Origin of the sequence: Vibrio agarivorans, from assembly GCF_030409635.1 — a bacterium.
GTDB classification, from domain to species: domain Bacteria; phylum Pseudomonadota; class Gammaproteobacteria; order Enterobacterales; family Vibrionaceae; genus Vibrio; species Vibrio agarivorans.
The window spans coordinates 115,344-230,686 of record NZ_JAUFQF010000004.1 but is presented as its reverse complement, the minus strand read 5'-3'; the positions used below and the strand labels follow the sequence as shown (position 1 = coordinate 230,686).

Below are 115,343 nucleotides of genomic sequence, written 5' to 3'. Positions count from 1 at the left end.
GCCATGGGAAACGGACTTTGGTAAGCCAGGTCGCATTGTAAATGCTCTAGATATCATGCTAGAAGGTCCACTAGGTGGCGCGGCGTTCAACAACGAATTTGGTCGTCCTAACCTACTAGGCTACTTCCGTACTTACGAAGAAAAAGTGACGTCTCACGCGGGTGAAGAGATCCGTGGTTACCACAAGCCAATCATGATTGCTGGTGGTATGGGTAATATCCGTGATGAGCACGTTCAGAAGAAAGAGATCCCTGTAGGCGCGAAGCTAATCGTGCTAGGTGGTCCTGCAATGAACATCGGTCTTGGTGGCGGCGCTGCTTCATCAATGGCTTCTGGTCAATCTGCTGAAGACCTTGATTTTGCTTCTGTACAGCGTGAAAACCCAGAAATGGAGCGTCGTTGTCAAGAAGTGATCGACCGTTGTTGGCAGCTTGGTGAGAGCAACCCAATTGCGTTTATCCACGATGTGGGCGCGGGCGGTATCTCGAATGCACTTCCAGAGCTTTGTGACGATGGTGAGCGTGGCGGTTTATTCCAGCTACGTGATGTACCAAACGACGAACTCAGCATGAGCCCACTTGAGATCTGGTGTAACGAATCTCAAGAGCGTTACGTAATGGCAGTTGCGCCAGAGAATATGGAAGTATTCGATGCAATCTGTAAGCGTGAACGTGCGCCTTATGCGGTTGTGGGTGTTGCAACTGAAGAGCGTCACCTAACGTTAGAAGATTCTCACTTCGACAACACACCAATCGATATGCCAATGGATATCTTGCTTGGTAAAACGCCGAAGATGCACCGTGATGCGAAAACGCTAAAGGTTGATAGCCCAGCGATTACTCGTGATGGTATCGAAATCAACGAAGCGGTTGACCGTGTTCTACGTCTACCAACAGTGGCAGAGAAAACATTCCTAATCACTATCGGTGACCGCACGGTAACGGGTCTTGTTGCACGTGACCAAATGGTTGGTCCTTGGCAGGTGCCGGTTGCAAACTGCGCAGTAACCGCAGCGAGCTACGACTCTTACCACGGCGAAGCGATGTCTATGGGAGAGCGTACGCCAGTCGCACTTCTAGACTTTGGTGCTTCAGCACGTCTAGCGGTAGGTGAGTCTCTAACGAACATTGCAGCGACAGATATCGGCGACATCAAGCATATCAAACTGTCTGCTAACTGGATGTCTCCAGCGGGTCACCCAGGTGAAGACGCAGGTCTTTACGAAGCGGTGAAAGCGGTCGGTGAAGAGCTATGTCCAGCGCTTGGCCTTACTATCCCAGTAGGTAAAGACTCAATGTCGATGAAGACTAAGTGGGAAGATAACGGTGAAAGCAAAGAGGTGACATCACCACTTTCATTGGTTATCACTGCATTTGGTCGTGTAGAAGATGTTCGTAAGACGGTAACTCCTCAGCTTCGCACTGATAAAGGTGATAGCTCACTGGTTCTTGTTGACCTAGGTAACGGTAAGAACCGTCTAGGCGCAACAGCATTGGCACAGGTTTACAAGCAGCTTGGTGATAAACCGGCTGACGTTGATAACGCAGAGCAGCTAAAAGGCTTCTTTGATGCAATGCAAACACTGGTTCGTGATGACAAGCTGGTGGCTTACCACGATAAAGGTGATGGCGGTCTATTCGTAACGCTAGCTGAGATGGCATTTGCTGGTCACTGTGGTGTGAAAGCAGATATCGCGAACTTAGATGATGATGTTCTAGCAACGTTATTTAACGAAGAGCTAGGTGCGGTTGTTCAGGTTAAGAACGATGACCTAGATGCGGTAAAAGCAGTGCTAGCCGCAAATGGCCTAGAAGCGTGTTCACACGTGATTGGTTCAGTGGAAGCAACAGACAACTTTGTTATCACGTCTGGTGATGCGGTTATCGTTGAGCGCTCGCGTACAGAGCTTCGTACTATCTGGGCTGAAACAACGCATAAGATGCAAGGCCTACGTGACAACCCAGCTTGTGCTGACCAAGAATTTGAAGCGAAGAAAGACAACTCTGACCCAGGTCTGAACGTAAACCTAAGCTTTGACATCAACGAAGATGTTGCAGCGCCATACATCGCAAAAGGTGCTAAACCTAAGATGGCGATTCTACGCGAGCAAGGTGTGAACTCTCACGTTGAAATGGCAGCGGCATTTGACCGTGCAGGCTTTGAAGCTACTGACATTCACATGAGCGATATCCTAACGGGTCAAGCGGTTCTAGATGAATACCAAGGCCTTGTTGCTTGTGGTGGCTTCTCATACGGTGACGTTCTAGGTGCTGGTGAAGGTTGGGCTAAGTCTATCCTGTTCAACTCGGCCGCTCGTGACCAGTTCCAAGGTTTCTTCAACCGAGACAACACTTTCTCGCTAGGTGTATGTAACGGCTGTCAGATGCTATCGAACTTGAAAGAGCTGATTCCAGGTGCAGACCTATGGCCTCGTTTCGTTCGTAACGAATCTGAGCGCTTTGAAGCTCGCTTTAGCTTGGTTGAAGTTCAGAAGTCTGATTCAGTATTCTTCGATGGTATGGCGGGATCTCGTATGCCTATCGCTGTGTCTCACGGTGAAGGTCGCGTAGAAGTTCGTGATGCTGACCACCTAGCAGCGATTGAAGCGTCAGGTACGGTAGCTGTGCGTTACGTTGACAACAACGGCAACCCAACACAGCAATACCCGAACAACCCGAACGGTTCACCAAACGCAATCACAGGCCTTACGACTCAAGATGGTCGCGTGACTATCATGATGCCTCACCCAGAGCGTGTTTTCCGTACGGTAGCAAACTCTTGGGCTCCAGATTCATGGGGTGAGAACGGCGCTTGGATGCGTATGTTCCAGAACGCACGTAAGAACATCGGCTAATTTCCGATAATTCTTACAACCCAAATAGAACGCCAGTCACTTGACTGGCGTTTTTGTTATCTGGAGCACGCAAATCTGACAATTTCCTAACAGAGATTTTTAGTGGCTTAAGTACTATGCGCGCCAATTTCTACATAGCAGTGAGTAATACAAAAAAATGAATAATAAAATCATCAAACTGAGCGCGGTTGCGGGCGTCGTATTAGCCCTTTCAGGTTGTGTTGGTAGCAATGCAGTGACAGGCAAGTTGATGGAGTTCAACGTAAAAGCCGTTGATAACCGTTATGCGCGTGGTGGCCTAAACATGTTGTTGGCGCCTGTTTACGGTATTACGGTTGCAGCAGACTACATTGTGTTTAACTCACTAGAGTTCTGGACAGGTAAAAACCCAATCAATGGTAATCCACACATCTTTGATACAAAGACAGGGACATACATTGAGATCAATCATCAGCTTGATCCATCACTGACCGAAGCACCAGTGCCGCCAATCAGTGAAGTGCGTGCGATTGAAAAGGGCCAGATGCAGCAAATTGATGAAAACACACTGCAAATGGACATCACTTACAATACGGGTGAGCAGGCAACGTTAATTGGAGTGAAGCAAGAAGACAATGTGACTTTCTACCTAGACGGTGAAGTGATTGCTCAAACAACGATTCAAGAGCTTGAAGCGTACAACAACACGCGAGCTTAATTGCGCTCAAACGCGATAAATGATTACCAGAAGGCAGGTATCTATGCTCTAATAGCGCCCTTACCAAGGGATGGTGTGTTACCAATGTTGGTATAGGCTCTTAATATTAAGCTGATTACCCAAAAAGTTCGCTTTTTAGATATGGATAACTCTAACCGAAGTAAGCGATGCCCAATCCTTTAGGAATATGAAAATGTCGACTAGTAAAAAATTTGCCGTTCGCGTTGTTGAAAAACGTGAAGGCTGGTGCGCAGAGATCACTCGTCAAGTGACTTCACGTAAAACAACTGTTTCAAAGCGCGAAATGGGCTTTAAAACAGAAGCGGAAGCTCAAGCTTGGGGCGAGAAAGAGCTCGCTGGTTTCATCAAGAACCAAACAGAGCGTAACCAGCGCAAATCTGCTCAGCGTAAAGCACGTGCAGAGAGTGAATCTTAATCGATAAGCTCAATTATGAATGAATAGAAAAACCTGCTTCGGCAGGTTTTTTTGTACTTATAGACATGGTTGCAGGCATGTGTCATGGTGCGATGGTGAGTTCTGGAAGAACCGAAATATGAATCGTATCTTGATAGTCTCCTGCTGGTTTTTCCTCAGTATTTCCTATCCGCATGGAAAGCGAAATTAACTCGCCTAGCTGGTTGGTCATTTGCGCTGCTTGCCACTTTTGTTTGCCATTCGATAGCTCTAAAGTGTCTTTATTTGCCATCAATTGATAGTCAATGAACCATTGAGGGTTACCCGTAGCGTGTGTGAGCTTGCCTAATCCATCAGAAGAAAAACTGACAATATAGGGGCTAGTACTGATGACACGCAGAGTCGGTAGGTGTGAAATGACTTTGTTACTCGAAAGCGCCCCTAAGTCAACGAAGGTATGGTGCTCATTCAAGCCAGAGAAATAGACCGCTGCGCTGGCGGTCACTTGGGTGGTGAGCTCAAACTCTTGCTCACTGATAACTTGTTGTGTTGCTTTATTGATGAGTTGGGCTTTTAAGGTATTTGAAAGCGTGCCTGCTGCGGCATATTGGCCTGATAGATAGCGAAGTGAAAAGCTGTGGGAGGTATCGCCTTGCAATGGTGCAAAGGCAATTTGATGGTTTTTTGAATCCCCACTCGCCGAGTAAAAACCGAACTGAAGCTGTTGACCGAAGCCAGTGACGGTGTTTGACTGATCGAGTGTTGATATGACCAGTTGTGTTTCACATGAGGTTGACGTTTCCAGCGTAAAGTGCTGCTGTAGCGCGTAAGTTCCTGTGTTAAACACATCATAGTGATTGTTGGTGTTGTTCTGTGCTATTGGGGTGATTTGGCCATCACAAGCCAAAGCATTGAACGTGGCAAGTAAAGTGCTTATAAGCACAGAGTAGCGCCAAAAGCTGAGATGTTTAGCCGTCAGTGTATTCAATATAACGTTATTCAACATAAAGAGTCCCTTTTTGGTCTAGCATGGTTTCGTTCTCAACCATGTTGATAACAGTGCGCTTGATGGGGTTGGTTTGAAGCTCGATCACCCACTCTCCCGCCGACATTCCCATCACTGCAAAGCGACCTTTTCGATTAGTAAAAAACTCAATGCTCTGTTCAGGGGTATCTGGTTTGTAAGCTTTACCAGCGACCAAGGGTATGGGGACAAGCGTTTGTTTGTCTGCAAGAGTTCCTATCAATGTCAGAACCGCATCTGAGCCAATCTGAAGGTGATAGGCTTGCCCCAGTGTAGGGTTAACAGAGAATAGGCCTGCGCCTAAGTCGTAACCGGGAGGTAGGTCTTCAACATCGTAGGTAATAAGTTGCGGCGCATAGGCGATCAAATCTGGCAGTAGAACGTTAGTTCCATGGTTGATCTCTGCGCGCGCGCTACCTTGACTGCTCGGTGAAAGTAGAACTTTGTTAGAGCTCAAGTTGTTATGAGTGCTGACAACGGCATAGCTCTCACCAACTGGGCGGCCAATGGCGACATTGCTACCAGAGAATGCTATCGCCGTGCCTAACTCTAGCCTAGTGGTGTCGACACGATTTAGGTCGCTATCGAGTTCGCTAAAGCGTGAGTCGTGGTCAAAGCTGATATTGAAGCGGTTCGCGGTGTAATCTATTCCACCATCAAACTCCAAATCGTCACTATCATCATGACTGACAGTTGCATTAACAGAAGTACCACCAACACTGCCTGTGTTGTTGCGATAACTGTAGTCGAGCTGATAGAGGTTGTTATTAGTTTGATAGCGTCCCACGAAGCGGTGTTTTCGACCAAGTGGATAGCTCAGTGTTGCAGAGACATCAAACTCGTCTTTACTAGATGGGCTAGCAGTGTAGTTGAGATTAAGGCCAAAGGTGGCGCGAGTATTGACTATTGGGCCCGAGAAGCTTGAGCCGATAGACCAATAGCCTTCATCTTGTTCATATCGCTCGCGGTAGTTAACATTTAACCCTGCACGATAGTAATGGAAAAGCGGCATAGAGAGGGATACTTGCCCATAGTGTTGGTTGAGACTGGACGTATCGACTTCATCTATCATGACTTGGGTAAAGGTTGGCGAGTAGTACTCATAACGAACATCTAACCGGATACCAAACTCCTCATAAAGTTCGCTGGGTGAGGAATAGCCCAGCCGTAAGGCTTCACCACTGCCAGAAATACCGTGTTGGCTGTGGCTCGCAACGACTTCTGTTGTACCAAAACGCCATGCATTAAGAAGCTTGGTGCCTATTTGATAATTGCTGTCATAGTATTGCCCGTTGAGCCCGAGCGTCCAAGATGGGGTTACGCCAATTTCTACCAGTCCGTTAACGAGCAACTGCTCGCCATCATAGTCACGTTTGCCATTGGAGTAACTGGCAGGAGCACCGACGCTCATCACATATTCAAATTCTCCCTGTTTGATCAGGTCGCTATCGACAGCGATTGAGAAAGAGATGGTTTCTTCATTACCGGCTTGATCTTTAATGACAAGGTTGATGTCATTACTGCCTTGAGCAAGGGGGATGTCACTGAGGTTATAGCGCCCAGCCGGCAGTGTTAGCCTTTGCACCACAACCCCATCAATCACCACATCGACATCAGAAGTGCGCGCCAAGGTAAACTGTTGTGTCGCGGTTGGGCGAACGTTGCGGGTGGGAATCTCGTTAAAGTCTCGGCTTATTGATATCCCGAGCATATCAGCACCATCTTGAAAAGAGGCGGTTTCAGGGTTGGTATCACCAAGGGTTAGGCGGGTGCCTTGGCTTGGAAAGTCATAAGTCAGTTTTGTCGACGCGCGGTTGTATTGCGCTTCACTGGTGTCTGAATCGAGATATTCAGCCTCATAAGTGAGGTTGGCAGCATGGTAGTTAAGACCAGATTGAAGACGATGGCTTTGTGAGTAAGTGTCATCGCCACTAGAGCCTTCGCTGATCACATCGTTTCGAGAGCCGCTGAGGAACAAGTTAGCATAGCCGCTGAAAGGGCTAGCTTCGGTATATTCTCTTTTTCCCTCTGAGGTTGCCATTGAGAGGGGGTAAATCCTATTTGCTTGCAGAGGAATGGCGATGAGCAGTTCGAATGTTGCTGGGTCTAGTTGGATTGGGAAGCCTAGCTGTTCAAGCGTTTGTCCGGTCAATTGGTTATCGATAGATTGGATCTGGAAAGAATCAATCACACTGTCCGGCAGCACTTTTGCTAGCAAGATAGAAGTACTATCCGTTGGTAAGGTTAGACTCCCGTCTGCACCGATTTCGACTTCAACTTGCCCAAGGATTCGTTGTTCAGTGCGCAGCACACTGGTAATGGTGATGGCGCGCCCAAAAGGGTTGATGGAGGCGAAAACTGAGCAGCCCCAAAATAATACAAGCAAGTAGAAGCCATTTCTGCGCCACATAGACTCATCCTTGCATTAATCTTTGATGGGGGAGGTGCGTTTCAAGGTTAAAGGAGCAGAGAAGTTAAAGCTCGAATCAAGTTCTACCAGCGGTATCCGCAGATGGCTCGTGCTCATGGGCGGGAAGAACACATTTCCCACTGAATCGGCTAATTGAGCAATGACAGGCTTGCTACTGGTATCAGTCAGCGTGTAATTGACCAGTGAGTCGTAACCACTCCCTTGGTTCTCTACCTTAACGACTAAAGATTGCGACTCGACATATTGATCGGCTATTGCAATGATGGGTCGGTGCTGCTTGTCCGCAATATGAATCAATGCGTTATAGTCTATTTGCACGTCAACGCGACTCGTGCTGGGCTCGGTGACAACATTGATCTTTGGTGTGGTGAAACGGATATAGAAACTACGTGAACGATCCATCGTCCCAGCGACTTGCCATATCAAGCGGATACTCTGTTTCGCACCTGGTTGAAGTAAAACTGCTGGTGGATAAACCAAAAGAGCATCATCTGCCTCAAGCAGTGCCACCGCCTGAGCAAAGTCGATTTCTAATACTTGTGTATCGACGGCTAATGGTTGGGCAGTTGGATTAGAGATGATGATTTGTCCCTGCTGCTGGCGGTTCATCTCTAATACCAAAGGCTCTATAACTAATGCCTTGCATGTTATAGGAATGATCAGCATTAACCATAGAAAGCCACGAGTCATTACTTGCTTTCCTTGATCTGAACGGCCATGGCTTGAGGTTCAATACCGTCAAAAGGGATGAACTCAAATGAGCGTGTTTGCTGAGGAAGCAGTAAGTTGCCGCTGATGTGTGATCGAATATCATTCGCTGTAATGGCGAGTAAACTGCCTGGCGAACCAACCTTCCATTCCATTCTTGATAGGCGAGCGTAGCTGGTACCATTATTTGTTAGTTCCAAAAACCATTTCCCGTTTTCTGTGTAGGTGCGTTCATGTTTAATGTCTGGGCTTGAGTTTGCGGGCTTTACATTGAGAAGTGTTAAAAATTGATACTTCATCTTAATGCTTGATTCCCCTTTATTTGAGTTGTTTTGTACCTCTGCTTGGTCGAACACGACACGATAGCTTTTTGATGTAAGGATTGATGGATCGCCAATGTAGCGCACTAAGATGGATTGAAACTGTCCTGGCTGCACAGTGACTGTGGGGGGAATGACGAGAATATCATCGTAAGCTTCGACTAACTCTTCTGTCTGGTTTTCATTAAATTGCAGGTGGTAGGGGTCGATTTGTAACTCTAACGGTTCTGTGCTGGTGTTCTCAACCTTCATCATTAATTGAGAATTTGACCCACTTGGTGATATTTCGCTTACCATGGGTTGTACGCTGTAAGCAAAAGAGAGCGTTGAACATGTGAAAAGAGAGAGTATGAGTAACAGTCTTGTCATAACCAACTTCCGATTTATTGAAGGTATGAGGCCTGAACCTCATACCTTTATCTATAACGATGGCTTAGTTGGCCGCGATCTGAATAGTTAGAGTATCTAAGTACTCACCCGCATAGGTTGCACTCTCTTTTAGCGTCACCAAGACATTACCTGACTGGCCAGCGCCGGCCAGTGTTGCTGATGCAGGCACTTCTAAAGTAGCAGACTCATTTTCGCCTTCAGTGGTTACAAGGGTGCTTGAAGCTGTTCCGACAGTCAGTTTTGCCTCGTATTTGACTTTTTCAGATAGCAAGTCAATGTTTGTTAGGCCGCCCTGAGCAGAGGTCATTGTGAGGGTGGCACCATCAGGGTCATTACACTTAAACGTAATATCGCCGTCTAGAGAGTCATCGACAGAAGGTGTACCGAAGTTCATTGTGTCATTGAGTAATGTGCTGCTGAAAAATGATACGTAACATGTACTCTCTACTTCTGCTTCCAATTCAAAGTCAATTGGTTCACCAGAGAAGTCTGGATCCGCATAAACCTGACCTGCCATTAGTACGCTGACTGCTGCTGTTAGTGCTAATTTTTTCATGAGTAAAACTCCGTCTTTACGATAGTTAGTTTTGGGTTCCATGCTCATGGCATAGAGTTTTTTGCCTTATGGCAAAACCTTTAAGGACTCAGAATTAACCTTGGTGCCAAACTGACGGTTACCGTATCTCGGTAAATACCGGCAACAATGAGAGGTTCTTGCAGCTCGAAGGTCAGTTGACCAATCGCTGAATAAGGGATTGTTTGGCCTGAGTCGAAATAGTGTATCTGTTGCAAATCAGGGCTTTTTATCTCGCTGTTGATCAGGGCTTTAGGGACGCTGACCTTGACAGAGTAGGGACTGAGTAAATTGGAGCTATCATGCTTTATGCCCCCGTTGCGAGATTGAATGCCTAGTGACATGGGTTGATTACAATAGAGATCTAAGTCAACACGAGAGAGAGTGTTATTGCGCAATGTGACAGCAGCTTCCTGCTCTAGCGTTAGATAGCACATAGACTCGATATGCCCCGAAACGGTCATAGAAAGATCATCAGAGGCACACACTTGAACTGAGAGGGCACTGGCGCACAAAAACGCTGCACATAGCCTGCGTGGTACTTTGGTATATCGAATGTCCATTTCAGTTTCTCCGATCGAGTAGAGAGCCTCTTACTCGAAAAATAACCCGTCCTGTTGGTGAAAAAATATAATCTGAGATAGAAAATCGGTCAGTACGATAGAGGTTGTATCACTGAAAAAAGTAGTATTTTTTTCTCATACTTTTTATGAGGTTAATTCTGGTTTTGTATTTACATCAATGATTTGTGTCGATAAAAGTATTTTTTGCACTGATGTATAGTGGCGCAAAAATTAACATTTTGGATTGAATGTCACATTAAAGTGGCTAGGATAGGATTGTACTTAGAGTAAAGGACCAACAGGCATGAATAAGAATAATATGTCGGTACTGCTACTAGGGAACGCAAATATAACAACTAAGTTGGTAGAACAGCAGCTAAACCATTTAGCGCAGTTCGAAGTGATTTCTTGTTCAATCGATAGGCTTAATCAGAACTCGAAATTTGTAAACGTTTGTTTGATATTAATGGACTTTCAGGATGCTAGAAAACTGTCGATATCAGAGCTGTTATGGACAGAGATCATCAGTCATGATCTAATCATCTATAACGTCCCCCAGCGTTTTCCTCAAGAGGAGATCATACAGTGGCATGGCTTAAAGGGTATGTTGTTAAGTGATGCACCTGCCGATCACCTCACACGAGCAGTTGAAGAGATAATGAGCGGTGGTACATGGTTGCCGCGCAACGTTATGGGTAAAATGCTTGAGCGATACAGGCAAGCAAATGTCGGGTATGAGACAAGTCTTACCCACTTAACTCGGCGCGAAAAGCAGATACTTGAACGGCTTGTTCAAGGGCAGTCGAATATAGAGATTGCGGATGATCTATTTGTTGCAGAGAGTACGGTGAAAACCCATATCTATAAGCTGTATAAAAAGCTGGGAGTGCGGCGGCGCAGCGAAGCGGTCTCTTTTGTGTCTCAACTTCATCATATACCGCAACCAGTCGATATGATGGGCTAAGAGTACTCTTGTGCCAATAGCGGGAAGTATTGGCACAAGAGTTCTAGTTCTAGAGTTGTTCTAATTTACCTAAACTGACCTGCGTCAGGCAGATAATCAAACCCAGCAGCAGCGAGCTTTGCTTCTAGCGCTGCTCGATCTATCTCGAAAAACACCGCGAGTTTGTCGAGATCCCCTGAAAAGTCATCACGCAACTTCATGTTAACGATACTCATCAACATGACTGGATCCATGTTTTCAAAGTTTGAAAGGTTCATTACTTATCCTCAAAATCAGAGATCAGTAAGTTTGCCGCAGCAAAGGCTGCTTTTTCACGCGCCTCTTTTGGTAATGACTCATCCGCAGCGATCTCATTGAGTGCCTTGACTGCACAACTGATCGCTTGTGGGATATACGCTTGATCGCCACTGCCAATTTGAGCGTATAGCTCGCGAACTAATTCACAACAACCGTAAACTTGCATGAGGTTTCCTTATTCTTTGGTCTTTGACCCTATTCTAACTGCCAGACAATATACACACTGCAAAACGCAAATACAAAAAAGGGCTGAGACTAGTGCTCAACCCTTTGATTTAAAGCAATTGCGCTGGTGAGTGATTAGCTCAGCTGTGCTTTCACGTGCTCGACGATATCTGCCATAGCGATGGCTGTTTTATCACCTGTACGGCGGTTCTTGTACTCGAAGTTGCCTTCTTTCATGCTGCGATCACCAATCACGATAGTGTGTGGGATACCAACAAGTTCCATATCTGAGAACATGACGCCAGGGCGCTCTTTACGATCATCGAACAGCACTTCAATACCCATTGCAGTCAGTTCAGCGTAGAGCTTTTCAGCCGCTTCTTTCACTTCTTCTGACTTGTGCATGTTCATCGGTACGATAGCGACTTGGAAAGGAGCTAATGCGTCAGGCCAGATGATGCCGTATTTGTCGTGATTCTGCTCAATTGCAGAAGCAACGACACGAGAAACACCGATACCGTAACAACCCATCTCTAGGATAGTGTTCTTACCGTCAGGACCAAGTACACCTGCGTTCATTTTCTCAGAGTAGTTAGTACCTAGTTGGAAGATGTGACCTACTTCGATACCACGCTTAAGCTGGATAACACCTTGGCCACATGGGCTTGGGTCACCTTCGACAACGTTACGCAGATCTTCTACTTGGCCAAGCTCAACATCACGACCCCAGTTGATACCGAAGTAGTGCTTGTCATCCACGTTTGCGCCAGCACCAAAGTCACTCATAACAGCAACTGAACGGTCAACGATGAATGGCAGCTCAAGGCCGACAGGACCTAGAGAGCCAGGGCCTGCACCGATGAGTGCACGAATCTCTTCTTCTGTCGCCATCTCAAGAGGAGAAGCCACTTCAGCAAGGTTTTCTGCTTTGATTTCGTTTAGCTCGTGATCGCCACGGATGATCAGCGCGATGATGTCTGCGTCAATTTCATCAGAGGCTTTAACGAAGAGTGTCTTAACGGTTTTCTCGATAGGGAGATCAAATTGCTCAACAAGCTCAGCGATGGTTTTCGCATTTGGCGTATCAACCAGCGTCATCTCTTGAGTTGGCGCGGCCAATTCTGTTGCTGGAGCTAATGCTTCCGCTTTTTCGATGTTGGCAGCGTAGTCAGACTCAGAAGAGAAGGCGATAAGGTCTTCGCCGCTTTCTGCGAGTACGTGGAATTCGTGTGAGCCATTACCACCGATAGCACCGGTGTCAGCCAACACTGGGCGGTAATCAAGACCCATGCGGTCAAACGCTTTACAGTATGCGCTATGCATCGCTTCGTATGACTTCTCTAGACCTTCTTTGTCTAAGTCGAAGCTGTATGCGTCCATCATTGAGAATTCACGTGCACGCATCACGCCGAAACGTGGGCGGCGCTCGTCACGGAATTTAGTTTGAATTTGGTATAGGTTTAACGGCAACTGTTTGTAAGAGTTCACTTCATTGCGCACTAGACTAGTGACCACTTCTTCAGCCGTTGGGCTAAGAACAAACGGACGCTCATGACGGTCGGTAAAGCGCAGAAGCTCTGCACCCATCTTTTCGCTACGACCAGTCTCTTCCCAAAGCTCAAACGGCTGCACTACGGGCATTAAAGTCTCAACTGCACCTGCATTATCGATCTCTTGGCGAACGATGTTTTCGACTTTACGCAGTACACGCAGACCGGTAGGTAGCCAAGTATATAGACCTGAAGCTAGCTTACGGATCATACCTGCACGTAGCATCAGCTGGTGGCTGATAACTTCTGCGTCGTTTGGAGTCTCTTTCAGAGTAGAAAGAAGATAGTTACTGGTACGCATTCTATGGTATCCGTTTCATCATATTTAAAGGACCCTGAACCAAGTTGTTATTGGCAGAGGGAATCAAATCAAGCCGTGTATAATATCAGCCAATTGGCTTTGTCAAAAGCCTTCTATTGCAGTAACTGTTACTAACTTGTCGCTTACTTGGAATTTTACGTTCATATCGTACAAATTCACCGCATATTCTTTAGTGTCAGGCTTGTTTTTCTTATAGGCCGGGCGAGGGTCTTGAGCCAACACTTGGTGGATCACCTGTTTTTCACTCTCACCTTCCAAGCGTTGGTCTAAGTATAGGTTGGCTTGCTCACTAAAAGTAACCGGTAGGGTATTGGGTTGCTCCTCTGCGTAACTCCCTTGCGCCTCGGGTATAGAGTCGGAGTAGGGGATATAGGGTTTAATATCCACGAGCGGGGTGCCGTCAACCAAATCGACACTGCCAAGTTCGATATAAACTTGGTCTCCCTCAATATGAATGCCGTTAATTTCCACCGCAGACATGCCAATACCATTTGGACGAAAAGTAGAACGCGATGCAAATACGCCGATACGTTCATTGCCACCTAGGCGAGGAGGGCGAACGGTTGGTTTCCAACCCGCCTCAAGGTTTTGGTCGAATAGGAATAACAGCCAAACATGAGAGAAATTATCCAAGCCACGTACCGCTTCCGGGCAGTTGGCTGTCCCGATGAGTTTTATGCGTGCAGTTGCGTTCTTGGTAAGGCGTGGCTGACGAGGAACGGCAAACTTTTCTTTGAAGGGGCTCTCAATAACCCCAATTGGTGTAATGTTAAACATTGATCAACTTCACAAAAATGGATGCAATAGGCTTATTATATCGAATAACATCGAGTCGCAGTAAATTAGAACTCTCGAAAACCGACTTATTGAGAGAATTATAAGTGACAACGGGGCGTTATAGATGAATCGGGTTGGTTTTTATGGTGTTGTTAAAATGTTGTGTTTTTATTCTTTTTTAGGTTTTTTATGTAATTTATACAGAAAGTATGGGTTTTTATGATGCGTTGATGACTTTTTGCCCTTCAAATTTTTGTCATGTTGCAGTAACCTGCGCGAGCTTTGTGTTTCGTTCGCACAAGGCTACAAAACAAAATAAGGAGGGAACAGGTGAGTTCATCTGCTTCAATTAAAGATACAAACACACAGAAGAAATCGCTGTTTACGCGTTTTCTTGATGCAGTAGAATATTTAGGGAATCTACTGCCACACCCAATCACACTATTTGCTATCTTCTGTTTAGCGATTCTCGTGAGTTCTGGCATTGCAGGCTATTTTGATGTCTCTGTTATGGACCCACGCCCAGAAGGCGCACCGGGTCGTGCTGCTGACGGTATGATTCATGTAGTGAGTCTGCTTAATGCTGAAGGTCTTCAGCGTATTGTTACTAATCTGGTCTCAAACTTTGTTGGTTTTGCTCCTTTAGGTACTGTATTAGTTGCAATGCTGGGTGTTGCGATTGCTGAGCATTCAGGTCTTCTTTCTGCGGCAATGCGTGGCCTAGTGATGGGCGCATCTCAGCGCATGGTAACCGTAACGGTTGTCTTCGCGGGTATTATCTCAAACACAGCCTCTGAGCTTGGTTATGTGGTTCTTATTCCACTAGCAGCAATGCTATTTCACTCTATGGGTCGTCACCCACTTGCAGGCCTAGCAGCCGCTTTTGCTGGTGTATCGGGTGGTTACTCTGCAAACCTTCTTATCGGTACGGTTGATCCACTGTTGTCTGGTATTACAGAAACAGCGGCGGTTATGATTGACCCAACTTACCGAGTAGGCCCAGAGGTGAACTGGTACTTCATGTTCGTTTCAACCTTCTTCATCTCATTTGCTGGTGCATTTGTAACGGAGAAGCTGGTTGAGCCTAAGCTCGGCAAATACAACGAAGAAGAAGCGGCAGAAGATCTTTCTGGCGATACCATGGGTAAGCTGACAGACATCGAGAAGAAAGGCCTGAAAATGGCGGGTATCGCTGTTTTGGTTGTCAGTGCTCTAATTGCTTGGACTGTCGTTCCTGCTGACGGTGTACTACGTACTGCTGACGGTCAGATCTCTGGCTCGCCTTTCTTAAGAAGTATCGTAGCATTTATCTTTGTTTTCTTTGCGATTCCTGGCTTTGTCTACGGTAAAGTAACTGGCGTGATGAACACTGACCGTGATGTGATTGACGCGATGTCTAAGTCAATGTCATCAATGGGTATGTACATTGTTCTGGTATTCTTCGCTGCTCAGTTCGTTGCTTTCTTTAGCTGGACAAATTTTGGCCAAGTTATCGCGGTAACCGGTGCAGAGTTCCTACAGAACATCGGTCTAACTGGCCCTGCACTGTTCTTTGCATTCATCCTAATGTGTGGCTTTATCAACCTAATGATTGGTTCAGCTTCTGCACAGTGGGCGGTAACAGCACCTATCTTTGTTCCGATGCTGATGCTAGTTGGCTACGCACCTGAAACTATTCAGGCGGCTTACCGTATCGGTGACTCAACGACAAACATCATTACGCCAATGATGAGCTACTTCGGCCTTATCCTTGCGGTAGCAACTCGTTACATGAAGAATCTAGGTATCGGTACGCTGATTGCGACGATGCTTCCTTACTCACTTGTCTTCATCGTGGGTTGGTCACTACTGTTCTACATCTGGGTATTTGTCCTAGGCTTGCCAGTAGGTCCTGGTGCGGCAACGTACTACACGCCTTAAGGCGAATTGATAGAAACAAAAAAACCTGCTTCGGCAGGTTTTTTTGTTTCTATAGATAAGTAACCGTTAGGCTTAACGCTTTTGTTTGGCCAGCCAGCGGTCGAGTTGATTGGCAAACTCACGACGTTCGGTTTGACTGAGCGCAGCAGGGCCACCCGTTTGAATACCACTTGAGCGCATCGTATCCATAAAATCACGGATATTGAGGCGTGCTTTGATGGTCTCTTTGGTGTAAAGCTCGCCACGGGAACTCAGTGCCAGCGCACCTTTTGCGATCACTTCATCCGCAAGTGGAATATCAGAAGTAATGATCAAATCGCCATTTTGGCAGCGTTGTACTATCTCGTTGTCGGCAATGTCAAAGCCCGCTGAGACTTGCAATGAACGAATATTGTTGCGCTTTGGCAATGGAATGGCGTGGTTTGCAACAAACACACACTCAACACCAGTGCGTTCTGCAGCGCGAACCAGTGTTTCTCTGATAACCTTCGGACAGGCATCGGCATCAACCCAAATCGTCATGCTTTCTCACCGACTTTCTCACTAATTAGCGCTTCTAGTTGCTCTATCCTAGCCGTCAGTGTTGCTACTTTGTTCTCTAGTTCTGTCAGGCGATCGCTTGGCTCTTGCTGGGCAGCAACCTCTACTTTGGGTATACGCTTTGCATTTTTCCAGCTTCTGATCGCGGTGATCAAGGCTGGCATAGGTACACCGGTGGAAATGCGGCTTTTTACTAAAGCTACGGTTGGCTCTTTGCCAAGAGCGTGAATCTGCTCAATCGCCGCCTCAATTTCTTGAGTGACATCTTTGGTTAGCATAAGCGCTCCTATCAAAATTCGGCTAATTGCTTGGTAGTGATCATGATAACGATTCTTTGTCTGGAACGGGAGTCTTTTTACCGAAGGGATAAATGGGCAACTGAGTGTGAGAGATCTCTTACACCCTATGTGAGTATTTAGCATTTTGTGAGGTGGATTATGACCTGAATTCTATTTAAGTTGTTGTTATTTATTGTTTTAGTGGTTGCTTTGTGTTTTTTCGGAGAATTTCTATTTTCTAGCTGTATTGAGAGAGTCACTCGTTAGAGGTAGATTATAGGTGTCGGCAGGGAGTCGACTTAAGGATAAAAATCGAGCTTTAGGAATAGAAGCCGATACAAACAAGGTTGTTATTGCAGGAAGCCCAAGGACAGAGACTTACAGGAAGTAAGACTAGGGACGAATAGGATGCACTTCAGGATGAAGTAGGATGCGCATTTAGGATGAATGCAATGGACACCACTCACGGATAGGGTGATGAGTACTTTTCGAGGATGAAAAGTATTATGGAAGTAAAGGACACCGCTAGGTAAGGCGATGAATGGAAAGCTGAAGGATTCAGCACTATTACGGATGATGCATGGAGCATAATTTGTAGCCGGATCGCTGCGAGTAAGACTTTAGCCCCGATACGAGAGTATCGGGGCTTGTCTTTTCTGGCTCTATGCCACTTGAAAGTAAGTGGTTATTTATCGGTATACGACTCTCAATAAAGAATGCTCGCTTAACAGTAAAGAGCACAACAATAATTTCGTCAGTTCGCACTTTTACTATCTATCTTTGATAACCGTCTATTTTGGCAACTATCCAAGATAACTATCCCGTTTACGAACCTCTGTCGTTGAGCCTTAGGCACACTGGCAGCGATATGATTTTGTGAGAGTATGTTGTGACATTAGTGACGCGAAGAACACTGTTACTGCCTTACAGTAATGAATTCAGAAATGAATTCATTATGTTGAACTGTTGCCCTAAGAATCGCGCGCAAATGAACGGTCCACATACTGTTGCCAGTGCGAAGCAGCTATTTGATTCGATGATGAGCGATGAGTCTAACTACTCAGTAGCCGTCGTCCAAAGCAGCACCAATGAGTATATTGGCCACCTGTTTATTTCTGATCTAGATACGACCCCCGAGCTTGGCTTTATTTTTGACAAATCAGTATGGGGACAGGGTTTAGCGACGGAGTCATTGCTGGCATTCTTCCCTAAAGTAGTGAAGCACCTTGAGCTGACTCAAGTTAAGGCGTCGGTCAACATTGATAACCTCGCTTCTTTAAAGCTACTTGCTAAGCTGGGGTTTAAAATACAAGGCCAAACCCGTGATGAGTTTAGCCCCTATTATGAGTTGATGTTTAGCGTGAACGCAGACACTACATACGATGCGGTGGAAGAGAGAAGTTCATTGGCCTAAACCCTATCATGACTAACTCTCCCACATAACAATCATCGCCAAGAGCGGAGAACTCAAATTGATAAACTGTATGCCAACGCCAGCGACCTGCTGGCGTTTTTATTCTATGCGCCCCTAATGCAATGCTCACCAATTGAAGATCAAGTTGATCACACTTTCTTGAGATTGCCGCTTTAGCGAGCTCCGCTTGACGACGCTGTTGCCAAAAAAGGAAGCAAGCGAAGCTCAGTCCTAGAATCGCTAACAAGTCGCCTATCATTGGCCTGCCTTTGCGTGGTCTTGTAGCTTAATTAGCGCTTGAGCAAGTTGAGGTGAAGGGTTGCTGTGCAGGAGTGGAAGCATCACGACACGCAGCTCTGGCAACATAACTAAGTCAGCAAACAACTGATTAAACAGCGCTTGGTTTCCGGTCTCTGCAAGGCGGAGTAAAAACAGCTCTGCGGTTTTTGGGTCAGTAAGCCAATGCCAACTGCGCCCAGCGATACCGATGAGTACTTCTTGATGGCTCAATCGAGAGGAGTTCAGGATGGCTTGGTAAATATCAGCAACACTCTGAGTTTGCGCACCAGAAAGCGCTCTTACAAGGGCAGATAGAAGGAAAAGGTCTGGCTCATTGCTTTCGATTTGTGCTTTGGCTTGGTCACATAAACGCTGTGCCAACTTCTCAGGAAGCGGAGTATGCTCAAGCGCACCTAATAATGCGTACAGCGGTTCATTCGGCAGGCTTGCTAGGGCTTTGCGAACCGCGACATGATTCTGCTGCGATGATAGGCGTGCCGCGATGTCGGTAATACCTTGCAAGCCCACAGTTTGCCAATTGTTCCAACCCAAATCGCCAGTAAAATAGTGCTGTGCATGCTCGTAGTATTGGCTTGTTTCTAAGTTGAGCTTTGCGCGGATGTGACTATGGAATACCGCCATTTTGTCTTCATTTGGCTTAAAGGTATAAGGGTTATTAGCAAGCTTTTGCTGCTGCTCATCTGTCATCTCACTGCTAAGTCGAGAGCCCATCGCTTCTAAGACAAACTTTATGAATTGACCGACATCGGCTTGTTTTAGCAGGCCTCTTTCATCCAGATTAAACTTGAGGAACCAAATCCAAGGTTGCTGAGATTCATTCCAGTAAGCGATGGCAAGCTGGGCCTGACGCTGCACTGGGTAAGGGTAGGCTTGTAACCCCTTTTCGACTTTTTCAAAAAGTGTATTTTCAATGGGTTGAATTCGGCGACCAAGATCGTAAATTTGGTATTCACAACCGCTATTTTGAAGAAGTTCAGTCAGGGTATGCAGCGTTTCCATAAGCACTCAGCAATAAAAGAGAATAATACCCTGTTAAATGGTATCCTTAGCGCCATTTTCAAGGTCTAGATGCAATTTACTTGGTGAACAATGTCACGTAGTCATGTACTTCTTCCGCTACTGAATCAGCTTGAGCAAGCTTTAAAAGCCCTTAATATTTGGCAAGACACGCCGCCAGTGCAAGAGAAACTCATGAGCAGTGAGCCTTTTGCGATCGATACCTTGACGCCAAGTGAGTGGCTTCAATGGATCTTTATGCCCAAAATGCAGTGGCTGATTGAGCAAAAGCAACCGTTACCGAGCGGATTTTCCATTACCCCATATTTTGAAGAAGCTTGGAAAGAGCAACCAGAGATGCATGATCTCGTGGCGTTACTAAAACAAATTGATGAGGCCTGCGCATAATGCTTGAGATTATTTATCAAGATGAGTATCTGGTTGCCGTCAACAAGCCAGCAGGCATGCTTGTGCATCGTTCATGGCTGGATAAACACGAAACTCAGTTCGTGATGCAAACACTACGTGACCAAATAGGTCAGCATGTCTTCCCATTACATCGCTTAGACCGCCCGACATCAGGGGTGTTGGTTTTTGCTTTATCGAGTGAAGTGGCATCCCAAGTGATGCCAATGTTTGCCAATCATGAGATGGTCAAAACCTACCATGCTATCGTGCGTGGTTGGATTGAAGAGGGTGACACGCTGGACTACGCCCTAAAAGTTGAACTCGACAAAATTGCCGACAAATTTGCTGACCAAGAGAAAGAAGCACAAGAGGCGATCACGCAGTATGAGCCACTGGCTAAGGTCGAAGTACCTTATTCAACCGGACGTTTTCCTACTAGCCGTTATTGCTTGGTTGAGATGAAACCCAAAACCGGCCGCAAACATCAATTGAGACGCCATATGGCTCACCTTCGCCACCCTATTGTCGGCGACACGTCTCATGGTGACGGTAAACACAATAGACTGTTTCGCGAGCACTATGATTCTCACAGGTTGTTGCTACATGCTTCTCGATTGGAGCTAACCCACCCGATTACTGGTGATGAATTGATCTTGGAAGCGAGCTTTGATGAAACATGGCTAGGGTTGTTTGAGCAATTTGACTGGCAAAAGCCAGAGTAATTTTTTTGGGCAGCAAGACACAAAAAAGCAGACTTCAACCAGTCTGCTTTTTGTCTATTAAGAGGAAAGTAATCTGCTTACTTTGCCAAATAACGCTCAATTGACTGGCGAATCCCTTCGGCATCAAGCCCAAGCTCCTGATAGAGCTCTTGTTGTGAGCCTTGAGCGACAAACTTATCAGGAAGGCCGAGTGTTAGCACTGGTTTCATCAGTTTCTCTTGCATCAAGAACTCGATAACACTAGAGCCAGCGCCGCCTGCTATGGCGTTTTCTTCTAAGGTGACCAATACATCGTGAGATTGTGCTAACTCAGTGATCAGCGCCTCATCAAGCGGTTTGACAAAGCGCATATCGGCAACCGTTGCATTAAGGGCATCTGCGGCTTCCAGAGCGTCAGGTAGGAAAGTACCAAAGCTCAGGATGGCGACTTTTTCACCGCGGCGAATCATTCGCCCTTTGCCGATCTCTAGAGCAGTAAATTGTGATTCAATCTCAGCACCACAGCCACTACCGCGAGGGTAACGGACTGCACTTGGACCTTGGTGTTGATGGCCGGTGTAGAGCATCTGGCGACACTCATTCTCATCGCTTGGCGCCATGATCACCATGTTTGGAATACAGCGCATAAAGCTTAGATCAAACGCTCCTTGGTGAGTTTGGCCATCGGCACCCACTAATCCCGCGCGGTCAATTGCGAACATAACAGGTAAGTTCATGATGGCCACGTCGTGGATAAGCTGGTCATAGCCGCGCTGCAAGAAGGTCGAGTAGATGGCGACGATAGGTTTGTTGCCACCAATCGCTAGACCCGTTGCCAGTGTTACGGCATGCTGCTCTGCGATCGCGACATCAAAATATTGCTCTGGGAACTCTTTAGAGAAGCGCACCATACCAGAGCCTTCTCGCATGGCTGGGGTGATCGCCATCAACTTAGGATCTTGCGCCGCCATGTCACATAAGAAGTCTCCAAAAATGTTGGAGAAGGTCGGCTTACCGCCTGAACTTTTTGGTAGCTTACTTTTCGCGGGGTCGAACTTAGGAACGCCGTGATAGCCAATTGGGTCGCGCTCGGCAGGCTCATAGCCTTTGCCTTTTTTAGTCATGATATGCAAGAACTGCGGTCCTTTGAGGTCTCGCATATTCTTCAGAGTCTTAACCAAATCAAGCACATCATGGCCATCAATGGGGCCAATGTAGTTAAAGCCGAGCTCTTCAAATAGCGTGCCCGGAACTACCATGCCTTTGAGGTGTTCCTCGGTGCGGCGTACCAGCTCTTTGATGGGTGGGACACCAGACAGCACTTTCTTACCACCCTCGCGGATAGAAGTATAAAAATTGCCAGATAACAGCTGTGCCAGATGATTATTGAGTGCGCCAACATTCTCTGAGATAGACATTTCGTTGTCGTTGAGAACAACCAGCATATCTGGGTGCACATCACCCGCGTGGTTCATCGCTTCAAATGCCATACCTGCGGTAATTGCACCGTCACCAATCACACTGACTACTTTGCGATTTTTGCCTTCTTTGGCGGCGGAGATTGCCATGCCAAGACCGGCACTGATCGATGTTGAAGAGTGCCCTACCGAAAGCGTGTCATATTCGCTCTCTTCACGCCAAGGGAAGGGGTGAAGTCCATCTTTTTGACGAATGGTCGGCATCTGGTCACGACGACCTGTTAGGATCTTATGTGGATAAGCTTGATGACCTACGTCCCAGACGAGTTGGTCAAACGGTGTGTGATAGACGTAATGAATCGCAACGGTAAGCTCGACGGTACCGAGGCCAGACGCAAGGTGACCACTGGACTGGCTGACAGAGTTCAGTAGATAGGTGCGTAGTTCTTCACACAGCTTTGGTAGCATCTCTTTTGGCAGACTGCGAAGCTCTTCTGGCGTATTTGCTAAAGCTAGCGTTGGATATTTTGAAATATCTAGTGTCATTCTAATTCGCGCACTTATTGTTTAGCTCTCTCGCTCGATCACGTATCGAGCAAAAGATTGTAATAATGTCGTATCGTAAGGCACTTCGTCTAAAGCGCGGAGTGCTTCTTCGAGCAGTAAGCTCGCTTTTTGCTGCGCACCTTCAAGCCCAAGTAGAGCAGGGTAAGTGCTTTTGTGCAGCGCTAGATCAGAACCTTGAGGCTTGCCTAGCGTTTTTGTGTCTCCTACCACATCCAAAATGTCATCTTGGACTTGGAAGGCTAACCCGACCGCTTTCGCGTAGCGATCAAGGGCCGGTAACACGTCAACGCCTTTTTCACCTGCTGCCAGTGCGCCCAAACGCACAGCGCATGAGATAAGTGCGCCGGTTTTGTTGCGATGAATCTCCTCTAGCTGAGACAAAGAAACCGCTTTGTTCTCGGCCTGAAGGTCAAGGCTTTGCCCTACGCACATCCCTTGCGCGCCAGAGGCTTTGGCTAACTCTGATACCATTTTGATACGCAGAGATTCAGCATTGGGTGCAAGAGATCCATCCGCCAAAATCGTAAACGCGAGAGTTTGCAGTGCATCACCGGTCAAGATAGCGGTGGCTTCGTCAAACTTAATGTGACAAGTTGGCTGGCCGCGGCGCAACTCATCGTCATCCATCGCAGGTAAATCATCGTGAATGAGAGAGTAGGCATGTACACACTCAATGGCCGATGCTGGCGTGTCCAAATCTTGCAGAGATTGTCCAAGCATTGTGCCTACAGCATAGACCAAAAATGGCCGTGCTCGCTTACCGCCAAGCAGTAGGCCATATTTCATTGCTTGGATTAGCGCGTTATCTTGATGTGGTAGTTGGGATAACCAGACATCCAATTGTTGATTATTGCGCGATTGATATTCGCTTAAAGCCGCAATCATAGAGTTATCTATTATTTAGTCTTGTTCTGTATGAAATTCGCTAAGTTCGGCGTCTTGTCCTTGCTCTAGCAGGATGCTCACACGCTGTTCAGCTTGCTCAAGCTTGGTTTGGCTTGCACGAGCTAATGCGATACCACGCTCGAATTTTTTCAGAGCGTCTTCTAGGGCTAAATCACCGTTTTCAAGCTGTTCAACCAAGCCATCAAGCTCTTCAATGCTGGCTTCAAAGCTCATGTTTTCGGGTTTCTTGCTGGCCATGAAATGTCTCTTATTTAATAGATGCTCGCAAGTTACATCAGGGCAGGGTATTGGTCAAACTTATCAGTGGTTTTTGTCGGAAAAGTCGCGCGATTAGACGCAATTATCTTGGTGGTAACTTGTTGAAGTTATGCTTGTTTGGCTACATTTTGTGGCCTTACTGGAAAAAAACGCGCATTTTCATTAAAAGTTACCTTCCAGGTGCCGATAATTCTTTTAAAGCAGTTTACTCTGCGTAAGATATGCGCGAGTGCGTACTCAGTTATTTGGCTGCGTAGGCCATGGCGATTGAAGAGATAGACGCGCAAGAAAAGAGAAGCGAGGAGTATCGAGTGGATTTAGCAACCCTGATAGGGCTAATTGGTGGTTTCGCCTTCGTTATTATGGCGATGGTATTAGGCGGCAGCATTACTATGTTTGTCGACGTCACCTCGATCTTAATCGTTGTGGGTGGTTCTACCTTCGTGGTGTTGATGAAATTCACTATGGGGCAGTTTTTCGGTGCGGCAAAAATTGCTGCGAAAGCATTTATGTTTAAAACCGATGAGCCTGAAGACTTGATTGCTAAAATTGTCGAGATGGCTGATGCCGCTCGTAAAGGCGGTTTCTTAGCGCTTGAGGAGATGGAGATCACCAACAGCTTTATGCAAAAGGGCATTGATCTTCTCGTTGATGGACATGATGCGGATGTGGTGCGTACGGCGTTGCAAAAAGATATCGGCCTGACGGATAACCGTCATGATAGTGGTGGCGCGGTTTTTCGAGCGTTTGGTGATGTTGCCCCAGCGATGGGGATGATTGGTACCTTGGTCGGCTTGGTGGCGATGCTTTCTAACATGGATGATCCAAAGTCTATCGGTCCTGCGATGGCTGTTGCACTTCTTACCACCCTGTACGGCGCGATTTTGTCTAACATGGTGTTTTTCCCGATTGCGGACAAATTGGCTCTGCGCCGTGAGCAAGAGACCCTCAATCGTCGTTTGATTATGGACGGTGTGTTGGCTATTCAAGATGGTCAGAACCCACGAGTGATAGACAGTTACTTGAAGAACTACCTCAACGAAGGTAAACGCTCACTTGGCGTAGACGCTGAGTAAGGACATAAAGATGGAAGATGATCAAAATTGTAAGTGTCCACCTCCGGGGCTTCCCCAATGGATGGGCACGTTTGCCGACTTGATGTCGTTATTGATGTGTTTCTTCGTTCTTTTGTTGTCGTTTTCTGAGATGGATGTCCTCAAGTTCAAGCAAATTGCAGGTTCGATGAAGTTCGCTTTTGGTGTACAAAACCGATTGGAAGTCAAAGACATTCCAAAAGGCACCAGCATCATCGCACAAGAATTTCGCCCTGGCAGACCAGAGCCGACCCCCATTGATGTCATAATGCAGCAAACCATGGACATCACTCAGCAAACGCTGGAGTTCCACGAAGGAGAGTCTGACAGAGCGGGTGGCGCGCAACGCGACGCTGGCCAGTTAGACGGCGGTCAATCTCCGGAAACGTCAACGCAGAATAACCAGAACGTTGAATCGGAGATGAACCAGCAGCAATCTGAGGCCATGGCGCAAGAGATGGAGACGCTTGAAGAAGCGATCAAAAAAGCGCTGGATAGAGAAATTGATAGCGGCGCGATAGAGGTAGAAAACCTTGGGCAGCAGATTGTGATTCGTATCCGAGAGAAAGGCGCATTCCCCGAAGGTTCTGCTTTCTTGCAGCCTAAGTTCCGTCCTTTGGTGCGACAGATTGCCGACTTGGTGAAAGACGTTCCGGGGATGATAAGCGTCTCGGGCCACACAGACAATCAGCGTTTAGATTCGGAGCTGTATCGTTCCAATTGGGACCTCTCATCACAGCGCGCTGTATCCGTAGCGCAAGAGATGGAAAAAGTACGTGGTTTCCCATATCAACGCATGCGGGTACAAGGTTTAGCCGATACTAAGCCGCTCGTGCCGAATGAGAACGAAGCGATGCGTTCACGAAATCGCCGTGTAGAGATCAGTATCATGCAAGGCGAACCGCTCTACAGTGATGAAGTCAACGTGAGCGAATAACAAGCAACAAAAGGTGAGCAAAAAAGCTCACCTTTTTTGTGCCTGTCGGTTTGTTGTTTGAGTTGTGAGCGTCATGTATACTCACCGACCTTTAAAAGACCAATCCAGACAGGGACTTGTTCGATAGGCTTGGTTTTAGACCAAATTGATAATACAGCCTAGCAAGTGTTGCTATGCTTATAGAGCCTAAGCAGGTCTACCACTCAGTGCTCTTATGTATTCGATTACGAACAAAACGGCGAAATAGTTATGAAATTTATTGTAAAGCCCCATCCAGAAATTTTTGTTAAAAGTGAGTCTGTCCGCAAGCGCTTCACTAAAATTCTAGAGTGCAACATTCGTAACATCATTCAGCGTCGCACTGAGTCGGTAGCGGTATTCAACCGCCGTGATCACATTGAAGTGACATCAGAAAGCGATCAGTACTTCAATGAAGTGATTGAGATTTTAACCAGCACACCGGGTATTCACCACGTACTAGAGGTGAAACAGTCTGAGTTTACCGATATGCATGACATCTTTGAGCAGGTGTTAGAGCTTAATCGTCCAAACATCGAAAACAAAACGTTTGTTGTGCGCGCAAAACGTCGTGGTAAGCATGACTTTACCTCTATTGAACTAGAACGTTACGTTGGTGGTGGCTTGAACCAAGCGGTTGAGTCAGCAAGCGTTAAACTGCACAAACCTGATGTTACGGTTAAGATTGAGATTGCTGGTGACAAGCTCAATCAGGTGATTGCACGCCACAAAGGCCTGGGCGGCTTCCCTCTGGGAACTCAAGAAGATGTACTTAGCCTGATTTCTGGCGGCTTCGACTCTGGTGTTTCCAGCTACCTGCATATTAAACGTGGTTCAAAAACCCATTACTGCTTCTTTAACCTAGGTGGCCCAGCGCACGAAATCGGTGTTAAGCAGGTTGCTCACTACCTATGGAACAAGTTCGGCTCATCGGCAAAAGTGAAGTTTATCGCGGTAGACTTTGAGCCGGTTGTGGCTGAAATCCTAGAGAAAGTCGACGATGGCCAAATGGGCGTTGTGCTCAAGCGTATGTTTATGCGCGCAGGTGGCATGATTGCTGAGAAATTTGGTATTCAAGCGCTAGTGACAGGTGAAGCGTTAGGTCAGGTATCAAGCCAGACATTGACTAACTTGCGCCACATTGACGTTGTGACCGATACCTTGATTCTACGCCCTCTGATTAACTGGGATAAAGAAGACATCATCGACCTTTCGCGCATCATCGGTACAGAAGACTTTGCGAAGACAATGCCAGAATATTGTGGTGTTATCTCACGCAAACCAACCGTGAAAGCCGTGAAAGCGAAGCTAGAAGCGGAAGAAGAGAAGTTCGACTACTCAGTGCTTGAGAAAGTGGTGATGGAAGCTCGAGTGATGGATATTCGTGATATCGAAAAAGAGAGCCAAGAAGCAGCCCCAGAGGTTGAACAGGTTCAAGATGTTGTAGATAACGCGATTGTTCTGGATATTCGTAGCCCAGAAGAAGAAGACGAGAGCCCACTAGAGATCGATGGTGTCGATGTGAAGCACCTACCGTTCTACAAACTAGGGACTCAGTTTGGTGACCTTGACCAGCAGAAGACCTACTTGCTTTATTGTGACCGCGGCGTGATGAGCCGTCTACAAGCGTTGTATTTGCAAGAGCAAGGCTTTAACAATGTGAAGGTTTACCGCCCTTAGAGTGCGTCTCAACCCCTGATAATAGATAAAACGCAAATCGTTAGACGGTTTGCGTTTTTTTATGCCTGGATTTGAGTGATGTGTGCTGTGAATTGTCTTCCTGAACTCGTTTCAGGACCTACTCTCCACGAAAGAGAGGCTGATGTGTCAGGTTTGGTTAGATACTGAAATGAATTCAGTATGACGGACTATTTATCATATCAGGCTATTTGGTTTGACGAAGTGTTTTGGTAACGATGTTTTGGTGACGATGTTTGGGGGGCGTATTGGTGTGGGTTAGAAATAGGGAAAGAGTCTAGTTTTTAAATTGCACACATAAAAAAACACCGCCTTAGGGAGGCGGTGCTAAATATCTTTTTGACAGACAGGTCAAAATGAATACAGGAAGTATGGTTTAGCCGTCAAGGAGGTGACCACTAAACGAATGGTAGAATTCTACCCAAACTCGAAATCCGAGTTTTGCAAACACAACATCGCAGCAACAAGCCAATCAATTCTAGAGAGAACTGAGCCGTTCAGGCTCCTTGCTACGGGGTGAAATATAGAATTTCTCTAGCCGCTGAGCAACGGACAATTTATAATGTTTCAGATTAAAAAAACTAATGGAAAGTTATCCGCCTATGTCTCGTCGATTACCTCCGCTCAACTCGTTGAAAGTGTTTGAAGCTGCGGCTCGTCACTTAAGCTTCACTCGTGCAGCTGAAGAGCTGTTTGTCACCCAAGCAGCAGTCAGTCATCAGATCAAAGCACTAGAAGAATTCTTGGGTCTAAAGCTCTTTCGTCGTCGCAATCGTTCACTGCTTCTTACCGAAGAAGGACAGAGCTATTTTACTGACATTAAAGACATTTTTTCTTCTATTGCCGAAGCCACTGATAAGGTGCTTGAGCGCAGTGAAAAAGGGGCATTGACGATTGCGATGCCTCCGAGCTTTGCCATTCAGTGGTTGGTACCAAGACTGGCTGACTTTAACCAACAAGAGCCAGACATTGATGTACGCATTAAAGCAGTTGATATGGATGAAGGCTCGCTTACTGATGATGTTGATGTGGCAATCTATTACGGGCGCGGAAACTGGGGTGGGCTGCGCGCAGATAAACTCTATCAAGAGTTTTTAATGCCGCTCTGTTCACCGACATTGTTGCTTGGACAAAAACCATTAGAAACATTAGCTGACCTATCTCAACATACTCTGTTACACAATACGTCTAGAAAAGGTTGGAAGCAGTTTGTGAAAGAGAATCACCTTTCTGAGGTCAATGTAAACCAAGGACCAATCTTCAGCCACACAACCATGGTTTTGCAAGCGGCAGCCCACGGACAAGGTATTGCGCTGGGTAATAACGTTCTAGCACAGCCAGAATTGGATGCGGGGCGTTTGATTGCTCCTTTTGATGAGATTCTTCTCACTCCGAACGCGTTCTATGTGGTTTGTCATGACAAACAAGCGGACATGGGGCGTATCGCCACCTTCCGTGATTGGATGATCGCGAAGGCGAAAAGTGAACAACAGGATATTTTAAATGGATAATCGTCTCTACGATGGCAATGAAGGCCACCCGATCTTTATATTTGCTCATGGCGCGGGTGCAGGTATGGATCACGACTTCATGAATGAGGTGGCTAAACAAGTTGCGGAGCACGATCTGCGTGTTGTTCGTTTTAACTTTCCTTATATGGTGAAAAGAGCAGAGGATGGCAAAAGGCGTCCGCCAGACCGAGCGCCAAAGCTACTTGAAGTCTTTAGCGAGGTTATTGAGTCTTTAGCGCCAAGCAAAGTGGTGATTGGTGGGAAGTCGATGGGGGGGCGTATGGCCAGCCTACTAGCAGAGCACCCGAATGTGGTGGCTGTGACTTGTTTGGGCTTTCCATTCCACCCACCTGGTAAACCAGAAAAATTCAAAGGCGAGCATTTGGCGACATTTCAGAAGCCTTGTTTAATCTTGCAGGGTGAGAGAGATGCCTTTGGTTCGCGTGATGAGTTTGAGCATTTTGAATTATCGGACTCGATTCAAACAAGCTTCATCCCTGATGGCGATCATAGTTTCAAACCAAGAAAGCGCTCAGGTCACACCGAAGCTGGCAATTTGAGCTTAGCCGCTGGGAAGGTTGCGCAGTTTGTTAAGGAGCAGCTCAATGCCGAGTAGTTCAATATTATTAGCAATAGGGGGCGTCCTAAGTGGTATTGGAGTGATGCTTGGCGCGTTTGCAGCCCATAGTCTTAAATCTCTACTTGCCCCTTATCTTCTGGAAGTTTTTCAAACCGGAGTCATGTATCAATTTATTCACGCGCTTGGGGTTTTGGTGTGCGCAATCGCGATGAAACTGCCATCGATTAGGGATAAAGGTAAAAAGTATTTTTTCCGAGCGGCAATTTGCTTTATTATCGGCACCCTTTGTTTCAGTGGTAGCCTATACGCGCTTGCCCTGACAGGCATTAAATGGTTTGGTCCAATTACACCATTTGGTGGTCTATTGTTTATTATTGGCTGGGGAATCTTTGTATTCGCAGCGCTGCAATCTCAACTCACACAAACTAACGAGGAAAACTTGTGAAACACTTAATGCTTTACTGCCGCTCAGGCTTTGAAAAAGAGTGTGCTGGTGAAATCCAGGACAAAGCTACTCAGCTAGAGGTGTTCGGTTTTCCTCGCGTAAAAAATAACTCTGGTTTTGTGGTATTTGAGTGTTATCAAGCCGGTGACGCAGAGCGCCTAGTCAAAGAGCTTGATTTTAAATCTCTGATCTTTGCACGTCAGATTTTTGCAGTTGCTGCTGAGCTGAAAGAACTACCAACCAGTGATCGTATCTCACCGATTCTACAAGAGCTTGCTGAAGTGGAAGGCTTTCCTCGCTGTGGCGACTTACGTATTGAAACGCCAGATACGAATGAGGCAAAAGAGCTATTGAAGTTCTGCCGTAAATTTACTGTGCCAATGCGTCAAGCGCTTCGCGGTAAAGGCCTCTTGCTGGCGAAAGACAACCCGAAAAAGCCAGTATTACACATCTGCTTTGTCGCACCAGGTCATTGTTATATCGGCTACTCATTGGTGACGAATAACTCTCAGTTCTTTATGGGGATCCCACGTCTTAAGTTCCCATCAGATGCGCCAAGTCGCTCAACCTTGAAGCTAGAAGAAGCGTTTCATGTCTTCATTCCTCGTGAAGAGTGGGACGAGCGTTTGGCTTCTGGCATGTGGGGTGTAGATTTAGGTGCTTGTCCTGGTGGCTGGACTTACCAACTCGTCAAGCGCTCAATGTTCGTTCACTCGGTAGACAACGGCATGATGGCAGACAGCTTGATGGAAACCGGTCAGGTGAAGCACCATCAAGAAGATGGCTTTAAATTTGAGCCAGCTCGTAAGAACGTCACGTGGTTGGTGTGTGACATGATAGAAAAGCCATCGCGCGTAGCACAGCTGATGGGTGAGTGGATCATTCGCGGCTGGGCGAAAGAAGCGATTTTCAACCTCAAGCTACCAATGAAAGGTCGCTATGACGAAGTTTTAGAAGATATTGAAAACCTCAAGTACTTCATGATTGAAAATGGCGTTAAGTTCAAGATGCAAGCCAAGCACTTATACCACGATCGAGAAGAGATCACAGTACACGTTCAGTGTCTATCGAACATCTCTCCGCACTAAAATAGATAAAGGGCTCGATATTGATCGAGCCCTTTGCTTTCTACTGAGTCACCTGCATCATCTTTTCCATTATCTGCATGCTTTCTGCAAAATAGGGGTTGTAGGTCAGGCGCGCGTGGACTTTGTCTGGTTCGGTGTAGCCCCAAGCCGAATACCACACCTCTTCGCCAGCCAGGCAACGAGCTTCAAGATCATCTCCTTGTCCATTATTGCAAATGCGAATCGTACCCTGCGTTCCGTATTCGGAGTTCAAAGGGGAAAATAGCATGCCCAGGTAGGAGTATGGTGCGAACAAGATAGCCTTGTGAGGCCAAGTGGCGACCAATATCTTTAAAAGAGAATGGGCTATCCCCCAAACCATGCACAAGTAGCACCGCTTCACCATTGGGTGTCGTAGGGGTGAACTCTTGGGGCATGATTAGCGAGAGTTCTCGTTCTTTATCTTTAGTCATAAAGACACGGTGTTCTAATAGCCAGTCTCGCGTTTCTTGTTGATAGTAGGAAAAACGGCTTTGGTTATAGTCAGGTAGAGCTTCAGAGGCTTGGTAGACAGGCTGATCGGTTTCTTTATTGCACCCCGATAGTATAAGGGCGGTGCAAACCACGAAGGCAAATTGGTGCAATCTTGTCACAGAGTCAATGACCTCAATATTTATCAAACACTCAATAATATTAGGTCATCAAACGTGAAAAATCTGTCGTGTTGGGTCAATCTTGCGTAAAGCGAATATCTTGTAGGTTAAAGCCAAGCTCAATATCGGTTTTTAACGCCGATACCTGTTTAGAAACCCGTGCTGACTCGATATGTTCGTCGAACTTCTTACGATACTTGTTGGCAAGATCTTCGGCGGCATAGGCGGTTTCAATATCGGGGTAGAGATCCAGGATTTCTTTGGCGGCCTTTGGCCCGATCCCCGGAATGCCGGGCACTTGGCTAGAGCTAACGCCAGTCAGTCCCCAGTAATCGGCAAGTTGACTTGGCTTTACCCCAAACTCTTTTTCAATAAACGGTTCATCTAGCCAGCGATGTTGGAAGTAATCTCGAATTTGTAATGTCGGAGAGAGCAGTTGGCAATACCCTTTATCCGTCGAGATAATGGTGACCTTTTCGCCGTGACTGGCCACTTTAACGGCCAAGGTTGCCACAAGATCATCCGCTTCATCTCCGTCGGAGAGCAGTGAATCGATACCCAATTCCCACCAAGCTTGCTGAATACTGTCTAGCCCTTGCAGTAGAGGCTCTGGCATTGGCTTTCGATTGGCTTTGTAACCCGGTAGGATTTCAGCGCGCCAGCCTCTGTCTTGCAGGTGATGATCAAACACCGCAATGATGTGAGTTGGATGACTCTCATTGAGGATACGCTGCAGTGTTCGCCCTGTGGTGGTGATGGTTCTTGCGATATCGGTAGGGTCTGGCTGAGCGGAATGCACTCGGCGAATAAGATTTAAAGCATCGATGATCACAAGATGAAGGGACATAATATTCCAAAAAATAAGGGCTTAACTCAGCCCTTATTTTAATCAATGCCATCAATATTGCTAGGTAAGATTAAGTCACTTAAGTGGTGATTTTATAACATGGCACATAGGCTGTACCGCCGGGGAGCTTCATGCGACCCTGCTCGACAAAATCTTGTAGCAATTTATCCATCTTTTTCATCAGCTCTTTGTCGCCGTTGAGTTCAAACGGGCCGTGGCGCTCAATCTCTTTGATGCCTTCCGCTTTGACATTACCAGCAACAATACCAGAGAACGCCTGACGTAGGGCGGCTGCGAGATTTTCTGGACGTTGATTGAGGTGCAAGTCGAGAGCCGCCATGCTTTCGTGGGTAGGATCAAACGGGAGTTGAAACTCTGGAGCAATTTTCAGTGACCAGTTGAAGCTGTACGCATCGCCATTGTCTTTACGATGATCGCGAACTTGGGGCATTGCTCGTTTCATTATGCGCGCGGCCTCTGCTGGGTTATCGATCACTATCGTGTAGCGCTTTTGCGCTTCTTCACCTAATGTATCACCAATAAATCGGTCGATAGAACGGAAGTACTCTTCACTCTCTTTTGAGCCAGTGAGAACAATCGGCAGAGGCTGGTCGGCATTATCAGGGTGCATCATGATCCCTAAGATATACAGCAACTCTTCGGCTGTTCCGGGGCCACCAGGGAAAATGATAATACCGTGGGCCATGCGCACGAAGGCTTCGAGACGTTTTTCGATATCGGGCATGATCACCAATTCATTCACGATAGGGTTTGGTGGCTCTGCTGCAATAATCGAAGGCTCTGTGAGGCCAAGATAGCGCTGCTCGGTGTAGCGCTGCTTGGCGTGACCGATAGCAGCTCCCTTCATTGGCCCTTCCATTGCCCCCGGACCACAACCAGTACAAATATTCAGCTCACGCAGGCCGAGTTCATTACCCACTTCACGCGTATATTGATATTCCGTTGGGTTGATTGAGTGACCGCCCCAACAAACAATTAGGTTCGGGTCGATGCCCGGAGTTAACGCCCCCGCATTGCGCAAAATCCCAAACACTAGATTGGTAATGTGCACGGCATTGGTTAGGTTTAGGCGTTGGTTATCAGCAAGGTGCATATTGACGTAAACAATATCACGCAGCACCGAAAACAGGTGCTCTTGGATACCTTTGATGATTTCACCATCAACAAAGGCATGCTCTGGCGGGTTGGTTAGCTCAAGCTTGATGCCTCGCTCACGTCGCACTACGTTGACATCGAACGATTTGTGTTTATCGAGCAGCTCTTTTGAGTTGTCTGTATGGCTACCCGAGTTGAGTACCGCTAACGTACAATTACGATAGAGCTGGTATATCTCACTGGATGCGGTTTTTTTAAGGCGCTCGACTTCAAGCTGAGAAAGCAGATCCATACTGCCCGCAGGGCTAATGATAGTATTCATAGAACCTCCTTTGAGGTATTCCCCATTGAATTGTTTGTTGTTTTTTATTCTTTGTTTTTATAACGGTGTAGTGTCACACCTCTATAACAACCTATATCACACTGGTATAAGTTGCAAAGATGTGAACACACTAATTCGGTGCGGGATGTGAGGTTTAGCAGGATTTTTTCGCTTGATTGGCGATTATTTCCACACGACTTGTTGTGGGCCGAGTCTTTTTGCTTCAGCAAGATGGCGCAGCAGGCGCTCCATCACTTCTTCTGGTGAATCAGAGTCTTTAAACGCGGTGCTGGAAACGGACACGGTAATAGAGATTTGCTGATCTTTAAATTTGAAAGGCAGTTTAGAGATTGCCGCTTGAATACGTTTGATCAGTTCATGGCAATCGTTGTCAGAGCGGTTTGGAAGCAGAAGGGCAAACTCTTCACCACCAAAGCGCCCCAGGATGTCGGTGTCGGCAAGCTCGGTAGAAATAGTACGCGCGATAATTTTCAGTGCTTTGTCACCAGCAGTGTAGCCAAAGCTGTCATTGAGCGCTTTAAAGCCGTCTATATCGAGCAACGCAACACGCAGAGGCTCTTGGGAGCGGACCCAGCGACGGTATTCAAGCTCAAGGTGATCATTATACGCGCTGCGGTTATACACTTTGGTCAATGGGTCAAGCAATAGACGCTTTGATTGGTCATCTAATCGGCGGCGATGGTCTTGTGTCTGTTCAAAGAGCGATTGAACCTGACCTTTGCTGTAGTTCATCTGCTCAATCAAGCTTTGTTCACGCTGCTCGGCCAGTTTTAGGCGCTCAGAGAGTGAGTTCAACTGTGAGACCATGCTAGTCATGTTCCCTTTCAGTTGTTCAAACGAGCCAGCGTTCTCTATGCAATGCTGAGACTTACTCGCCAGAAGATCCAGCTCGCGGTTCATCTCTTTGCGTTGCTCTAAATAACTGTGCTGCGTTTCAATACTCTGTGTACTGCTTTTGAGTGAAGAGGCCAGTGTTGTATTGACCTGTTCTAAAAATTGCTCCGAAGATTTACGCTCAAAATGGGTACCATCAATGACCAGTTTAAGAACTTGGAGAGTGAGTTCAAGTAAGCTCTCAGTACTCACACCAATCAATAGCTTAGCGCGAATATCAAACAGCAGCTCACCAGACTCCCCTTCAAAGTCGAGCTCAGTGATTAAATGTTGCAGCTCACTAGAGAGGCGCATCAGTAGCTCTCTGTCAGCGGCATTTTCTAAATCTTGAATCGCGACATCAGGGTTAGACGTTAGGATTTTTATCGAGCGTTGGTAGAGTTCTAGCAGCGAGCCCGCCAGTTCGAGCTTAATACTGAAAGGAGAGGCAACTTGACCAAGAAGTTCTCGCAAGTCTCGCTTGAGCTTCATTGGCAGGCCGGGAACTCGCAGGAGAGTTTCACCACAACGGATAAACTCACTCGAAGCATGCTCTTCGCGTTTGTTGGTGTCGGTAATTTGCTGGCGTAGCTGACGTTCGATGACCGCAAGTTGAGGCACCAGTTTACTGATGTCCTGCTTTTGCTCCATCGCATAGCGCAGCTCCCCTAAAGCCCGACGTAAAGAATCAGAATCGGTGTGGCATGCTTCCGTTAGGGTAATGATGGCGCGTCTTAATACAGTGAGTTCACGAGTCGTTTTGAAGCTACTTTCACGCTGAGAGAGGCGAGCCTCTTCCAGTTGATGCTTCAACTTGTGAATTTCTGCTTGAATGTCGTGTTCTAAAACGCCCATTTATATAACTACTGCTTAGCCTAATTATTTACTGCCCTGAACGCTGTTGAACGGACGTTGATGAGAGCCCAACTCAAAGGTATCGGAATATCAGAATGTTACAATAAGTTGTTAGCAATGCTAAAAACTCGAAAATTCATAATACATCAGTTATTTAGTAATCTATCGATAATAACATTTCTGCATATTGAGTCACTGACTCTTTTTATATATCGGCAGATTATTAATTAGCTTTAAGTAATTTTTTGATGTTGTCCTCATTCTTGCAAGAAGAATGGACTTTAATCAGCCCTTGGTTTATCGCCATTTTACACGCGGCACGCACATTACCACGGCCCATACTCGCCGCGGGCGCATTATCGATGGCTTTAAAATAGACCCATTGACTGGATTGCTCTTTCATACTGATATTTCGCGCAAAGCTCGCCGACATCAACAATATATCGAGGAGCTCTTTATCATCTACTGCCGTATAAGCTCGCGGTAGGAATGGGTAGTCTGCGATACCTACTCGTACTGTGCGGTTAAGAGTTTTATCGACCTCAAACTCGTTAATCCACGTTTGTACTTTGTTGAACAGGTCTTCAGGTGTCAGCTCTTGCTCTGATTTAGGTTCAATGTAAAGCAAATTGGCATCAGAGTAGTGATATATGCGGGCTGGTGCTTCGACCCTATTATTCATATAGGCGCCGAACGCTTGCTCTAATTCAAGGCCTGCTTTATAGCCATGCTGCAAATAGAGGTTACGCAAGAAAGGGACATCAATTAATACAAAGTGCAGCCGATCGCTAAGGGGCTCATTAATCAGCTCCCCGACATTCCATTCCATGAGCCCTTTTTGGTTCATCGGTAGGTTTTTATTCAGCATTCGCAGGTTGCTCAAGCCAGAACGGGTATGACTAAACAGCTCTTTGTTGACGATGGTCAATTGCTGTTTTTGACGTTGCAGCACCACGCCACGGCGTGAGAACCAGATCAGAAGCAGCATAAAGGTGACGATTAATCCCATAGTCACACGGCGATAGGTCACGAGCTCATGGTTGATTTCCACCAACTCTTGCTGCTGCCCCTCGAGGTGGAGGGTTTTTTCTACGAACTCTTTCTGCTGACGAAATGCTTCTTCGTTAATCAGGTTCAATGACTCTTGCAGAATATTGTTGATGCGGTTGTAGTGCTTGAGGTGCAACAGCGCAAAGTCAAAGTTCTTTTGGCGCTCGAAGCCCATTTGTAGCAGTAGATGTGCATTCGCTTCTAGCTCAAGGTCTTCCGTTTGTACTGCAATGTCGAGTGCTTGCTCTGCGTATTCAACCACTTGGTCATTTTCAGCCTGATGATAAGCGAGCCCGGCCTGAAGGAGCAGAGATCGACCTTTCATCGCGGGTATATCTGTGTAGCGCAGCAACTCTTGCGCACGCTTTAAGTATTGTTCACTGAGTGAGTAGTTGTAGAGTTGAAGATATGTTGCTGCCAGTGATAGGCGAATATCAATCACGTTCTCTACATTGCTGCCATTGCGCTCTTGGTCAAGGACATTGAAATAGTGCACTAATGCCAGGTTATAACGACCCTGTTGGAAATAGACATCACCCATCATTTTTAACAGCTTGATAAGCTTTGGCGAGGCTTGATAGCTCCCGTAAAAATCAGCGGCTTGCGAAAGGTGGTCGAGCGCTTTATCAAGCACCTTACGCTCATAGAACAGGTTGGCGAGGTAAGTGTTCACTATCGCTAACTGCGCACTGGAGTTTTCTTCTATCGCTTTCCAATAAGCCATCAATAGCGAAGACAGTGAGCGGTTATACAAACGGTGCTCTAGATAGTGCTTACCCACAGTTGTATGAAACTCGATAAAGATACGCGGGTTGTTTGAGCGATCAATGTACGGCTTTATTGCATCATACAGGGCTTGAGCACGCTCAAGGTTGTTCTCGGCTGACGCAATCGCCGCCTCGAACATAGTCAGTTTATAGTTGATGCCTTTGGCAAATTGCTCGGAGTTGCGAATGGCTAAATAGTCTTGTCTCAGGCCTTCAAGCGTGTTTTTGGCTTTTTGCGTGTCGCTATCGGCTTGCCATGTTAGGTGCGTCTGTAAAATGCGCACATCGATGTTGAGAAAGGGCAGTGTGTATTGTTGGGTAAGTTCAATCGCCTCATTGAGGTATTGATTGGAAGCATGGTAATTACCCAGGTTAAACTCCGCCTGCGCAAGAATTTTCAGCGCCTCAACTGAACTGTTTGGCGAACGAGTATCGGCACTGCCGTCACGATTGACCATATTCATGTTGGTTTCAGACGTAAGCCTGCGCTGACTAAGGAAGTTCTTAGTCAAATCTTTGGACTGCTGCGGAATGATATCCACCAGCCCTTCGGCTTCGCGTAGCAGAGGCGATGAGTAAATCTCAGCTTTCGCACTGTGACAAACAAGCACAAGCAGCAGAGTGAAAACACTCCATAGAGAGGTGAAAAGACGCCCTTGTCTTACCATGCTTAAAGTTCCTACTGACGTGCCATGCGTGCGTTGTTGAGTGGTTGTGCTGTGACGTTTGAACGGAATGGGTTGATGTCTAACCCACCACGACGTGTATAACGCGCATAGACAGTCAGTTCAGTCGGCTGGCAGTATTTCATGATGTCAGTGAAGATACGCTCGACACACTGTTCGTGAAACTCATTGTGTTCACGGAAAGACACCAAGTAACGAAGTAAGGCTTCACGGTTAATTTTTTTGCCGGAATATTGAATTTCAACACTACCCCAATCAGGTTGGTTAGTGATCAGACAGTTCGATTTAAGTAGGTGGCTGTGCAGTTGTTCAGAGACTACCTCGCTGCCAGTTGCGTTTTCTATCAGTGTCGCATCAAAGTCATAGCTATCGATTTCAATGTCTTGGTCATCAATGCATTCGCCGAGCATGGTCACAACCGGGGTTTGAGTGAAAGACTGAACAGGTAAAATGTCGACACTGACTTCTCCACCAGCACAGGCAGAGAGATCTTTGCTCAGCTGTGCTTGAACATCATCCCAACAAGCAAAGCGGGTCTGATTGTAGCTGTTTAGGTAAAGCTTGAATGATTTAGACTCGATAAGGTTTGGGCTGGTGGCAGGAATAGAGACATTGCCAATCGCAACTTGTGGCAAGCCTTTGCTATTGAGCCAAGAGAGTTCGTAAAGTGTCCATACATCACAGCCTTGAAATGGCAGTGAATCACCCAGTTCGAGGTCATCACGGTTTAAGCTGCGAGGAACAGGTTGAAGAAGGCTTGCATCATACTGGTTAGCGTATTCGGTTTTTTGACCTAGGGTCAGACTGGCAAGTTCTTTAGCGTCAGAATATTTGCTCATACTTTACGTCAATTTCAATTAGAATAGCGGGATTTTACGAGATACCAGAGGCGCTGTCATCTTATGATCGCCCTAGGTATGACACGATCAGCAAATATCCGGAGTAGGGAATGGCACAAACCGTCTTGGGTGCTTTACAGGCATTAAATGTACGCTATCAGCAAGCGTATCAACAGAAACATCAGTCGTTGCCAAAAAATGAAGAGCTCGCTGATTTAGTCTCTCCTTGTGTGGTTGGGAAATCCGGTGATAGCGTGATTTGGCAAGCGGTGACACGTGATGTGCCGGCCGATTTTTCTAATGTTGAAAATGCCATAGAGTTGACCTTAGAGGACGATGTTAAGGCATTCTTTGGCAGCCAATACAGTGCTGATATCGAAGCGACATATCAGGGCAATGAGCTGACGCTTATCCAGGTTTGGAGTGATGAAGACTTTACTCGCTTGCAGGAAAATATCTTGGGCCACCTTGTTATGCAGCGCCGTTTAAAGCTCAAACCTACGCTGTTTATCGCTGCAACAGACGATGAAATGAAAATCATCTCTATCTGTAACCTGACAGGGGAAGTTATCTTGGAGCGTATCGGTACAGATAAACGTACTGTGCTGGCAGATAATGTGGTGGAGTTTCTCAATCAACTAGAGCCGAAGGTATAAACTGTGTTTGTTGTTGAACTGCAATTTGAGTGTTTTGATAACACAACGGTATCGGCCGTCGATAAAGCGATTAATGGTTTGATGGATGCGCTGCGCTATAACGGTCAGGTGTTGGGGCGTGAGTTTCCTATCACCATGGGTGAGGGCGAGTTTTATGTACGCGTTGTGTGTCCAGAAGAAGATAGCCTGCACCCAAGTAATCACTCTGACTTTGTAAAGGTTTGTTTGCAGCGCTTGTCTGAGGCGTGTTTATTATCACCGAAAATGCGCTTGCTTGGTCGCGACTTGAACTCAGAGCAGAGTGCTGAGCCGGAGCAACCAAGCTGGCAAGTGCTTTATACAACATATGTCCACACATGCTCTCCGCTCAGAAGCGGGGAAGACCTGCTACCTATCCCTCTATATCGCAACCCGCCAACCCTAAATGGTGACCACAAAGCGGTCATCAAGTGGCAAACTGAGTGGCAAGCGTGTGATGAAATTCAGATGGCGGGAGGCTGCCGAGCAGAGCACGCCGCGCTGCATGAAATTTGTGATACTGACAGTGTTCTATTTCGTCGCGGCTGGGATCTGCGTGGCCGTATCGAGTTCATCACCAAAGTCCCGACCTATTACTATCAATACCGAGTCGGTGGCAAGTCTCTGGCAGAAGAGAAAGCACGCAAGTGCCCTAAGTGTGGCGGTGAGTGGCTACTAGAAGAGCCGCTTCACGATATTTTCTACTTTAAGTGCGACGACTGCCGAATTGTCTCCAATATCTCTTGGGATCACTTAAAGTAATTTCATCGCCAGCCCGTCATCTGAGAACCACAGTCACCTGACAACAGTCTGTATTGGATGGTGACCTTCATCCTGATGAATATCAGGATCTACTCCTCACAACCACCCTACAAAAAAGGGGCTGATGCATTCACATCAGCCCCTTTCCAGTAATCAGAAATTACCAACCTTTAACCGCACCACCTTGGAAGATCTCAGAAGCTGCCGTGTACACTTCTTCTGTTTGGTACGCTTTTACAAAGTTTTGTACGTTTTCAGCATCAACATTGTCTTCACGTGCCACGATTAGGTTGACGTATGGAGACTCTTTGCCTTCAACAAAAACACCATCACGCTCTGGAGTTAGGTTGATTGAGCTTGCGTAAGTGGTATTGATGATAGAAAGCGCCACGTCGTCAAGAGAGCGAGGAAGCTGAGCTGCGTCTAATTCAAGAATAGTTAGGTTTTTCGGGTTCTCGGTAATATCACGAACGGTTGCAAGTAGGCCAACACCTTCGCGAAGAGTCAGCAGGCCTTGCTGCTCAAGAAGTATTAGTGAACGGCCAAGGTTTGTTGGATCGTTTGGCACGGCAATACGTGCACCGTCTGCAATCTCGTCAACCGATGTCACTTGCTTAGAGTAACCTGCAATCGGGTAAACAAATGAGTTGCCCGCGATAGTCAGCTTGTAACCACGGTCAGCCACTTGCTGATCTAGGTATGGTTTGTGCTGGAATGCGTTTAGGTCAATAGAACCATCATCCAGTGCTGCGTTTGGCGTTACATAATCAGTAAACGTCACCAGTTGTACGTCTAGGTCGTATTTTTCTTTTGCAACTTTCGCCGCAACTTCCGCAACTTGTGCTTCTGCACCAGCCATCACACCCACTTTGATTTTGCTTGTGTCGACTTCTTTGTCACCACAACCAGTAAGAACGATTGCAGACGCAGCTGCTGCAATTGCTAGAAGGCTTTTTACATTGAATTTCATGACTCTCTCCTTGTAAATGTAATTTGTTTTAAGCTTTGAATTAACGGTGGTCAACGCGGCGAACAAGCGCGTCACCAATAGATTGAATGATTTGAACCAGCACAATAAGCATCACAACTGTCACTGCCATGATCACCACATCATAACGGTGGAAACCGTAACGAATTGCCACATCGCCTAGGCCACCGCCACCGACGGTTCCAGCCATTGCCGAGTAGCTCACGAGTGTCACTAGCGTGATCGTGACTGAGTTGAGGATGGTCGGCAGTGCTTCAGGGAGCAATACCTTAGTGATAATTTGTGTTGGCGTTGCGCCCATTGATTGAGCGGCCTCTACCAGTCCAGTCGGGACTTCCAATAACGCACTTTCGATAAGACGAGCTACAAATGGGATTGCGCCAATGGTCAGTGGGACGATAGCCGCCGTTGTGCCAATGAAAGTACCTACCAACAATTTCGTGACTGGGATGATCGCCACCATCAAAACAAGAAACGGTACCGAGCGACCGATATTGACGATAGCCCCAAGGATGGCATTGAACTTAACGTTCTCAAGCAAGCCACCTTTTTTGGTCGTGTGTAAGATAACGCCTAATGGGATGCCAACAGCAAAGCCAACAATGCCAGCAACAGCCACCATGTAGATGGTTTCCCAAGTGGCACCAAGCAGTAGGTCGCTATTTAGGCTGAGCCATTCTGATACGCTATTAAAGGACATAACCAAGTACCTCGACTTTCACTTTGTGTTGCTTTAGATATTCGATAGCTGCATTGTCATCCGCTTCGCTACCAAAGAGCTCAGCGACCATCATGCCGAACTTCACGCCGCCAGCGTAGTCAAGGTCTGAGCTTAAGATGCTGACATCGATATTAAATTTACGTGCGATTTGGCTCATTACAGGGGCATCGACCGTTTCACCAGTAAACTCAAGACGCACTAGAGGGTAGCTGCCTTCTACGCGGCTCTCTTGTAGGCGTACTTGATAATCTTCTGGGATCGTCAGATCGAGTGTTGAGCGAATAAATTCATGGGCAAGCTCTGTCTTAGGGTGGGCAAAAATGTCGCCGACAGTGCCTTTCTCGACTAATTCACCACCACCAATAATCGCTACCTCATGACAAATGCTTTTGACCACATCCATTTCGTGAGTAATCAATAGGATAGTGATGTTCAACTTACGGTTGATTTCCCGTAGCAGTTCTAAAATCGATTGTGTGGTTGCTGGGTCAAGTGCGCTTGTTGCTTCATCGCACAGTAGCACTTTCGGATCAGATGCGAGTGCACGAGCAATCGCCACACGTTGCTTTTGGCCACCACTTAGGTTTGCTGGATAGGTTTCATGTTTATCTGCCAAACCGACTAAAGCTAAAAGCTCAGTCACCTTGCTGCTGATGTCTTGCTTACTGGTTCCTGCAAGCTCAAGAGGCAGAGCAACGTTGTCAAATACGGTACGTGAAGAGAGTAGGTTAAAGTGTTGGAAGATCATGCCGATATTTCGGCGCGCTTCACCAAGCTGGCTTTTGGTCAACTGGGTCAGATCGACACCATCAACAATGATTGAGCCGCTGGTTGGTGCCTCAAGCATGTTCACGCATCGGATTAAGGTACTTTTTCCCGCACCTGAAGAGCCGATCACACCAAAGATATTGCCTTGTGGGATCTGGAGATTAATGTCTTTAAGGGCATGGATCTCTTTCGCACCCTGGTAGAAAACTTTATTAACTTGATTAATTTCAATCATCGATAAACCTGTATACCGGTGTTGATAGTGAGTTATTTTGATCTACATCGCATTGAGTAGATGATGCTATTGGTTTCATGTTTTTAAGTCAATAGATATTTTTACGTCTAGACGTCCAAACGGTTAAATGTCCGGCTTTCAGACAATTTAGCCGTGCTCAAATCCGTAAAGCGTGCGATAATTAGCGCAATTCCTGAGTGAAATGAGAAACCTATTTTGGCGAAACCAGCAGTATTTTTAGACCGTGATGGTGTTATTAATGTAGACCATGGCTATGTTCATGATGAGCACGATTTTGAGTATGTAGATGGTGTCTTTGAAGCAGCAAAGAAATTCAAAGAGATGGGCTATATGCTTGTGCTGGTAACCAACCAATCAGGTATTGCGCGTGGTAAGTTTTCAGAAGACCGTTTTCTTTCACTGACGCAATGGATGGACTGGAATTTCTCAGATAATGGTGTCGAATTTGATGGCATTTATTACTGCCCTCACCACCCAGAGCATGGCCAAGGCGACTACTTACAAGACTGTGATTGCCGTAAGCCGAAACCAGGTATGTTTAACTCCGCCAAAGATTTCCTAAAAATCGACATGGCAAACTCGGTCATGGTGGGTGATAAAGCTGAAGACATGATGGCAGCTCAAGCGGCAGGTGTTGGCACAAAAATCCTTGTGCGTACAGGCAAGCCAATGACTGAAAAAGGCGAAGCTATTGCTGATGCCGTGCTAGACAGCATCGCCGACGTGCCAAGCTATCTTGCAAGCTAGATAAACACAAGACACTCAAACCGTTTCGATACGCTGTTCAAACGAGACGGTTTGGGGTGATTTCATCAGTCTACCAACTTCTATACCCACAGGTGTCGATATGAAATCGTACACCAGAATAGAGCCCCAGCCCCATACTATGCTCTCTGCCAACTTTATTGTATATCCTCATTAAAGCGCGATGTAACTCTGTGCGAGTTATCTCTTTTGCTGGGACAAGATCAAGCGCGCAAAACTCCATATGTTTACTTCTTGGTGCGCCCCCTGCCGATTGATTATATAAGGTGCTGCGTTTACCTGACACTGGGATTAGTGGCCCTAGCTCTGGCTCAACGTATTGTTGAATAAACTTTACGGTTCTAATCATATTTGGCACATTTTTCTCGGTCGGTAGAGTAAACAGCGAAGTACCATTTAAAACCCAATCAGTCCCTTGCAATAAAACCAGATGCAGAGGCATGGTTTTCCCATGTTTTTCATAAATGCCGGCATCAATAAATTGCTGATGTATCTCGTTTACCTGTTCAGTAATACCATTCATGATCACCCACCCGAGAAAAGCTGTTCGTGTAGGGAGTTTGAAACCACGCACTTCAACAATAAGATCGGCATACTCTAAATTGTGGTTATCTTCGTAGAGGGAAGCGTAGTCTTCGGCGAAGAGCTTTGCTGGCAGGCAAAGGCTAAAGATAAGCAAAGAGCGTGAAAGAAGAGTAAACAATAGATGCATAGACACTACCTTATGATCCGCTCGATGGGTGAGCTTAATTGATATAAGTGTAGATAGTGATTGTTCAGATAGCGAAAACGAAAAAAGCCAGCTCAATGAGCTGGCTTTCAAAGATGGTGGGGGGGGACGGATTCGAACCATCGAAGGCAGTGCCGGCAGATTTACAGTCTGCTCCCTTTGGCCACTCGGGAACCCCCCCAGGGGTTTTATAGTTTCATAAAGTTTAACTTTAAGAACTAAACTCTCGCAAGTTTTCCCAACGCTTTGCTTGAGTGCGGGGCGCATCATAGCAAACTCGTCTGGGCTGTAAAGCGTTTTCTTATGATTTTGAATCAAACGCTGTCTTTTTATTCAAAGTGGCGCAGTTTTTAGCGTAAACATGCAGTTATTCACCACTTTCCATCACTTTACACTGTAAGATCGAACCGCAATTAAGCACGTAATAGCTATTGTGGGCGCTATTTTTCATACATTTACATTCCTTGACGTTAATCGTCATGGAAAACCGTTACACTACTGAGAGATGTTCAATGATGGAACCTAGAAAAATAATGAACAAACCACTATTTATCGGACTCCTCTCCCTTTCACTAATGGCAACAACGCCAGTAGTTCAGGCGAGAGGGCCGGGTGCCTCTTCTATTACGGTTGTCACACAAGAAGTCGATGCGCACCAAGTCTCTCAATCTCTTACTTTGGTCGGTAAGCTTCAAGCGGAACAGTCTGTTGATCTTGCTTCAGAGGTAACGGGACGCGTAGACAAAATTCTCGTAAAGGCCAATAACTCGGTAAATCAAGGACAAGTGCTGATTGCACTTAATGATGATCGAGCACAAGCTACCTTGGCGGAAGCACAAGCGTATCTAAAAGATGAGCAGCGTAAGCTCGCAGAGTTTGAGCGCTTGGTGAAGCGCAATGCGATTACGCAAACTGAAATTGATGCGCAAAAAGCCAGTGTGTCGATTGCTCAAGCAAGACTTGATGTTGCTCAAGCTGATATGAATGATCACTATATCCGAGCGCCTTTTGCTGGCACAGTCGGCTTTATTGATTTCAGCCGTGGTCAACTCGTCAATCCGGGTGATGAGCTGATTTCTCTTGATGATTTGTCAGTAATGGAGCTCGACCTTCAAGTGCCAGAGCGTTACTTATCTCAAATTGACAAAGGCTTGGAAGTTATCGCAACCACGGCCGCGTGGGGCAACACTAAGTTCGAAGGTGAGGTGGTTGCTATTGACTCTCGCATTAACCAAGAAACCCTGAACTTACGCGTACGTATTCATTTCGTGAATTCGGATAATCAGCTTAAACCGGGTATGTTGGTCTCTTCCTTTATAGCATTCCCACCGATTTCTGCGCCGATTATTCCGGTACAAGCCCTGGAGTATTCAGGTACCAAACGCTACGTCTATGTCATCGATGACAGCAATAAAGCTAGTCGCCGTGAAGTTATCCTCGGCGCTCGTATCGAAAACGAGGTGGTGATCGAGGAAGGCCTCGATATTGGTGAGCAAATTGTCGTGCAAGGTATCGTTAACATGCGCGATGGTGCGCAAGTGACCATTTTAGGTCAGGAGCCAAGCGAACCTCGCTCTAAAGGTGGTAAACCAGAAAAGGCGGATAAATAACGATGTGGTTATCTGATGTTTCCGTTAAACGGCCAGTTGCCGCTGTCGTACTGAGCTTACTGCTGTGTGTGTTCGGCTTTGTATCGTTTACCAAGCTTGCGGTTCGCGAAATGCCGGATATTGAAAATCCTGTGGTGACCATTTCATCTCGATATGAAGGTGCGTCTGCAACGATTATTGAATCGCAAATTACTTCGGTATTAGAAGACCAGCTTTCCGGTATTAGTGGTATCGATGAAATTTCTTCAACCACACGTAACGGTATATCACGTATCACGATTACCTTTGATCTTGGTTATGACTTAAATACTGGGGTCAGTGATGTTCGTGATGCGGTTGCTCGCGCGCAGCGCTCACTTCCTGAAGAAGCCGATGATCCGATTGTTTTTAAAAACAATGGCTCGGGTGAAGCATCGATCTATATCAACCTAAGCTCATCAGAGATGGATCGTACTCAACTAACGGACTACATCGATCGTGTGTTGATGGACCGATTCAGCCTGATTTCAGGTGTGTCATCGGTGGATGTTTCCGGTGGCCTGTACAAGGTGATGTATGTAAAACTCAAGCCTGAACTGATGGCTGGGCGAGGGGTCACGACTACCGATATTACGCAGTCGCTGCGAAGTGAAAACCTTGAAAGCCCGGGCGGCGAAGTGCGCAATGATGCGATTACGATGTCGGTGCGAACCGCTCGCGCGTATAACACGCCGGAAGATTTTGATTATCTGGTGGTAAAGCGAGCTAGTGACAATACGCCAATTTACCTTAAAGATGTCGCAGATGTTTACGTCGGTGCAGAAAACGAAAACTCCACCTTCAAAAGTGACGGTGTGGTGAACGTCAGTATGGGGATTGTGCCTCAATCAGACGCTAACCCACTCGAAGTTGCACAACTTGTGCGTAAAGAAGTCGAAGATATTCAAAAGTTCTTACCTGACAGTACGCGCTTAGCGATTGATTACGACTCTACTATCTTCATCGAGCGCTCAATTGCAGAAGTGTACAGCACGCTGTTCATTACAGGTGGTCTGGTCATTCTGGTGTTGTATATCTTTATTGGCCAAGCGCGCGCGACACTGATCCCAGCAGTCACAGTTCCAGTATCACTGATTTCTTCGTTCATCGCCGCCTATTACTTTGGTTTTTCTATCAACTTAATCACCTTGATGGCGCTGATTCTGTCTATCGGTTTGGTGGTTGATGATGCGATTGTGGTGGTTGAGAACATTTACCATCACATAGAGCGCGGTGAAAAACCGCTACTTGCGGCTTATAAAGGGGCTCGTGAAGTCGGCTTTGCTGTTGTCGCAACAACACTCGTTCTGGTAATGGTGTTCCTGCCGATTTCCTTTATGGAAGGCATGGTGGGTTTGCTGTTTACAGAATTCTCGGTCTTGCTTTCAATGGCTGTGATCTTCTCTTCGTTGATCGCACTGACTCTGACGCCCGTTCTCGGTAGTAAGATCCTGCAAGCGAATGTGAAGCCAAATCGCTTTAATCGTTTTGTGGATCGCGTATTTAAACGCTTTGAAAATGGTTATCGCTGGGTATTAGTTCGAGCGCTGAAGTTTAAGTGGGCGGCACCTTTGGTCATTTTGGCCTGTATTGGTGGTAGCTACGGTGTGATGCAGCAAGTACCAGCGCAGCTTACACCTTCAGAAGACCGTGGTGTTGTGTTTGCTTTTGTTCGTGGCGCCGATGCGACCAGTTATAACCGCATGGCAGCCAATATGGACTTGGTAGAATCACGACTTATGCCATTGCTAGGTGACGGTTTTTTAAAGTCATTTAGTATTCAATCGCCAGCGTTTGGCGGCAATGCTGGCGACCAAACAGGCTTTGTGATCATGATTCTAGATGACTGGGATGAGCGAGACCTGACTGCTCAACAATCATTAGGAGAAATCCGCAAGGCACTTGCTGGTATTCCTGATGTGCGTGTATTCCCATTCATGCCAGGCTTCAGAGGTGGATCGAGTGAACCAGTCCAATTTGTCTTGGGAGGCTCTGACTATGCTGAGTTGAAAGACTGGGCTGAGTTATTGAAGCAACAAGCGGAAGAGTCGCCACTCATGGAAGGGGCTGAAATAGACTACTCAGAGAAAACGCCGGAGCTGGTTGTCTCGGTGGATCGCCAACGCGCTGCTGAATTGGGCATTGCAGTATCAGAGATCTCAAGCACTCTGGAAATCATGCTAGGTGGTAAGAAAGAGACCACCTATGTTGACCGAGGCGAAGAGTATGATGTTTATTTACGTGGTGATGAAAATAGCTTCAATAACGCTGCAGATTTGTCACAAATCTACATGCGCTCCGCTTCAGGTGAGTTAGTTACCCTGGATGCTCTCACACATATAGAAGAGGTCGCCTCAGCGACACGTTTATCTCACTACAATAAGCAGAAATCGGTCACGGTGAAAGCGAATCTGTCTGATGGGGCAACGTTGGGTGCTGCGCTTGATTTCTTAGATCAAAAGGCTATCGAGCAGCTGCCAAGTGACATCTCAATTAGCTATTCAGGAGAGTCAAAAGACTTTAAAGAAAACCAATCGAGTGTTGCCATGGTATTCGCATTAGCACTGCTGGTGGCTTATCTTGTACTTGCTGCGCAGTTCGAGAGTTTTATTAACCCATTAGTGGTGATGTTTACTGTCCCAATGGGGGTATTTGGTGGCTTCCTTGGCTTGTTCGTTATGTCGCAGGGTATGAACATCTATAGTCAGATCGGTATGATCATGCTTATCGGTATGGTAACCAAAAACGGTATCTTGATTGTCGAGTTTACTAACCAATTGCGGGATAAAGGAGTTGAGTTTGAACAGGCTATCATTGACGCCTCGGCTCGCCGTTTGCGTCCGATCATGATGACGGCGTTTACGACACTTGCTGGTGCGATTCCATTGATTCTCTCGACAGGGGCAGGCTATGAAAGCCGTGTCGCGGTCGGTACGGTGATCTTCTTTGGTATGGGTTTTGCCACACTAGTGACCCTGTTCGTGATTCCTGCAATGTACCGACTGATTTCCGTGAACACCCGTTCGCCGGGTCATGTTGAGGCAGAGCTTAATCTTGAAATCGATCACGATACCAAGGGACGTACTGCTCACTAACATACTCTCCGAGATTTGATAATGAAAACCGCTGCTAGCAAACATGTTAGCAGCGGTTTTTTATTGTTTGTACTACATCGGCATGCTGTTAATTAATTGATTGATTTGGCGGTTATCTAGACGGTTTTTTGTGGCAGACGCCTCATTTTAATAAAAGTGTCACCTTACATAAATATTATCAATGCCAGACGGACTGAGTCGTACTGTCTGCGTAAGCTATTACTTAAATCTATAATGCAAACAACTGTTTGCAGCCCATTCTGGCTCTTATGCATTTCGGCTTTGGTTTAGTTTTTCTAATTTCACGCGAAACCGCGTGCTGGTTTTGTCTATTCAAAATGGAAATGTCATGGCGCCTTCAAAAAGAAACAAAGAGAAACGCTCTATATCTTTGATTGGTTCGTTGAGTGTGATCTTTGGTCTAGTCATCGCTTTTTTTGTTGCACTGAGCTTACTAAGTGCCAACGGTCTTAATCAGGTCAAGCAGCAGTTTGACACCTTATCAGAGCGAGCGATGCCGCTGGCGATGAATAACGCCGCGCTCACTCAAGATGTTCTGGAGCAGTTAAAACTCCTTAATTATGGTACGCAGTTAGACTCTTCTCTTGAGCTAGAAAACACACGACAACGCATCAATGTGCTGAACGAGCGCAGTGATTTTCGCGTGCAAAACCTTTTTGAGATAGCAGAGCAACAAGAGGGTATTTTAAATACGCAGCAGCGCACTCTACTCGCCGAAAAAATTGTTGAGCTTCAGGCTCTAACGCAGAAAATTCTTGCCACACAATCTCAAGCTATTTTCATGAAAGCTCAGATTGATAAAGAGGTGACAGGGTTCCATTATGGCCTATCGTCGATTGGGCCGGAGATGAACCGTATTAGCTTATCGCTTGGCGGTGACAACCCGATGGTGGCTGATGCGGCAAGTCGATTCATTGCCAATGCAAGTTCAATGGAAAGCACATTCTTAACCTTGATGATGCAAGACGAGCTCGAGCGCGCGCAGAGTGAATATCGTGAAATGCGCAACCGAATTGCAGGTATTTCACTGGCCTATGATGACTTTGCTCAGTGGCTCCCAGAAATCAAAGAGTTCGCTAGTATGACGACTTCATATGACATGGTGATGCAAGGTTTTGAAGACAGCGGTGTTTTAGGCAAAATTTTAGACCGACTGGAGTTGATGGAAACCCAGGATGATGATTTAGCAAAGGCGGCAGTGTTGGCCGATGAAACGACATTGCTTCTGAGTGAGATCTCCGATACAGCGGCAAGTCTAATCGACTCAGGTCAGCAAGTAGTCAATGAGACCATTCAGCGCAATATCATCATGTTGATGTCGGCGACGGTTGGCTTGATTGTGATGGTCAGTACGCTGTTTTTTGTTCTGCGCCGTTGGATCAATCAGTCTCTCAAGAGTATTTTTAACCAGTTGATTAAGCTGACGGAGCACGATTTGCGTGGCCAGGCGGTTGTTGATGGGCCAACAGAGATTCGTGATATCGCGAGTAAGCTCAATCAGGTTGTCGACTCAACTCACTCTTCGATTGAAATCGTGACGCGTAACTGTGAAACCCTATATCAAACAGCCGAGATCAGTCACAGTGCTGCGGAAGAGACGCGCAATAGTTTGTCAGCCCAAAGCAGTTCGTTAGAGAGCATGGTGACGACCGTCACTGAGCTAGAAGCATCAATTAAAGAAATTGCTAACATGACCACCGAGTCATTCAATAACTCTCAAGAAGCAGAGGAGTTTGCGACGGTTGGCTTGGCTGCGATGGAAGATAATCGTGAGCGTCTGCAGCAGCTAGAAAACACGTTAAGCCGCAATGAACACTCGATGAATGAACTGGATGCGAAAGTCGGTCAAATCAGTGAAATGGTGGATTTGATTAGCGGCATCGCAGACAACACCAACCTATTGGCGCTGAATGCTGCGATTGAAGCGGCGCGTGCTGGGGATATGGGACGTGGTTTTGCCGTTGTTGCGGATGAAGTACGTAAGCTCGCGAGTGACACAACCGCGCAAACCAGCAATATTCGCCAAATGATGGAAGAGCTGATGGTTGCGGCACAAAGCTCACGCCAGTCAGTGACAGAATCACGTGAAGAGATGACGTTTGCTTTGGAGTCCAGCGAACGTGTTAAGAGCTCATTTGAGGATATCGAATCATCAATTAGCCAAATTCGTTTGCGTGTAGAGCACGTCTCCGCTGCAACAGAAGAGCAGCAGCGTGCGACTGCAGATGTGAGTCGCTCTATTGTTCACGTCAATGATCAGAGTGACAACTCGAACTTACAGTTGGCTTCATTGGTGGAAAGTGCCGAACAAGTGGCAGACATCGCTGGTCATCAGCAAGCGATGTTACATAAGTATGAGCTGAACTAAGTCAATGATATATCGTTAAATAGTAAAGGGAGAGAACGAATAAGTTCTCTCCCTTTTCGTTTTGGATACCGCAGTTCTGGATACCTCAGTTCAGGGTTTGCCTAAATCTTCAGAGCACTCTTCATCGATGCAGCACTCGTCTTGCAAAAATCCGATCACTGTATTGAGCTTTTGATACTCTGCCACACAGTAGAGGGTGCGTCCCTCACGACGTTGAGACAAGAGCCCAGCTGATGTCAGAGTCGAAATATGGTGAGAGAGGGTAGAGCCGGGGATCCCGAGCTTTTCTTGTAATCCACCTACCGCTATCCCTTGGTGCCCAGCTCTTACGACACTTTTATAAATACTCAATCGAGTTGGATGACCGAGCTCTTTGAGGGCTTTGGCTACCGCTTCTAACTCCATCTTATCCCCTACGTACAAATTCGATGTTTCTAGAATTATAGCTAAATTCATCCGAAACAGTCGCTTAAAATTTTATTTCGATATTTGTCGAAATAACTCTTGTGCACAAGGTTTATATTTCTATAATTATCGAAATATAAGGTGAGATTCTAGACAGTTTGGAGAAAATGATGAATCAACAATGGCTACACATGGCTCAAGAGGCGGCGGGGATGCTTGTTTTTCTCGCAGTGGAGTTGACCATACTCTTTTTGGCGATCAGTTACGTGGTCGGTGTATTACAGAGCTACTTAACACCAGAGAAAATTCAATCAGTGTTAAGCTCGCAAAATGGCAAAGGCTACTTGGTCGCGGCGCTGATGGGTTCGATCACACCATTCTGCTCATGCTCGACAATCCCTTTCTTGAAAGGGCTGTTGAGAGCGAGAGCAGGTTTCGGGCCTATGATGGTTTTCCTGTTTGCAAGTCCTCTATTGAACCCAATCATTATTGGCTTGTTTGTGGTGACCTTCTCATGGCAAGTGGCGCTGTTCTACTTCCTGGTGGCGATGTTGGTCTCTGTGGTTGCTGGCTATGTTTTAGAGAAGCTAGGCTTTGAACGCTATATTAAGCCAGAAGCTTATGAAAGTGAGTCTAAACCAAGTTGCTCCTCTTCAAGCAATTCATCGTGTGGTGATGAGCCAAAACCCGCAACGTCTTGCTGCTCTGGTAGTAAAAGTAACATCCCCGTTTCAACTTGGAGAACAAACCGCTGGGGCAAAATCTGGCTGGCAACATGGAAAGATTTTAAACAAGTCTTGCCTTATCTGATGCTAGGTATCGCCATTGGTTCATTCATCTATGGTTTTATTCCAACGGACTTTATCGCTCAATACTCAGGCTCAAATGCTTGGTATGCCATTCCCGTAGCAGCCGTGATTGGTATTCCTCTTTATATCCGTGCAGAGGCTGTGATTCCACTGAGTGCTGCACTGGTCAAAAAGGGCATGGCATTGGGTTCTGTGATGGCGTTGATTATTGGTAGCGCAGGTGCGAGTTTGACTGAGCTGATTCTATTGAAATCGATCTTTAAGAATCAAATGCTGGTGGCTTTTGTTGGAGTTATCTTGACCATGGCGGTAGGGGCTGGTTTGCTTTATAACGTGATGTTTGTGTGAGATTGAGAAGGGAAGATTAACTATCTTCCCTTCATTTTTACGCTATGAATAGCTGACGGTGTAGCGAGTCGGCTTATGATTCATACCCAACACCAAGTTCAATATCACTGCCCCCAGTACCGACAATCCAATCACCCAAGGCGTGACAAACAAACTCGATGCAATCAAAATCGCCGCATCAATCGCCATCTGGGTTTTACCCACTGAAATACCAAACTTATCTTGAACAAACAGACATAGCACATTAAAGCCGCCGAGGCTTGAGCGATGACGGAACAGAATCAGCATTCCTAAGCCCATCAGTAGCCCACCCGCAATGGCACAATAAATAGAGTTGATATGATCGACAGTGATCAGCAAATGTAGATGATCGGCAAAGATAGAGACCAGCCCGCCAGAAATTGCACTATTGATGGCAAAACGACGACCAAAGCGCTGCCACGCCATTAAGTAGAAGGGAATGTTGCATGCAAAGTAAAGCACACCGAATGTTAGAGGTATGATTTGCGATAGCAACAGTGCTAGCCCTGTTGTACCGCCCGTAAGAAGCTGCGCGTTTTGTAAAAAGAACACCCCCTGAGCTACCAAAAATGTTCCCGTGATTATCGCAATCCAATCTTCTTTATTTGTGTGCTTTTCCATGACGAATCCAGCTGAGCAATCTTGTTTGTTGTTTATGAAATTTTGAGCGCGAATAGTATGAGAAAGGAATAACGAAAAATAGGTCTGCAAATAAATTATCATGTCGATATGTCAGTGGATTTATACACACTGTAAACCGTAAAAGTTGACGATAACGTTGGACAAGAACTTAACGATGCTCGTTACGTACAAACTTGTCAGATGTCTATAAGAAATTACGAATTCTACGTCGCAATTAATCGGTCAAAAACGTACTATGGAGTCAGACTAAATGCGTACTTATTGCCAACATGAACAAAATCGAGGTTGAGTATGAGAAAACTGCATAATAAATTGTGCAGATACCTCTTTATGATCTAGATCAAGTTATGTAGAATGTGCGCCAAATCGATGACGAAAACGTTTGCGTCACGTCATTGAGCTGTTTTTTTGCAACTTTCAGTATAAATCTGAGTCAGGAGATACAGATGTTAAAGCGTGATATGAATATCGCAGATTACGATGCGGAACTATTCGCAGCAATCCAGGAAGAAACTCTACGTCAAGAAGAGCACATTGAGCTTATTGCTTCTGAGAACTACACAAGCCCACGTGTAATGGAAGCACAAGGTTCTCAGCTAACCAACAAGTATGCTGAAGGCTATCCTGGCAAGCGTTACTACGGTGGTTGTGAGTACGTAGATAAAGCGGAAGCTTTAGCGATTGATCGTGCTTGTGAACTGTTCGGTTGTGAGTACGCAAACGTTCAGCCTCACTCTGGCTCTCAAGCAAACAGCGCAGTATATATGGCGCTACTGAACCCAGGTGATACAGTCTTAGGTATGAGCCTAGCGCACGGTGGTCACCTGACTCACGGCTCTCCAGTAAACTTCTCAGGTAAACACTACAACGTTATCCCTTACGGTATCGATGAAGCAGGTCAGATCAACTACGACGAGATGGAGCAGCTTGCTGTAGAGCATAAGCCTAAGGTGATCATCGGCGGTTTCTCTGCTTACTCTCAAATCGTAGACTGGGCTCGCATGCGCGAAATCGCAGACAAAGTGGATGCGTACCTATTTGTTGATATGGCTCACGTAGCGGGTCTAATCGCAGCAGGCGTATACCCAACACCAGTACCACATGCTCATGTTGTGACAACAACAACGCACAAAACGCTAGCAGGCCCACGTGGTGGCCTTATCCTATCTAACGCTGGCGAAGACATGTACAAGAAGCTGAACTCGGCAGTTTTCCCTGGTGGTCAGGGCGGTCCTCTAATGCACGTGATCGCGGGTAAAGCGGTAGCGTTCAAAGAAGCGATGGAGCCAGAATTCAAAGAATACCAAGCGCGCGTTGTTAAAAACGCTAAAGCGATGGTCGCTCAATTCCAAGAGCGTGGTTACAAAATCGTATCAAACGGTACTGAAAACCACCTGTTCCTTGTTGACCTAATTGACAAAGACATTACAGGTAAAGAAGCGGATGCAGCACTAGGTGCAGCGAACATCACGGTGAACAAAAACTCAGTGCCAAACGACCCGCGTAGCCCGTTTGTGACTTCTGGTATCCGTGTTGGTTCTCCAGCGATCACTCGTCGTGGTTTCTCTGAAGCTGATGCGACAGAGCTTGCAAACTGGATGTGTGATGTTCTAGACAACATCGGCAACGAAGAAGTAATTGAAGCGACAAAAGCAAAAGTTCTAGAGATCTGTAAACGCCTTCCTGTTTACGCATAATCCCTAGCGAAATTGAATCAAAGCCCCAGCATTGGGGCTTTTTTTGTTCTAGCGGTTCTGTTTTACAAACTCAATAAACGTTCTATGTGCAATAGAGAGATAGCCATTCTTGCGCCAAGCAAGGGCTAGATTAAGCTCAACACTTTCATCAAATGGGATAGCGACAACGTCTTTTTCATAGTCCGTCACCATATCGAGTAGGGCGGTAATGGCAAACTCATTTTTGACGATGCTCAGAATGAGTGGTAACAGGTTAGTTTCAAATGAGAAATGCATAGGCATACCATACTCTTGCGCCTTCTTCTCGATAAAGTCTCGATGAAAATACCCAGCTTCAAACAACACTAGCTCATGTTGAAAGAACTCTTTTAAGCTGATAGTCGAGTGTTGTGCCAGTGGGTGCTGTTTTCCAACCGCTGCCACCATATTTGATGTGAGGAGATGGTCAGTTTCGAGAGTCTCTGCTTCGGTATAGTGGTTGATTACCCCGATATCGAGTGTTCCATCGAGCAGCATTTGACGAATAGAACGTGTGCCCGCATTGATCACCGTAAGTTTTAAGTTAGGGTATCGACTCTTGAAGGCCATTAAGATTTCCGGGAAATAGTAGGATCCCATCATACTCGGAACGCCTAACCGAACTTCTCCCTTGTCTAAGCCTCTGAGCTCTTCCATCGCTGTTTTCGTGTCTTCAAGCGACTGTTGAACCTGTTTCGCATGTTTGTAGAGCACTTCACCCTCTAATGTTAGAGAGACCTGTCTTCCTTTACGAAGGAATAGCGTCAACCCAAGATCTTGCTCTAGTTTTTTTATTGATATGCTCAAGGGAGGCTGTGCGATATTCAGGGTATGGGCGGCTTGGGTGAAGCTGCCATGTTCGGCGACAGCAACAAAGTGCTTGAGATAGTTAGCGTTCATGGATATCAAAATTATATACAAGAGATAGTTTTAATATATTTAATTAATTTCATTTTGGTTGCTAGATTGGTCACATGTTCTGCAATAACAGGTGTGAGTTTCTCATGGTTGAATATCAGTCTAAGCCTTACTATCGCATCACCTTCAGCCTCGCCCTTGGGGCGTTTCTTATCTTTTGTAACTTGTACTTGTTTCAACCGATGCTGCCTCAGCTCGCGCTCGAGTTCTCTGCGACTGCATTTCAAATCAATTGGGTGTTTGCCATCACCTCTCTGGTTCTCTCAGTGAGCTTGATTCCTTGGGCGGTCTATTCTGAGAGGCAAGGACGGCGACAAGTGATGCTAATGAGCTTGTTTTCGTTGCCTGTCGTGAGTGCGTTGATGCTCCTGTCTGACAGCTTGGTTTTGCTGATACTTGCGCGAGCGATTTTAGGGCTGTGTCTTGCGGGTTACCTAGCGGTTGGTGTGGCGTATTTAGTCGAAGAGTTAAGTGATAAAGCCTTTACTCATGCTATCGCTATCTATGTAGCGGCGAACTCAGTTGGTGGAATTTGTGGTCGTTTATTTGGAGGGCTTTTGCTTGAAGTAGGGCGCTGGCAAGTGGCGGTAGGTGTGATGGCTCTCTTTACCCTTCTGGGCGCTATTTTTGTGATGTATTGTTTGCCTAAACAACAGTATTTCAAACCGAAAGCGGGGCTTCTAAGGCATCATAACCGTGCTGTATTAAGGCATTTTCACAACAAGCCACTGTGGATAGCGATGCTCATTGGCGGCATTAACTTTGCCTTGTTTGTTAACTTATACACTGTAATGGGCTTTCGTCTTGTGGCTGAACCACATAACTTGCCTGTGGGGATCGCGAGTATGATTTTCTTGTGTTACCTGGCAGGCACGTTCAGTTCGAGCTTGTCGTCAAAATGGCGAGGGAGTACTAGCATGGGGATAGGGCTAGGGACTTTGTTGATGCTAGTGGGCATTGTTATCGCTTATATAGAGTCTATTTCTGCGATGGTATTGGGACTGTTGCTGATCAGCTTTGGCGCATTTTTTACCCATACTCTAGCGTACGCTTGGACCAGCAAGAAGGCTTCAACTGGCAAAGCGACAGCAGTTGCACTTTACTTAGTTCATTATTATGTAGGGGGAAGTTTAGGCGGTTTTTGGCTGATCTATTGCTGGCAGCAGGGGGCATGGTTTGGTGTCTTGCTTGGGTCGCTTCCGTTGATAGCTCTGCTGTTTGTTCTGTGTTTTAGCTTGGTGAAGCAACCTGCTCAGTCAGAGCTCTCCCACTCATAAAAAAGGTTGACATTGAAAGCCAACCTTTTCAGGAGAGTGTGATGCTATTTCACTTCAATACCTTGCGCTTGCATATCGGCATGGTATGACGAGCGAACAAATGGTCCACATGCAGCGTGAGTAAAGCCTAGCTCGAGTGCAATCTCTTTGAGCTCATCAAACTCTTCAGGCGGCACGTAGCGTTCAACTGGCAAGTGGTGACGGCTTGGGGCAAGGTATTGACCTAAGGTCAACATAGTCACGCCATGTGCACGAAGATCTTTGAGTACTTCAACGATTTCTTCTTTTGTTTCACCAAGGCCCATCATCAGTCCAGATTTGGTCGGCACCGTTGGGTGCTGCTGTTTGAATTTCTGAAGCAGTTGTAAAGACCACTTGTAGTTTGCGCCCGGACGAGCTTTACGGTAAAGACGCGGGGCTGTCTCAAGGTTGTGGTTGAACACATCTGGCGGGTTATCTTTCAGCAGCTCAAGTGCGACATCCATACGGCCACGGAAATCAGGCACAAGTGTTTCAATCTTGATGCTCGGGTTGAGTGCGCGGATCTCACGATTACAATCTGCGAAATGCTTCGCACCACCATCACGAAGATCGTCACGGTCAACTGATGTCACTACGACGTATTTCAGCTTCATATCTGCGATTGTTTTCGCGAGCTTTTGTGGTTCATCCGTTTCTGGTGCAACCGGGCGGCCATGAGCTACGTCACAGAAAGGGCAACGACGAGTACAGATGGCACCAAGAATCATAAAGGTCGCCGTACCGTGGTTAAAACACTCTGCTAGGTTAGGGCAAGAGGCCTCTTCACATACCGAGTGAAGGTTGTTCTTGCGCATCGCCGACTTAATATCTTGAATACGCTGGCTGTCTGATGGCAACTTGATTTTCATCCAGTCAGGCTTACGTAGCACTTCTTTTTGCTCTGTAGGCATATTCTTAACTGGAATAAGCGCCATTTTATCTGCGTCACGATATTTGACGCCTTTTTCCATTTGGATTGGTTTACTCATGTTCTACCGCTTCCGTAACAAACTCGATGTCTTGGTAATCTAACAATGCAACGAGTTCTTCGATTAAAGGTGACTGGACTTGTTTTAATTGTGTTGTTGAGGTGAGGTCATTCAGCTGAACCATTTCCATGCCAGCATAACCACAAGGATTGATGCGTAGGAAGGGGGTAAGGTCCATATTGATGTTGAGAGCGAGCCCATGGAAAGAGCAGCCGCGACGAATGCGCAGACCGAGTGAGCAGATCTTGCGATTGTCGACATAGACACCTGGAGCATCAGGGCGTGCTGCGGACTCGACATCAAAGCGTTTGAGTGTATTGATCACCGTGTTCTCGATATGGGTGACTAAATCTCGCACACCGATATTTTTTCGGCGCAGATTAATCAATACGTAAGCGACTAATTGACCGGGACCATGGTAGGTAACTTGACCGCCGCGATCACTTTGTACCACTGGTATATCTCCAGTGTTGAGTAGGTGCTCTTGTTTCCCAGCCTGACCCTGCGTAAAAACGGGGTTGTGTTCAACAAGCCACACCTCATCAACCGTATTCTCATCGCGAGTATCGGTAAAGTCATGCATTGCTTGCCATACAGGTTGGTAGTCTTGGCGACCTAAGTGTCTGACAATCAGTCTATTTTCCATCTTAGTTCCATGATCCTATACAAACTTCGAATAGGATTATAAACAGGAAAGGGCTGCTAAACTACATTTTGATGACAGGTTTTTAACTTAGCTAAAATTCATTTTTAGCTATCTATCTGATAAATAATAAAAAAGCAGCCTAAGGCTGCTTTCAAAAAAAATTTAAAACTTAAACTTTTTACAGAACCATACGAACGATATCAATCTCGCCTAGCTCTTTGTATAAGGTTTCAACCTGCTCGATAGAGGTCGCAGTGATGTTGATAGACACAGAGTGGTAGTTGCCCTTTGCACTTGGCTTCACTACTGGGCTGTAATCACCAGGTGCGTGGCGTTGAATCACCTCAAGCACTTTCTCTGGCAGTTCTGGCTTAGCGTAACCCATGACCTTGTAGGTAAATGAACATGGGAACTCAAGCAAGTCTTTCAATTTTGCGTCTGAGTTAATCGTCAGCATAGTAAACTCCAAAATCTCTGGTACAGGAATGGGCACGAATAGTACTGCCATTCCCGAACAATCTCAAGGTTGAGTGTGTCTGCGAGTTAGAACCAGCTATTCACAAGCATGACAATGTAATCCCACATGCGGCTAAATAGGCTACCTTCTTGAACCGACTCCAGTGCCACTAGTGAGTACTGCGCGATGTTTTCGCCCTCTAAGTCATAGTATAGCGTACCGACTTTTTGGCCTTTCTCAATAGGTGCTTGCAGCTCTTGGTCTAAGACGAAGTTTGCCGTAAGTTGGTCTGCACTACCACGAGGTAAAGTGACAAAAGTATCTTCGTCTACGCCAAGGTTGATGGTTGGCTTATCCGCCATCCAGACTTTTTCGGTTGCGAATACTTCACCTGCCGTATTTGGCGCAACGGTTTCGAAGAAGCGGAAGCCATAACTAAGGAGTTTTTTACTTTCCGATTTACGTGCATCTGGGTTCTTTGTTCCCATGACAACCGCAATCAAGCGCATTTCGCCTTGAGTTGCCGAGCTGACTAAGTTGTAGCCCGCGTTACGGGTGTAACCGGTTTTGATGCCGTCGACATTCATGTTCTTATCCCACAACAACCCGTTACGGTTGTGCTGGGTAATACCATTGTAGGTAAACGACTTATTTGAGTAGACGCGATACTCTTCTGGTACATCGCGGATTAAGGCTTGGCCTAATAGCGCGAGATCGTAAGGCGTTGAGTAAAGCTCAGGGTTGTCGAGGCCGTGCACATTTCCGTAGTGCGAGTTGGTCATGCCAAGATGCTGAGCCCAGCCATTCATTAGGTCAACAAATGCGCCTTCAGAGCCTGCGATGTGTTCAGCGGCTGCTACACAAGCGTCGTTGCCTGATTGAATAATGATGCCTTTGTTGAGCTCCTCAAGCTTAACGGTTTTACCCACTTCTAAGAACATCTTTGAGGAGCCAGGGAAGTTGCGAGCCCAGGCATTTTTACTGATGGTGACATCGTCATCGAGAGAGACGTTACCCGCTTTGACCTCTTGACCAATCACATAGCTGGTCATCATTTTAGTCAAGCTGGCTGGCGACAGGCGAGTGTTTTCGTTACTTGCCGCGAGCAGTTCGCCGGTATGATAGTCCATTAAAACGTACCCCTTTGCCGCGACGGCCGGTGGGCTTGGAACGATACTAGCGTTGGCAGAAAAAGAGGCGAATAGCGCTGCCATAGAGGCGAGCAAAGCCTTATTGAGCGAAGGCTTTAGAGAGAGATTGATCATAATATTCTGATAGTGTTGTTTTTTCGTTTTTATTGGGCAGTGTGTTTGCGAATAAAGGCTGAGCTGTGACCAGAGCCTTTAATCTCAGACAAGGTTGCCTGGGTGTCATCATAATCGGCAAAAGGGCCAAGAAGAATTCTATAAACATTGTTTGCAGGCTGGACAAAGCTCTCTACACCTAGATCTTTGCTTAACTGCTTGGCGAGAGCTTCAGAGCGATCTTTATGCTGTGAGCTGGCCACCTGAATAATGTACTTAGGGTGTGATTTTTGACCTGCGCTGCTTTGTGGCTTTTCTACGGTAATGACCTCAATTTCAACATTCGCCACACCCGATTGAACGACGCCAAGTTTATGGGCAGCGGCGTAGCTTAAATCGATAATGCGCCCTTCGTGAAAAGGGCCACGGTCATTGACCCTTACAATCGTTTGCTTGCCGTTGTCGACATTGGTCACTTTGACATAGCTTGGCAGTGGTAGCGTTTTATGCGCCGCTGTCATGGAGTACATGTCGTAGATCTCGCCATTGGAGGTCAAATGGCCGTGAAATTTCTTTCCATACCACGAGGCTTTGCCTTTCTCTGTAAAGCCTTTGGCGTCTTTGACAATCGTGTAGTCTTGACCACGTAGTGTGTAGTCTTTGTTGCCCCCAAGGCTGTATGGCTCATAGCGAGGAGTAATCCCTTCAATGTGGTCTACAGAAATGGGTGTCTGAGGTGGCACATCATCTTCTAAGTCATAGCGCTCACCATCAGGGCTTGAACAACCAAATAGCAGGCCAGTAACTAAGCCTAATAAACACAGTTTACGGTTCAATTTCATACTAAGACGCCTTAGAGAATGCTTTTCGGTGAGTGTGAATCGACATCAAGATGCCAAAGCCTGCCATTAGTGTCACCATGGATGTACCGCCATAGCTTATTAGAGGGAGGGGCACGCCAACAACGGGCAAGATGCCACTGACCATGCCGATATTGACAAATACATAGACGAAGAAGCTCAGCACGATACTGCCAGCCATCATTCGACCAAAAGCGGTTTGCGCGTGACTTGCGAGATACAGCCCACGGCCAATGATATAAAGGTAGAGTGCGAACAGGGCTAAGATTCCAATCATTCCCCACTCTTCGGCAATAACAGCAAAGATGAAGTCGGTATGACGCTCAGGAAGAAACTCAAGTTGTGACTGAGTGCCTTGCAACCAACCTTTGCCAGAAATGCCCCCAGAGCCGATGGCGATCTTACTCTGGATAATATGATAGCCCGCCCCAAGTGGGTCAGATTCAGGGTTAAACAGTGTTCTTACCCGCACTTTTTGATACTCACGCATCAAGAAGAACCAGAGAATTGGAACGAACGCACCGACACCCACCACGGCAGCAATGATGATCCTCCAGCTTATGCCTGCGAGGAAAATAACGAAAATGCCGGATGCTGCAATAAGGATTGATGTGCCAAGGTCGGGCTGTTTAGCAATCAAGATGGTTGGTACTATCACCATAACCAACGACATCACTAGGGTCTGAAATGTTGGGGGCAGTGTGCCTTTACCGATATAGCGTGCCACCATTAGAGGCACCGCGAGCTTCATCAGCTCCGATGGCTGGAAGCGGACAAAGCCAAGGTTCAGCCAGCGCTGAGCACCTTTAGAGGCTTCACCAAAAAATAGCACCCCAAGCAGCAACCCTAACCCACAGAAGAACATGATAGGGGCAAGGGTTTCGTAGGTGCGAGGCGGTATTTGGGCAAGCACAACCATCACGACAATAGAGAGCACCATACGCATGGCTTGTCTGTCCATCATGCCGACATCTTGGCCGCTGGCGCTATACATCACGACTAGGCCAAAGCCCATCAGCGCGAGAATGCCCAGCAATAGTGGTAGGTCGATATGGAGGCGTTGGAAGAAGGCACGGTTTTGACCGGTTGAAGGGTCTAGTTTCATTTGACTGCTTCCTCTTCAGGCGACATCAACACTTTATCAAAGATATCTCGTACAACTGGACCGCCATTACTTGAACCGCCCCCGGCATTTTCCAGAACGACGGTTACGATGATTTCTGGATTATCAAGTGGGGCAAAACCAGTATAAAGCGCGTGGTCACGTAAGTGTTCTGCAACTTCATCGGCATCATACTCTTCTTCTTCGGCTAGGCCGAACACCTGTGCTGTTCCGGATTTACCCGCCGTTTTGTAATCCATGTTGGCAAATGCACGCCGTGCAGTACCGCGACCACCATGATTGACTAAGTACATACCTTTAAAGGCAACATCCCAGTACTTGTTCGGGACATCAGTAATCGGTGGGAACGTCTCGATTTCAGCAAGCTCTTGGCGCTCAAAACGTTCACCGTTATCAATGGTGGCACGAAGTAGGTGCGGTGCAATCACTTCACCGCGGTGTACAAGTACTGATGTGGCTTTCGCTAATTGCATCGGCGTAGCTGTCCAGTAGCCTTGTCCGATACCAACAGGAATGGTATCCCCTTGGTACCAAGGTGTTTTATGACGCGCCATCTTCCATTCACGCGTTGGCATATTTGCCTTACTCTCTTCGTGAATATCGATACCGGTAAAATCACCAAAGCCAAACATTTTCATCCACTTGGAGATGCGATCAATGCCCATATCATAAGCGATTTGATAGTAGAAAGTATCCACTGACTCTTCAATCGATTTCACCACGTCTACTTTGCCGTGTCCCCAGCGCAACCAGTCACGGAAAGGACGAGTGTTGGAGTTTGGAATACGCCAATAGCCTGGGTCGTTTCGCGTGGTTCTCGTCGTAATCACCTCTTCTTGCAGTGCAGCTACCGCTAAGAAAGGCTTAATGGTGGAAGCGGGAGGGTAAATACCCAAAGTAGCACGGTTCACCAGTGGACGGTTTTTGTCATTGAGCAGCGCGCGATACGCTTTACCTGAAATACCATGCACAAACGCATTTGGGTCGTAACTTGGGCTTGAGACCATGCCTAAAACGCCATTATCTTCAGGGTCAAGAATCACGGCAGATCCACGACGACCATCAAGAAGGTTAAACAGATAGGTTTGCAGGCGGATATCTAGGTTTAAAACAATGTCTTTACCCGGCGTTGGCGGCACGTATTTTAGGGTACGGATAACTCGGCCACGGCTGTTAACTTCGACTTCTTGGTAGCCAGCAGTGCCATGCAACATATCTTCGTAATAGCGCTCAATGCCGAGCTTACCGATATCACGAGTGGCCTGATAGTTGGCGTCTTTTTCTTCACGGATCAGGCGATCCATATCTCTGTCGTTAATGCGAGATACGTAGCCAATCACATGCGTTAGGATTTCGCCATAAGGGTAGTGGCGCTTGAGCGTAGCGTTGACGTTAACGCCAGGGAATTTGTGCTGGTGGACAGCGAAGGTGGCGACTTCTTCTTCACTGAGCTGTGTGAGCAGTGGTATCGCATTAAAACGTCGGGTACGGCGGCGATCACGTTCAAAACGCTCAACGCGTTCATCACTGATCACGAGTATATTACGCAAACCTTCGATGGTCGCTTGCATGTCTTTTACTTGCTCTGGGATGATCTCCAGATTGAATACCGGGCGGTTTTCAGCAAGCAACACCCCGTTACGGTCATAAATAAGACCACGGTTAGGTGCGATTGGAACCACTTTGATGCGGTTGTCGTTTGAGCGGGTTTTATAGTCTTGGTATTGATTGACTTGAATGTGGTAGAGGTTGCCCAGCAACAAACACATTAGGGCAATGATTCCGACAAATGCGAAGACGGCACGCACCTTAAATAGGCGTGACTCCTCACGATAATCTCTAATTTTGCTACGCTTACGCAACATCTACACACATCTCAAATACTAAACCCACGTAATGGATTATTCGCGGTGGTAAGGGTGGTTGGCCGTGACACTCCATGCACGATATAGCGCCTCTGCCATAATTACGCGCACCATAGGGTGTGGCAAAGTCAGTGCTGAAAGTGACCAGCTTTGGTCAGCGGCGGCTTTACATGCAGGGGCTAGGCCTTCTGGCCCGCCGATCAGTATAGACACATCGCGTCCATCTAATTTCCAAGCGTCTAATTGCTCAGCTAACTGCCCTGTATCCCAACGCTTACCGGGAATATCTAGAGTAACGATACGGCTGCCTTTTGGCACGGCTGCCAGCATCGCTTCGCCTTCTTTTTGCAGAATTCTTGCAATGTCGGCGTTTTTTCCGCGTTTTCCGGCTGGCACTTCGACAAGTTCAAGTGGCATATCGTGAGGAAAGCGGCGCTTATACTCTTGAAAGCCCTCTTCAACCCACTTGGGCATTTTTGTGCCAACGGCAACGAGTTGTAGCTTCATGGGTTAGTTCCAAAGCTTTTCAAGTTGATACAGTTCGCGGTGTTCTTCCTGCATGACGTGCAACATAGCATCGCCCATATCAAGGACAACCCACTCACCCTCAGCTTGTCCATCAATGCCTAGAGGCTCCATACCAACTTTCTTGATTTCGCTTGCGACATGTTCAGCGATAGATGATACGTGGCGTTTTGATGTGCCAGTACAGATCACCATGAAATCGGTCACACTGGATTTACCTGTCACGTCCAACAGAGTGATGTCTTCTGCTTTCATATCATCGGCTTTGTCAGCGAGAAAATCTCGCAATTCTTCACGTAGCAAGGTGGTATCCTCAATGTACTGTTTAAAAATAGGCGCGGAGTATAACACGCTTTTATTGTGTGCGGCGCGCGGCTACAGGGAATGTGGCCTGCGGTGCGCACAAAGTCAGCCCTAATTGCTGGATCATTGGCCACACAGGTTGCTCGTACTGAGTTTTCAGCATGACTTCGGTATCAGCTAGCAGTGACCAACAATAGTGTAGCGCTTGATTGTCGAGTCGTTGCAGTGCGGCAGAGTAGAGTGGGCGTTTTGATTGCCAAATTCGGTGTTTCTCGAAGGCTTGCGCCATTGAAGCCTGCTGCATTTCACCGTGCAATTGAATCAGTAGCTTGAGTTCTTTTTGCAATGAGCGGGCAATGATCACCCCTTCAACACCTTCCGCTTCAAGTTGGCGCAATATACGCTGGGCGCGATTGGCTTTGCCAGCGAGTAGCGCGTCAATCCAATGAAACACCGTAAAGTGGTTATGGCGGCTGAGAGATTGCTCAATACGTACTAAGCTCAATTGCCCATCGGGGTATTGCAACGCCAGTTTTTCTAAACTCTGTGTTAAAGCTAGTAAGTTACCTTCATGCCATTGAGCCAGCATTTGCAAAGACTCTTCGTCTGGCTTTAGGCCGAGTTTTTGGCAGCGTTGGCGTACAAATTGCGGTAAACGACTGATATCAGGGGTTAAGCAGTTGACCCAAGTACCTAGCGACGAGAGAGCTTTAAACCATTTGCTGTTTTCTTGTGCTTTTGTCAGTTTGCCGCCAACAACTACCAGAATTGTGTCGGGGTTGAGGTGCGCAGAGAGTTCAAGCAACTCTTTACCTTGAGCCGCGTTCACGCCATTTTCACCGACTTCCAGTTCAACAATTTGCTGGCTAGAGAAAAGGCTCATAGCCTGAAAGCAATCAAAAATGGCGTTCCAGTCGGTTTGATTATCAATAGAAAAGCGATGGCGCTCCTCAAAGCCCTGCTTTTTAGCCTGTTCAGCAATCGCAAGGCGAGATTCGTGTAGCAACAACGGCTCGTTGCCAAAGATGAGGTAAACCGAGCTCAGGTTTTTGCTCAGTTGCTCTGCTAGTCGGTCTGCAAAGATGCGCATTATTTCGCTGGCTCAATCTTCACTTTGTATTCTTCGCGGTTCTCTTCCCACTCGATGGCTTCAAATGCTTCGAGGTCAGCACGAACTCGTCCCATCTGACGAATGATTTGCGTAGCGGCTAGCTTGCGCATCTCATCTTCGATCATTTCACGCTCTACCGACTTTGCTAGTGCAGTTAGCGGGTTATCAAGGTAACTACGAGTAATGGTTGCAGTAAAGCTGTGTGAGCCGATTTCAGGCACTGTCACGCGGTAGTTTGCATCATATGTCAGCTCTTTCTCTGCGGCACGTGCGTTTTGGTATAGCGATAGGGTGCGCTCGTCAATGGATTCACTTGTGATGTGCAAGTTGGGAACATCGGCACGTGGGTAAACCAGGTCGATGTTATTGCGGGTTAACTCTGTCTCAATAAGGCGAGTGAGTGTGCTGTATCTGTCGTAACTGGTCAATGACATCTGATGTAGTTCTTCCGGTACGCTGTATTCACCACGTAACTGGAAGCCACAAGCACTGATTAAAGAAGCAAGAAAAACCACGAGCATGACTCGTAGAGAAGAATGGGTTTTAGTGTGCATGAATGTCGCTCTACTGCCTTGTTAAGTCATTTACTGAATGGGACTAAGTGCGCTAATCCCATTTAGTAAATAATCAGGGTGATAAATCACCCTGATTAGAGTTACTTTAGCGTCAATGAGTTCGCTAAGATATATGAGTTCGTAAAAACTATTAGTTCGCTACGATGTTAAGAAGTTTACCTGGTACGTAGATAACTTTACGAACGGTTTTGTCTTCTGTGAACTTAGTAACGTTCTCATCGTTAAGACCTAGCTCTTCGATCTCTTCTTTAGAAATGTCTGCTGGTACTGTCAGTTTCGCACGTAGTTTGCCGTTAACCTGAACGATGATTAGCTTTTCGTCTTCAACGAGCGCTTTTTCATCGTGAGTAGGCCACTCGGCATTGTCCACGTCTGCAACGCCTAGCGCAGCACCCATCTCAAATGAGATGTGCGGAGTGATAGGGTATAGCATTACCACAACGGCTTTTAGTGCTTCATCAAGGATAGCGCGGTCTTGCGCTGACTCTTGAGGCGCTTTCGCTAGCTTGTTCATCAGTTCCATGATTGCTGCGATAGCCGTGTTGAACGTTTGACGACGATCGATATCGTCAGTCACTTTCGCAATTGTCTTGTGAACGTCACGACGAAGGGCTTTCTGGTCGCCAGAAAGTGCAGAGGTATCCACTGCTTCTGCCGCACCTTTAGCTGCGTGCTCGTTGACGAGTTTCCAAACACGTTTTAGGAAGCGGTTAGCACCTTCAACGCCAGACTCTTGCCACTCAAGTGTCATGTCAGCAGGTGATGCAAACATCATGAATAGACGAACTGTGTCAGCGCCGTACTTGTCGACCATCTCTTGTGGGTCGATACCGTTGTTCTTCGACTTAGACATCTTGATCATGCCTGAGTGAGATACATCACGGCCTTCGTTGTCTTTAGCAGAAGTGATGCGGCCTTTGCCATCGCGCTCTACTGCAACGTCTGTTGGTGCAACCCACTCTTTACCGCCTTTGTCGTTCTCGAAGTAGAACGCATCCGCAAGTACCATGCCTTGACATAGTAGCTGCTTGAACGGCTCGTCAGAGGTTACGTAACCTGCGTCACGTAGCAATTTGTGGAAGAAGCGAGAGTACAGAAGGTGCATACAAGCGTGCTCGATACCACCGATGTACTGGTCTACTGGTAGCCAGTAGTTTGCTTTTTCTGGGTCTAGAATATCGTCAGCTTGTGGCGAACAGTAACGTGCGTAGTACCAAGAAGACTCCATGAACGTATCGAACGTGTCAGTTTCACGTAGCGCTGGTTCGCCGTTGAATGTCGTCTTCGCCCACTCTTTGTCAGCTTTGATTGGGCTGGTTACGCCGTCCATTACCACATCTTCAGGAAGAATCACTGGTAGTTGGTCAGCAGGTACTGGGTGAACTTCACCGTCTTCAGTGGTTACCATTGGGATTGGAGCGCCCCAGTAACGTTGACGAGATACACCCCAGTCACGTAGACGGAAGTTTACTGTCTTAGTACCTTTGCCTTCAGCTTCTAGCTTGGCTGCGATTGCATCAAATGCTGCTTGGAATTCTAGGCCATCGAACTCGCCAGAGTCGAACAGTACGCCTTTCTCAGTATAAGCTTCTTCAGAGATGTTTAGCTCGGTGTCATCAGCAGGCTTGATCACAGGAATGATGTCTAGACCATACTTAGTTGCGAACTCGTAGTCACGTTGGTCGTGTGCCGGTACTGCCATTACAGCACCTGTACCGTAGTCCATCAGTACAAAGTTAGCCACGTAAATAGGAACTTCACGACCGTTCAATGGATGAATAGCAGTAAGGCCAGTCGCCATACCTTTTTTCTCCATTGTCGCAAGTTCCGCTTCTGCAACCTTGTTGTTCTTACACTCTTCGATGAACTCAGCAAGCTCTGGGTTGTTCTCTGCTGCGACTGCTGCTAGAGGGTGACCTGCTGCGATACCTACGTAAGTCACACCCATTAGAGTGTCTGGACGCGTTGTGTAAACTTCTAGGTCTTGTTGACCCTTAACTTCGAACTTAAGCTCTACACCCTCAGAGCGCCCAATCCAGTTGCGCTGCATGGTCTTAACCATTTCAGGCCAACCGTCTAGGTTGTCTAGATCATCTAGTAGTTCTTGAGCGTATTCAGTGATCTTAATGAACCACTGTGGAATCTCTTTTTGTTCTACTGGTGTATCACAACGCCAGCAGCAGCCGTCTTCTACCTGCTCATTCGCAAGAACGGTTTGGTCATTTGGACACCAGTTAACCGATGAGGTCTTCTTGTAAACTAGGCCTTTGTTGTAAAGCTTAGTGAAGAACTCTTGCTCCCAGCGGTAGTATTCAGGTGTACAAGTAGCAAACTCACGGTTCCAGTCGTAACCAAAGCCCAGAAGTTTAAGCTGGTTTTTCATGTACTCAATGTTTTCGTAAGTCCATGGTGCAGGTGCCGTGTTGTTCTTAACAGCAGCGTTTTCTGCAGGTAGACCAAACGCATCCCAACCGATTGGTTGCATTACGTTTTTACCTTGCAGGCGTTGGAAACGAGAAACAACATCACCGATAGTGTAGTTACGCACGTGACCCATGTGCAGTCGACCACTTGGGTAAGGGAACATGGATAGACAGTAGAATTTTTCTTTATTTGGGTCTTCACTTACAACAAAGGTCTTGTTGTCATCCCAGTGCTTTTGAACTTTTTGTTCAATATCTTGAGGATTGTATTGTTCTTGCATCGATGATATCCGGTTATCTTGGAATTTGTGAGTTCGGTTAGAACAGACATTAATAGATCGTCATAGAATACCTAAAGGTAAGTGGTACAACAACCATTGTGTTGAGGGAGGTTACTATGCCAAAACGTAAAGCCGGTTATGAAGAGATCGTTGAGAATGCGATTGAGACCATTAAACATAGCCCCGAAGAGTTAAATCATGTGCTTGAGCGGTCGGGAGAATACCTTGATGCTGCGAATGATATGACCAAAGATGAGCTCGCGTTGATCTCGGCTTATGTCAAATCAGATCTCAAGGAATTTGCTGATAATTATGAAGAAAGTAAGGGCAGCCCTTTTTCTTTGATGATTGCAGATTCTATATGGCAAGGGTTGCTGGAAATCACTGACCGAACCAAGGTGGAGTGGGTAGAGCTGTTTGCTGATTTAGAGCATCAAGGGCTATACCAGGCTGGAGATATGATTGGACTCGGCGTTCTTATGTGTGAAAACTGTGCCCATAAGGTGCAGTACAATCACCCTACGGTGATCAGCCCGTGTCCGAATTGCGGTAAAACGGCATTCAGCCGTCAGCCGTTGAAGCCATAATATCGAGGTGCTGATAGCGGCCAAGTCAACTTAGCCGCTATCAACGAAACGCCAATACCAAGTCTATACGATTCATTTCTAGCTTTTGATTATATGCCGCCATAGGTTCTAAGTAGCTACCTAGTTTTACCTTCTTTTGTATCTGCAAACCGTAACGAACATCAAACTCAACACCGACCAAATATACAACGGCCATCGTCCAACACCATGATAAGGTGTTTGCCCATCGGTGGAGGCCACCTCTGCGGTTAACACTGCGGTTTCAAATTGCGGTATTTGCGCAATGATCTTGCCTCGATAATCGGTGATCGCCGTGACACCATTATTGGTAGAGCGGATCACAGGCTTACCCAGCTCTAACGCGCGCATACGAGCGATTTCCATGTGTTGTTGCGGACCAATAGAGTCACCGAACCACGCATCATTTGATAAGGTCAGGATGAAATCGGTGTCATCGTTGACGTTTTTGCGGATCTGTTCATTAAATATGATTTCATAGCAAAGCGCGGCAGCGAAGTCTTTGCCATTGGCAATGACGTTAGGCTGGATATACGCCCCACGGCTAAATGATGACATCGGCAGATTAAAGAACGGCGCAAGTGGGCGCAGAATATCTTCAAATGGAACGAACTCACCAAATGGTAAAAGGTGGTGCTTGTGGTAACGATCTTCAGGGTCGTAGGAGTAGTCACTGCCGTCAGTTTGTCCGATCGCTAATACACTATTGTAATATTGACCTTCATTACTGCGGTTGATGACACCCGTGATCATCGCGCTGTCGTACTCTTTGACCAGTGCATCAAGATTGGCAAGGTAAGAGGCTATCTCATACTCAAATGCTGGAATGGCGGCTTCTGGCCAAATGATGATGTCGGCCTCACGATGCTGCTTGGTGAGATCGGTATATTTGATGATGGTTGGCCAGCGCTCACTCGGCAGCCATTTTGACGCTTGGTCAATGTTACCTTGAACAAGTGCAAAGCTGGTTTTTGATGCAGGATTTGGTGTCACCCAATGTGCCGAATTAAGACCATAACCTGTCGCGAAAATAACGGCTGGTGCGATCGCGAGCGTCCAACGCTTAGTGACTATCATGCAAGTAAACAAGGATGCCATCATGACAACCGCGAACGTCACCAAGTCAACGCCGCCTAGAGGGGCAAAATTACCTAAAGGAGAGTCAATTTGACTGTATCCCATGACTAGCCATGGGAACCCTGTCATCACCCAACCACGTAGCCAATCGGCGATAAGCCATAAAACAGGTACAGCTAGCGCATAGCGGCTGAGGTTCTGCCTAGAAAAAAAACGGTTAGTGATACCGGCAAACAAGGCGGGATAGAGCGCGAGGTAGCTGACCAGCAAAGACATCAGGAACAAGCTGGCGATTTTAGGCATGCCACCAAAGGTATCGATACTGACGTGAACCCAACTGATACCAGTAGCAAAGCTCCCCAGCCCCCATAACCAGCCGAGCCACGCAGCTTGTTTGGCTGAACGTTGCTCAATCAGCAACAGGAAAATCAATACACTGAGTATTGCAAGTGGCCAGATACCATAAGGGGCAAAGGCAAGGGTAGACAGCGCTCCTGCTGCAATAGCGAGTAGACTGAGGGCAAATTTATTATTTAAAGCCACGGCCATAAATCTATCTTTAGTAAGTTCCATAAAATATGGGCAAGCCCTTAAATAGACTTGCCCATGATAATCAGCCTGTCTAACAGGTTAATTTATCGTACAGCTTATTACGCTAGGCGTAACGTTACTCCTCAGTTTCAACCGGTGTGGTTTGAATCTCAGGGATAGTCACCTGCAACTGCATGATGCGGCGATTATCCGCAGCCATGATCTTAAACAGGTAGCCTTCGATTTCGACCATTTCGCCACGTGAAGGAAGATGGCCAAAGGCTGTCATCACCAGACCACCTATGGTATCCACTTCTTCAGTGCTGAATTGGGAACCGAATTGTTCGTTGAAATCTTCAATGGTAGTAAGCGCTTTGATTGAAAAAGTGTGCTTACTTAACTTGCGAATGTCCAACTCATCTTCATCATCGAATTCGTCTTCGATTTCACCAACGATCTCTTCGAGAATATCCTCGATCGTTACGAGACCTGACACACCACCAAATTCATCCACAACGATCGCCATGTGATAGCGTTCTTCGCGGAACTCTTTGAGGAGTCTGTCGACTCGTTTACTCTCTGGCACCACTACTGCAGGGCGAATGACCTGTTCAATGTCGAATGGTTCACTGTCTGAACCTAGGTAGCGCAGCAAATCTTTTGCTAGCAAAATACCTTCAACATGGTCTTTGTCTTCGCTGATCACTGGGTAGCGAGAGTGCTGTGCATCTGTCATCAAAGTCACAATGTCGTCAAAGACTTCATTGCGGTCAATGGTGACGATTTGAGAGCGCGGAATCATGATGTCACGAACACGTTGCTCTGATATTTCCATCACACCTTCGAGCATATCTCGGGTGTCATGGTCAATAAGGTCGTTTTCCTCGGAGTCACGAATGACATCTACGAGTTCTTGACGGTCTTTAGGCTCACCTTGAAAAAGCTGCCCGATACGTTCAAATAAAGTCTTTCGACTCGGACCTTCAGATTTTTCTTTCTTACTACTTTCGCTAGAAGAGGGAGGGTTTTCTTCGTTCATTGTTTCTCAGTTAAGTAACGCTATCAAAGTGTGATAGCACACATATAGGGCTTTGAAAACTAGCCTTCTTTCTCAGCAATATAAGGGTCTTCAAACCCTAACTTTTGCATGATTTCTGTTTCGAGGGATTCCATCTCTTCAGCTTCATCATCCTCGATATGATCATAACCTAGCAGATGCAAGCTACCATGTACAACCATATGAGCCCAGTGAGCGTGCAAGGGCTTATTTTGCTCTTGCGCTTCGCGCTCTACCACTTGACGACAGATGATCAAATCGCCTAATAGGTCTAACTCAATACCAGGAGGGGTTTCAAACGGAAATGACAGAACATTCGTCGGTTTGTCTTTTCCACGATACTCGTGGTTAAGCTGGTGGCTCTCTTGCTCATCAACAATACGCACCGTTACTTCGGCTTGCGGATGAAACAGCGTGATCGCTGCCTCAAGCCACTGCTGAAATTGCAGTTGCGTTGGAAGTGTCGATTCGTTTTCTACGGCAAGTTGTAGATCCAATGCGATGCTCATGGGCTGTGTATCTCTTATTGTTTTGTGACTTCTTCTGCGGAGTTTAGTTCCGCTTTTGCACTTTCAAGCAGCTTGGCTTCGCGCTCTTCACGACGACGCTTCTCAAACTCTTTGCGCTCTTTTTGATCTTGCGCTTCCCATTTTTCATAGGCATTAACAATGCGCGCAACAACCGGGTGACGAACCACGTCATCGGATTGGAAGAAGTTGAAACTGATTTCATCGACTTCGCTTAATACTTCGATCGCGTGGCGTAAACCTGATTTTGCACCGCGCGGTAAGTCAATCTGGGTGATATCACCGGTGATGACAGCGCGAGAGTTGAAACCGATACGGGTCAAGAACATCTTCATCTGTTCAACAGTAGTGTTCTGACTCTCATCAAGAATAATGAACGCATCATTTAGGGTGCGACCACGCATGTAAGCAAGGGGTGCAACCTCAATCACGTTACGCTCGATAAGCTTTTCAACACGCTCAAAGCCCAGCATTTCAAATAGGGCATCGTAGAGAGGGCGCAAATATGGGTCGACTTTTTGACTCAAATCACCCGGTAAGAAACCGAGCTTTTCACCGGCTTCTACAGCAGGGCGAGTCAAGAGAATACGGCGGATTTCTTGGCGCTCTAAAGCATCAACAGCAGCAGCAACAGCTAGGTAAGTCTTACCTGTACCAGCAGGACCAATACCAAAGCTAATGTCGTGCGTAACCATGTTGACTAGGTATTGCGCTTGGTTTGGTGTGCGTGGTTTGATGACGCCCTTCTTGGTCTTAATAAAGACCTCTTTGCCATGCTCAATGTTGGCTTCGGTGTTCTGCTCTAGAATTCCCGTTTCTTTGATCGCAAGGTGAATCTGCTCTGGCTCAATGTCTGGAATATTACCGCGAACTGGCGCTGTATTGACGTAGAGCGTTTTAAGAATCTCAAGGGCTGCCGCTGACGTGTGCGGTTTCCCAACGATGGTAAAGAAGTTACCACGGTAGCTGATTTCAACGCCAAGACGGCGCTCAAGATGCTTAATATTGTCATCAAAAGGACCGCAAAGACTCGCAAGACGGCGGTTGTCTGAGGGTTCTAGGTCGATCTCTAGTGTAATGATTTTATTGCTCAAATTTGCCTCTCATTCTATGCCACTTGCTCTCTAACAGTAAAAGAGCAAAAAGCCCGATTGAGACCGGGCTTTTATTGGCTGTATCCCTGTTTCTAAGATGGTCACTTAGATGGGGATTTTCAAGCTCTCGGATAGAGCTTTATATGGAGAATGTGCGCTTAAGGTGTAAAAGTCGCAACACCTAGCTCATCTTCGCGCTTTGTTTTCGCCATCATTTGTGTTGGCGAGATCACGCTACGAAGGTCCATCTCTTTCTCTGTACGGACAATTTCACCGCGCAGTGAGTTGGCAAATACGTCAGTAATCTTCACGTCGACAAATTGACCAATTAGGTCAGCACTGCCTTCAAAGTTCACTACACGATTGTTTTCAGTACGTGCGCGAAGCTCCATTAGGTTCTTCTTCGACGGCCCTTCAACTAACACACGTTGTTCTGTGTCTAGCATCAAGCGAGAGTAACGCATCGCTTGGCTATTAACGACTTGCTGTAGCTCGTAAAGACGCTCTTTCTTCTCTTGCTCTGGCGTATCACATGGGTAGTCTGCTGCTGGCGTACCTGGACGTGGAGAGAAGATAAAGCTGAAGCTCATATCAAAATCAACATCTTTGATTAGCTTCATTGTGTCTTGGAAGTCTTTGTCTGTTTCGCCCGGGAAACCAACGATAAAGTCAGAGCTGATGTGGATATCAGGACGTGCTTTACGTAGTTTACGAATGATTGACTTGTACTCGATCGCCGTGTGTGGACGCTTCATTGCCGTAAGAATACGGTCACTACCACTTTGTACTGGTAAGTGCAGGAAGCTCACGAGCTCTGGCGTATCTTCGTATACCGCGATGATGTCATCACCAAACTCTAGCGGGTGGCTAGTGGTGAAACGGATACGGTCGATGCCATCAATCGACGCAACAAGGCGAAGCAGCTCGGCAAATGAACAGATGTCACCGTCGTGCATTGGGCCACGGTATGCGTTTACGTTTTGACCTAGTAGGTTAACTTCACGTACACCTTGCTCAGCAAGCTGTGCAATCTCAAACAGTACGTCGTCCATTGGACGGCTCACTTCCTCACCGCGCGTGTATGGTACAACACAGTAAGTACAGTATTTTGAACAGCCTTCCATGATAGAAACGAACGCAGTCGCACCTTCAGCACGCGGCTCAGGCAGGCGGTCGAATTTTTCGATTTCAGGGAATGAGATGTCCATTACTGGCGCATCATCATTTTGAGACTGTTTGATCATCTCTGGCAGGCGGTGCAGTGTTTGTGGGCCAAAAATCACGTCAACAAACGGAGCACGTTCACGGATGTGGTCACCTTCTTGAGTCGCTACACAGCCACCCACGCCAATCACAACGCCTTCTTTTTTGTCTTTAAGTGTTTTCCAACGACCAAGCTGGTGAAATACCTTTTCTTGTGCTTTTTCACGAATAGAACAGGTATTGAGTAGAAGTACATCTGCCTCTTCTGGATCTTCTGTTAGTTCAAAGCCATTTGCGGCATTAAGAAGGTCAGCCATTTTTGATGAATCGTATTCGTTCATCTGGCAGCCCCAGGTTTTGATTAGCAGTTTCTTACTCATCTTTGTTCGCTCGATCGTTAGTTTAAAATAAGGGAGCAAATCGCCCAGTGTCTCTTCACGCACCGTTGGAAATTAAAGGCGGTCGCGTGGGAAGCGGCGTATTGTACTGCTTTCATTGGCCCCTTGCTAGTCTTGATTCTGTGGTCTCTCTTTGCCACAAACCGAGCCAATAGTGCTTACATTTTGGCAATGAAAACGTACAATCAAAAATAGACGATAAATCAGCAAGATGAAGAACAAAAAATGAACAAATATGATGTTGCTATTGTTGGCGGTGGCATGGTCGGTGCTGCTCTGGCGGTTGGATTTGCCAAGCAAGGGCGTAAGGTCGCGTTGATTGAGGGTTGCGAGCCTAAGGCCTATGATTCGCAGCAGCCGATGGACATTCGCGTTTCAGCAATATCAGAAGCCTCTGTTCGTCTTTTGCAGCAGTTGGGCGGATGGCAACACACTGCAAGCATGCGTGTATGTCCCTATCGCCGGTTAGAAACTTGGGAGCATCCAGAGTGTCGAACTCGCTTTAGTGCCGATGATATGCAGTTGAAGCAGCTTGGTTATATCGTTGAAAACAGACTGATTCAATTGGGTTTATGGCATGAGCTCGCACAGTACAGCAACCTTGAGGTGCTGTGCCCTGAAAAGCTCGAGAGCATGACGTTTGAGCACGAGTCTAATCAACTGCACCTTGCGTCAGGAAACGAGATCAGCGCAAGCTGGGTAGTTGGCGCTGATGGTGCAAATTCTCAGGTACGCACACATGCCGGTATCGGCGTTACAGCATGGGACTATCGTCAACATTGTATGCTAATTAACGTTGAGACAGAGCATCCTCAACAAGATATCACTTGGCAGCAGTTCTTACCGTCAGGGCCGCGCTCATTTTTGCCTTTGTGTGGCAATCAAGGCTCGCTCGTTTGGTACGACTCTCCAAAGCGCATCAAGCAGCTGATGGCAATGAATGCCACTCAGTTGGAAGAGCAGGTTGTTAACCACTTCCCAGAGGAGCTAGGGGGGATTAAGGTTCTGCAAAAAGGGGCGTTTCCACTCACGCGTCGTCATGCACAAAGCTATGTCAGTCAGCGTTGTGTGCTGGTGGGGGATGCTGCTCATACCATTAACCCATTAGCCGGCCAAGGAGTGAACCTAGGCTTTAAAGACGCTCAGTGTTTGTTGCAGGTGAGTGCGGATAAGCCGTTGACCCTTGATATTATGAAGCAATATCAGCTACGCCGTTACCCTGACAACTTGTTGATGCAAACCGGCATGGATGTGTTTTACAAAGGCTTTAGTAACACTCTAGCGCCACTGCAATTGGCTCGAAACGCCCTGCTGAAAGTCGCAGAGCACTCCGGCCCGATAAAGCATCAAGTGTTGAAATATGCCTTAGGCTTGTGATGCTTGCTCCGTCTGTTGATCTGATGTTTTCTGAGTTTTTCTAGAGCGGTGACGGCTCAGTGTAAATAGAGCGGGTACGACATAGAACGAGATTAGGGTGGTGAGTAAGGTACCGCCAGCGATCGCCACTGCAAACGGGGGCCAGAACCCTCCGCCAGCTAAGATCAGCGGAAGAAAGCCACCAATCGTGGTGATGGTCGTTGAGGTAATATGGCGCGTGCAACTCATTACCCCGGCGGTAATTGCCGCTTTGTCCCCCAACATAGCCTCTTGATCGGATTTTAGCTCAGCTAAGATCACGATAGCCGCGTTAATCGCGAGCCCAATGACGCCCAATAAACCAATAATCACAGTAAAGCCAAATGGGTAGGAAAATACCCAAACCGAAAGCAGCCCAAGCCCGGCAGCAAGTCCAGCGACTAAAAATATAATTCCGCTCAAACGGAATGAGTTGAAGGAAAGGACGATCACTAGAATCATTAATGTGATAACCAGTGAGAGGCTGCTCATTAAATTAGCGACAGACTCATCTCTCTCAGCAGATTCTCCCCCAAATTCAACGCTATAGCCGCTAGGTAGTTGCTCAATATAGCTTGCAACATTCGCTTTAAATTCATTAAGGGCCGTTTGTGGTAACACCCCTGCAGCAACAAAACCTTCTATGGTATTCACGCGCTGACCATTACGCCGTGTAATCGCACCGCGACTTGGAGTGATCTCAAACTCGGTTAGTGCAGAGAGTGGCATCAACAGCGTGCTTTGACCATCACTACTCGCCAGTGGCAATTGTGCCAGTTGTGATAAACGCTGACGATCTTCTTCTGCGACCTTTACCCTAACAGGAATCGATTCAGTGCCTTCAATAATGCTTCCCTGAACTTGACCGACTAGGGTGGTTTCTAGTGTATTCGCAAGCCTTGAGAGTGTCATACCACTGAGCAGCGTTGACTGTTCATTTACGTCGAGCCAAATTTTAGGTACACCGGGTTGAAGCGTACTACGAGTGTGAGTGACGTCTTGTGTTTGCGCCATGATAAGACGAATCTCTTCGCCAATTTGCTTCAACCCATCAAGACTATGGCCATAAATACGGATTTCTAATGGTGCGTTAAATGGAGGGCCTTGCTCTAATTTGCGCACTAACACTTGAGCGTTAGGAACGACTCGGTCTAACTTTTTTTGCAACTCGGGAACATAGTGGTTCGCATGACTAAAGTGCTCCATTTTTACCATCGCTTGAGCGAAGTAGGGGGCGCCTCGCTGATTACTAAGCAAGTTGTAGTAGAAGGATGGAAAGTTGGTCCCAACCAGCCAATTAACCGATTCAACATGTTGGTTTTCTCGTATGGCTTGCTCTACTTTTTCAACGGTTGATTCAGTGGCATAGATACTGGCTTGAGGGGGAAGAAAGACCTGAACCTCAAACATGTCACGATCAGAGGGTGGAAAGAACTGTTCGGTGAGTTGACCAGCAGACCAAAACCCAAAGATTGGGATCGAGCAAACCACTAAAGCTGATTTGATCGAGTTATGAACGGCAAAGCGGACCGTTTTTTCAAACGCGAGGGCCAACTTTGGCATCTGTATGCCATGATGGTACCAGCGAGTCGTGTTACTGACTTTGGGTAAAAAACGCGCAGCAAAACCAGCCACTAGGGTATGAGCAATAAAGTAAGAGCCGATAAGTGAAAAAGACACAGTAATCGCAATCGCACCAACAAACTCCCCAGCAGGCCCTGGCATCAGGAAAATAGGCGCAAATGACAGTACGGTGGTTAGCGTCGAGCCGAGCAGTGGGATCCATAAATGCTTGATTGCTTCGTAAGCCGCGGCGATTCTTTGCTGCCCTTTGGCGCGGTAGCTTTGAATGGTGTCGACCATCACAATCGCATTGTCCACCATAATACCAAGAGCCACGATCAAGCCTGTCACTGACATTTGGTTGATGGGGATACCTGTTGCCTTCATCATGGTGAGAGTCAGCATAGCAGTTAGTGGCAGTGACAGAGCAACAATCCAAGCCGAACGCAGGCCGAGCGTAATCAACAGCACGGCGAGGATGAGTGAAAAACCAATAATTAGGCTTGTCATCAGTTCAGAAAGTCGTGTTTGGGTATAGCCATCTTGCTCAAATAACACGTCTACGTTTAGATGACGAGGGAGATCCGACTGGAAGCGTTCGATAAGGGCTTGAGCCCTTGGGGTCCATTTATCTACCCGCACATCTGGTTGCATGCGCGCGGCAACGATGACGGTGGGTTTGCCATCGACTAACGCGATTTGCGTTGGTGGCGTATTATACGCGCGCTCAATTTTTGCGACGTCTTCTAAATGGACCACATAACCATACTCATCGAGTGCGATAGGGACTTGCTTAATTCGCTCTAGAGAATCGAGGGATTTACTCATTTCAAGCGCAAAGCGATTCGCTCCGTTGACAAGCTCTCCCGCTGAATTTTTGGCATCAGCGCCACCAATAGCCAGAGACAAGCTTTCTGCACTCGCTCCAAGAGAGGCAACCGCACCCCGGTCAATGGACACCAAAATCTCTTCATTGACCGTACCGTATTCATCCACGAACTCGGTGCCATTCATCGCTCGAAATTGCTGAGCGAGCTCTTTGGCATAACGGTTCATCACCAACAAATTCGGCTTTCCTTCTCCTTGCCATGTGATCGCAGTGATGAGAGTAAACGCATATGAGTGATCACTGTCTAGTACAGGATCAGAGCTACCTTGAGGCAGCTTAGGTTTGACATCGCTTAGTTTATCGCGAACACGAGACCACACGGGTTCGGAATCAGTGATGGTATCGAGCAGTTCGATACTCACCACAGAGATCCCCGCTCGAGACGTTGACGTGATTAACTGAATGTCATCTAGCGTGCGCAGTTCGGTTTCTATCTTCTCAGTGACGAGTGCTTCAACGCGCTCTGGTGTTGCCCCTGGATAGTGGGTGGTAATTGCGGCATTACGGTTGGTGATCAAAGGGTCTTCAGCTCGCGGTAGAGACTGCAACGCGGAGAGGCCGGAGACGAGCAATAAAGCGGTAAATAGAACGAGTAAGCGCGTGTTACGAAGTATGAGTGTCATCATTACATGCTCTCCCTACGGGTTAGTCGTTGCAAGCGCATTATGTGCTTGATTAGTAATGATTTCAGTTTGAACAATTTGACCGGGAATTATGCGGTGCAGACCCGAAGCTACCACGCGGTCGCCTGATTTGAGTTCTCCTTTGACAAAAGCTGCATCATTATTGGCATAGATGAGCTCAACATGTGCACGGTGCACTTTGTCTTCACTATCGACAATAAACACATTCCAAGTGCCACGCAGACCGTCAGTCAGTGCGGAGAGAGGAAGCCAGTAACCTTGTTGATTTCGGTGGTCTTGATATTGTAAATACCCGAGTTGGCCATCAAAAGGCTTGCTTGAATGTGGTAAAGCGAAGCGCAGTTCTACCGTTCTAGATTGCGTGTTGACCTGTGCGCCCGGGTTGATGAGATTGGCAGCAACATAATCACCATCTATGCGAATTTGCCACTGTTGTTTTTGGAGTATATCAGCGACATACTTTGTCGGGACACCAATATGAACCTCATGGGTACTATTGGCTAGCAGGGTTAACGTCGGTGTGCCAGTTGTGACGACATCACCTTTAGAGACGAGTCTCTGACTGATAACACCTGAGAATGGGGCAATAATGGTCGACTTTTCCTGCTGTAAGCGATTCGCTTCTAAACTGGCTTTGAGTTGTTGTCTATTGGCCAGTAGTGCATTTTTCTGACTAGTTAAAGAATCGATTTCAGCTTCTGCGCTAAAGCCTTTTTTCTGTAACGATAGTTGACGCTTTAGGTTGGTTTCAATCAGTTTGAGCTGCGCGGTGACTTCCGCTTGCTGTGCCTCTAGTTGACGAGCTTGAGTGATCAGGAGTCGCTTGTCGAGGGTGATCAGTGCCTGCCCCTCAGAAACCGTGTCTCCTACATCGACAAAGATAGATTCAATTTGCCCACTCAGTTCAAACCCGAGTCTTGCCTGATCTTTGGCACGCACGAACCCCACATATTCCCGTTCTACTTGGTACTGCTCTGAACGCTGTGGCTCAATCACCTCGGCGATGGGCAAGTTGACTGAAGTTTTTATTGGCGCACTCTCTTGTGAGCAAGCAGTGATAACTAGCATGCTGCTGATGAGGCCAATAATAGAGAGAGTGGAGCCCATTTTGCTATCCATGTCGAATTCCTAGAGTTTTATTAAATCAAACTAGACTGTCTAGTTTGATTTAAGTGCAGCATGGCGTAATAATCAATACAGTTATTATGATTATTTGATGAATATCTCTAAAACTAGACTACTGAGTCCAGTTTGGTGTTCTAGGAGTATTTATGGTTTTAACACCACGCAGCGCGAAAAAGCGTGAGCAGATCGTACTGGCCGCCGGAAAGTTGTTTACGGAGGTTGGCTATGCCGTAAGCATGGATCAGATTGCTAAGGCGGCAAACGTCTCTAAGCAAACGGTCTATGCACATTTTAAAACCAAAGATGAGCTTTTTGAGACCTGTGTGAAAACGCGGTGTGAATCAAATCGACTACATGTTCACTTAAAGGATGATCCGCGTCCTCCTGAGCTCGCGCTTCTTGACTTCGCAACGCACTTTCAAAACATGATGATGACCTCGGCTGTAATGAATACGTATCGAACGGCAGTGAGCCAGGTTGAGAGCCACCCTGATCTAGGGCAGGCGTATTTGAAAGCGGGCCCTGAGCCGACCACCTTGATGGTGCAAGAGTACTTTGAGTTTTTGCAGGAGAAGGGAGAGTTTTGCCGTGAAAAGAATATGCAGCATGCGGCTTTTCAATTCATGTTGATGGTGCATGGGCAAGCAGTGTATTGGCATACGCTAGGTGTGGATATTGAGCAGAGTGAGTCGCAGCAGAGAGACTACTTACAGAGCGTCGTTTCGATGATTCTAAACACCTACACGCGCTAGTGCGATATTGCTGTTAGAGGCAATGGTCATAGAGGTAATAGCCACAAATAACAGCCATAAAAAAACGCAGCTTGTAAGCTGCGTTTTCAAAATTGGATTTAAGTAATTAATTACTTAGTAACGCGCAGTACTGGCGTTTCACCAACAACAACAGAACCAGAAAGCTTGTTCAGCTCTTTGATTTCGTCCATGTTAGAGATAACAACAGGTGTTAGCGTAGATTTTGCTTTTTCTTCTAGAAGAGCAAGATCGAATTCGATGATAGTGTCACCAGCTTTAACAGTTTGACCTTCTTCAGCGATGCGAGTGAAGCCTTCGCCTTTAAGTTCAACTGTATCGATACCGAAGTGTACGAAAAGCTCGATACCATCGTCAGACTCGATAGAGAATGCGTGGTTAGTTTCGAAGATCTTACCGATTGTACCGTTTACTGGAGCAACCATTTTGTTGCCAGCTGGTTTGATAGCAATACCGTCTCCAACGATTTTCTCAGCGAAAACAACGTCTGGCACATCTTCGATGTTTACGATTTCGCCAGCAAGTGGTGCGATGATTTCGATTGCACCAGCGTCAGCGCTGTCGTCAGATACTAGCTTTTTAAGTTTGTCAAACAGACCCATTGTGTCATGCTCCTAAGGTTTTTGTTTTATCCTGTTGATTTATAGTATACCAATCTATGAAATTAGACGACTTTTTTTGCCGTCTAATAAAATAAATCAGCCTACGCTCAACTATTTAGTTTTTTCAGCAATGAATTGCTCAACACATGCTTCGATTTCTGCTGCTGTTGGAAGTGTAAGCGCTTTTTCAGCCATTGCTTTCACTTCCGCAAAGCTTGCGTTGCGAACTACTTTCTTAACTTTAGGGATAGAGATGCCGCTCATTGAGAACTCATCTAGACCCATACCAAGTAGAAGAAGTGTTGCTCGCTCGTCACCTGCTAGCTCACCACACATACCTGTCCATTTACCTTCAGCGTGAGAAGCATCGATAACTTGCTTGATCACTGTTAGTACCGCTGGTGATAGTGGGTTGTATAGGTGTGAAATCATTTCGTTACCACGGTCTACTGCAAGTGTGTATTGCGTTAGGTCGTTAGTACCGATAGAGAAGAATGCCACTTCTTTTGCAAGGTGGTGTGCAATCGCTGCTGCCGCTGGAGTTTCAACCATCACACCGATTTCGATGCTCTCGTCGAAAGCATGACCTTCAGCGCGTAGCTCTGCTTTGTACTCTTCAATTGCTTTCTTCAGTTCACGGATCTCTTCAACAGAGATGATCATTGGGAACATGATACGTAGTTTACCATGTGCAGAAGCACGTAGGATACCACGTAGCTGGTCACGAAGGATTTCGCGACGATCTAAGCTGATACGTACTGCACGCCAGCCGAGGAATGGGTTCATCTCTTTTGGCAGATCCATGTACGGTAGGTCTTTGTCACCACCGATATCCATAGTACGGATAATTACCGCTTCGCCGTGCATTGCTTCTGCAACTTCTTTGTAAGCTTGGTATTGCTCTTCTTCAGTTGGAAGTGCATCACGGTCCATGAATAGGAATTCTGTACGGTACAGACCAACGCCTTCGCCACCGTTACGTAGGATGCCGTCACAGTCTTTAACTGTACCAATGTTTCCGCACACTTCAACGCGGTGACCGTCAGTTGTTTCTGCTGGTAGGTCTTTTAGCTTAGCAAGCTCTTCTTTTTCAGCGATGAATGCTGCTTTAACTGCTTTCGCTTCTTCTAGCTCTGCGTCTGATGGGTTGATAACGATTTTGTTGTTCATTGCATCAAGGATCAGCATGTCGCCGTTTTTAACTTGTGCAGTGATGTCGTTAGTACCAACGATAGCAGGTAGCTCTAGAGAGCGTGCCATGATTGAAGTGTGTGAAGTACGACCGCCGATGTCACATGCGAAACCAAGAACGTAGTCTAGGTTAATTTGTGCCGTTTCAGATGGCGTTAGGTCGTAAGCGACTAGGATAACTTCTTCATCGATGTCGCTTAGAGATACGATGTTGATGCCTAGTGCGTTTTTAACAAAACGTGTACCGATATCACGGATATCAGTTGCACGCTCTTTTAAGTATTCGTCGTCTAGAGACTCAAGTGCAGATGCTTGCTCTTCGATTACGCTGTGAATCGCGTGATCAGCAGACATCTTGTCGCCTTTGATTAGTGCTAGGATTTCTTCTTCTAGCTCTTCATCTTCAAGAAGCATGATGTGACCTTCGAAGATCGCTTCTTTTTCTTCACCAAACGTTTCCAACGCTTTCTGTTTAACAACTTCTAGCTGCGCAGATGATTTGTTACGCGCATCGAAGAAGCGTTGTACTTCTGCTTCTACTTGGTCATCAGAAATTTTATTTGTGTTTAGAACGATTTCATCTTCTTGAAGTAGTAGTGCTTTACCGATAGCAATACCAGGAGATGCTAGGATACCTGAAATCATAGCCTTACCTTAAACATAGTCGAAGTAAATGGGAGGTTTTGAGCCAATACTAGATTTAGTATTAGCGTAACTTTATCTCTATTTCCAACAAAGCCATTTTGCTTTCACAAAATGGCTTTGAATTTGGAATCTTGATTAGTGTAGTTGGTCCATTAGAGCAACTAGGTGGTCAACAGCTTCAGTAGCTTGTGGACCTTCAGCAGAGATAGTTACTACTGTACCTTTTACTAGGCCAAGAGTTTGTAGTTTGAAAAGGCTTTTCGCGCTAGCGCTTTTGCCGTTAGAAGTCACAGTGATGTCTGCATCGAAAGATTTTGCTTCTTTAACGAATTGTGCAGCAGGACGAGTGTGAAGACCATTTTCCGCAGTGATTTCTACTTGCTTCTCGTACATTTTGTATTACCCCAATTTGATTTATTTTTTGAGTTGCTTGCCAGTTCTAGCTTAACTATTTAGTTGCTAATGTCTAGACCGTGTAACACCAAAAAAGTATCACAACTTAAACTGGCTTATAGTTTTTACCATCCTGCGTCTCTTTCAGATCCTTTCTGAAGAGGACACGACGGCATAAAATTCGTTTTGGCTTCTTTTTTTATTTTGAAGCTTAAAATAAAACAGTGCTGATATTACCAAAGGTCAGCCTAGGATCAATAAAAAAAGCTCCCATAGGGAGCTTTTTTAAACCAAAAATTGATTTGACACCAATTACTGCTGGTTCTCTTGGTCAGTAAATAGACCTGCAAACAGTGGAGAACTTAGGTAACGCTCACCTGAACTTGGTAGTATCGTTACGATAGTTTTGCCTGCAAATTCAGGAAGTTCGGCAATGCGGTTCGCCGCTACGACAGCTGCACCAGAAGAGATACCTGCTAAGATACCTTCTTCTTCCATTAAGCGACGTGACATATCTATCGCTTCATCAGAAGTGACGGTTTCTACGCGGTCAAGCACTTCTAAATCTAGGTTGCCAGGAATAAAGCCTGCACCGATACCTTGAATTTTATGAGGCGCTGGCTGAACGTCTTCACCGGCAAGGACTTGAGAAATCACAGGAGACTCAGCTGGCTCAACAGCAACCGAGGTGATCGCTTTACCTTTTTCACCCTTGATGTAGCGGCTTGTACCTGTGATCGTACCGCCAGTACCAACACCAGCAACCAGAACATCGATTTGGCCATCGGTTGCATCCCAGATCTCAGGACCTGTTGTCTTCTCGTGAATTTGTGGGTTAGCAGGGTTGTCGAACTGTTGCAGTAGAAGGTATTTTTCAGGGTTAGAAGCCACAATTTCTTCTGCTTTTGCAATCGCACCTTTCATGCCTTTTGGTGCTTCAGTCAATACCAGTTTTGCACCAAGGGCTTTAAGCAGTTTACGGCGCTCTAGGCTCATCGACTCAGGCATTGTTAGTGTAAGCTTGTAACCGCGAGCCGCTGCAACGAAGGCAAGTGCAATACCAGTATTACCACTGGTTGGCTCTACAAGTTCAACATCTTTGGTTAGAGTGCCGGCTTTCTCCGCTTCCCAGATCATGTTCGCACCGATACGACATTTAACGCTGAAGCTTGGGTTACGTGCTTCTACTTTCGCTAGCACGTTACCTTTACTTACTTTGTTAAGGCGCACTAGAGGTGTGTTGCCGATAGTCAGTGAATTGTCTTCGTAAATTTTGCTCATGGTCATAATCCTTTATCGGGTAGAGAGACAAAGAATATCTTTGCACTCAATAACTTTTCGTCAATTTTGAGGGTTTGAAATTACCTATAGAAGAATATGCGCTAACCTTGCGGCGTAGAAGTATTAAAAAGTTATAAGATAGTCTGTTTATATACAGAAACTCCCTCAAAAACAGAGGGAGCTTCTCGTTAGGCGGCATTCAGTGGTTACACGTTAGACTTGAACTCATGAACCCACATCGATGTGGCGCCACAAATAGCAATCGGCATCACAAAAAGGTTCAGAATCGGGATGGCGGTAAACAGTGAGACGACGGCGCCAAACGTATAGGCCTTACCTTGATTGGCTTTTAGTTCTCGGCGCATCATGTTGAAAGGGACTTTGTGATTATCAAATGGGTAATCACAGTATTGAATCGCTAAAATCCATGCAGAGAAGACGAACCACAAAATAGGCGCGAGTGTTTGACCCAGTGCCGGTATGAGCAGCAAGATAAACAAGCCGATGGCTTTAGGCAGGATATACAGCAGTTTGCGCCACTCTCGTGCCATGATTCTTGGCACATCTTTCACTACCGCCATGATGCCATCATCATTAATGGGCTCACCAATAAGATAGACTTCTACCTTTTCGGCAAGCAGTCCATTAAAAGGCGCGGCTATAAAATTGGCTAATGTGCTGAAGAAATAGGAAAAGGTACCAATGATAGTAATCACCAGTATTGGCCAAAGCAGATAACTCAGCCATGAGAGGAACTCCGGCAGTTGCCCCATCATTGAGCTAATCCAGCCATCGAGATGTGAGAACAGATACCAAAGCGCTCCACCCACTAGAATGATATTGGCGAGTAGAGGAAGTAGAACGAATCGTCGAATACCGGGTGAAAAGGCGAGCTGCAACCCGTGGAAAAAGTAACCAAAGCCCGACTTAGCTCTTACCAATGTGGTCATTGAAAATCCAATCCTTGTAATCGTAATGTTAATTAAACACTGTGCTTTATGTAACGGTAACATACTCAAACCGTCGGTCTAACAGAAATTTCGCGCTTGATTCACTCACAATCACCATTAAAGTGTTCTATTAATTAGAAGAACTTTGATAAAGTAACACTCTTATCAGATGATCTGAGATAACAGGAAGTATCTGAAGATACACTTAGCTCGGACGAAAAGCCTATGGGTGCGCATGTGAAAAAAATGCGTACGTTGTTGGTCTAGAAAACTCATAGAGACAAAAAGATGCAGGAATTGCGATTTGTATTGATCATCGTTGGCGCTCTCGCTATCGCCGCGCTGCTAGTTCACGGATTATGGACAAGTAAAAAAGAAGGCAAAGCCAAATTTGGCGATAAGCCAATGGGCAAGATAGATGTAGAGTCTCCACAAGTATCTCGAGAAACACATCATGCTGACGATGATGATTATAAAGTGGTACGCAAAGATAGCCGTTCAAATGACTTTGTTTCCGATATTGAAACATCAGACATTGACCCGTTAATCGACTCGGTGTCTGACGCCGACGATACCCCATTTGACCAACCGACAAAAGAAGAAGAGTTGGAAGTGCCAAGCTTCTCGCCGGTTGATGAGGACGAGCGTGAACCTTCGTTTGGAGCTATCGACGATATTGATATCGAAGAACCAGTCACTCCAACAGCCAACCAAGAGTTAACGCCTCAGCCTGAGGTTACACCCGTTGCTCCCGCTGAAGAGCCAGCCGAGCCTGAACTTGAGGTGATTGTGCTTAATGTTCATACGAGTAACAGCAATCAACCTTTCATTGGTACTAAACTGTTTGATAGCATGCAGCAAAATGGCCTGCTTTATGGCGAGATGGATATCTTCCATCGCCATGCTGATCTTTCTGGTACAGGTAAGGTCTTGTTTAGCGTCGCGAATATGATGCAACCGGGTACACTGCAACATAATGACCCTGCAGACTTCTCGACCATGGGCATCTCGTTCTTTATGACATTGCCTTGTTTTGGTGATGCAGAGCAAAACTTCAAGTTAATGCTCAAAACCGCACAACAAATTGCGGATGACCTTGGCGGTGAAGTACAAGACGACGCGCGTAAAATGATGACGCCAACACGTCTTGACCTTTACCGTAAACAAATTCAAGAGTTTAAAGCGCGTAAAACCGCTTAACTTAGAGAGCTTAATAGCCTCTCAGTGTTACAGTTATTCAAGATGAAGGCTCCTATAGGGAGCCTTTTTTAACGAAATTGATGGAAAATACTCATGTCTCAAACCCCTAGCTTACGACTTCAAGAGCTTCGAGAAACCCTTCACTACCACGCGGTCAAATACTACGTTGAAGATAGCCCTGAGCTGCCGGATGTAGAATATGACCGTTTGATGCGTGAACTCCTTGATCTTGAAGCGGCACATCCAGAGTTAGTGACCATAGATTCACCAAGCCAAAGAGTTGGTGGCGCACCTCTCGCTGGTTTTGAGTCGGTGACACACGAACTGCCGATGCTGTCACTGGATAATGCCTTTGATGATGATGAGCTTGACGGTTTTGCTAAACGAGCGAACGAGCGCCTTATTGCTGAAAAAGTAGAGCAGTTTTGTTGCGAGCCTAAATTGGATGGACTTGCGGTGAGCTTGCTGTATGAAAACGGCGTGCTTGTACAGGCCGCGACCCGAGGTGATGGTTCGACGGGGGAAAATATTACTGAGAATGTCCGTACCATCAGTGCGATCCCGTTAAAGCTTCAAGGTAACAACTGGCCTACACGTATTGAGGTGCGTGGAGAGGTCTTTATGCCAAAAGCAGGCTTTGAACGCCTAAACGAACAAGCGCAAAAGAAAGGCGAGAAAGTGTTTGTCAATCCACGTAATGCAGCAGCTGGCAGCTTACGTCAACTAGACTCGCGCATTACAGCCACACGTCCTTTAAGCTTCTATGCGTATAGTGTTGGCATTGTAGAAGGCATGAGCCTATCAAGCAGTCACTATGAGCGTTTCCTTCAGCTAAAAGGCTGGGGGCTTCCTATGTGTCCAGAAACCCAGCGTTTAGACAACCTTGAACAAGTCAAAGAGTACTATACGTCAATCTTAGACAAGCGTGATGCTTTGCCTTACGAGATAGATGGTGTGGTCATTAAGGTTGATAGCATCGCTCAACAGGAATCTCTTGGCTTTGTTGCTCGTGCGCCGCGCTGGGCGATTGCGTACAAGTTTCCAGCTCAAGAAGAGCTGACCACGTTGAATGATGTTGAGTTTCAGGTAGGACGTACTGGCGCAATCACACCAGTGGCCAAGCTTGAGCCAATCTTTGTTGGTGGCGTCACGGTGAGTAACGCAACATTGCACAATGCCGATGAAATTGCTCGTTTGGAAGTGAAGATCGGAGATTGCGTTGTTATTCGCAGAGCGGGCGATGTGATCCCACAGATTGTTTCTGTAGTCAGCGAACGACGCCCGGAGAATGCTCAAGAGATTGTATTCCCAACTCAATGTCCGGTATGTCAATCTGAAGTAGAACGCGTTGAGGGTGAAGCCGTTGCGCGCTGTTCAGGCGGTCTGGTTTGCCAAGCGCAGCGTAAAGAAGCACTCAAGCACTTTGTTTCACGCAAGGCGCTTGATGTTGATGGGTTAGGTGAAAAAGTCATTGAGCAGTTGGTTGATCGCGAAATGGTGGAGACGCCTGCTGATCTGTTCAAGCTATCTGCGGGCATCATTACGGTATTAGATCGTATGGGCCCTAAGTCTGCACAGAATGTGGTTAACGCGCTAGAGAAGTCTAAACAAACAACATTACCACGCTTCTTATACTCACTCGGTATTCGTGAAGTTGGGGAAGCGACAGCAGCAAACCTAGCACAGCACTTTCTAACGCTTGATTCAATCCAAGCTGCATCCCACGAACAACTGCTGGAAGTGAGTGATGTAGGTGAGATTGTGGCAAGCCATATTACGGCATTTTTCAGTCAAGAAAAAAACCAGCAAGTAATTGATGACTTGCTAGCACAAGGTATCACTTGGCAAGAGGTGGAGGCGATAGATGAATCAACGCCACAGCCGCTTGCTGGCTTGACGGTTGTTCTTACTGGTTCGCTATCAAAGCTCACGCGAAGTGATGCCAAAGCGGCACTGCAGAACCTTGGCGCAAAAGTTACGGGGAGCGTATCTAAAAAAACCGATATGCTATTTGCGGGTGAAAATGCAGGTTCAAAGCTGGCAAAAGCGCAAGAGCTAGGTATTGAGATTAAGACCGAAGACGATCTAATTGCGATGCTGTAATTGTTTAAGATTTGTTCATTAATCGTTCGAAAAAATATTCAGTCCCAGCTTAGGTTAGACAATGAAACGACGAGAGCCTCTCTTTTTGAGAGGCTTTTTTTATGTGTATAAGTAAGTGGGCAAATAAACTGGGGATTAGAAAATGGTATCAACAAGACACCAGACGCTAGCAAGCTGAAAATGTGATATCAGATCGCATAAAAAGATCTAAATTAACTTGTAAGTTGTTGTATTTGAATGAATTGCAGTTGAGTTAGTTAATGGGTTTTGCTGATTTGAGATCTGGGTCACTGTCTTGATTAAAATTTGGAATGGATCATATTTTTTTAGATAAAAAATAACTTCTGTTTGATGTTTTGCGCTGCGAAGTTAGTCTTAAGGCATGGATACACGGTGTGTATGCAGGAAGAATTTCAAGCATTAAGAAATTCGACATAGGAAATGACTTTCCCTTCGGCGGCCAACTTAAGGGAAAAACAATAAAGCAGCTATATCCATTTTTAGGAGTTTTTATCCATGGAAAAAATGTTCAAGGTCTCTGCTGTAAGTGCAGCATTAATAGGCGTGCTTGCAGCCGCGCCTACATTCGCAGCTACAGATTCTGCGGCGGGCGATCAGTATGTTGACGCACTCTCTGAGTTTCTAGATGGAGCGACACTTTCACTCGTTGGTATTACAGATACAAGATATCGTGTCGGTAAAAACCGAACAAATTCAGATGATGAATATACAGAAGAATTGAATTATACGGATTACAATATCGCACTTAACTTTTCATCGGGATACCACAATGATTTCATTGGTCTTGATCTCGGTGGTTACTTCAGCGGTTCTCTATATAATGCTGGCGGGTGTTCAGAAATTTCTATGTGTGATGGCTGGTCACAAGATGAAGACCAAAATGGTGCTTTAAAAGTGACCAAGGCAGCAGTTAAGTTCAAGGGTGAAAGCTACCGAGCAGACTTTGGTCTTACGCAAATGGGTGTCGGTACTATAGGTAACGTTTGGTCTTTCGTTCCTGGTACATACAAGGGCGGTAAAGCCTTTGTTGAGCTAGGTGACTTTACGCTAGGTTATGGTGGTGCAACAGCTCATACCGCACCTTGGTGGGTGACATCTTCTAAAGACCCATATTTAGGTGACCCAAATGACAGTACTTTTAATTATCTCCAGTCTTTGGGTTTAGCGGGTAAGGTCGGTGACGTAGGCTTAAACCTAGGTATTGGTCACGCGAACTTAGCGCATGAAGACGATGATAATATTTCATACAAAGCTCAAGTAGATTTTAATTTGGGTCAAGCAGCGCTTTCTTATGACCTCTATGGTGTTGACTCAGAAGTTGATTACGAAGGCTTTGGTGCTCACCATGGACTCTCTTTAAAAATGCCAGTGGGTAGCTGGAATTGGATGTCTCAATTGCGTTACACACATACTGAAAATGGTGCAGAATTTACACCTCGTACAGTACGTGCATACGGTTCGAACAATGGTACTTGGAGTCAGTGGTGGGATGCATTATCTGATTGGAACCAAGATACAGAACTAGCATGGTACAACCGTTTGAGCACGGAGTTTGGCAATGGATGGTTTGGTTACGTTGGTTTAGGTCTGTCGACTATCGACGAGGGCGTTACAACGTACGAAGGTGAGTATGCAGTAAATGGTACGATTGGTTACACGTTACCGTCTGGCGCAATGAAAGGCACAACAATGCGTTTTCATACTACTTACCTGACACGTGATGAAATTTCAGGCAACGACCAGGAGTGGGTAGATTTCCGTTTCCAAGTTATCGTCCCTCATAACTTCTTCTAGTTCTGAATATTTGTGAAAAAATGCAGCTCCTAGATAGGAGCTGCATTTTTTGTGCTTGTTACAGCTCTTTACCTTCGAGAATCTTGCAGTAGAGCGCAGGCATTGATGCAATATCACCGTTTTTAATCTGACACTTCACCTCTGGGCCAAGCGCACGCCCACCATTCGACCCATTATTGTAAGCAAACGCACTGAAGCTCAAACTTGATGCGACAGCAAAAGCAATGACTAGATATTTTTTCATAACGACACCTTTTCTCTAAAATAACCTGTTGATGTGACGCAGGTAAGATTCCTTGTCAGTGGAACAATCAGCACCCAACGGATACTTAGAAAAGTATGACTACGGGAAAGTAAAGATCAAAAGTAATATGTCTTATTCCTTGGTTTGCTCTGCTAATTTAAGCGGAGAATTAACTCGTTGTTGAGTAAAATCATTGGTTTAATAACTAAAAAAGCGAGCCTAAGCTCGCTTACAAGATTCTCAACATAATCAACGTTTTTTATTCATGCTATCTTGCATACAAACCGAATAAGGTACGCCATTGTTCTCTGCCCCCATTTTACACTCTTTGTGATAACCCCCAGCGGTGATACTTGCTGAGAAGAGTAGGGCAACGATTGCTGTTAGTAGTACCTTCATGGTGTCCTCCTAGTTTACAGCGAATCCGAACTTGTTTACGGTTGTTTATGTGAGATGGATCAGTGTAATCAGTGTTTTTCTTTTAAGGTTAGTGTAATGCCGTTCATCTCGGTGATTGTGACAACAGTTCCCTTCTTGAGTGCTTTATCACTGATGGCGCTCCATGTGGTATCGCCAATTCTAACTCGGTTTTTACCGACAATAACGTCTTCTTCTAGTGTCAAAACAACGCCGATCAACTGCTTATCTTTTTGATTAAGGTCTCGCGCCTTATCGCTGGCGCGATCATTATTGAGTTGTTTACGCCACCAGAGCCAAGCTGTCACTAAGGAGAAAGTAGCAAACGCAACCCACTGCAGCTGCCAGCTCATCGGGATGAAGGTCATCAAGATACCGATTAGCATTGCAGATAAGCCTATCCACAAAAAATAGCCGGCGGTCCCGAGTAACTCAACGGCCAACAAAGCTAGCCCGAAGGCCAGCCAATGCCAGTGATTCATTTGTTCAAGGATGGTAATCAACTCAAACTCCCTTGCTATTTGGTTTCATCATTGGTGGTCTGCTTAAACATCTCTGCGATGCCTGCCACTGAGCCCATTAGGCCTGTTGCTTCAAGTGGTAACATGATGATCTTTCCATTCTCAGCCTGACCTATGCTCTTAATCGCTTCAGTATAGCCTTGGGCGATAAAGTAGTTAACCGCTTTCACGTCACCTTTGGCTATGGCTTCAGATACCATATAGGTTGCTTTTGCTTCCGCTTGTGCGGCACGCTCTCGCGCTTCGGCTTGCAAAATAGCCGCTTGTTTATCACCTTCAGCCTTCAGAATTTCGGACTGTTTCTGTCCCTCTGCTTTTAGAATTTCGGCTTGACGAACCCCTTCCGCTTCAAGAATTTCGGCACGTTTGTTACGTTCGGCTTTCATTTGAGCGTTCATCGCGGCTGTCAGATCTGCAGGCGGTTGCACATCTTTGATCTCGATGCGCGTCACTTTTACTCCCCAAGGGTTAGTTGCTTCATCGACAATAGCAAGCAACTTTGTGTTGATCATATCGCGCTGACTGAGCATTTCATCCAACTCCATTGATCCGAGAACGGTACGGATGTTGGTTAATGTCAGGTTGCGAATCGCATGCTCTAGATCGTTAACTTCATAAGCGGCTTTTGGCGCATCAACGACTTGCACGAAACAGACCGCATCTATAACAACATTGGCGTTGTCTTTTGAGATCACCTCTTGCGCCGGAATGTCGAGCACGCGCTCCATCATGTTGACTTTCTGACCGATACGGTCGATGAAAGGGATAATCAAATTTAACCCTGGTTTAAGGGTCTGGGTGTAACGACCAAATCGCTCGACCGTCCAGTTGTTTCCTTGAGGGACGGTTTTTATACCTGCAGCGATAAATATCACCGCAACAACAACAAAAATTCCAATGGTGACTAAAGAGTCAGTTGGCATGAGAAGCTCCTTTTCTGCGCAAAGATATAAATAAACTAGGATAGTTGTAGACAAGTTCGGTCAAGCTTGTAAAAAAATAAGCTTTGTAGAAAATAACATTATGAATGATAAAGGATTTGATTAACGGGTATTGCGATGTGCAAAAGGTTTCTTACAAATAAGACATACACCTGCGCCAAAAGAGACAGCGCAGGCTAATCATTCGATACTCGATGGTTAAGAATGAGGGTGTTTAGTAGAGAATAGAATAGAGTTGACGGCGGAACTTACCAGCAATAGGGTTGCCTTGTCCTAGAGCAGAAAGTATGTCCATAAAGGCTTTCTTAACTTCTCCATCGAGTGCATTTAGATCGCCGGACAAGAACCCCCAAAGTAACTCCAGTGCCTCTTCGTCTCGATTCACTTGATGATATTGCCTCGCGAGATCGCAAGCGAGTTGGGCATTGTCTGGTTGTTGAGCCAACGATGCCTCGATAGCTTGTATTTCTGGGCTATCTGCCGCCTGCTTATGTAACTCAAGTTTAGCGATTAAGCCTTTATAGTAGTTGTCTTGATATTCTAATGGGATATGAGCCAATAGGCTTTCCGCTAAATCGAACTGCTGAGTCTCTAGTAAACAGTCTGCTTTCGCAAGCTTGACATCACCTTTTGCCGCACGTTCTTCAGAAAGAGTGTCTAGTAGTGTAAGTGCTGATGCGTGTTGCCCTTGTTCAATCAACTTAGCCGCTTTTTGAAGGGTGAGATCTTCTCTACTTGGTAGGTGCTTGCTTAACATTTGCTCTATGGCTTCAATCGTTTGAGGGCCGCCGAGGCCATCGACAGGTTGACCATTAATAAATAGTGCAATTGTTGGAAGGGCTTGAATACCAAACTGGGCTGCGATTGCTTGTTGTTTTTCACAGTCGACAAGTGCCAAGGTTAATGCACCATCATAGTCTTGGGTTAATGTCTGAATCGCAGGGATCAGCTCAACACTCTCTTGGCTAACGGAAGCGTAAAAATGCAGAAGAACCGGCGTCTCCATCGAGCCTTCAAGGACTTGACGGAAGTTTTGTTCATTGAGCTCAACAATGTATGGAGATTGCATAGTGGGGTTCCAAAATAATCATGTATTTTCATTATTTTGGGGGGAAACAACTGAATTTCAAGTCATAGAGCGGTGAAATGAGAGGATAAAAAAACGGTGATTATCAAATCACCGTTTTTACCAAAAAATCAGCACAGTTAACGTCACGCTGAGCATAATCAGGTTCAGTTGATTTAAAGACATGCAAGTAAAGCCTCTGGTTTCTAGAGAGGTTGTAATTTATCAATAGAATATGACGCTTTAATTACATTGGTCGATTTTTCGACAGATTTATCAATGTTTATTGCTTGTAGTTGATAAATCCACTAATTACGCCGTCTTACCGAGTATTTTATCGAGCAGTAAAGTGGGCAGTACTCGTTTTAGAAAGGCAAATACTTTCGTTGGCGTCGTGATTCTGTAGCGTCGCTTAGGGCGTGGACTATTTAATGCATGCAGTAGTGGAGGAATGCATGCTTGTGCTGGAAGAGCAAAAGTACTACCTGATTGTTCTTTTTCTAGTCGTTTTATTTGTAGGCGGTATTGCTCGGCATGACGGCTGTTTTCAGGGCTGACCCAGCATAGAAAGGCTTTTAACGCATTGGCTCTAAAGCGCGTTTCAATAGGACCTGGTTCAATCAGAGACACACGTATATGAGTATCTGCCAGTTCCAGTCGCAGCGTATCCGTGTATCCTTCAAGCGCGAATTTAGAGGCGTTATACGCCCCGCGATATTTCATTGCAGCAAAACCAAGCACCGAGCTATTTTGAATGATGCGTGCGTTGTCACTATTGTGCATGAGTGGCAGTAGTCGTTGAGTGAGGTCGTGCCAACCGAACAGGTTAGTCGTAAATTGGGCTTTAAGTGCAGCAACGGGTAAGTCTTCAAGTGCCCCTGGTTGACCATAAGCCGCGTTGTTAAATAACCCGTAGAGCTTGCCTTGTGTCAGTGTCGCGATCTCTTCCGCACATTGGGCGATAGAGTGCGGGTCATCGAGCTCGAGTTTGAGGCATTGATACCCTTCGTTTTGGATACGTTCAACGTCTATCGGGTTACGACATGTTGCAATGACATGATACCCAGCCGCTTGAAGCGGTGCCAAACTCGCATAACCAATGCCCGATGAACAACCGGTAACCACAACCCATAAGCTCACTATATGCTCCTAATACTCGTGAAATAGCCGCTTAAGAGGATGGAGGATCACTGTGCGTGTTGCAACAGATTTCTTAGCGCGGGCTCAAGTCGCGAGTAACTAAAGACATACCCTAGCTCAGTGAGCTTTTTCGGTTTTGCTCGGATACTGTCGAAAAGTAGGCAAGCACTTTCGCCCATAGCCATCGACAGCGCCCATTTAGGGGTGAATAAAACATGTGGACGTTTGAGCGTCTTCGCTAACTGCTGGCTAAACTGTTTGTTGGTCACCGGATGTGGTGATGAGAGGTTAAATGCGCCATGTGCATGGTCTGTTTCAAGCAAAAAGACGATAGCGCGTACCATATCCAACATGTGTATCCAGGGCATAAACTGTTTACCGTTGCCTATGGGCCCACCAACCCCAAGTTTATATGGCAAGAGCATTTTACTCAGCGCACCACCGTTTGGCGCAAGCACAACGCCGGTTCTCAGCAAAACTACACGAGTGTTGTCAGAGCGAGCCTTCAATGCGATATCTTCCCATTGTTTACAAACGTGATGGGTAAAGTCGGGACGATTGACCTGCAAGCACTCATCAAAAGGGTGTTCTTGTTGGTCGCCATAATAGCCCACCGCAGAGCCACTAATGAAAGTATGTGGCGGTTCAGTTGAAGCATGAATTAGGCTGACAATACGTTCAGTGATATCCCAACGGCTATGGCAGATGCGAGACTTTTGAACTCTGCTCCAGCGTTTATCGGCAATGGGTTCGCCTGCGAGATTGATCACAGCGTCAAAGTCATTTAAATCATCAAGATTATCGAGAGAGTCAATAAACGAGATAGTTTCAAATGCAAGGTGTTGCAACGCTTGGCGGGCTTTGCTGGTATCGCGCGTTAGAATCACCACAGTGTGGGTACACAGTGCTTTGAGTAACTCCTGGCCGATGAATCCGGTTCCGCCCGTCAATAGTATTTTCATAGCTCCTCCTGAAACACCAATTATAGCTGAGGAATATCATGACAGATCATTAGTATTTTGTTTCATCAATAAGATAGCGCTATTTTGGCCCGGCTCTGTAACCTCGCTCACACCACGATGAGCCAACTTTTGCCATAGTTACTACGAACATGGTTGTTACGCAACAGTCACTTGCTCGTGGTGAGTTGGGTTTACATAAAGGAGCCACTATTTGAAGCAGCTAAAAGAGATGTTACTTGCGTGCGTGGGCAGTTTTAAAGATTTGTTGCCAATTATCATCGTGGTCGCTTTTTTTCAGCTGTTGGTGCTGCAAAGGCCAATGCCGAATCTTCTCGAGGTCTCATTGGGCTTAGTGCTGGTTGTGGTGGGGTTGACCTTCTTTATCTTTGGTTTGGAGTTGGGGCTATTCCCCATTGGCGAGTCCATGGCGCAGGCTTTTGCTCGTAAAGGCTCTGTGTTTTGGCTGTTGGTTTTCTCGTTTTGCCTTGGTTTTGGAACGACGATAGCTGAGCCTGCACTCACAGCGGTTGCCAAAGAGGCCGCCTTGGTGGCAGCAAAAGGAGGGATGATTTTGCATAACTCAGACTCAATGCAAGAGTATGCCTACCATCTGAAAACTACGGTTGCTTTTTCTGTCGGGATTGCACTCGTGTTGGGGGTGTTAAGAATCCTCAAGGGATGGGCTATTCAGAATTTGATTATCGGTGGTTATGTGCTGGTGGTGATCCTGACTTTTTTTGCTCCCCAAGAGATCATCGGTATTGCCTACGATTCGGGGGGTGTTACTACCTCAACCATTACCGTACCTCTTGTGACGGCACTAGGGGTGGGGCTGTCGTCATCGATAAAAGGACGTAACCCGATGGTAGACGGTTTTGGGCTGATCGCGTTTGCCTCGTTAATGCCGATGCTCTTTGTGATGGTGTTCGGCATGGTGGTGAGTCAATGAGGAAGGTGGATAAATGATCACAATCACAGCCTTCACAGAGACATTCGTATCAACTCTAAAGGATACATTGCCCATCGTGACAATCTTGTTCACGTTTCAATTTTTTGTGTTGAAAAGAGCGGTGCCGAGGTTGCCAAAGGTCATTGTAGGGTTTGTTTATGTCCTGCTGGGCTTGACCTTATTCCTAATGGGGCTGGAGGCGGCATTGTTTCCCCTTGGCGACATGATGGCGATTCAACTGACATCAGTGAGCTTTCTTGAGCAATCGAGATTAAGTGAGTTTGGTGCTCTTCAGTGGTTTGATTATTACTGGGTGTATCTATTCGCCTTTTGTATCGGATTCAGCACCACGATCGCTGAGCCATCATTAATCGCCGTGGCAATCAAAGCTAATCAAGTTTCAGCTGGGGCAATCAGTGTCAATGGTTTACGCATTGCGGTTGCCATTGGTGTCGCCGTGGGAATAGCGCTGGGAAGCTATCGCATCGTGGTGGGGGACCCAATCCACTATTACATCATCGCGGGTTACATCGTGGTGGTGATACAAACTCGTTTTTCTCCGCCGATGATTGTGCCACTCGCTTACGATTCTGGAGGGGTGACGACTTCCACGGTGACTGTGCCGCTTGTTGCAGCATTAGGTTTAGGGCTCGCCTCCACGGTTCCGGGGCGCAGTCCACTAATTGATGGTTTTGGCTTAATTGCCTTTGCCAGTTTGTTTCCAATGATATCGGTGATGGGGTATGCACAGTTAACTCAATGGCTGGTTAATCGAACACAAAAAGGAAGTGAGCATGAGGTTTAAGTTGTTATTGGCATTTGTGGAAGACGGGCGCACTGAAGCGGTATTGGATGCGGCGCGTGAGTCGGGGGCAACTGGGGCAACCGTGATTAATAATGCGCGCGGTGAAGGACTAGCGAAGAAAAGAACGTTTTTTGGGCTTACCCTTGATGCGCAAAAAGATGTTCTGCTGTTTGTGGTTGAAGAGCACCTCTCGCGTCATATTCTAGAGAAGATAGCGGAAGTGGGTGAATTTGATTCTGAGTCGGGGCAGGGGATTGCCGTACAAATCGATGTGGAAGATGCAGTAGGGGTAAGCCACCAAGTGGCTTCGTTAACCAAGATTGTTGAGGATGAACTTTAGGAGTGTACACCATGCATGAAGGGAGAAAGATAAGAGTCAGCGATGTTATGGCCAATAGCTACGTGTTGATTGATGGGCTCGCCACGGTGCAAGATGGGATTAATTTGGCTCGAAAACATCAGGTTAAAGCGCTGATTGTGCAAAAGAGACATGATGACGATGAGTTTGGCATCGTGTTGATGAATGACATTGCCAAAAAAGTGCTCGCCAATAACCGGTCACCACAAAGAACCAATATCTATGAAATAATGACTAAGCCAGCGCTATCGGTATCACCTAACATGAATGTCAAATACTGTGCTCGGCTCTTCGAGCGCTTTGGTATCAGTCGAGCTCCCGTGATTGATGGTCAACAAGTGGTGGGTATGGTGAGTTACAACAATATCGTTATTAATGGCATGGCAACAGAAGAGTGAATCACTCAGCAAAACACTTGCGTACTACAAGGGTGTTTTGAGTCTAACGGCAAAGGGCGTATACTTCTCGTCAAATAGGCATCTTGAGATAGACGGGAATAATGATGAAAATTTTCTTTGCTTCAGATTTGCATGGGTCTTTGCCTGCGACTGAAAAAGCGATTGAACTCTACAAAGCTTCTGGTGCTGATACCTTTGTGTTGCTAGGGGATGTGTTAAATCATGGCCCTCGTAATCCGATTCCAGATGGGTACAACCCACCGGCGGTTGCAGAGTTGCTCAACACCTTGTCTGATTCAATTATCGCCGTGCGAGGCAATTGCGATAGTGAAGTCGATCAGATGCTATTGAGCTTTCCGATGATGGCGGATTATGCGTGGATAGTGCTCGCAAATGGGCAGCGTCTATTTTTGACCCACGGCCATCTATACAATTCAGATAAACGACCGGCTTTGCGTGAGAACGACGTCTTGGCTCACGGCCATACTCATGTCCCAGTCGCCGATAAAGTCGGTGAGCAGTTTATATTTAACCCTGGCTCAATGACCATTCCACGCAATGGCTATCCAGCGAGTTACGGTATGTTTGACAACAATGCGCTCGAAGTGATCTCTATTGAAGGAGAGGTATTGAAGCGTGCAGAGCTAAGCTAACTCAAAAATCTGCTAGCCCAAGATTAAGTTACCCTAAGCTTTATGGCATCAAGTTATCTAAAACAGAAGCTTGATGCCGACCAAAAACGTTAAAACTTCAAAACAGCGTTTGATGAACACATTACTTTTCTTGGTTGCAATATGCGCACCGAGCCCACCACCGATAAACGAAGCCGCTAACAACAATGGCAGCCATGGCCAAAAGATAGGTGCTCCCGCTTGAGTAACAGTGACTCCGCCTAAGCCATTCCAAAATAGACCGACACAGATCATTGTTAATGCGACCGCTTGTTTATAACTAAAGCCAAACCACTGCACAAGAAATAGGGTAACCAATAGCCCAGAACCGGCTGTTAGAGAACCATTAATGACGCCGATAAAGGCTAGACCAAACCCACCTATTAGGTATCCGTAGACATCACGATGCTTCTCTTCTGTCTCTGTGCCAAGGCTGGGCTTAAAGCGTGAGTAAAGTCCGAGCGCGATGATCATCAAGCCAAGCAGTGTTTGTGCTCGTTCTTCAGGAATCATCACGACAAGCCAGGCGCCAGCAATGACACCAACACTTCCTGTCAATATCACAAAAGCCATCACTTTGATTGAGACGGTTTTGGTTCTGAGGTGGGTATAAGCTGCACCTAGTCCCAATGCGACGCTCGCGACTTTATGAGTGGCAAGTGCTTCAGAAAAAGGCAAGCCAAAGAAGATAAGTAGAGGGAATTGGAGTAAGCCCGCACCGCCGCCTGACATAGAGGCTAACGTGTTGGCAATCAGTGAACCGATAAAGAGCAGCGCAGAATCAAACCAGTCCATGGGCACCTAGTCGGAATTAAATTGACAGAGAACATCCTTGTCCTCATCAGAAAGGTTTTAATGAGAGAATAGTACGGTAGAGCCGTGGCTTAGGCTCGTTAACAGTAGTGATTTCTCATTGATTACATCAACTCGACGACTTTGTTGTGCGTTCATTTTAAACACTTGAGTCAAGATATCGAGCTGCTCATCAGTAAAGTCAGTGATGTGTGGTGATGTCATGTTTTTGAACTCAGTTGGTGAGATCAAAAGATAATTATCACTGATATCCCAGTAGCCTAGCTCAGAAATATTCATTGTTACAGGAGCATCATCAGGGAGGCTGAAAAACTTAACGGTTGCAACACGAATATAGTTACCGTTTGGTAGGTATTTCACGTTTGCTGTCATCTCTGCTCTTGATAATGGGCCCCAAGTGTTATTATCAAGGTCTTGGAAATAAGAGAAACATTGTGAGATTGCCACTCTTTTGAGGTCAGGATCTGCTCCAGTTTTAGATCACTGCCCCAGTATAACCAAGCACTGAAAATAGCGGAAATGGCGAGAATCATCGCTGTATATTTTGCTTTCATTCGTTATCTCTCCTTACTCGCAAACTTTCGTTAAACTCGTTGGATCAGAGACGAGTTGTTGAGAATAGCTTGAACCAGAGTCCTCCTCAGGATGGATGTAATTCAGAACTAAGAAGTTATTTTGTCCACCAGTAGCGATGACTTTAATCGGTAAGCTCGCTTGTTGCGCATTTCTGTTGCCAATGTAGCGTGTGATACATTTTTCGATTGATGGCAGCCAAACCTGTAAGTCAGGGTGATTAATGGGCGTCAGCACTGGTGTGTCTTCAAAGTTGCCTAAATCTCGGAAATGTTGGTCTTCCGGAGCTTGGCCAAACAGAGCAAACAAGGGCAGTAACAGCGCAACAACAAGCATCACCTTAGGCAACCAAGTTGGTGTGGCTTGTACCGGAGCAGGCGCTGATGCATTGACGGCAGTTTCTACCGTTGCTTCACTGGTTTTAGACTCATTGGTTTGTTCAAGTTCAGATGTTGAGCCTACTGGTGTCGCGACAGTATCTTCAGCCAATTCAGAATTGATTACTGCACTGATAGCGCTACATTCTTCAACCGTACAGATCAGTTGATAACCGCGCTTTGGCACTGTTTTTACAAATTCTGGGTTCTTTGTAGGATCTTTTAATAGTTTACGTAACGTAGAAATTGCCTGAGTTAAGCTTGAGTCATCAACCTCAAAGCCTTGTTCACGCCACACATACTCATGCAGCTCTGAACGTGTGACAACCTCGTTAGGGCGCTGAGCAAGTAAAAGCAGGATACGGCTTTCATTGCTACCTAAACGAATATTCTCGTCAGTAGACTGTTCAAGTAGTGAGTTATTGTTAGGGTCAAACAGAAACTTGTTTGCGAGTATAAACTTGTTACCTAAATTACTCATAAACGTTTACTACACCTCAATGGACCTATCTCAGGTCGGTAATGGTTGTTTCTTTAATTGAGAAAATTATCACTATTCTAAAAAGTAAATGTGATGAGGTATTGTACTGAAAATGGTGAATAAAATCCCATGATTAGTTAATTCTCATGCAAAAACGCTCTAATTTTCTTCGGCTCAAAAAAAGCACATGTTTTGGGAACAGGAAAATATCAAAGTGTGTTTAGCTCGTTTGAGATATTTTCGGTGCATAGGATAAACAAAATAGATAAAAAAAACACGAGTTTTACAGTTTTTGACCTTGAATTTGCATTAGATGCCCCTTATCTACAAAACATCACTGACGAGTATGCGTGAATAATCATAAACGCAGCGAGTCACAACGAGACAGTAGAACGTTTTGGAGTAAACATGAGCGAAACCGTTTCCAACAATAAAGAAACCCGCGGATTTCAATCGGAAGTTAAGCAACTTCTTCATTTAATGATCCACTCTTTGTACTCAAACAAAGAGATTTTCCTGCGTGAACTGATTTCGAATGCGTCAGATGCATCGGACAAGTTACGTTTTCAAGCTTTATCAAACTCAGAGCTCTATCAAGGCGATGCTGATCTAGGTGTGAAGCTTGCTTTTGATCAGCAAGCCAACACACTGACGATTTCTGACAATGGCATCGGGATGTCACGCGAAGACGTGATTGAACACCTAGGTACTATCGCAAAATCGGGTACAGCAGACTTCTTCTCAAAGCTTTCTGAAGATCAGAGCAAAGACTCGCAACTGATTGGTCAATTTGGTGTGGGTTTCTATTCAGCGTTTATCGTTGCAGATGCCGTGACAGTTCGCACTCGCGCAGCAGGCCTAAGTTCTTCAGAAGCGGTTCAATGGCACTCGGCCGGCGAAGGTGATTACACGATTGAAGGTATCACCAAGGAAACGCGCGGTACGGACATTGTTCTTCACATGCGTGAAGAAGGTAAAGAGTTCTTGGATGAGTGGCGTTTACGTGAAGTCATCAGCAAATACTCAGACCACATTGGTATTCCTGTTTCCATTCAAACTGCAGTTCGTGACGATGAAGGCAAAGAAACGGGCGAGAAAAAGTGGGAGCAAATCAACAAAGCACAGGCATTATGGACTCGCAGTAAATCAGACATTACGGATGAAGAGTATCAGGAGTTCTATAAACACGTCTCTCATGATTTTGCTGATCCTTTGCTGTGGAGTCACAACCGAGTAGAAGGTAAAAACGACTACACGAGCTTACTGTATATTCCATCAAAAGCCCCTTGGGACATGATGAATCGTGACCACAAGTCAGGCTTGAAGCTTTATGTTCAGCGTGTCTTTATCATGGATGACGCAGAGCAGTTTATGCCGTCATACCTGCGTTTCGTTCGCGGCTTGATAGATTCTAATGATCTGCCATTGAACGTGTCTCGTGAAATTTTGCAAGACAACAAGGTGACACAATCTCTACGTAATGCGTGTACCAAGCGTGTGCTGACGATGCTTGAGCGCTTAGCGAAGAATGACGAAGAAAAATACCAGTCGTTCTGGAAAGAGTTTGGCCTAGTGCTGAAAGAAGGTCCAGCGGAAGATATGGCGAACAAGGAGAAAGTCGCTGCGCTGCTTCGCTTTGCTTCTACTGAGGTCGACTCTGCGGATCAAACCATCGGCCTAGCATCTTATGTTGAACGAATGAAGGAAGGCCAAGATAAGATCTATTACCTAACAGCAGACAGCTACGCTGCCGCTAAGAACAGCCCTCACTTAGAGCAGTTTAAAGCGAAAGGTATCGAAGTGGTTCTGATGTTTGACCGTATCGATGAATGGTTAATGAACTACTTGACAGAGTTTGATGGTAAGCAGTTCCAATCAATCACCAAAGCAGGCCTTGATCTGAGCAAGTTTGAAGACGAAGCTGAGAAAGAGAAGCAAAAGGAAACAGAAGAAGAGTTCAAGTCAGTGGTTGACCGCACCAAAGCCTACCTTGGCGACCGCGTGAAAGAAGTCCGCACGACATTTAAGCTCGCGACTACACCTGCCGTCGTTGTGACCGATGATTTCGAAATGGGCACTCAAATGGCAAAACTTTTGGAAGCGGCTGGTCAGGCAGCACCAGAAGTGAAGTACATCTTTGAGATTAACCCTGAGCATGAGCTCGTAAAACGCATGGCAGATGAAGCGGATGAGCAAGTGTTTGGACGCTGGGTTGAAGTGCTTTTGGGTCAAGCAATGCTTGCAGAGCGTGGCTCGATGGAAGATCCTTCTCAATTCTTAGGCGCAATTAACACATTACTCGTTAAATAACCAAATTTGGCGATGATTCCTTAAGGCACTAGCGAGAGTTTCTCGCTAGTGCCTTATTCTTTCGTCGTATCGTGGCAAAAATGGCAAAAAACTGTGGTAGACTACGCGCAGTTTAATCGTTTGGCTCTGTGTTGAGCCATAGATACCCATAAACTTATACCGAAACTTACCGTGTCTAGAACGCACTGTTCAATACAGTGAGCTTCGGTATAAATCGTTTGTAAATACAAGAGGATTCAACATGCGCATCATTCTTCTAGGTGCTCCAGGTGCAGGTAAAGGCACACAAGCAAATTTCATCATGGAAAAATACGGTGTTCCGCAAATCTCTACTGGTGACATGCTACGTGCTGCTATCAAAGCAGGTACAGAACTTGGCAAACAAGCTAAAGCTGTAATCGATGCTGGTCAGCTAGTTTCTGATGAAATTATCCTAGGTCTTATCAAAGAGCGTATCGCTCAAGACGATTGTGCGAAAGGTTTCCTACTTGACGGTTTCCCACGCACCATTCCACAGGCTGATGGCCTAAAAGAGATGGGCGTTGATGTCGATTACGTTGTTGAAATCGACGTTGCTGATGATGTTATCGTTGAACGTATGGCGGGCCGTCGTGCTCACCTAGCCTCTGGTCGTACTTACCACGTGGTTTACAACCCACCTAAAGAAGAAGGTAAAGATGACGTAACGGGTGAAGAGCTAGTGATCCGTGAAGATGACAAACCAGAAACCGTACGTGCACGTCTAGGTGTTTACCATGAGCAAACGGCACCACTCATTTCTTACTACGGTAAAGAAGCTGAAGCAGGCAACACCAAGTACCTTAAATTTGACGGTACTAAGCTAGTTGCTGAAGTAAGTGCAGAACTAGAGAAAGCTCTGTCTTAATCAGCATAATGTTTGATATAGTGAAGCGACCTTGATAGGTCGCTTTTTTTTGCTCTAATTTCAGGCAAGTAGCGTACCTAAGCAGACAGACTTTTAACAGTAAGCTTGATATATGGAAAATAAAAAACAGGGCGTATTGCTCGTCAATCTAGGGACACCGGATGCTGCCACCCCTCAAGCAGTAAAGGCTTTTTTATCAGAGTTCTTACACGATCACCGCGTAGTGGATATGACGCGATGGTTATGGTGTCCGCTTTTACACGGTGTGATTTTGCCCATCCGTGCTCCGAAAGTAGCTAAGTTATATCAGTCGGTATGGATGGCAGAAGGCTCCCCTTTGATGGTCTACTCACAAAGGCAACGACAAGCTCTGGAACTGTCGCTCAATATCCCAGTGGAGCTTGGTATGACGTATGGCAGCCCGAGCTTAAAAACGGGCATCCAAGCTCTTCAAGAGCGTGGCGTAGACGACATCTTTGTCCTGCCTCTTTATCCGCAATACTCTGGTACGACAACCGCAGCGGTGAGTGACGGCTTATTGAAGGCATTCAAAGGTTATGCTCATATTCCACAGTATCGCCTTCAAACGGATTATCATGACCACCCTCTTTATATTAGGGCGCTTGCTGCAACAGTAAGAAAAAGCTGGGAAGAGAATGGTAGGGGAGATTATCTGTTGTGCTCTTATCACGGCATCCCGCAACGGTATGCAGACAATGGTGACATTTATCCAAAGCATTGCGAGAGGACGACACAGTTACTCGCTAAAGAGCTTGGCCTTAATGATCAGCAGATTGGTCATACTTATCAATCTCGCTTTGGCCGAGAGGAGTGGTTGCAGCCCTACACGGATAAGACATTAGAAAAGCTACCGGGCCAAGGCATCAAAAAACTGGATATTCTTACTCCGGCTTTTGCTTCCGACTGTTTGGAAACGCTCGAAGAGATTTCTGAAGAGTGTCAGGAAATCTTTATTGAAGCCGGAGGTAGCGCTTTCCAGTACATTCCTTGCTTGAATGACAGTGAAGAGCATGTTGCTTTAATGAGCGACTTAGTGACGCGTCAATTGTCGGTTTAGGGGGCTAATGTTAGCCGGTTTGGTTTAACACCGATTTGGTTTAATATAACTCACTTAGCCTGGGTCATCGCTGCGCGTAGCGTTGCTTAGGTATATAATTAAAACGAATCAAAACAGTTGGTATAGATATGAAACGTTGGTACGTCCTTTATTGCAAGAAAGGTGAGCAAGAAAGGGCCACATTGCACTTAAACAATCAAAATGTTGAGTGTTATTACCCTAAAGTGCAGGTCGAGAAGATCACTCGTGGTAAGCGTCAGGTTAAGCAAGAACCGCTTTTCCCTTCATATATGTTTGTTCGGTTTGATTTTGAGCTAGGGCCTTCGTTTACAACCGTGCGTTCAACTAGAGGTGTGGTCGACTTTATTCGTCAAGGTAATTACCCTCAAGAGGTGCAGGGCGATCTGATTTTTAACCTCAAACAACTCGAATCTATGGCGAATAAACCACAAGAGATTGCGCTGCCAGAATCTGGGCAAAAAGTCGCGATTAAGTCAGGCCAATTTGCGGGTATAGAGGCTATCTATCAAGAGCCTGATGGTGAAATGCGCTCCATTATGCTGGTGAAGATGCTCAATAAAATGGTTGAGGTGAAGGTCGATAATAGCGACTTGGATTTGTAAAAATGCCCGTATGACGAATGTGATGTCAACATCGATGTTCATTTTGTCATCATCATGCTAACAAACAGAAAGCCCGCGATGTGAACACTCACTTGCGGGCTTTGCTTTATGGGTTAGCTTGCGTGGTAAACGGTGATTTACGCGTTTTCGTAAGCATCGTTGTGAACGGTTTGTACTGCGCGGCCTGATGGGTCGACGCAGTTTTGGAATGACTCATCCCATTCAATCGCTTTTGCTGAAGAACAAGCAACGGAAGGACCGCCAGGGACACATTCCGCGGCTGATGGCAGCGGGAATAGCTCTTCAAAGATCTCGCGGTACACGTAGCCTTCTTTGGTTGTAGGTGTGTTGTATGGGAAACGGAACTGAGCTGTCTCCATTTGCTGGTCTGTGATTTTAGCTTCTGCCACTTCTTTCAGTGTGTCAATCCAGCTATAGCCGACACCATCTGAGAACTGCTCTTTTTGACGCCATGCAATTGAGTCAGGTAGGTAGTGTTCAAAACACTCACGTAAGATGTGTTTTTCCATCTTGCCGTTACCACACATTTTATCTTCTGGGTTCAAACGCATTGCGACATCAATAAACTCTTTATCAAGGAAAGGTACACGTCCTTCTACACCCCAAGCTGCGAGTGATTTGTTGGCACGAGCACAATCGAACATGTTTAGAGCAAGCAGTTTACGCACAGTTTCTTCGTGGAACTCTTTCGCATTTGGCGCTTTGTGGAAGTATAAGTAACCGCCAAAGATTTCATCCGCACCTTCACCAGACAACACCATTTTGATACCCATGGCTTTGATCTTACGACCCATTAGGAACATTGGTGTTGAAGCGCGAATCGTTGTTACATCATAGGTTTCAATATGATAGATAACGTCACGAATCGCATCTAAGCCTTCTTGAATGGTGTAAGTCATCTCGTGGTGAACGGTACCTATCTTGTCAGCCACTTCTCGCGCAGCTTTAAGATCTGGTGCACCTTCAAGGCCGACGGCAAAAGAGTGCAGCTGTGGCCACCACGCCTCTGATTGGCTGTCATCTTCAATACGCATTGCAGCAAAGCGTTTGGCGACTGCTGATGTAATGGAAGAGTCCAAGCCACCCGAAAGCAATACGCCGTAAGGAACGTCTGTCATCAGTTGGCGTTTTACTGCTGCTTCAAGTGCTTCTGTTAGTTCTTCTTTGCTGGTGGTATTGCCTTGTACTGCGGCATACTCGTTCCAATCACGAATGTAGTAGCGTTGAGGCTCTGAATCTGTTGAGCTGTAGTGGCAGCCTGGAGGGAACTCGCTGATGGTCTTACACACAGGTGTTAGCGCCTTCATCTCAGAGGCAACATAGTAGTTACCGTGCTCATCATATCCTTGATAAAGTGGAATAATACCGATGTGGTCACGACCGACAAGGTATTGATCTTTCTCTTCATCATAAAGGATAAACGCAAAGATACCGTTTAGCTCTTCAAGCAGATCCTCGCCAAACTCTTGGTAAAGTGCCAAAATAACTTCACAATCTGATTCAGTTTGAAACTCGTACTTTCCTTCGTATTTAGCGCGGATCTCTTTGTGGTTATAGATCTCACCATTGACTGCAAGTACAAGTTTACCATCAGGGCTGTAGAGTGGCTGTGCACCGCTGTTTAAATCGACAATCGCCAGACGTTCATGAGCGAGAATTGCACGCTCAGAAGAGTAAATACCTGACCAATCTGGACCACGGTGGCGAAGCTTTTTTGACATCTCTAATGCGATGGGTCTTAACGCGGCAGCGTCACTTTTTATGTCTAAAATGCCAAATACTGAGCACATACAACATCCTTATCTAAATACTTTAACAATCATCTATATCTTCAATTTGCCATTGTGATTAAAAAATGCAACCGCTATAGAGAATAAAAACAACATTAAAAGCATGTTGATAAAAATAATTTAATAAAATGATTATTTAGTTAGATTTTATCTATGTCATGAGTGCTATCTACACAAAAAAGGGGCTTTATGCCCCTTTGAGTGAAATTTTTCTTTTAATTTATTGGCTTACTCATACTGAGTGACCCTTAATGACGCGTAGTTGGGTCAAAGTCTGGTTTGAGCTGCTCGCATACATGACGAGCGAAACCGCTGCCAGCTTCGTTATAAATATTAAATGCAGCATCAACACCATCGGCCAGTAAACCATCGATTTGGTCAGGGTAAGCCGCAATGGCAGCAATCTGTCCTTGATAGTTTTTTCGTTGCAGCTGATAAAGCGCTGTTTGATTACCTTGGTGATTGGGCATGGCGAGCAAAATGAGTTTGACGTGTGCCGTATCGAGGATTCTTTCCCAAAAGTCGGAGTCAGTTGCATCACCTGCAATCACATTGCGCCCCTCCGCTCGGTGGGCATTTGCTGCATCCTCACGAACTTCAACACCCATGATTCGGCTACCATAACGCTGATAAAGTTCGTCATACGCGCCAGAACCAATTCGACCCATGCCTAAAATGATGACCTGAGCGTTGCCTGGGTCTATCAGTTGATCGCGATGATTCAGCTTCTCTGCGGCATGCTCTTTTAGCCAACGACCTAATCGTTGATATATCGCATGTGCGTTGTTGTTGATAGGGGCAGCGACAATGAAAGACAGAGACACTGCGAGAGCGATAGCGACAAGCATATCACCACTCATCCAACCCAGCTTGAACGCCAAACCACCGACAATCAAACCAAATTCACTGAAGTTAAACAGGGCCAGTGAGGCAAATAGGGAAGTGCGAACACGGAATTTGAAATGGTTGATGATAAGGAAGTAAAGCAACCCCTTGATTGGCAATAGCAGCATAAATAGAACCGCTAACCCAAGCCCTTGCCAAGTAGGCTCAGCAGATAGGCCAATGTTCAGGAAAAAGCAGATCAAAAATAGCTCTTTAAGATTAAAGAGCGCTTTGGAAAGCTCAGAGGCTTTGTAATGACCCGCGAGCAGCATACCTAATATTAACGCGCCTAAATCCGCCTTCATGCCCACCGCTTCAAATAGGCCAGCACCACAGACGAGCGCAAGGAAGATGCCCATCAATACCAGCATCTCACCGTGCCCGACAATATCCAGTAACTTAAAGAAGATAGGACGAAGCAAAGGCAGCGCAAACAGCGCGATAGCATACCATTCTGGGATCTTACCCGTCGAAATAGTGAGAAACAGGACGGCGAAAATATCCTGCATAATCAAGATTCCTATGGCTAGGTTGCCATAGGTGGCGTTCATCTCGCCTTTTTCTTGTAGTGCTTTGACAGCAAAGACAGTACTTGAAAAAGAGAGGGCAAACCCAAGCAACAGCAGATGAGCGGTCTCTAACTGGGCTAGTGCGGGTAAACCGAGTAGCTTTAAGAAGCCTAGGGCAACAGTAAAAAAGAGGGTCGAAAACAGGTTGTGTGCTGTTGCGCCTGCCCAAATCTCTTTGGCAAATAGGGTGCGAATATCGAGTTTTAAGCCGATAGTGAAAAGCAAGAGTGTCACACCGAGATCGGCGAGATTGTCGATGAGAGGGTTTGATTGATAGCCGAAGCTATGAAGTGCAAAACCCGCAAGAAGAAAACCAACCAATGGAGGAAGGTGGCATTTTAGGGCGATAACCCCAGCTACAAATGCAGCACTGATTAAAATGATGTCCATGTGCAATTACTTTCTCTACAAAAAAGGGCTGTGAAATCACAGCCCTAAATTCTAAAGAGATTTGAGTTAGTCTTCGAGAAGTTTCTGTAACAAAACACCATTAAGCATGGCGCGTTTGATCATCGCAAAAGCGCCCATTGTTGGCTTGTCACCCAACTGAGCGGCAACGATAGGTAAATCCTTATGGAAGGTAGTCAGAGATTGGTTTTCTACATTGCGCATAATCGCAGGGAAAACAATGTCTTCACTCTTTGTGATATCACCGGCAATTAGGATTTTTTGTGGGTTAAACAAGTTGATGGTAATTGCGATGGCTTTACCTAATTGATTACCCACTCGAACTAAGCTCTGTTTTGCTAACTCATCACCGAGGTTTGCGTGCTTGCAGACATCACCTACCGTGATCGAATCAAGAGTCGTCAAGCTTGACTCATAACCTTGTGCGATAAGCTTGCGTACTCGCTCAACAATTGCAGGGTTGGCTGCCACGGTTTCGAGACAGCCAAAGTTACCACAATGGCATTGCTCACCGAGAGGGTCGATTTGAATATGGCCAATCTCACCTACGTTACGGTTGAAGCCCAAGAAAACTTGACCATTGACGATGATGCCAGCACCAGTACCACGATGCACACTGACAAGAATCGAGTCTTGGCAATCTTGACTGGCACCAAAGTAGTGCTCAGCCAATGCCATGCCACGAACATCGTTACCCACGAAGCATTGAACTGAAAAAGCGTCACGGATGATCGCTGAAAGTTCTAATTTCTCGATTTCGGTGTTGGGCATGTATTCAACAACGCCGGTTTCTGGGTTAACCAGACCAGGAAGGGTCACGCCAATAGCAATCAGTTGTTCGATTAACTTGTCGTTTTCGGCAATAAAGTGGCGAATGAAATTAACGACACCTTCTGCAAGCTCGTCTTGTTCTGTGTAATAAAAGTCGTGCTGAGTATCCGCGAGGATATTGCCGCCTAAATCATATAGGCTCAAGTGAACGTAGTCTCGACCAATCCTTACAGCAACAGAGTGGAAAGGTGCCACCTCTGTTTGCAAAGAAATGGCACGGCGACCGCCGGTTGAAGCCTGCTGAGCCACTTCTTTGATAAGACCACGTTCAATAAGTTGGCGGGTGATTTTCGTAACACTTGCAGGAGCAAGTTGGCTCACATCCGCGACTTGGATCCGTGAAATAGGTCCTTTTTGATCTATTAGACGGTAAACAGCCGCACTGTTGAGTTGCTTTACTAAGTCTACGTTACCAATTTGTCCGCCATTCATGCTTATATTTGCTCGTATTTTCCGTTAACTACATTTGCTTGGATATTGAAGTCACGGTCAAACACTGTCAAGTTTGCGATCATACCTTTTTTGATACGACCTAACTTGTCTTCAACCCCGATTGCGCGAGCTGGATATAATGTCGCCATACGCAATGCCTCATCCAAAGCAATTCCTGCGTGCTCAACGGTATTTTGTACTGCCTCAATCATAGTGAGCGCCGAGCCGCCAAGTGTGCCATTTTCATCAACACACTTACCATCACGGTAATATACTTTCTTACCTACAAAAATAAAGTGATCCATCTCAGCGCCTGCTGGAGCTGTGGCGTCCGTCACTAATACCAACTTTTCTCCCTTAATTTTATGGGCAATTCGGATGTTGGCATAATCAACATGGAAGCCGTCAGCGATGATGCCTGCGTATACTTCTGGTGTGTCGTAGATTGCACCGACAACGCCTGGCTCGCGTCCGGCCATTGGTGTCATCGCATTAAATAGGTGAGTCGCGAAGCTGATGCCTGCTTCAAAGCTGTCGCGTGCTTCTACATAGGTTGCGTTGGTGTGACCAATAGAAACAACAATCCCTGCTTTGGCGAGTTGTTCGATATGTTCTGGTTTGTTGTGCTCTGGTGCCAACGTTACTTTAGTAATCACATCCGCATTTTCACAGATGTAGTCAATCATGGAATCATCTGAAGGGCGGATATAGTCGACACTGTGAATCCCTTTCTTGATGACGTTTAGGTAAGGGCCTTCAAGGTGTAAGCCTAAGGATTGGTTTTGATACTGAGCGTGATAATCACGTGCTGCGGCAACAGCTTGGCGCATGTTCTCATCAGAAGAGGTGATAAGTGTCGGCAAATAGCTGGTACAACCAGACTTCAAGTTTGCCTGATGCATAATTTCAAGCGTTTCAGAGGTGATTTCATCATTAAACATGACGCCCCCACAACCGTTCAGTTGCAGATCGATAAAGCCAGGGCTGACATTCGCACCATCAAGGTCAACGGTCTCGATGTTGTCAGGCAGTTCGCTTACTGGGCAAATTTGAACAATTTTTTCGTCTGCAATGATAAGAGCGTGCTGCGTCAACACGTCTGAGCCTGTGTAGACTTTACAATTGGTAAGAGCGTACATGTTTAAATCCTTATTTTTATTTAATTTTTTGTGATCTATCGGAAAGTAAAGGTCGCCCGCTTATTATGTGGGGCTTAACTGACTTCTCTCTCGTCACAAATTATCTTTTTCAGCAAGCAAATAGTGT

Annotated in this window: 104 protein-coding genes, 1 tRNA gene and 3 pseudogenes (1 of these 108 only partly in view); 39 read left to right on the top strand and 69 right to left on the bottom strand. The window is 46.2% G+C overall.

Annotated features, from left to right (window positions below):
- The 3 genes and pseudogenes from purL to QWZ05_RS09440 all read left to right on the top strand — a co-directional run.
- Positions 1 to 2,854, top strand: the 3' portion of a protein-coding gene (gene purL, locus QWZ05_RS09450; RefSeq protein WP_290298122.1) for a phosphoribosylformylglycinamidine synthase. It extends 1,040 nt beyond the left edge of the window; 2,854 of the gene's 3,894 nt are visible here — the last part of the coding sequence; its start codon lies beyond the left edge, outside the window; its stop codon occupies positions 2,852 to 2,854.
- 157 nt (positions 2,855 to 3,011) lie between these two features.
- Positions 3,012 to 3,551: a DUF3332 domain-containing protein gene (locus tag QWZ05_RS09445; protein WP_290298120.1), complete on the top strand. Its 540-nt coding sequence runs from the start codon at positions 3,012 to 3,014 to the stop codon at positions 3,549 to 3,551.
- A 193-nt stretch (positions 3,552 to 3,744) separates the two neighbouring features.
- Positions 3,745 to 3,975, top strand: a pseudogene (locus tag QWZ05_RS09440) (DUF3622 domain-containing protein); the annotation flags it as partial.
- 94 nt (positions 3,976 to 4,069) lie between these two features.
- Here the strand turns inward: QWZ05_RS09440 and QWZ05_RS09435 are convergent.
- The 6 genes from QWZ05_RS09435 to QWZ05_RS09410 all read right to left on the bottom strand — a co-directional run bounded on the left by QWZ05_RS09435 (position 4,070) and on the right by QWZ05_RS09410 (position 9,976).
- Positions 4,070 to 4,972 carry a hypothetical protein gene (locus QWZ05_RS09435; protein WP_290298118.1) on the bottom strand — a complete coding sequence of 301 codons (903 nt, stop codon included), beginning with the start codon at positions 4,970 to 4,972 and terminating at the stop codon, positions 4,070 to 4,072.
- A complete protein-coding gene (locus QWZ05_RS09430) occupies positions 4,962 to 7,400 on the bottom strand; it encodes a fimbria/pilus outer membrane usher protein (RefSeq protein ID WP_290298116.1) in 2,439 nt (812 codons plus the stop codon). The genes QWZ05_RS09435 and QWZ05_RS09430 overlap by 11 nt, the downstream gene beginning before the upstream one ends.
- A gap of 15 nt (positions 7,401 to 7,415) precedes the next feature.
- A complete protein-coding gene (locus tag QWZ05_RS09425) occupies positions 7,416 to 8,111 on the bottom strand; it encodes a fimbria/pilus periplasmic chaperone (RefSeq protein WP_290298114.1) in 696 nt (231 codons plus the stop codon).
- Entirely contained in the window at positions 8,111 to 8,818 is a 708-nt protein-coding gene (locus tag QWZ05_RS09420) for a fimbrial biogenesis chaperone (RefSeq protein WP_290298112.1), read from the bottom strand. The genes QWZ05_RS09425 and QWZ05_RS09420 overlap by 1 nt, the downstream gene beginning before the upstream one ends.
- A 64-nt stretch (positions 8,819 to 8,882) precedes the next feature.
- Positions 8,883 to 9,395 (bottom strand): hypothetical protein, encoded by a 513-nt coding sequence (locus QWZ05_RS09415; protein ID WP_290298110.1) that lies wholly within the window; start codon positions 9,393 to 9,395, stop codon positions 8,883 to 8,885.
- A gap of 80 nt (positions 9,396 to 9,475) precedes the next feature.
- Entirely contained in the window at positions 9,476 to 9,976 is a 501-nt protein-coding gene (locus tag QWZ05_RS09410; protein WP_290298108.1) for a hypothetical protein, read from the bottom strand.
- 304 nt (positions 9,977 to 10,280) lie between these two features.
- Here QWZ05_RS09410 and QWZ05_RS09405 point away from each other — a divergent pair, with 304 nt between their 5' ends.
- Positions 10,281 to 10,940 (top strand): response regulator transcription factor, encoded by a 660-nt coding sequence (locus QWZ05_RS09405; protein WP_289961933.1) that lies wholly within the window; start codon positions 10,281 to 10,283, stop codon positions 10,938 to 10,940.
- Between the two features lie 65 nt (positions 10,941 to 11,005).
- Here QWZ05_RS09405 and QWZ05_RS09400 read toward each other — a convergent pair whose 3' ends face one another.
- From QWZ05_RS09400 to tsaA, 4 genes are all read right to left on the bottom strand, one after another.
- On the bottom strand, positions 11,006 to 11,197 hold the full coding sequence (locus QWZ05_RS09400; RefSeq protein WP_264874940.1) for a DUF4250 domain-containing protein: 192 nt from the start codon (positions 11,195 to 11,197) through the stop codon (positions 11,006 to 11,008).
- Positions 11,197 to 11,403: a YaeP family protein gene (locus tag QWZ05_RS09395; protein ID WP_264874941.1), complete on the bottom strand. Its 207-nt coding sequence runs from the start codon at positions 11,401 to 11,403 to the stop codon at positions 11,197 to 11,199. The genes QWZ05_RS09400 and QWZ05_RS09395 overlap by 1 nt, the downstream gene beginning before the upstream one ends.
- A gap of 134 nt (positions 11,404 to 11,537) precedes the next feature.
- Positions 11,538 to 13,253, bottom strand: a complete 1,716-nt coding sequence (locus QWZ05_RS09390; RefSeq protein ID WP_264874942.1) for a proline--tRNA ligase — start codon at positions 13,251 to 13,253, stop codon at positions 11,538 to 11,540.
- A 102-nt stretch (positions 13,254 to 13,355) separates the two neighbouring features.
- Positions 13,356 to 14,051 carry a tRNA (N6-threonylcarbamoyladenosine(37)-N6)-methyltransferase TrmO gene (gene tsaA / locus QWZ05_RS09385; protein WP_264874943.1) on the bottom strand — a complete coding sequence of 232 codons (696 nt, stop codon included), beginning with the start codon at positions 14,049 to 14,051 and terminating at the stop codon, positions 13,356 to 13,358.
- Between the two features lie 330 nt (positions 14,052 to 14,381).
- Between tsaA and QWZ05_RS09380 the strand changes: the two genes are divergently transcribed.
- Positions 14,382 to 15,971 carry an AbgT family transporter gene (locus QWZ05_RS09380; protein ID WP_264874944.1) on the top strand — a complete coding sequence of 530 codons (1,590 nt, stop codon included), beginning with the start codon at positions 14,382 to 14,384 and terminating at the stop codon, positions 15,969 to 15,971.
- A gap of 72 nt (positions 15,972 to 16,043) precedes the next feature.
- On the opposite strand, the gene QWZ05_RS09375 is transcribed toward QWZ05_RS09380, so the two are convergent.
- Entirely contained in the window at positions 16,044 to 16,493 is a 450-nt protein-coding gene (locus QWZ05_RS09375) for a YaiI/YqxD family protein (RefSeq protein WP_264874945.1), read from the bottom strand.
- Entirely contained in the window at positions 16,490 to 16,789 is a 300-nt protein-coding gene (locus tag QWZ05_RS09370; RefSeq protein WP_264874946.1) for a hypothetical protein, read from the bottom strand. The genes QWZ05_RS09375 and QWZ05_RS09370 overlap by 4 nt, the downstream gene beginning before the upstream one ends.
- Positions 16,790 to 17,678: 889 nt before the next feature.
- Between QWZ05_RS09370 and QWZ05_RS09365 the strand changes: the two genes are divergently transcribed.
- Positions 17,679 to 18,203, top strand: a complete 525-nt coding sequence (locus tag QWZ05_RS09365; RefSeq protein ID WP_264874947.1) for a GNAT family N-acetyltransferase — start codon at positions 17,679 to 17,681, stop codon at positions 18,201 to 18,203.
- Here the strand turns inward: QWZ05_RS09365 and QWZ05_RS09360 are convergent.
- Positions 18,163 to 18,462, bottom strand: coding sequence for a DUF3301 domain-containing protein (locus QWZ05_RS09360; protein ID WP_264874948.1), 300 nt, complete (start codon positions 18,460 to 18,462; stop codon positions 18,163 to 18,165). The two genes, QWZ05_RS09365 and QWZ05_RS09360, sit on opposite strands and share 41 nt — an antisense overlap.
- Positions 18,459 to 19,502 carry a DUF3549 family protein gene (locus QWZ05_RS09355; RefSeq protein ID WP_264874949.1) on the bottom strand — a complete coding sequence of 348 codons (1,044 nt, stop codon included), beginning with the start codon at positions 19,500 to 19,502 and terminating at the stop codon, positions 18,459 to 18,461. The genes QWZ05_RS09360 and QWZ05_RS09355 overlap by 4 nt, the downstream gene beginning before the upstream one ends.
- 90 nt (positions 19,503 to 19,592) lie before the next feature.
- Here QWZ05_RS09355 and QWZ05_RS09350 point away from each other — a divergent pair, with 90 nt between their 5' ends.
- A complete protein-coding gene (locus QWZ05_RS09350; RefSeq protein WP_264874950.1) occupies positions 19,593 to 19,907 on the top strand; it encodes a YqcC family protein in 315 nt (104 codons plus the stop codon).
- The gene (gene truC, locus QWZ05_RS09345; RefSeq protein ID WP_264875464.1) at positions 19,898 to 20,629 is read left to right on the top strand and encodes a tRNA pseudouridine(65) synthase TruC; all 732 of its coding nucleotides are present in this window, start codon (positions 19,898 to 19,900) and stop codon (positions 20,627 to 20,629) included. Before QWZ05_RS09350 ends, truC begins: the two co-directional genes overlap by 10 nt.
- Before the next feature lie 77 nt (positions 20,630 to 20,706).
- On the opposite strand, the gene dxs is transcribed toward truC, so the two are convergent.
- Genes dxs through xseB form a run of 3 tightly spaced genes read right to left on the bottom strand, consistent with a single transcriptional unit; the run spans position 20,707 to position 23,736 of the window.
- The gene (gene dxs, locus QWZ05_RS09340) at positions 20,707 to 22,572 is read right to left on the bottom strand and encodes a 1-deoxy-D-xylulose-5-phosphate synthase (RefSeq protein ID WP_264874951.1); all 1,866 of its coding nucleotides are present in this window, start codon (positions 22,570 to 22,572) and stop codon (positions 20,707 to 20,709) included.
- A 21-nt stretch (positions 22,573 to 22,593) separates the two neighbouring features.
- On the bottom strand, positions 22,594 to 23,478 hold the full coding sequence (gene ispA, locus QWZ05_RS09335; RefSeq protein WP_264874952.1) for a (2E,6E)-farnesyl diphosphate synthase: 885 nt from the start codon (positions 23,476 to 23,478) through the stop codon (positions 22,594 to 22,596).
- A 15-nt stretch (positions 23,479 to 23,493) separates the two neighbouring features.
- Positions 23,494 to 23,736, bottom strand: a complete 243-nt coding sequence (gene xseB / locus QWZ05_RS09330) for an exodeoxyribonuclease VII small subunit (protein WP_264874953.1) — start codon at positions 23,734 to 23,736, stop codon at positions 23,494 to 23,496.
- Between the two features lie 332 nt (positions 23,737 to 24,068).
- Between xseB and pomA the strand changes: the two genes are divergently transcribed.
- The 7 genes from pomA (at position 24,069) to rlmM (ending at position 31,128) form a co-directional block, all read left to right on the top strand.
- Positions 24,069 to 24,833, top strand: a complete 765-nt coding sequence (pomA, locus tag QWZ05_RS09325) for a flagellar motor protein PomA (RefSeq protein ID WP_264874954.1) — start codon at positions 24,069 to 24,071, stop codon at positions 24,831 to 24,833.
- Positions 24,834 to 24,843: 10 nt separating this feature from the next.
- On the top strand, positions 24,844 to 25,788 hold the full coding sequence (locus QWZ05_RS09320) for a flagellar motor protein MotB (protein WP_264874955.1): 945 nt from the start codon (positions 24,844 to 24,846) through the stop codon (positions 25,786 to 25,788).
- 249 nt (positions 25,789 to 26,037) lie between these two features.
- Positions 26,038 to 27,486, top strand: a complete 1,449-nt coding sequence (gene thiI / locus QWZ05_RS09315) for a tRNA uracil 4-sulfurtransferase ThiI (protein WP_264874956.1) — start codon at positions 26,038 to 26,040, stop codon at positions 27,484 to 27,486.
- A gap of 620 nt (positions 27,487 to 28,106) precedes the next feature.
- Positions 28,107 to 29,015, top strand: coding sequence for a transcriptional regulator GcvA (locus QWZ05_RS09310; RefSeq protein ID WP_264874957.1), 909 nt, complete (start codon positions 28,107 to 28,109; stop codon positions 29,013 to 29,015).
- Positions 29,008 to 29,631, top strand: a complete 624-nt coding sequence (locus tag QWZ05_RS09305) for an alpha/beta fold hydrolase (RefSeq protein ID WP_264874958.1) — start codon at positions 29,008 to 29,010, stop codon at positions 29,629 to 29,631. Before QWZ05_RS09310 ends, QWZ05_RS09305 begins: the two co-directional genes overlap by 8 nt.
- The gene (locus tag QWZ05_RS09300; RefSeq protein ID WP_264874959.1) at positions 29,621 to 30,040 is read left to right on the top strand and encodes a DUF423 domain-containing protein; all 420 of its coding nucleotides are present in this window, start codon (positions 29,621 to 29,623) and stop codon (positions 30,038 to 30,040) included. Before QWZ05_RS09305 ends, QWZ05_RS09300 begins: the two co-directional genes overlap by 11 nt.
- The gene (gene rlmM, locus QWZ05_RS09295) at positions 30,037 to 31,128 is read left to right on the top strand and encodes a 23S rRNA (cytidine(2498)-2'-O)-methyltransferase RlmM (RefSeq protein WP_264874960.1); all 1,092 of its coding nucleotides are present in this window, start codon (positions 30,037 to 30,039) and stop codon (positions 31,126 to 31,128) included. Before QWZ05_RS09300 ends, rlmM begins: the two co-directional genes overlap by 4 nt.
- Before the next feature lie 40 nt (positions 31,129 to 31,168).
- Here the strand turns inward: rlmM and QWZ05_RS09290 are convergent.
- From QWZ05_RS09290 to queF, 6 genes and pseudogenes are all read right to left on the bottom strand, one after another.
- Positions 31,169 to 31,760, bottom strand: a pseudogene (locus QWZ05_RS09290) (hypothetical protein).
- A 76-nt stretch (positions 31,761 to 31,836) separates the two neighbouring features.
- Positions 31,837 to 32,607, bottom strand: a complete 771-nt coding sequence (xni, locus tag QWZ05_RS09285) for a flap endonuclease Xni (protein ID WP_264874961.1) — start codon at positions 32,605 to 32,607, stop codon at positions 31,837 to 31,839.
- A 79-nt stretch (positions 32,608 to 32,686) separates the two neighbouring features.
- Positions 32,687 to 34,045 carry a nucleotide 5'-monophosphate nucleosidase PpnN gene (ppnN, locus tag QWZ05_RS09280; RefSeq protein WP_264874962.1) on the bottom strand — a complete coding sequence of 453 codons (1,359 nt, stop codon included), beginning with the start codon at positions 34,043 to 34,045 and terminating at the stop codon, positions 32,687 to 32,689.
- 183 nt (positions 34,046 to 34,228) lie between these two features.
- Complete coding sequence (locus tag QWZ05_RS09275) at positions 34,229 to 35,794, bottom strand: diguanylate cyclase (protein ID WP_290298098.1); 1,566 nt, start codon at positions 35,792 to 35,794, stop codon at positions 34,229 to 34,231.
- Between the two features lie 223 nt (positions 35,795 to 36,017).
- Complete coding sequence (locus tag QWZ05_RS09270) at positions 36,018 to 38,279, bottom strand: tetratricopeptide repeat protein (protein ID WP_264874964.1); 2,262 nt, start codon at positions 38,277 to 38,279, stop codon at positions 36,018 to 36,020.
- 11 nt (positions 38,280 to 38,290) lie between these two features.
- Complete coding sequence (gene queF / locus QWZ05_RS09265) at positions 38,291 to 39,136, bottom strand: NADPH-dependent 7-cyano-7-deazaguanine reductase QueF (RefSeq protein WP_264874965.1); 846 nt, start codon at positions 39,134 to 39,136, stop codon at positions 38,291 to 38,293.
- 110 nt (positions 39,137 to 39,246) lie between these two features.
- On the opposite strand from queF, the gene syd reads away from it, so the two are divergent.
- Together syd and QWZ05_RS09255 are read left to right on the top strand one after the other, a co-directional pair.
- On the top strand, positions 39,247 to 39,792 hold the full coding sequence (syd, locus tag QWZ05_RS09260) for a SecY-interacting protein (RefSeq protein WP_264874966.1): 546 nt from the start codon (positions 39,247 to 39,249) through the stop codon (positions 39,790 to 39,792).
- A gap of 3 nt (positions 39,793 to 39,795) precedes the next feature.
- The gene (locus QWZ05_RS09255; protein WP_264874967.1) at positions 39,796 to 40,572 is read left to right on the top strand and encodes a Zn-ribbon-containing protein; all 777 of its coding nucleotides are present in this window, start codon (positions 39,796 to 39,798) and stop codon (positions 40,570 to 40,572) included.
- Positions 40,573 to 40,732: 160 nt separating this feature from the next.
- Here the strand turns inward: QWZ05_RS09255 and QWZ05_RS09250 are convergent, their stop codons facing one another.
- From QWZ05_RS09250 to metN, 3 genes are read right to left on the bottom strand one after another with little or no spacing between them, the layout of a single operon-like run.
- On the bottom strand, positions 40,733 to 41,542 hold the full coding sequence (locus QWZ05_RS09250; RefSeq protein WP_290298097.1) for a MetQ/NlpA family lipoprotein: 810 nt from the start codon (positions 41,540 to 41,542) through the stop codon (positions 40,733 to 40,735).
- Between the two features lie 40 nt (positions 41,543 to 41,582).
- Positions 41,583 to 42,260, bottom strand: a complete 678-nt coding sequence (locus tag QWZ05_RS09245) for a methionine ABC transporter permease (protein WP_264874969.1) — start codon at positions 42,258 to 42,260, stop codon at positions 41,583 to 41,585.
- Positions 42,250 to 43,284: a methionine ABC transporter ATP-binding protein MetN gene (gene metN, locus QWZ05_RS09240; protein ID WP_290298096.1), complete on the bottom strand. Its 1,035-nt coding sequence runs from the start codon at positions 43,282 to 43,284 to the stop codon at positions 42,250 to 42,252. Before metN ends, QWZ05_RS09245 begins: the two co-directional genes overlap by 11 nt.
- A gap of 216 nt (positions 43,285 to 43,500) precedes the next feature.
- Between metN and gmhB the strand changes: the two genes are divergently transcribed.
- The gene (gmhB, locus tag QWZ05_RS09235; RefSeq protein ID WP_290298095.1) at positions 43,501 to 44,052 is read left to right on the top strand and encodes a D-glycero-beta-D-manno-heptose 1,7-bisphosphate 7-phosphatase; all 552 of its coding nucleotides are present in this window, start codon (positions 43,501 to 43,503) and stop codon (positions 44,050 to 44,052) included.
- A gap of 70 nt (positions 44,053 to 44,122) precedes the next feature.
- On the opposite strand, the gene QWZ05_RS09230 is transcribed toward gmhB, so the two are convergent.
- Both QWZ05_RS09230 and QWZ05_RS09225 read right to left on the bottom strand, forming a co-directional pair.
- Positions 44,123 to 44,782: a D-Ala-D-Ala carboxypeptidase family metallohydrolase gene (locus QWZ05_RS09230; protein WP_290298092.1), complete on the bottom strand. Its 660-nt coding sequence runs from the start codon at positions 44,780 to 44,782 to the stop codon at positions 44,123 to 44,125.
- Positions 44,783 to 44,896: 114 nt separating this feature from the next.
- A tRNA-Tyr gene (locus tag QWZ05_RS09225) sits at positions 44,897 to 44,981 on the bottom strand.
- A 352-nt stretch (positions 44,982 to 45,333) separates the two neighbouring features.
- Here QWZ05_RS09225 and QWZ05_RS09220 point away from each other — a divergent pair.
- From QWZ05_RS09220 to QWZ05_RS09210, 3 genes are all read left to right on the top strand, one after another.
- Positions 45,334 to 46,410, top strand: a complete 1,077-nt coding sequence (locus QWZ05_RS09220) for an efflux RND transporter periplasmic adaptor subunit (RefSeq protein ID WP_264874973.1) — start codon at positions 45,334 to 45,336, stop codon at positions 46,408 to 46,410.
- Between the two features lie 2 nt (positions 46,411 to 46,412).
- Positions 46,413 to 49,523: a vibriobactin export RND transporter permease subunit VexH gene (vexH, locus tag QWZ05_RS09215; protein ID WP_264874974.1), complete on the top strand. Its 3,111-nt coding sequence runs from the start codon at positions 46,413 to 46,415 to the stop codon at positions 49,521 to 49,523.
- Positions 49,524 to 49,872: 349 nt separating this feature from the next.
- Positions 49,873 to 51,912 carry a methyl-accepting chemotaxis protein gene (locus QWZ05_RS09210; protein ID WP_264874975.1) on the top strand — a complete coding sequence of 680 codons (2,040 nt, stop codon included), beginning with the start codon at positions 49,873 to 49,875 and terminating at the stop codon, positions 51,910 to 51,912.
- 90 nt (positions 51,913 to 52,002) lie between these two features.
- Here the strand turns inward: QWZ05_RS09210 and QWZ05_RS09205 are convergent, their stop codons facing one another.
- On the bottom strand, positions 52,003 to 52,317 hold the full coding sequence (locus QWZ05_RS09205; protein WP_264875465.1) for an ArsR/SmtB family transcription factor: 315 nt from the start codon (positions 52,315 to 52,317) through the stop codon (positions 52,003 to 52,005).
- A gap of 170 nt (positions 52,318 to 52,487) precedes the next feature.
- Between QWZ05_RS09205 and QWZ05_RS09200 the strand changes: the two genes are divergently transcribed.
- Complete coding sequence (locus QWZ05_RS09200) at positions 52,488 to 53,474, top strand: permease (protein ID WP_290298088.1); 987 nt, start codon at positions 52,488 to 52,490, stop codon at positions 53,472 to 53,474.
- A gap of 42 nt (positions 53,475 to 53,516) precedes the next feature.
- On the opposite strand, the gene QWZ05_RS09195 is transcribed toward QWZ05_RS09200, so the two are convergent.
- A complete protein-coding gene (locus QWZ05_RS09195; RefSeq protein WP_264874977.1) occupies positions 53,517 to 54,116 on the bottom strand; it encodes a YitT family protein in 600 nt (199 codons plus the stop codon).
- A 467-nt stretch (positions 54,117 to 54,583) separates the two neighbouring features.
- Between QWZ05_RS09195 and glyA the strand changes: the two genes are divergently transcribed.
- Entirely contained in the window at positions 54,584 to 55,834 is a 1,251-nt protein-coding gene (glyA, locus tag QWZ05_RS09190) for a serine hydroxymethyltransferase (RefSeq protein ID WP_290298084.1), read from the top strand.
- Between the two features lie 48 nt (positions 55,835 to 55,882).
- Here glyA and QWZ05_RS09185 read toward each other — a convergent pair whose 3' ends face one another.
- Positions 55,883 to 56,752 (bottom strand): LysR family transcriptional regulator, encoded by an 870-nt coding sequence (locus QWZ05_RS09185; RefSeq protein ID WP_290298082.1) that lies wholly within the window; start codon positions 56,750 to 56,752, stop codon positions 55,883 to 55,885.
- A 104-nt stretch (positions 56,753 to 56,856) separates the two neighbouring features.
- Here QWZ05_RS09185 and QWZ05_RS09180 point away from each other — a divergent pair, with 104 nt between their 5' ends.
- Positions 56,857 to 58,047 carry an MFS transporter gene (locus QWZ05_RS09180; RefSeq protein WP_290298080.1) on the top strand — a complete coding sequence of 397 codons (1,191 nt, stop codon included), beginning with the start codon at positions 56,857 to 56,859 and terminating at the stop codon, positions 58,045 to 58,047.
- Between the two features lie 44 nt (positions 58,048 to 58,091).
- On the opposite strand, the gene lipA is transcribed toward QWZ05_RS09180, so the two are convergent.
- The 12 genes from lipA to leuS form a co-directional block, all read right to left on the bottom strand.
- Positions 58,092 to 59,057 (bottom strand): lipoyl synthase, encoded by a 966-nt coding sequence (gene lipA, locus QWZ05_RS09175; RefSeq protein ID WP_264874981.1) that lies wholly within the window; start codon positions 59,055 to 59,057, stop codon positions 58,092 to 58,094.
- Positions 59,050 to 59,703, bottom strand: a complete 654-nt coding sequence (lipB, locus tag QWZ05_RS09170; protein ID WP_264874982.1) for a lipoyl(octanoyl) transferase LipB — start codon at positions 59,701 to 59,703, stop codon at positions 59,050 to 59,052. Before lipB ends, lipA begins: the two co-directional genes overlap by 8 nt.
- Positions 59,704 to 59,881: 178 nt before the next feature.
- Complete coding sequence (gene ybeD, locus QWZ05_RS09165) at positions 59,882 to 60,160, bottom strand: DUF493 family protein YbeD (protein ID WP_164649566.1); 279 nt, start codon at positions 60,158 to 60,160, stop codon at positions 59,882 to 59,884.
- 86 nt (positions 60,161 to 60,246) lie between these two features.
- Positions 60,247 to 61,425 carry a serine hydrolase gene (locus QWZ05_RS09160; RefSeq protein WP_290298077.1) on the bottom strand — a complete coding sequence of 393 codons (1,179 nt, stop codon included), beginning with the start codon at positions 61,423 to 61,425 and terminating at the stop codon, positions 60,247 to 60,249.
- Between the two features lie 29 nt (positions 61,426 to 61,454).
- A complete protein-coding gene (locus QWZ05_RS09155; RefSeq protein WP_290298075.1) occupies positions 61,455 to 62,246 on the bottom strand; it encodes a septal ring lytic transglycosylase RlpA family protein in 792 nt (263 codons plus the stop codon).
- A 1-nt stretch (position 62,247) separates the two neighbouring features.
- A complete protein-coding gene (gene rodA, locus QWZ05_RS09150; protein WP_290298073.1) occupies positions 62,248 to 63,369 on the bottom strand; it encodes a rod shape-determining protein RodA in 1,122 nt (373 codons plus the stop codon).
- Complete coding sequence (mrdA, locus tag QWZ05_RS09145; protein ID WP_290298071.1) at positions 63,366 to 65,252, bottom strand: penicillin-binding protein 2; 1,887 nt, start codon at positions 65,250 to 65,252, stop codon at positions 63,366 to 63,368. Before mrdA ends, rodA begins: the two co-directional genes overlap by 4 nt.
- Positions 65,253 to 65,288: 36 nt before the next feature.
- Entirely contained in the window at positions 65,289 to 65,759 is a 471-nt protein-coding gene (rlmH, locus tag QWZ05_RS09140) for a 23S rRNA (pseudouridine(1915)-N(3))-methyltransferase RlmH (protein ID WP_264874986.1), read from the bottom strand.
- Positions 65,760 to 65,762: 3 nt separating this feature from the next.
- Positions 65,763 to 66,080 (bottom strand): ribosome silencing factor, encoded by a 318-nt coding sequence (rsfS, locus tag QWZ05_RS09135; protein ID WP_264874987.1) that lies wholly within the window; start codon positions 66,078 to 66,080, stop codon positions 65,763 to 65,765.
- Between the two features lie 52 nt (positions 66,081 to 66,132).
- On the bottom strand, positions 66,133 to 67,170 hold the full coding sequence (holA, locus tag QWZ05_RS09130; RefSeq protein WP_264874988.1) for a DNA polymerase III subunit delta: 1,038 nt from the start codon (positions 67,168 to 67,170) through the stop codon (positions 66,133 to 66,135).
- The gene (locus tag QWZ05_RS09125) at positions 67,170 to 67,745 is read right to left on the bottom strand and encodes an LPS-assembly lipoprotein LptE (RefSeq protein WP_264874989.1); all 576 of its coding nucleotides are present in this window, start codon (positions 67,743 to 67,745) and stop codon (positions 67,170 to 67,172) included. Before QWZ05_RS09125 ends, holA begins: the two co-directional genes overlap by 1 nt.
- 151 nt (positions 67,746 to 67,896) lie before the next feature.
- Positions 67,897 to 70,470 carry a leucine--tRNA ligase gene (leuS, locus tag QWZ05_RS09120; protein ID WP_290298067.1) on the bottom strand — a complete coding sequence of 858 codons (2,574 nt, stop codon included), beginning with the start codon at positions 70,468 to 70,470 and terminating at the stop codon, positions 67,897 to 67,899.
- A 116-nt stretch (positions 70,471 to 70,586) separates the two neighbouring features.
- Between leuS and QWZ05_RS09115 the strand changes: the two genes are divergently transcribed.
- Positions 70,587 to 71,057, top strand: a complete 471-nt coding sequence (locus tag QWZ05_RS09115) for a zinc ribbon-containing protein (RefSeq protein ID WP_290298066.1) — start codon at positions 70,587 to 70,589, stop codon at positions 71,055 to 71,057.
- 126 nt (positions 71,058 to 71,183) lie between these two features.
- Here QWZ05_RS09115 and lnt read toward each other — a convergent pair whose 3' ends face one another.
- The 5 genes from lnt to miaB form a co-directional block, all read right to left on the bottom strand.
- A complete protein-coding gene (gene lnt, locus QWZ05_RS09110; RefSeq protein ID WP_264874992.1) occupies positions 71,184 to 72,701 on the bottom strand; it encodes an apolipoprotein N-acyltransferase in 1,518 nt (505 codons plus the stop codon).
- Positions 72,702 to 72,819: 118 nt separating this feature from the next.
- Entirely contained in the window at positions 72,820 to 73,722 is a 903-nt protein-coding gene (gene corC, locus QWZ05_RS09105; RefSeq protein ID WP_290298064.1) for a CNNM family magnesium/cobalt transport protein CorC, read from the bottom strand.
- A gap of 59 nt (positions 73,723 to 73,781) precedes the next feature.
- On the bottom strand, positions 73,782 to 74,249 hold the full coding sequence (gene ybeY / locus QWZ05_RS09100) for an rRNA maturation RNase YbeY (RefSeq protein ID WP_290298062.1): 468 nt from the start codon (positions 74,247 to 74,249) through the stop codon (positions 73,782 to 73,784).
- Between the two features lie 14 nt (positions 74,250 to 74,263).
- Positions 74,264 to 75,361: a PhoH family protein gene (locus tag QWZ05_RS09095; RefSeq protein ID WP_264874995.1), complete on the bottom strand. Its 1,098-nt coding sequence runs from the start codon at positions 75,359 to 75,361 to the stop codon at positions 74,264 to 74,266.
- 158 nt (positions 75,362 to 75,519) lie between these two features.
- Complete coding sequence (gene miaB / locus QWZ05_RS09090) at positions 75,520 to 76,944, bottom strand: tRNA (N6-isopentenyl adenosine(37)-C2)-methylthiotransferase MiaB (RefSeq protein WP_264874997.1); 1,425 nt, start codon at positions 76,942 to 76,944, stop codon at positions 75,520 to 75,522.
- Between the two features lie 243 nt (positions 76,945 to 77,187).
- Here miaB and QWZ05_RS09085 point away from each other — a divergent pair, with 243 nt between their 5' ends.
- Positions 77,188 to 78,339: a 2-octaprenyl-3-methyl-6-methoxy-1,4-benzoquinol hydroxylase gene (locus QWZ05_RS09085; protein ID WP_290298059.1), complete on the top strand. Its 1,152-nt coding sequence runs from the start codon at positions 77,188 to 77,190 to the stop codon at positions 78,337 to 78,339.
- On the opposite strand, the gene QWZ05_RS09080 is transcribed toward QWZ05_RS09085, so the two are convergent.
- Positions 78,328 to 81,432, bottom strand: a complete 3,105-nt coding sequence (locus tag QWZ05_RS09080; protein ID WP_290300772.1) for an efflux RND transporter permease subunit — start codon at positions 81,430 to 81,432, stop codon at positions 78,328 to 78,330. The genes QWZ05_RS09085 and QWZ05_RS09080 overlap by 12 nt on opposite strands.
- Before the next feature lie 15 nt (positions 81,433 to 81,447).
- Positions 81,448 to 82,572, bottom strand: a complete 1,125-nt coding sequence (locus tag QWZ05_RS09075; RefSeq protein ID WP_290298058.1) for an efflux RND transporter periplasmic adaptor subunit — start codon at positions 82,570 to 82,572, stop codon at positions 81,448 to 81,450.
- A 152-nt stretch (positions 82,573 to 82,724) separates the two neighbouring features.
- Between QWZ05_RS09075 and QWZ05_RS09070 the strand changes: the two genes are divergently transcribed.
- Complete coding sequence (locus tag QWZ05_RS09070; protein WP_290298055.1) at positions 82,725 to 83,330, top strand: TetR/AcrR family transcriptional regulator; 606 nt, start codon at positions 82,725 to 82,727, stop codon at positions 83,328 to 83,330.
- A gap of 110 nt (positions 83,331 to 83,440) precedes the next feature.
- Here QWZ05_RS09070 and crr read toward each other — a convergent pair whose 3' ends face one another.
- The 5 genes from crr to cysZ form a co-directional block, all read right to left on the bottom strand.
- Entirely contained in the window at positions 83,441 to 83,950 is a 510-nt protein-coding gene (gene crr / locus QWZ05_RS09065; RefSeq protein ID WP_164647623.1) for a PTS glucose transporter subunit IIA, read from the bottom strand.
- 111 nt (positions 83,951 to 84,061) lie between these two features.
- Complete coding sequence (gene ptsI / locus QWZ05_RS09060; RefSeq protein WP_264875002.1) at positions 84,062 to 85,786, bottom strand: phosphoenolpyruvate-protein phosphotransferase PtsI; 1,725 nt, start codon at positions 85,784 to 85,786, stop codon at positions 84,062 to 84,064.
- A 135-nt stretch (positions 85,787 to 85,921) separates the two neighbouring features.
- A complete protein-coding gene (locus tag QWZ05_RS09055) occupies positions 85,922 to 86,179 on the bottom strand; it encodes an HPr family phosphocarrier protein (RefSeq protein WP_164647625.1) in 258 nt (85 codons plus the stop codon).
- 312 nt (positions 86,180 to 86,491) lie between these two features.
- Positions 86,492 to 87,460 carry a cysteine synthase A gene (gene cysK / locus QWZ05_RS09050; protein WP_290298052.1) on the bottom strand — a complete coding sequence of 323 codons (969 nt, stop codon included), beginning with the start codon at positions 87,458 to 87,460 and terminating at the stop codon, positions 86,492 to 86,494.
- A gap of 206 nt (positions 87,461 to 87,666) precedes the next feature.
- Positions 87,667 to 88,410, bottom strand: a complete 744-nt coding sequence (cysZ, locus tag QWZ05_RS09045) for a sulfate transporter CysZ (RefSeq protein ID WP_264875004.1) — start codon at positions 88,408 to 88,410, stop codon at positions 87,667 to 87,669.
- 288 nt (positions 88,411 to 88,698) lie between these two features.
- Here cysZ and zipA point away from each other — a divergent pair, with 288 nt between their 5' ends.
- The 3 genes from zipA to QWZ05_RS09030 all read left to right on the top strand — a co-directional run bounded on the left by zipA (position 88,699) and on the right by QWZ05_RS09030 (position 93,528).
- Entirely contained in the window at positions 88,699 to 89,610 is a 912-nt protein-coding gene (gene zipA / locus QWZ05_RS09040; protein ID WP_264875005.1) for a cell division protein ZipA, read from the top strand.
- A gap of 93 nt (positions 89,611 to 89,703) precedes the next feature.
- The gene (ligA, locus tag QWZ05_RS09035; protein ID WP_290298049.1) at positions 89,704 to 91,713 is read left to right on the top strand and encodes an NAD-dependent DNA ligase LigA; all 2,010 of its coding nucleotides are present in this window, start codon (positions 89,704 to 89,706) and stop codon (positions 91,711 to 91,713) included.
- Between the two features lie 516 nt (positions 91,714 to 92,229).
- Positions 92,230 to 93,528 carry a porin gene (locus QWZ05_RS09030; protein WP_290298047.1) on the top strand — a complete coding sequence of 433 codons (1,299 nt, stop codon included), beginning with the start codon at positions 92,230 to 92,232 and terminating at the stop codon, positions 93,526 to 93,528.
- Positions 93,529 to 93,586: 58 nt separating this feature from the next.
- Here QWZ05_RS09030 and QWZ05_RS09025 read toward each other — a convergent pair whose 3' ends face one another.
- The 7 genes from QWZ05_RS09025 to QWZ05_RS08995 form a co-directional block, all read right to left on the bottom strand.
- A complete protein-coding gene (locus tag QWZ05_RS09025) occupies positions 93,587 to 93,772 on the bottom strand; it encodes a hypothetical protein (protein WP_264875008.1) in 186 nt (61 codons plus the stop codon).
- A gap of 249 nt (positions 93,773 to 94,021) precedes the next feature.
- Positions 94,022 to 94,171 carry a hypothetical protein gene (locus QWZ05_RS09020; RefSeq protein WP_264875009.1) on the bottom strand — a complete coding sequence of 50 codons (150 nt, stop codon included), beginning with the start codon at positions 94,169 to 94,171 and terminating at the stop codon, positions 94,022 to 94,024.
- Positions 94,172 to 94,239: 68 nt separating this feature from the next.
- Positions 94,240 to 94,692: an NfeD family protein gene (locus QWZ05_RS09015; protein ID WP_264875010.1), complete on the bottom strand. Its 453-nt coding sequence runs from the start codon at positions 94,690 to 94,692 to the stop codon at positions 94,240 to 94,242.
- A 14-nt stretch (positions 94,693 to 94,706) separates the two neighbouring features.
- On the bottom strand, positions 94,707 to 95,633 hold the full coding sequence (locus tag QWZ05_RS09010) for an SPFH domain-containing protein (protein WP_264875011.1): 927 nt from the start codon (positions 95,631 to 95,633) through the stop codon (positions 94,707 to 94,709).
- A gap of 232 nt (positions 95,634 to 95,865) precedes the next feature.
- On the bottom strand, positions 95,866 to 96,720 hold the full coding sequence (locus QWZ05_RS09005; RefSeq protein ID WP_264875012.1) for a co-chaperone YbbN: 855 nt from the start codon (positions 96,718 to 96,720) through the stop codon (positions 95,866 to 95,868).
- 309 nt (positions 96,721 to 97,029) lie between these two features.
- Positions 97,030 to 97,857, bottom strand: coding sequence for an SDR family oxidoreductase (locus tag QWZ05_RS09000; RefSeq protein WP_290298042.1), 828 nt, complete (start codon positions 97,855 to 97,857; stop codon positions 97,030 to 97,032).
- Between the two features lie 47 nt (positions 97,858 to 97,904).
- Positions 97,905 to 98,819: a TIGR01777 family oxidoreductase gene (locus QWZ05_RS08995; protein WP_264875014.1), complete on the bottom strand. Its 915-nt coding sequence runs from the start codon at positions 98,817 to 98,819 to the stop codon at positions 97,905 to 97,907.
- Between the two features lie 229 nt (positions 98,820 to 99,048).
- Between QWZ05_RS08995 and QWZ05_RS08990 the strand changes: the two genes are divergently transcribed.
- From QWZ05_RS08990 to yfcE, 5 genes are all read left to right on the top strand, one after another.
- Positions 99,049 to 99,768: a DUF1538 domain-containing protein gene (locus QWZ05_RS08990; protein WP_264875468.1), complete on the top strand. Its 720-nt coding sequence runs from the start codon at positions 99,049 to 99,051 to the stop codon at positions 99,766 to 99,768.
- 13 nt (positions 99,769 to 99,781) lie between these two features.
- Positions 99,782 to 100,573: a DUF1538 domain-containing protein gene (locus QWZ05_RS08985; RefSeq protein ID WP_264875016.1), complete on the top strand. Its 792-nt coding sequence runs from the start codon at positions 99,782 to 99,784 to the stop codon at positions 100,571 to 100,573.
- Positions 100,563 to 100,913 (top strand): P-II family nitrogen regulator, encoded by a 351-nt coding sequence (locus QWZ05_RS08980; RefSeq protein WP_264875017.1) that lies wholly within the window; start codon positions 100,563 to 100,565, stop codon positions 100,911 to 100,913. Before QWZ05_RS08985 ends, QWZ05_RS08980 begins: the two co-directional genes overlap by 11 nt.
- A gap of 11 nt (positions 100,914 to 100,924) precedes the next feature.
- Positions 100,925 to 101,329 carry a CBS domain-containing protein gene (locus QWZ05_RS08975; RefSeq protein WP_264875018.1) on the top strand — a complete coding sequence of 135 codons (405 nt, stop codon included), beginning with the start codon at positions 100,925 to 100,927 and terminating at the stop codon, positions 101,327 to 101,329.
- A gap of 104 nt (positions 101,330 to 101,433) precedes the next feature.
- Entirely contained in the window at positions 101,434 to 101,982 is a 549-nt protein-coding gene (gene yfcE / locus QWZ05_RS08970; protein WP_264875469.1) for a phosphodiesterase, read from the top strand.
- Between the two features lie 57 nt (positions 101,983 to 102,039).
- Here the strand turns inward: yfcE and QWZ05_RS08965 are convergent, their stop codons facing one another.
- From QWZ05_RS08965 to QWZ05_RS08955, 3 genes and pseudogenes are all read right to left on the bottom strand, one after another.
- Positions 102,040 to 102,795: a sulfite exporter TauE/SafE family protein gene (locus tag QWZ05_RS08965; RefSeq protein WP_264875019.1), complete on the bottom strand. Its 756-nt coding sequence runs from the start codon at positions 102,793 to 102,795 to the stop codon at positions 102,040 to 102,042.
- 57 nt (positions 102,796 to 102,852) lie between these two features.
- Positions 102,853 to 103,367 (bottom strand): annotated as a pseudogene (locus QWZ05_RS08960) (regulatory protein ToxS).
- Between the two features lie 13 nt (positions 103,368 to 103,380).
- The gene (locus QWZ05_RS08955) at positions 103,381 to 104,244 is read right to left on the bottom strand and encodes a winged helix-turn-helix domain-containing protein (RefSeq protein WP_290298039.1); all 864 of its coding nucleotides are present in this window, start codon (positions 104,242 to 104,244) and stop codon (positions 103,381 to 103,383) included.
- A gap of 408 nt (positions 104,245 to 104,652) precedes the next feature.
- Between QWZ05_RS08955 and htpG the strand changes: the two genes are divergently transcribed.
- From htpG to rfaH, 4 genes are all read left to right on the top strand, one after another.
- Complete coding sequence (gene htpG / locus QWZ05_RS08950; protein ID WP_290298036.1) at positions 104,653 to 106,554, top strand: molecular chaperone HtpG; 1,902 nt, start codon at positions 104,653 to 104,655, stop codon at positions 106,552 to 106,554.
- A gap of 241 nt (positions 106,555 to 106,795) precedes the next feature.
- On the top strand, positions 106,796 to 107,440 hold the full coding sequence (adk, locus tag QWZ05_RS08945; protein WP_264875024.1) for an adenylate kinase: 645 nt from the start codon (positions 106,796 to 106,798) through the stop codon (positions 107,438 to 107,440).
- A gap of 112 nt (positions 107,441 to 107,552) precedes the next feature.
- Positions 107,553 to 108,518 carry a ferrochelatase gene (gene hemH, locus QWZ05_RS08940; RefSeq protein ID WP_290298033.1) on the top strand — a complete coding sequence of 322 codons (966 nt, stop codon included), beginning with the start codon at positions 107,553 to 107,555 and terminating at the stop codon, positions 108,516 to 108,518.
- A gap of 128 nt (positions 108,519 to 108,646) precedes the next feature.
- On the top strand, positions 108,647 to 109,141 hold the full coding sequence (gene rfaH, locus QWZ05_RS08935; protein ID WP_290298031.1) for a transcription/translation regulatory transformer protein RfaH: 495 nt from the start codon (positions 108,647 to 108,649) through the stop codon (positions 109,139 to 109,141).
- Between the two features lie 137 nt (positions 109,142 to 109,278).
- On the opposite strand, the gene asnB is transcribed toward rfaH, so the two are convergent.
- The 4 genes from asnB to nagA form a co-directional block, all read right to left on the bottom strand.
- On the bottom strand, positions 109,279 to 110,952 hold the full coding sequence (gene asnB / locus QWZ05_RS08930; protein WP_264875027.1) for an asparagine synthase B: 1,674 nt from the start codon (positions 110,950 to 110,952) through the stop codon (positions 109,279 to 109,281).
- 248 nt (positions 110,953 to 111,200) lie between these two features.
- A complete protein-coding gene (locus QWZ05_RS08925) occupies positions 111,201 to 112,796 on the bottom strand; it encodes a cation:proton antiporter family protein (protein WP_264875028.1) in 1,596 nt (531 codons plus the stop codon).
- A gap of 66 nt (positions 112,797 to 112,862) precedes the next feature.
- A complete protein-coding gene (gene nagC, locus QWZ05_RS08920; protein ID WP_264875029.1) occupies positions 112,863 to 114,077 on the bottom strand; it encodes a DNA-binding transcriptional regulator NagC in 1,215 nt (404 codons plus the stop codon).
- A 2-nt stretch (positions 114,078 to 114,079) separates the two neighbouring features.
- Complete coding sequence (gene nagA / locus QWZ05_RS08915; protein WP_290298027.1) at positions 114,080 to 115,216, bottom strand: N-acetylglucosamine-6-phosphate deacetylase; 1,137 nt, start codon at positions 115,214 to 115,216, stop codon at positions 114,080 to 114,082.
- Positions 115,217 to 115,343: the final 127 nt, after the last annotated feature.

Coding starts and splice junctions, on each gene's coding strand:
- QWZ05_RS09445 (WP_290298120.1), top strand. CDS start 3,012: ATGAATAATAAAATCATCAAACTGAGCGCGGTTGCGGGCGTCGTATTA.
- QWZ05_RS09435 (WP_290298118.1), bottom strand. CDS start 4,972: ATGTTGAATAACGTTATATTGAATACACTGACGGCTAAACATCTCAGC.
- QWZ05_RS09430 (WP_290298116.1), bottom strand. CDS start 7,400: ATGTGGCGCAGAAATGGCTTCTACTTGCTTGTATTATTTTGGGGCTGC.
- QWZ05_RS09425 (WP_290298114.1), bottom strand. CDS start 8,111: ATGACTCGTGGCTTTCTATGGTTAATGCTGATCATTCCTATAACATGC.
- QWZ05_RS09420 (WP_290298112.1), bottom strand. CDS start 8,818: ATGACAAGACTGTTACTCATACTCTCTCTTTTCACATGTTCAACGCTC.
- QWZ05_RS09415 (WP_290298110.1), bottom strand. CDS start 9,395: ATGAAAAAATTAGCACTAACAGCAGCAGTCAGCGTACTAATGGCAGGT.
- QWZ05_RS09410 (WP_290298108.1), bottom strand. CDS start 9,976: ATGGACATTCGATATACCAAAGTACCACGCAGGCTATGTGCAGCGTTT.
- QWZ05_RS09405 (WP_289961933.1), top strand. CDS start 10,281: ATGAATAAGAATAATATGTCGGTACTGCTACTAGGGAACGCAAATATA.
- QWZ05_RS09400 (WP_264874940.1), bottom strand. CDS start 11,197: ATGAACCTTTCAAACTTTGAAAACATGGATCCAGTCATGTTGATGAGT.
- QWZ05_RS09395 (WP_264874941.1), bottom strand. CDS start 11,403: ATGCAAGTTTACGGTTGTTGTGAATTAGTTCGCGAGCTATACGCTCAA.
- QWZ05_RS09390 (WP_264874942.1), bottom strand. CDS start 13,253: ATGCGTACCAGTAACTATCTTCTTTCTACTCTGAAAGAGACTCCAAAC.
- tsaA (WP_264874943.1), bottom strand. CDS start 14,051: ATGTTTAACATTACACCAATTGGGGTTATTGAGAGCCCCTTCAAAGAA.
- QWZ05_RS09375 (WP_264874945.1), bottom strand. CDS start 16,493: ATGACGATTTGGGTTGATGCCGATGCCTGTCCGAAGGTTATCAGAGAA.
- QWZ05_RS09370 (WP_264874946.1), bottom strand. CDS start 16,789: ATGCTAACCAAAGATGTCACTCAAGAAATTGAGGCGGCGATTGAGCAG.
- QWZ05_RS09360 (WP_264874948.1), bottom strand. CDS start 18,462: ATGATAGGCGACTTGTTAGCGATTCTAGGACTGAGCTTCGCTTGCTTC.
- QWZ05_RS09355 (WP_264874949.1), bottom strand. CDS start 19,502: ATGGAAACGCTGCATACCCTGACTGAACTTCTTCAAAATAGCGGTTGT.
- QWZ05_RS09350 (WP_264874950.1), top strand. CDS start 19,593: ATGTCACGTAGTCATGTACTTCTTCCGCTACTGAATCAGCTTGAGCAA.
- dxs (WP_264874951.1), bottom strand. CDS start 22,572: ATGACACTAGATATTTCAAAATATCCAACGCTAGCTTTAGCAAATACG.
- ispA (WP_264874952.1), bottom strand. CDS start 23,478: ATGATTGCGGCTTTAAGCGAATATCAATCGCGCAATAATCAACAATTG.
- xseB (WP_264874953.1), bottom strand. CDS start 23,736: ATGGCCAGCAAGAAACCCGAAAACATGAGCTTTGAAGCCAGCATTGAA.
- QWZ05_RS09320 (WP_264874955.1), top strand. CDS start 24,844: ATGGAAGATGATCAAAATTGTAAGTGTCCACCTCCGGGGCTTCCCCAA.
- thiI (WP_264874956.1), top strand. CDS start 26,038: ATGAAATTTATTGTAAAGCCCCATCCAGAAATTTTTGTTAAAAGTGAG.
- QWZ05_RS09310 (WP_264874957.1), top strand. CDS start 28,107: ATGTCTCGTCGATTACCTCCGCTCAACTCGTTGAAAGTGTTTGAAGCT.
- QWZ05_RS09305 (WP_264874958.1), top strand. CDS start 29,008: ATGGATAATCGTCTCTACGATGGCAATGAAGGCCACCCGATCTTTATA.
- QWZ05_RS09300 (WP_264874959.1), top strand. CDS start 29,621: ATGCCGAGTAGTTCAATATTATTAGCAATAGGGGGCGTCCTAAGTGGT.
- xni (WP_264874961.1), bottom strand. CDS start 32,607: ATGTCCCTTCATCTTGTGATCATCGATGCTTTAAATCTTATTCGCCGA.
- ppnN (WP_264874962.1), bottom strand. CDS start 34,045: ATGAATACTATCATTAGCCCTGCGGGCAGTATGGATCTGCTTTCTCAG.
- QWZ05_RS09275 (WP_290298098.1), bottom strand. CDS start 35,794: ATGGGCGTTTTAGAACACGACATTCAAGCAGAAATTCACAAGTTGAAG.
- QWZ05_RS09270 (WP_264874964.1), bottom strand. CDS start 38,279: ATGGTAAGACAAGGGCGTCTTTTCACCTCTCTATGGAGTGTTTTCACT.
- queF (WP_264874965.1), bottom strand. CDS start 39,136: ATGAGCAAATATTCTGACGCTAAAGAACTTGCCAGTCTGACCCTAGGT.
- syd (WP_264874966.1), top strand. CDS start 39,247: ATGGCACAAACCGTCTTGGGTGCTTTACAGGCATTAAATGTACGCTAT.
- QWZ05_RS09250 (WP_290298097.1), bottom strand. CDS start 41,542: ATGAAATTCAATGTAAAAAGCCTTCTAGCAATTGCAGCAGCTGCGTCT.
- QWZ05_RS09245 (WP_264874969.1), bottom strand. CDS start 42,260: ATGTCCTTTAATAGCGTATCAGAATGGCTCAGCCTAAATAGCGACCTA.
- metN (WP_290298096.1), bottom strand. CDS start 43,284: ATGATTGAAATTAATCAAGTTAATAAAGTTTTCTACCAGGGTGCGAAA.
- QWZ05_RS09230 (WP_290298092.1), bottom strand. CDS start 44,782: ATGCATCTATTGTTTACTCTTCTTTCACGCTCTTTGCTTATCTTTAGC.
- QWZ05_RS09220 (WP_264874973.1), top strand. CDS start 45,334: ATGAACAAACCACTATTTATCGGACTCCTCTCCCTTTCACTAATGGCA.
- vexH (WP_264874974.1), top strand. CDS start 46,413: ATGTGGTTATCTGATGTTTCCGTTAAACGGCCAGTTGCCGCTGTCGTA.
- QWZ05_RS09210 (WP_264874975.1), top strand. CDS start 49,873: ATGGCGCCTTCAAAAAGAAACAAAGAGAAACGCTCTATATCTTTGATT.
- QWZ05_RS09205 (WP_264875465.1), bottom strand. CDS start 52,317: ATGGAGTTAGAAGCGGTAGCCAAAGCCCTCAAAGAGCTCGGTCATCCA.
- QWZ05_RS09200 (WP_290298088.1), top strand. CDS start 52,488: ATGAATCAACAATGGCTACACATGGCTCAAGAGGCGGCGGGGATGCTT.
- QWZ05_RS09195 (WP_264874977.1), bottom strand. CDS start 54,116: ATGGAAAAGCACACAAATAAAGAAGATTGGATTGCGATAATCACGGGA.
- glyA (WP_290298084.1), top strand. CDS start 54,584: ATGTTAAAGCGTGATATGAATATCGCAGATTACGATGCGGAACTATTC.
- QWZ05_RS09185 (WP_290298082.1), bottom strand. CDS start 56,752: ATGAACGCTAACTATCTCAAGCACTTTGTTGCTGTCGCCGAACATGGC.
- QWZ05_RS09180 (WP_290298080.1), top strand. CDS start 56,857: ATGGTTGAATATCAGTCTAAGCCTTACTATCGCATCACCTTCAGCCTC.
- lipA (WP_264874981.1), bottom strand. CDS start 59,057: ATGAGTAAACCAATCCAAATGGAAAAAGGCGTCAAATATCGTGACGCA.
- lipB (WP_264874982.1), bottom strand. CDS start 59,703: ATGGAAAATAGACTGATTGTCAGACACTTAGGTCGCCAAGACTACCAA.
- ybeD (WP_164649566.1), bottom strand. CDS start 60,160: ATGCTGACGATTAACTCAGACGCAAAATTGAAAGACTTGCTTGAGTTC.
- QWZ05_RS09160 (WP_290298077.1), bottom strand. CDS start 61,425: ATGATCAATCTCTCTCTAAAGCCTTCGCTCAATAAGGCTTTGCTCGCC.
- QWZ05_RS09155 (WP_290298075.1), bottom strand. CDS start 62,246: ATGAAATTGAACCGTAAACTGTGTTTATTAGGCTTAGTTACTGGCCTG.
- rodA (WP_290298073.1), bottom strand. CDS start 63,369: ATGAAACTAGACCCTTCAACCGGTCAAAACCGTGCCTTCTTCCAACGC.
- mrdA (WP_290298071.1), bottom strand. CDS start 65,252: ATGTTGCGTAAGCGTAGCAAAATTAGAGATTATCGTGAGGAGTCACGC.
- rlmH (WP_264874986.1), bottom strand. CDS start 65,759: ATGAAGCTACAACTCGTTGCCGTTGGCACAAAAATGCCCAAGTGGGTT.
- holA (WP_264874988.1), bottom strand. CDS start 67,170: ATGCGCATCTTTGCAGACCGACTAGCAGAGCAACTGAGCAAAAACCTG.
- QWZ05_RS09125 (WP_264874989.1), bottom strand. CDS start 67,745: ATGCACACTAAAACCCATTCTTCTCTACGAGTCATGCTCGTGGTTTTT.
- leuS (WP_290298067.1), bottom strand. CDS start 70,470: ATGCAAGAACAATACAATCCTCAAGATATTGAACAAAAAGTTCAAAAG.
- QWZ05_RS09115 (WP_290298066.1), top strand. CDS start 70,587: ATGCCAAAACGTAAAGCCGGTTATGAAGAGATCGTTGAGAATGCGATT.
- lnt (WP_264874992.1), bottom strand. CDS start 72,701: ATGGCCGTGGCTTTAAATAATAAATTTGCCCTCAGTCTACTCGCTATT.
- corC (WP_290298064.1), bottom strand. CDS start 73,722: ATGAACGAAGAAAACCCTCCCTCTTCTAGCGAAAGTAGTAAGAAAGAA.
- ybeY (WP_290298062.1), bottom strand. CDS start 74,249: ATGAGCATCGCATTGGATCTACAACTTGCCGTAGAAAACGAATCGACA.
- miaB (WP_264874997.1), bottom strand. CDS start 76,944: ATGAGTAAGAAACTGCTAATCAAAACCTGGGGCTGCCAGATGAACGAA.
- QWZ05_RS09085 (WP_290298059.1), top strand. CDS start 77,188: ATGAACAAATATGATGTTGCTATTGTTGGCGGTGGCATGGTCGGTGCT.
- QWZ05_RS09080 (WP_290300772.1), bottom strand. CDS start 81,432: ATGACACTCATACTTCGTAACACGCGCTTACTCGTTCTATTTACCGCT.
- QWZ05_RS09075 (WP_290298058.1), bottom strand. CDS start 82,572: ATGGATAGCAAAATGGGCTCCACTCTCTCTATTATTGGCCTCATCAGC.
- QWZ05_RS09070 (WP_290298055.1), top strand. CDS start 82,725: ATGGTTTTAACACCACGCAGCGCGAAAAAGCGTGAGCAGATCGTACTG.
- crr (WP_164647623.1), bottom strand. CDS start 83,950: ATGGGTCTGTTTGACAAACTTAAAAAGCTAGTATCTGACGACAGCGCT.
- ptsI (WP_264875002.1), bottom strand. CDS start 85,786: ATGATTTCAGGTATCCTAGCATCTCCTGGTATTGCTATCGGTAAAGCA.
- QWZ05_RS09055 (WP_164647625.1), bottom strand. CDS start 86,179: ATGTACGAGAAGCAAGTAGAAATCACTGCGGAAAATGGTCTTCACACT.
- cysK (WP_290298052.1), bottom strand. CDS start 87,460: ATGAGCAAAATTTACGAAGACAATTCACTGACTATCGGCAACACACCT.
- cysZ (WP_264875004.1), bottom strand. CDS start 88,410: ATGACCACATTGGTAAGAGCTAAGTCGGGCTTTGGTTACTTTTTCCAC.
- zipA (WP_264875005.1), top strand. CDS start 88,699: ATGCAGGAATTGCGATTTGTATTGATCATCGTTGGCGCTCTCGCTATC.
- ligA (WP_290298049.1), top strand. CDS start 89,704: ATGTCTCAAACCCCTAGCTTACGACTTCAAGAGCTTCGAGAAACCCTT.
- QWZ05_RS09030 (WP_290298047.1), top strand. CDS start 92,230: ATGGAAAAAATGTTCAAGGTCTCTGCTGTAAGTGCAGCATTAATAGGC.
- QWZ05_RS09025 (WP_264875008.1), bottom strand. CDS start 93,772: ATGAAAAAATATCTAGTCATTGCTTTTGCTGTCGCATCAAGTTTGAGC.
- QWZ05_RS09020 (WP_264875009.1), bottom strand. CDS start 94,171: ATGAAGGTACTACTAACAGCAATCGTTGCCCTACTCTTCTCAGCAAGT.
- QWZ05_RS09010 (WP_264875011.1), bottom strand. CDS start 95,633: ATGCCAACTGACTCTTTAGTCACCATTGGAATTTTTGTTGTTGTTGCG.
- QWZ05_RS09005 (WP_264875012.1), bottom strand. CDS start 96,720: ATGCAATCTCCATACATTGTTGAGCTCAATGAACAAAACTTCCGTCAA.
- QWZ05_RS08995 (WP_264875014.1), bottom strand. CDS start 98,819: ATGAAAATACTATTGACGGGCGGAACCGGATTCATCGGCCAGGAGTTA.
- QWZ05_RS08990 (WP_264875468.1), top strand. CDS start 99,049: ATGTTACTTGCGTGCGTGGGCAGTTTTAAAGATTTGTTGCCAATTATC.
- QWZ05_RS08985 (WP_264875016.1), top strand. CDS start 99,782: ATGATCACAATCACAGCCTTCACAGAGACATTCGTATCAACTCTAAAG.
- QWZ05_RS08980 (WP_264875017.1), top strand. CDS start 100,563: ATGAGGTTTAAGTTGTTATTGGCATTTGTGGAAGACGGGCGCACTGAA.
- QWZ05_RS08975 (WP_264875018.1), top strand. CDS start 100,925: ATGCATGAAGGGAGAAAGATAAGAGTCAGCGATGTTATGGCCAATAGC.
- yfcE (WP_264875469.1), top strand. CDS start 101,434: ATGAAAATTTTCTTTGCTTCAGATTTGCATGGGTCTTTGCCTGCGACT.
- QWZ05_RS08965 (WP_264875019.1), bottom strand. CDS start 102,795: ATGGACTGGTTTGATTCTGCGCTGCTCTTTATCGGTTCACTGATTGCC.
- QWZ05_RS08955 (WP_290298039.1), bottom strand. CDS start 104,244: ATGAGTAATTTAGGTAACAAGTTTATACTCGCAAACAAGTTTCTGTTT.
- htpG (WP_290298036.1), top strand. CDS start 104,653: ATGAGCGAAACCGTTTCCAACAATAAAGAAACCCGCGGATTTCAATCG.
- adk (WP_264875024.1), top strand. CDS start 106,796: ATGCGCATCATTCTTCTAGGTGCTCCAGGTGCAGGTAAAGGCACACAA.
- hemH (WP_290298033.1), top strand. CDS start 107,553: ATGGAAAATAAAAAACAGGGCGTATTGCTCGTCAATCTAGGGACACCG.
- rfaH (WP_290298031.1), top strand. CDS start 108,647: ATGAAACGTTGGTACGTCCTTTATTGCAAGAAAGGTGAGCAAGAAAGG.
- asnB (WP_264875027.1), bottom strand. CDS start 110,952: ATGTGCTCAGTATTTGGCATTTTAGACATAAAAAGTGACGCTGCCGCG.
- QWZ05_RS08925 (WP_264875028.1), bottom strand. CDS start 112,796: ATGGACATCATTTTAATCAGTGCTGCATTTGTAGCTGGGGTTATCGCC.
- nagC (WP_264875029.1), bottom strand. CDS start 114,077: ATGAATGGCGGACAAATTGGTAACGTAGACTTAGTAAAGCAACTCAAC.
- nagA (WP_290298027.1), bottom strand. CDS start 115,216: ATGTACGCTCTTACCAATTGTAAAGTCTACACAGGCTCAGACGTGTTG.